108 protein-coding genes, 1 tRNA gene and 1 other RNA gene (1 of these 110 running past the window's edge) are annotated in these 115,343 nt (G+C 49.0%); 66 read left to right on the forward strand and 44 right to left on the reverse strand.

All coding sequences use genetic code 11. From position 1 onward, the window contains the following. Positions 1-1,180 precede the first annotated feature (1,180 nt). The 10 genes from WC980_05545 (at position 1,181) to WC980_05590 (ending at position 8,137) form a co-directional block, all read left to right on the forward strand. Complete coding sequence (locus WC980_05545) at positions 1,181-2,263, forward strand: site-specific integrase (protein MFA5794515.1); 1,083 nt, start codon at positions 1,181-1,183, stop codon at positions 2,261-2,263. Positions 2,264-2,289: 26 nt separating this feature from the next. Continuing rightward, positions 2,290-2,361: transfer RNA gene (locus WC980_05550), tRNA-Phe, on the forward strand. Between the two features lie 125 nt (positions 2,362-2,486). Next, positions 2,487-2,771, forward strand: a complete 285-nt coding sequence (locus WC980_05555; protein ID MFA5794516.1) for a GIY-YIG nuclease family protein — start codon at positions 2,487-2,489, stop codon at positions 2,769-2,771. Positions 2,772-2,862: 91 nt separating this feature from the next. Then, positions 2,863-3,717 (forward strand): transketolase, encoded by an 855-nt coding sequence (locus tag WC980_05560; protein ID MFA5794517.1) that lies wholly within the window; start codon positions 2,863-2,865, stop codon positions 3,715-3,717. Beyond that, on the forward strand, positions 3,695-4,630 hold the full coding sequence (locus WC980_05565; GenBank protein ID MFA5794518.1) for a transketolase family protein: 936 nt from the start codon (positions 3,695-3,697) through the stop codon (positions 4,628-4,630). The genes WC980_05560 and WC980_05565 overlap by 23 nt, the downstream gene beginning before the upstream one ends. A 28-nt stretch (positions 4,631-4,658) precedes the next feature. Further along, positions 4,659-6,029, forward strand: coding sequence for a S41 family peptidase (locus WC980_05570; protein ID MFA5794519.1), 1,371 nt, complete (start codon positions 4,659-4,661; stop codon positions 6,027-6,029). Between the two features lie 13 nt (positions 6,030-6,042). Beyond that, positions 6,043-7,110, forward strand: a complete 1,068-nt coding sequence (tsaD, locus tag WC980_05575) for a tRNA (adenosine(37)-N6)-threonylcarbamoyltransferase complex transferase subunit TsaD (protein MFA5794520.1) — start codon at positions 6,043-6,045, stop codon at positions 7,108-7,110. Positions 7,111-7,172: 62 nt separating this feature from the next. Further along, positions 7,173-7,370 (forward strand): type II toxin-antitoxin system HicA family toxin, encoded by a 198-nt coding sequence (locus WC980_05580; GenBank protein MFA5794521.1) that lies wholly within the window; start codon positions 7,173-7,175, stop codon positions 7,368-7,370. A gap of 1 nt (position 7,371) precedes the next feature. Beyond that, positions 7,372-7,584, forward strand: coding sequence for a type II toxin-antitoxin system HicB family antitoxin (locus WC980_05585; protein MFA5794522.1), 213 nt, complete (start codon positions 7,372-7,374; stop codon positions 7,582-7,584). 139 nt (positions 7,585-7,723) lie between these two features. Next, the gene (locus tag WC980_05590; protein ID MFA5794523.1) at positions 7,724-8,137 is read left to right on the forward strand and encodes a hypothetical protein; all 414 of its coding nucleotides are present in this window, start codon (positions 7,724-7,726) and stop codon (positions 8,135-8,137) included. 124 nt (positions 8,138-8,261) lie between these two features. Here WC980_05590 and WC980_05595 read toward each other — a convergent pair whose 3' ends face one another. The 10 genes from WC980_05595 to WC980_05640 all read right to left on the reverse strand — a co-directional run bounded on the left by WC980_05595 (position 8,262) and on the right by WC980_05640 (position 17,426). Further along, positions 8,262-8,549, reverse strand: coding sequence for a hypothetical protein (locus WC980_05595; protein ID MFA5794524.1), 288 nt, complete (start codon positions 8,547-8,549; stop codon positions 8,262-8,264). A gap of 392 nt (positions 8,550-8,941) precedes the next feature. Further along, entirely contained in the window at positions 8,942-9,646 is a 705-nt protein-coding gene (locus tag WC980_05600) for a ubiquinone/menaquinone biosynthesis methyltransferase (protein ID MFA5794525.1), read from the reverse strand. A 101-nt stretch (positions 9,647-9,747) separates the two neighbouring features. Next, positions 9,748-10,575, reverse strand: a complete 828-nt coding sequence (locus tag WC980_05605) for a hypothetical protein (GenBank protein MFA5794526.1) — start codon at positions 10,573-10,575, stop codon at positions 9,748-9,750. 89 nt (positions 10,576-10,664) lie between these two features. Further along, the gene (locus WC980_05610; protein ID MFA5794527.1) at positions 10,665-10,985 is read right to left on the reverse strand and encodes a DsrE family protein; all 321 of its coding nucleotides are present in this window, start codon (positions 10,983-10,985) and stop codon (positions 10,665-10,667) included. Positions 10,986-11,150: 165 nt separating this feature from the next. Continuing rightward, positions 11,151-11,831 (reverse strand): hypothetical protein, encoded by a 681-nt coding sequence (locus WC980_05615; GenBank protein ID MFA5794528.1) that lies wholly within the window; start codon positions 11,829-11,831, stop codon positions 11,151-11,153. A 35-nt stretch (positions 11,832-11,866) separates the two neighbouring features. Beyond that, the gene (locus tag WC980_05620; GenBank protein MFA5794529.1) at positions 11,867-13,756 is read right to left on the reverse strand and encodes a trypsin-like peptidase domain-containing protein; all 1,890 of its coding nucleotides are present in this window, start codon (positions 13,754-13,756) and stop codon (positions 11,867-11,869) included. A 3-nt stretch (positions 13,757-13,759) separates the two neighbouring features. Further along, positions 13,760-15,184, reverse strand: coding sequence for a PDZ domain-containing protein (locus tag WC980_05625; protein MFA5794530.1), 1,425 nt, complete (start codon positions 15,182-15,184; stop codon positions 13,760-13,762). Between the two features lie 208 nt (positions 15,185-15,392). Continuing rightward, complete coding sequence (locus WC980_05630; GenBank protein MFA5794531.1) at positions 15,393-16,019, reverse strand: hypothetical protein; 627 nt, start codon at positions 16,017-16,019, stop codon at positions 15,393-15,395. A 9-nt stretch (positions 16,020-16,028) separates the two neighbouring features. Beyond that, the gene (miaA, locus tag WC980_05635) at positions 16,029-16,958 is read right to left on the reverse strand and encodes a tRNA (adenosine(37)-N6)-dimethylallyltransferase MiaA (protein ID MFA5794532.1); all 930 of its coding nucleotides are present in this window, start codon (positions 16,956-16,958) and stop codon (positions 16,029-16,031) included. Positions 16,959-16,964: 6 nt separating this feature from the next. Next, positions 16,965-17,426 carry a hypothetical protein gene (locus WC980_05640; protein ID MFA5794533.1) on the reverse strand — a complete coding sequence of 154 codons (462 nt, stop codon included), beginning with the start codon at positions 17,424-17,426 and terminating at the stop codon, positions 16,965-16,967. 145 nt (positions 17,427-17,571) lie between these two features. Between WC980_05640 and tgt the strand changes: the two genes are divergently transcribed. From tgt to WC980_05705, 13 genes are all read left to right on the forward strand, one after another. Further along, the gene (gene tgt / locus WC980_05645) at positions 17,572-18,669 is read left to right on the forward strand and encodes a tRNA guanosine(34) transglycosylase Tgt (protein MFA5794534.1); all 1,098 of its coding nucleotides are present in this window, start codon (positions 17,572-17,574) and stop codon (positions 18,667-18,669) included. Between the two features lie 67 nt (positions 18,670-18,736). Continuing rightward, complete coding sequence (locus tag WC980_05650; GenBank protein MFA5794535.1) at positions 18,737-20,659, forward strand: transglutaminase domain-containing protein; 1,923 nt, start codon at positions 18,737-18,739, stop codon at positions 20,657-20,659. Continuing rightward, a complete protein-coding gene (gene rimO / locus WC980_05655) occupies positions 20,659-21,960 on the forward strand; it encodes a 30S ribosomal protein S12 methylthiotransferase RimO (GenBank protein ID MFA5794536.1) in 1,302 nt (433 codons plus the stop codon). Before WC980_05650 ends, rimO begins: the two co-directional genes overlap by 1 nt. Beyond that, positions 21,957-22,541 (forward strand): CDP-diacylglycerol--glycerol-3-phosphate 3-phosphatidyltransferase, encoded by a 585-nt coding sequence (pgsA, locus tag WC980_05660; GenBank protein ID MFA5794537.1) that lies wholly within the window; start codon positions 21,957-21,959, stop codon positions 22,539-22,541. Before rimO ends, pgsA begins: the two co-directional genes overlap by 4 nt. Beyond that, positions 22,538-22,999 (forward strand): phosphatidylglycerophosphatase A, encoded by a 462-nt coding sequence (locus WC980_05665; protein MFA5794538.1) that lies wholly within the window; start codon positions 22,538-22,540, stop codon positions 22,997-22,999. Before pgsA ends, WC980_05665 begins: the two co-directional genes overlap by 4 nt. A 26-nt stretch (positions 23,000-23,025) precedes the next feature. Then, the gene (locus tag WC980_05670; protein MFA5794539.1) at positions 23,026-24,777 is read left to right on the forward strand and encodes a SpoIIE family protein phosphatase; all 1,752 of its coding nucleotides are present in this window, start codon (positions 23,026-23,028) and stop codon (positions 24,775-24,777) included. 91 nt (positions 24,778-24,868) lie between these two features. Further along, complete coding sequence (locus WC980_05675; protein MFA5794540.1) at positions 24,869-25,783, forward strand: hypothetical protein; 915 nt, start codon at positions 24,869-24,871, stop codon at positions 25,781-25,783. A 92-nt stretch (positions 25,784-25,875) separates the two neighbouring features. Further along, positions 25,876-26,388 (forward strand): hypothetical protein, encoded by a 513-nt coding sequence (locus WC980_05680; protein ID MFA5794541.1) that lies wholly within the window; start codon positions 25,876-25,878, stop codon positions 26,386-26,388. Between the two features lie 4 nt (positions 26,389-26,392). After that, the gene (kdsA, locus tag WC980_05685) at positions 26,393-27,226 is read left to right on the forward strand and encodes a 3-deoxy-8-phosphooctulonate synthase (GenBank protein ID MFA5794542.1); all 834 of its coding nucleotides are present in this window, start codon (positions 26,393-26,395) and stop codon (positions 27,224-27,226) included. Further along, on the forward strand, positions 27,223-27,840 hold the full coding sequence (locus WC980_05690; protein ID MFA5794543.1) for a hypothetical protein: 618 nt from the start codon (positions 27,223-27,225) through the stop codon (positions 27,838-27,840). Before kdsA ends, WC980_05690 begins: the two co-directional genes overlap by 4 nt. After that, positions 27,837-29,591, forward strand: coding sequence for a hypothetical protein (locus WC980_05695; protein ID MFA5794544.1), 1,755 nt, complete (start codon positions 27,837-27,839; stop codon positions 29,589-29,591). Before WC980_05690 ends, WC980_05695 begins: the two co-directional genes overlap by 4 nt. Positions 29,592-29,626: 35 nt before the next feature. Beyond that, positions 29,627-30,376 carry an HAD family hydrolase gene (locus tag WC980_05700; protein ID MFA5794545.1) on the forward strand — a complete coding sequence of 250 codons (750 nt, stop codon included), beginning with the start codon at positions 29,627-29,629 and terminating at the stop codon, positions 30,374-30,376. After that, entirely contained in the window at positions 30,377-31,612 is a 1,236-nt protein-coding gene (locus WC980_05705; protein MFA5794546.1) for an amidohydrolase family protein, read from the forward strand. It begins immediately after the preceding gene. 1 nt (position 31,613) lies between these two features. Here WC980_05705 and priA read toward each other — a convergent pair whose 3' ends face one another. From priA to WC980_05720, 3 genes are all read right to left on the reverse strand, one after another. Next, positions 31,614-33,704, reverse strand: coding sequence for a primosomal protein N' (priA, locus tag WC980_05710; GenBank protein MFA5794547.1), 2,091 nt, complete (start codon positions 33,702-33,704; stop codon positions 31,614-31,616). A gap of 78 nt (positions 33,705-33,782) precedes the next feature. Continuing rightward, on the reverse strand, positions 33,783-34,778 hold the full coding sequence (locus tag WC980_05715) for a formylglycine-generating enzyme family protein (protein MFA5794548.1): 996 nt from the start codon (positions 34,776-34,778) through the stop codon (positions 33,783-33,785). Positions 34,779-34,854: 76 nt separating this feature from the next. Continuing rightward, the gene (locus WC980_05720; GenBank protein MFA5794549.1) at positions 34,855-37,677 is read right to left on the reverse strand and encodes an O-antigen ligase family protein; all 2,823 of its coding nucleotides are present in this window, start codon (positions 37,675-37,677) and stop codon (positions 34,855-34,857) included. Between the two features lie 41 nt (positions 37,678-37,718). On the opposite strand from WC980_05720, the gene WC980_05725 reads away from it, so the two are divergent. From WC980_05725 to WC980_05755, 7 genes are all read left to right on the forward strand, one after another. Continuing rightward, the gene (locus WC980_05725; GenBank protein ID MFA5794550.1) at positions 37,719-38,615 is read left to right on the forward strand and encodes a hypothetical protein; all 897 of its coding nucleotides are present in this window, start codon (positions 37,719-37,721) and stop codon (positions 38,613-38,615) included. Positions 38,616-38,718: 103 nt separating this feature from the next. After that, positions 38,719-41,958, forward strand: coding sequence for a transglutaminase domain-containing protein (locus tag WC980_05730; GenBank protein ID MFA5794551.1), 3,240 nt, complete (start codon positions 38,719-38,721; stop codon positions 41,956-41,958). A gap of 255 nt (positions 41,959-42,213) precedes the next feature. Continuing rightward, on the forward strand, positions 42,214-42,750 hold the full coding sequence (locus tag WC980_05735; protein MFA5794552.1) for a sigma-70 family RNA polymerase sigma factor: 537 nt from the start codon (positions 42,214-42,216) through the stop codon (positions 42,748-42,750). 35 nt (positions 42,751-42,785) lie between these two features. Continuing rightward, complete coding sequence (locus WC980_05740; protein ID MFA5794553.1) at positions 42,786-45,065, forward strand: DUF4349 domain-containing protein; 2,280 nt, start codon at positions 42,786-42,788, stop codon at positions 45,063-45,065. 156 nt (positions 45,066-45,221) lie between these two features. Further along, positions 45,222-46,301 (forward strand): tetratricopeptide repeat protein, encoded by a 1,080-nt coding sequence (locus WC980_05745; GenBank protein MFA5794554.1) that lies wholly within the window; start codon positions 45,222-45,224, stop codon positions 46,299-46,301. After that, positions 46,247-47,389 carry a family 16 glycoside hydrolase gene (locus WC980_05750; GenBank protein ID MFA5794555.1) on the forward strand — a complete coding sequence of 381 codons (1,143 nt, stop codon included), beginning with the start codon at positions 46,247-46,249 and terminating at the stop codon, positions 47,387-47,389. The genes WC980_05745 and WC980_05750 overlap by 55 nt, the downstream gene beginning before the upstream one ends. Before the next feature lie 666 nt (positions 47,390-48,055). Beyond that, positions 48,056-48,850: a hypothetical protein gene (locus WC980_05755; GenBank protein ID MFA5794556.1), complete on the forward strand. Its 795-nt coding sequence runs from the start codon at positions 48,056-48,058 to the stop codon at positions 48,848-48,850. A gap of 99 nt (positions 48,851-48,949) precedes the next feature. Here the strand turns inward: WC980_05755 and WC980_05760 are convergent, their stop codons facing one another. Continuing rightward, complete coding sequence (locus tag WC980_05760) at positions 48,950-51,058, reverse strand: HEAT repeat domain-containing protein (protein ID MFA5794557.1); 2,109 nt, start codon at positions 51,056-51,058, stop codon at positions 48,950-48,952. Positions 51,059-51,192: 134 nt separating this feature from the next. On the opposite strand from WC980_05760, the gene WC980_05765 reads away from it, so the two are divergent. The 19 genes from WC980_05765 (at position 51,193) to WC980_05855 (ending at position 72,832) form a co-directional block, all read left to right on the forward strand. Further along, positions 51,193-52,362 (forward strand): zinc ribbon domain-containing protein, encoded by a 1,170-nt coding sequence (locus WC980_05765; GenBank protein ID MFA5794558.1) that lies wholly within the window; start codon positions 51,193-51,195, stop codon positions 52,360-52,362. 306 nt (positions 52,363-52,668) lie between these two features. Next, on the forward strand, positions 52,669-53,643 hold the full coding sequence (locus WC980_05770) for a KpsF/GutQ family sugar-phosphate isomerase (protein MFA5794559.1): 975 nt from the start codon (positions 52,669-52,671) through the stop codon (positions 53,641-53,643). Next, positions 53,640-54,155 (forward strand): HAD hydrolase family protein, encoded by a 516-nt coding sequence (locus WC980_05775; protein MFA5794560.1) that lies wholly within the window; start codon positions 53,640-53,642, stop codon positions 54,153-54,155. The genes WC980_05770 and WC980_05775 overlap by 4 nt, the downstream gene beginning before the upstream one ends. Next, positions 54,148-55,782, forward strand: a complete 1,635-nt coding sequence (locus tag WC980_05780) for a hypothetical protein (GenBank protein MFA5794561.1) — start codon at positions 54,148-54,150, stop codon at positions 55,780-55,782. Before WC980_05775 ends, WC980_05780 begins: the two co-directional genes overlap by 8 nt. Next, positions 55,782-56,330: an HDIG domain-containing metalloprotein gene (locus WC980_05785; GenBank protein MFA5794562.1), complete on the forward strand. Its 549-nt coding sequence runs from the start codon at positions 55,782-55,784 to the stop codon at positions 56,328-56,330. Before WC980_05780 ends, WC980_05785 begins: the two co-directional genes overlap by 1 nt. A gap of 6 nt (positions 56,331-56,336) precedes the next feature. After that, the gene (locus tag WC980_05790) at positions 56,337-58,874 is read left to right on the forward strand and encodes a ComEC/Rec2 family competence protein (protein MFA5794563.1); all 2,538 of its coding nucleotides are present in this window, start codon (positions 56,337-56,339) and stop codon (positions 58,872-58,874) included. 86 nt (positions 58,875-58,960) lie between these two features. Continuing rightward, complete coding sequence (locus WC980_05795; GenBank protein MFA5794564.1) at positions 58,961-60,082, forward strand: PilT/PilU family type 4a pilus ATPase; 1,122 nt, start codon at positions 58,961-58,963, stop codon at positions 60,080-60,082. Next, complete coding sequence (locus WC980_05800; protein MFA5794565.1) at positions 60,079-60,873, forward strand: type III pantothenate kinase; 795 nt, start codon at positions 60,079-60,081, stop codon at positions 60,871-60,873. Before WC980_05795 ends, WC980_05800 begins: the two co-directional genes overlap by 4 nt. Positions 60,874-60,947: 74 nt before the next feature. Then, positions 60,948-62,093: an acyl-CoA dehydrogenase family protein gene (locus WC980_05805; GenBank protein MFA5794566.1), complete on the forward strand. Its 1,146-nt coding sequence runs from the start codon at positions 60,948-60,950 to the stop codon at positions 62,091-62,093. Next, the gene (gene meaB, locus WC980_05810) at positions 62,090-63,034 is read left to right on the forward strand and encodes a methylmalonyl Co-A mutase-associated GTPase MeaB (protein ID MFA5794567.1); all 945 of its coding nucleotides are present in this window, start codon (positions 62,090-62,092) and stop codon (positions 63,032-63,034) included. The genes WC980_05805 and meaB overlap by 4 nt, the downstream gene beginning before the upstream one ends. 5 nt (positions 63,035-63,039) lie before the next feature. Next, on the forward strand, positions 63,040-64,596 hold the full coding sequence (locus WC980_05815) for a methylmalonyl-CoA mutase family protein (GenBank protein ID MFA5794568.1): 1,557 nt from the start codon (positions 63,040-63,042) through the stop codon (positions 64,594-64,596). Between the two features lie 108 nt (positions 64,597-64,704). Further along, entirely contained in the window at positions 64,705-65,133 is a 429-nt protein-coding gene (locus WC980_05820; GenBank protein MFA5794569.1) for a cobalamin B12-binding domain-containing protein, read from the forward strand. Positions 65,134-65,240: 107 nt separating this feature from the next. Then, complete coding sequence (locus tag WC980_05825; GenBank protein ID MFA5794570.1) at positions 65,241-66,410, forward strand: acetyl-CoA acetyltransferase; 1,170 nt, start codon at positions 65,241-65,243, stop codon at positions 66,408-66,410. Positions 66,411-66,433: 23 nt separating this feature from the next. Beyond that, entirely contained in the window at positions 66,434-67,603 is a 1,170-nt protein-coding gene (locus WC980_05830) for a thiolase domain-containing protein (GenBank protein ID MFA5794571.1), read from the forward strand. Between the two features lie 16 nt (positions 67,604-67,619). Beyond that, a complete protein-coding gene (locus tag WC980_05835; GenBank protein ID MFA5794572.1) occupies positions 67,620-68,957 on the forward strand; it encodes a DNA-directed RNA polymerase subunit alpha C-terminal domain-containing protein in 1,338 nt (445 codons plus the stop codon). A gap of 3 nt (positions 68,958-68,960) precedes the next feature. After that, positions 68,961-70,991, forward strand: coding sequence for a 3-hydroxyacyl-CoA dehydrogenase NAD-binding domain-containing protein (locus tag WC980_05840; protein ID MFA5794573.1), 2,031 nt, complete (start codon positions 68,961-68,963; stop codon positions 70,989-70,991). 54 nt (positions 70,992-71,045) lie between these two features. Continuing rightward, positions 71,046-71,447, forward strand: coding sequence for a PilZ domain-containing protein (locus WC980_05845; protein MFA5794574.1), 402 nt, complete (start codon positions 71,046-71,048; stop codon positions 71,445-71,447). Between the two features lies 1 nt (position 71,448). Then, complete coding sequence (locus WC980_05850) at positions 71,449-72,333, forward strand: hypothetical protein (protein ID MFA5794575.1); 885 nt, start codon at positions 71,449-71,451, stop codon at positions 72,331-72,333. Between the two features lies 1 nt (position 72,334). Continuing rightward, a complete protein-coding gene (locus WC980_05855; GenBank protein MFA5794576.1) occupies positions 72,335-72,832 on the forward strand; it encodes a nitroreductase in 498 nt (165 codons plus the stop codon). On the opposite strand, the gene lipB is transcribed toward WC980_05855, so the two are convergent. The 6 genes from lipB to WC980_05885 all read right to left on the reverse strand — a co-directional run bounded on the left by lipB (position 72,829) and on the right by WC980_05885 (position 77,734). Then, the gene (lipB, locus tag WC980_05860) at positions 72,829-73,512 is read right to left on the reverse strand and encodes a lipoyl(octanoyl) transferase LipB (GenBank protein ID MFA5794577.1); all 684 of its coding nucleotides are present in this window, start codon (positions 73,510-73,512) and stop codon (positions 72,829-72,831) included. The genes WC980_05855 and lipB overlap by 4 nt on opposite strands. Positions 73,513-73,524: 12 nt before the next feature. After that, positions 73,525-74,094, reverse strand: coding sequence for an elongation factor P (gene efp / locus WC980_05865; GenBank protein MFA5794578.1), 570 nt, complete (start codon positions 74,092-74,094; stop codon positions 73,525-73,527). A gap of 134 nt (positions 74,095-74,228) precedes the next feature. Beyond that, positions 74,229-75,137, reverse strand: a complete 909-nt coding sequence (locus WC980_05870) for a RimK family alpha-L-glutamate ligase (protein ID MFA5794579.1) — start codon at positions 75,135-75,137, stop codon at positions 74,229-74,231. A 31-nt stretch (positions 75,138-75,168) separates the two neighbouring features. Continuing rightward, positions 75,169-75,621: a hypothetical protein gene (locus WC980_05875; GenBank protein ID MFA5794580.1), complete on the reverse strand. Its 453-nt coding sequence runs from the start codon at positions 75,619-75,621 to the stop codon at positions 75,169-75,171. Positions 75,622-75,675: 54 nt separating this feature from the next. Then, the gene (locus WC980_05880) at positions 75,676-76,059 is read right to left on the reverse strand and encodes a GxxExxY protein (GenBank protein MFA5794581.1); all 384 of its coding nucleotides are present in this window, start codon (positions 76,057-76,059) and stop codon (positions 75,676-75,678) included. A 121-nt stretch (positions 76,060-76,180) separates the two neighbouring features. Further along, positions 76,181-77,734, reverse strand: coding sequence for a VCBS repeat-containing protein (locus tag WC980_05885; GenBank protein ID MFA5794582.1), 1,554 nt, complete (start codon positions 77,732-77,734; stop codon positions 76,181-76,183). Positions 77,735-77,896: 162 nt separating this feature from the next. Here WC980_05885 and WC980_05890 point away from each other — a divergent pair, with 162 nt between their 5' ends. The 3 genes from WC980_05890 to WC980_05900 all read left to right on the forward strand — a co-directional run bounded on the left by WC980_05890 (position 77,897) and on the right by WC980_05900 (position 80,469). Further along, positions 77,897-79,162: a hypothetical protein gene (locus WC980_05890; GenBank protein ID MFA5794583.1), complete on the forward strand. Its 1,266-nt coding sequence runs from the start codon at positions 77,897-77,899 to the stop codon at positions 79,160-79,162. A 16-nt stretch (positions 79,163-79,178) separates the two neighbouring features. Next, on the forward strand, positions 79,179-79,931 hold the full coding sequence (locus tag WC980_05895) for a hypothetical protein (protein ID MFA5794584.1): 753 nt from the start codon (positions 79,179-79,181) through the stop codon (positions 79,929-79,931). Between the two features lie 325 nt (positions 79,932-80,256). Next, a complete protein-coding gene (locus WC980_05900; protein MFA5794585.1) occupies positions 80,257-80,469 on the forward strand; it encodes a hypothetical protein in 213 nt (70 codons plus the stop codon). 164 nt (positions 80,470-80,633) lie between these two features. On the opposite strand, the gene WC980_05905 is transcribed toward WC980_05900, so the two are convergent. Together WC980_05905 and recG are read right to left on the reverse strand one after the other, a co-directional pair. Next, positions 80,634-81,491 carry a hypothetical protein gene (locus WC980_05905; GenBank protein MFA5794586.1) on the reverse strand — a complete coding sequence of 286 codons (858 nt, stop codon included), beginning with the start codon at positions 81,489-81,491 and terminating at the stop codon, positions 80,634-80,636. A gap of 40 nt (positions 81,492-81,531) precedes the next feature. Further along, a complete protein-coding gene (gene recG, locus WC980_05910) occupies positions 81,532-83,616 on the reverse strand; it encodes an ATP-dependent DNA helicase RecG (GenBank protein MFA5794587.1) in 2,085 nt (694 codons plus the stop codon). A gap of 145 nt (positions 83,617-83,761) precedes the next feature. On the opposite strand from recG, the gene hisS reads away from it, so the two are divergent. From hisS to WC980_05930, 4 genes are all read left to right on the forward strand, one after another. Next, entirely contained in the window at positions 83,762-85,060 is a 1,299-nt protein-coding gene (gene hisS, locus WC980_05915) for a histidine--tRNA ligase (GenBank protein MFA5794588.1), read from the forward strand. Position 85,061: 1 nt separating this feature from the next. After that, positions 85,062-86,081: a hypothetical protein gene (locus tag WC980_05920; GenBank protein ID MFA5794589.1), complete on the forward strand. Its 1,020-nt coding sequence runs from the start codon at positions 85,062-85,064 to the stop codon at positions 86,079-86,081. A 24-nt stretch (positions 86,082-86,105) separates the two neighbouring features. Next, entirely contained in the window at positions 86,106-86,738 is a 633-nt protein-coding gene (locus WC980_05925) for a hypothetical protein (GenBank protein ID MFA5794590.1), read from the forward strand. A gap of 86 nt (positions 86,739-86,824) precedes the next feature. After that, entirely contained in the window at positions 86,825-87,241 is a 417-nt protein-coding gene (locus WC980_05930) for a hypothetical protein (GenBank protein MFA5794591.1), read from the forward strand. Between the two features lie 103 nt (positions 87,242-87,344). Here WC980_05930 and WC980_05935 read toward each other — a convergent pair whose 3' ends face one another. Beyond that, positions 87,345-88,436, reverse strand: coding sequence for a hypothetical protein (locus WC980_05935; GenBank protein ID MFA5794592.1), 1,092 nt, complete (start codon positions 88,434-88,436; stop codon positions 87,345-87,347). 158 nt (positions 88,437-88,594) lie between these two features. Between WC980_05935 and WC980_05940 the strand changes: the two genes are divergently transcribed. Together WC980_05940 and rnpB are read left to right on the forward strand one after the other, a co-directional pair. Further along, positions 88,595-89,023 (forward strand): ribonuclease HI family protein, encoded by a 429-nt coding sequence (locus WC980_05940; protein MFA5794593.1) that lies wholly within the window; start codon positions 88,595-88,597, stop codon positions 89,021-89,023. Between the two features lie 8 nt (positions 89,024-89,031). Continuing rightward, positions 89,032-89,401, forward strand: an RNA gene (rnpB, locus tag WC980_05945) — RNase P RNA component class A. A gap of 4 nt (positions 89,402-89,405) precedes the next feature. Here the strand turns inward: rnpB and WC980_05950 are convergent. Next, the gene (locus WC980_05950) at positions 89,406-90,740 is read right to left on the reverse strand and encodes a tetratricopeptide repeat protein (GenBank protein ID MFA5794594.1); all 1,335 of its coding nucleotides are present in this window, start codon (positions 90,738-90,740) and stop codon (positions 89,406-89,408) included. Between the two features lie 117 nt (positions 90,741-90,857). Here WC980_05950 and WC980_05955 point away from each other — a divergent pair, with 117 nt between their 5' ends. Beyond that, the gene (locus WC980_05955) at positions 90,858-91,208 is read left to right on the forward strand and encodes a hypothetical protein (GenBank protein ID MFA5794595.1); all 351 of its coding nucleotides are present in this window, start codon (positions 90,858-90,860) and stop codon (positions 91,206-91,208) included. On the opposite strand, the gene WC980_05960 is transcribed toward WC980_05955, so the two are convergent. The 6 genes from WC980_05960 to WC980_05985 all read right to left on the reverse strand — a co-directional run bounded on the left by WC980_05960 (position 91,201) and on the right by WC980_05985 (position 96,618). Continuing rightward, positions 91,201-91,890, reverse strand: coding sequence for a YIP1 family protein (locus tag WC980_05960; protein MFA5794596.1), 690 nt, complete (start codon positions 91,888-91,890; stop codon positions 91,201-91,203). The genes WC980_05955 and WC980_05960 overlap by 8 nt on opposite strands. 69 nt (positions 91,891-91,959) lie before the next feature. Continuing rightward, positions 91,960-93,546, reverse strand: a complete 1,587-nt coding sequence (locus tag WC980_05965; protein ID MFA5794597.1) for a zf-HC2 domain-containing protein — start codon at positions 93,544-93,546, stop codon at positions 91,960-91,962. Next, positions 93,543-94,124 carry a sigma-70 family RNA polymerase sigma factor gene (locus WC980_05970; protein ID MFA5794598.1) on the reverse strand — a complete coding sequence of 194 codons (582 nt, stop codon included), beginning with the start codon at positions 94,122-94,124 and terminating at the stop codon, positions 93,543-93,545. Before WC980_05970 ends, WC980_05965 begins: the two co-directional genes overlap by 4 nt. Before the next feature lie 44 nt (positions 94,125-94,168). Next, positions 94,169-95,242, reverse strand: a complete 1,074-nt coding sequence (locus WC980_05975) for a M42 family metallopeptidase (protein ID MFA5794599.1) — start codon at positions 95,240-95,242, stop codon at positions 94,169-94,171. Between the two features lie 19 nt (positions 95,243-95,261). Beyond that, complete coding sequence (tsaE, locus tag WC980_05980) at positions 95,262-95,693, reverse strand: tRNA (adenosine(37)-N6)-threonylcarbamoyltransferase complex ATPase subunit type 1 TsaE (protein ID MFA5794600.1); 432 nt, start codon at positions 95,691-95,693, stop codon at positions 95,262-95,264. Between the two features lies 1 nt (position 95,694). Further along, positions 95,695-96,618, reverse strand: a complete 924-nt coding sequence (locus WC980_05985) for a thiamine-phosphate kinase (protein MFA5794601.1) — start codon at positions 96,616-96,618, stop codon at positions 95,695-95,697. A gap of 100 nt (positions 96,619-96,718) precedes the next feature. On the opposite strand from WC980_05985, the gene WC980_05990 reads away from it, so the two are divergent. From WC980_05990 to rpsI, 4 genes are all read left to right on the forward strand, one after another. Next, positions 96,719-98,230, forward strand: a complete 1,512-nt coding sequence (locus tag WC980_05990) for an HD domain-containing phosphohydrolase (GenBank protein MFA5794602.1) — start codon at positions 96,719-96,721, stop codon at positions 98,228-98,230. Positions 98,231-98,316: 86 nt separating this feature from the next. After that, the gene (gene der, locus WC980_05995; GenBank protein MFA5794603.1) at positions 98,317-99,666 is read left to right on the forward strand and encodes a ribosome biogenesis GTPase Der; all 1,350 of its coding nucleotides are present in this window, start codon (positions 98,317-98,319) and stop codon (positions 99,664-99,666) included. Between the two features lie 75 nt (positions 99,667-99,741). Next, entirely contained in the window at positions 99,742-100,194 is a 453-nt protein-coding gene (rplM, locus tag WC980_06000; protein MFA5794604.1) for a 50S ribosomal protein L13, read from the forward strand. Continuing rightward, a complete protein-coding gene (gene rpsI / locus WC980_06005) occupies positions 100,191-100,586 on the forward strand; it encodes a 30S ribosomal protein S9 (protein ID MFA5794605.1) in 396 nt (131 codons plus the stop codon). Before rplM ends, rpsI begins: the two co-directional genes overlap by 4 nt. 45 nt (positions 100,587-100,631) lie before the next feature. Here the strand turns inward: rpsI and WC980_06010 are convergent, their stop codons facing one another. From WC980_06010 to gltX, 3 genes are all read right to left on the reverse strand, one after another. Further along, positions 100,632-101,534: a PfkB family carbohydrate kinase gene (locus WC980_06010; GenBank protein ID MFA5794606.1), complete on the reverse strand. Its 903-nt coding sequence runs from the start codon at positions 101,532-101,534 to the stop codon at positions 100,632-100,634. Between the two features lie 74 nt (positions 101,535-101,608). Further along, positions 101,609-101,974, reverse strand: coding sequence for a four helix bundle protein (locus WC980_06015; protein MFA5794607.1), 366 nt, complete (start codon positions 101,972-101,974; stop codon positions 101,609-101,611). A gap of 38 nt (positions 101,975-102,012) precedes the next feature. Further along, positions 102,013-103,350, reverse strand: coding sequence for a glutamate--tRNA ligase (gene gltX, locus WC980_06020; GenBank protein ID MFA5794608.1), 1,338 nt, complete (start codon positions 103,348-103,350; stop codon positions 102,013-102,015). 247 nt (positions 103,351-103,597) lie between these two features. Here gltX and WC980_06025 point away from each other — a divergent pair, with 247 nt between their 5' ends. The 3 genes from WC980_06025 to WC980_06035 all read left to right on the forward strand — a co-directional run bounded on the left by WC980_06025 (position 103,598) and on the right by WC980_06035 (position 106,211). After that, complete coding sequence (locus WC980_06025) at positions 103,598-104,005, forward strand: hypothetical protein (GenBank protein ID MFA5794609.1); 408 nt, start codon at positions 103,598-103,600, stop codon at positions 104,003-104,005. Between the two features lie 87 nt (positions 104,006-104,092). After that, positions 104,093-104,947 (forward strand): hypothetical protein, encoded by an 855-nt coding sequence (locus tag WC980_06030; protein ID MFA5794610.1) that lies wholly within the window; start codon positions 104,093-104,095, stop codon positions 104,945-104,947. 352 nt (positions 104,948-105,299) lie between these two features. Further along, entirely contained in the window at positions 105,300-106,211 is a 912-nt protein-coding gene (locus tag WC980_06035) for a hypothetical protein (GenBank protein MFA5794611.1), read from the forward strand. A gap of 128 nt (positions 106,212-106,339) precedes the next feature. On the opposite strand, the gene WC980_06040 is transcribed toward WC980_06035, so the two are convergent. From WC980_06040 to WC980_06090, 11 genes are all read right to left on the reverse strand, one after another. Then, positions 106,340-106,609, reverse strand: a complete 270-nt coding sequence (locus tag WC980_06040; GenBank protein ID MFA5794612.1) for an FtsX-like permease family protein — start codon at positions 106,607-106,609, stop codon at positions 106,340-106,342. A gap of 15 nt (positions 106,610-106,624) precedes the next feature. Next, positions 106,625-106,816: a DUF2934 domain-containing protein gene (locus tag WC980_06045; GenBank protein ID MFA5794613.1), complete on the reverse strand. Its 192-nt coding sequence runs from the start codon at positions 106,814-106,816 to the stop codon at positions 106,625-106,627. 147 nt (positions 106,817-106,963) lie between these two features. Further along, positions 106,964-107,869, reverse strand: a complete 906-nt coding sequence (locus tag WC980_06050; protein MFA5794614.1) for a diguanylate cyclase — start codon at positions 107,867-107,869, stop codon at positions 106,964-106,966. Positions 107,870-107,995: 126 nt separating this feature from the next. Then, positions 107,996-108,352: an STAS domain-containing protein gene (locus WC980_06055; protein ID MFA5794615.1), complete on the reverse strand. Its 357-nt coding sequence runs from the start codon at positions 108,350-108,352 to the stop codon at positions 107,996-107,998. A 206-nt stretch (positions 108,353-108,558) separates the two neighbouring features. Next, complete coding sequence (locus WC980_06060; protein ID MFA5794616.1) at positions 108,559-109,548, reverse strand: sigma-54 dependent transcriptional regulator; 990 nt, start codon at positions 109,546-109,548, stop codon at positions 108,559-108,561. A 209-nt stretch (positions 109,549-109,757) separates the two neighbouring features. Then, the gene (locus WC980_06065; GenBank protein ID MFA5794617.1) at positions 109,758-110,990 is read right to left on the reverse strand and encodes an ABC transporter permease; all 1,233 of its coding nucleotides are present in this window, start codon (positions 110,988-110,990) and stop codon (positions 109,758-109,760) included. Next, positions 110,987-111,658 carry an ABC transporter ATP-binding protein gene (locus WC980_06070; protein MFA5794618.1) on the reverse strand — a complete coding sequence of 224 codons (672 nt, stop codon included), beginning with the start codon at positions 111,656-111,658 and terminating at the stop codon, positions 110,987-110,989. The genes WC980_06065 and WC980_06070 overlap by 4 nt, the downstream gene beginning before the upstream one ends. 11 nt (positions 111,659-111,669) lie before the next feature. Then, positions 111,670-113,025: an efflux RND transporter periplasmic adaptor subunit gene (locus WC980_06075; GenBank protein MFA5794619.1), complete on the reverse strand. Its 1,356-nt coding sequence runs from the start codon at positions 113,023-113,025 to the stop codon at positions 111,670-111,672. 3 nt (positions 113,026-113,028) lie between these two features. Further along, positions 113,029-114,378: a TolC family protein gene (locus WC980_06080; GenBank protein ID MFA5794620.1), complete on the reverse strand. Its 1,350-nt coding sequence runs from the start codon at positions 114,376-114,378 to the stop codon at positions 113,029-113,031. A gap of 113 nt (positions 114,379-114,491) precedes the next feature. Further along, complete coding sequence (locus WC980_06085; protein MFA5794621.1) at positions 114,492-114,932, reverse strand: hypothetical protein; 441 nt, start codon at positions 114,930-114,932, stop codon at positions 114,492-114,494. Between the two features lie 26 nt (positions 114,933-114,958). After that, a protein-coding gene (locus WC980_06090) for a hypothetical protein (protein ID MFA5794622.1) crosses the window boundary here: on the reverse strand, positions 114,959-115,343 show its 3' portion. Its footprint extends 20 nt past the window's final position; the window shows 385 of its 405 coding nt (coding positions 21-405); the start codon falls outside the window, past its right edge; it ends in the stop codon at positions 114,959-114,961.

Consider the following 115,343-nt stretch of genomic DNA (forward strand, 5'->3'; position numbering starts at 1 on the left):
AGGCAAGGTGTTAAAAACGAAACGTTAAATCGTAGAAAGAAAGTAAATAGTAGAAGATTTTCAGGAGTCGGAAATGCAACTTAGTTTTAACCCCTTAAAACTATCACTTGCGCTGAAGACGTACAGATGATATACTTAAAGGGTGTTATAAAGATGATTATACTCAATATAAAAGAACTATAAAAGAGAATAAAAATAAAAAAGAGATCAAAAATATTACTGACAAGATTCATCAACTTGTTTTGGCTGTTAATGATGCCCTCGAAAATATAGATGTTTTATATTCAGTAGAGTTTTTTGCGCATGAAGAACCTTTAAGAAATGGATATAGATTACCTTCATTTTTAAAAACGTCTTTGCATCTTAGGAAACAGATACCCGCATTCATCCCCTCTTCGCATTGAGATTTTTATTAATGAAAAATCTCACTAAGTTAACATTTTCACTGGTTACTCCGTAACCCTAGGGTCTTGATTATCTCTGTGATTTTAGCCATTCCTATCCAAATTTCAGTGAGAAAATAAATCTCAATTTGCCATCACACCGTAGTCTGTTATAATAAGCGCAGAAAGGAGGTGAAAATTATGAAAGACAAAAAATTACCACCCGGCAAGGCGATTCGCAAGTATTGCGTTCAATGTTCATGTTGCATGGGAGAGGTGCGGAAATGTGAAAACAAAGATTGCCCAGCTTATCCCTTGCGTATGGGCAAAAGACCGTGCGGAATATCATTGCAAACAGTAATTCGTGTATTGTGTCTTGACTGCAAGGAGGATAAAAAAAGCGTGCGAGAATGCGAAAATGATTTTGAACGTTTGGGTACATGTCCTTTGTGGTCCTATAGGTTTGGCCGTAGGCCCAAAATAATGCCTAATTAAGGAATCTAAATAACAATGAATACGATACCGCCGAATATAGATGAGAATATCCCGGGATTATGGACGGTAGAGGATGTTGCACGCTTCCTCAAAATTACTATTCCCGGGATATACCACATGGTGTCTAGGAGCGAGATTCCTTTTACTAAATTGGGTCGTCGCGTGAGGTTTGTTAAGGACGATATCGTCAATTGGCTTAATGCCCGGCGGATGAAGGATGTTCGTGGAAATTAATGAATAGGGCGTCAGTTTAGCTTTTTCTTGACAGATGATAACAGATAGACATAATGAAAGGATAACTTATGGCAAGAATATATCTTGATAGACGGACCAACTGGTGGTGCATGGACTATCGCGAGCGGAATGGCCACCGGCGACAGGTAAAAGCCGCGCGCACCAGGTCGCTGGCGCAGGAGATATTGTCGAAAAAACTTGATGAATTGACCAGGGAAAAACTTTCCGGCAGGCCGGCAATGGCCAATATTAAATTCAGGGAGTTTGCCGAGGAGTATATTGAGAAGTACGCCAAGGTCAATAAAAAGTCCTGGGGCAGGGATAAATACAGTATTGATCATCTGAACAAGGTGTTCGGCGATAAGTCATTGTGCGAGATCTCGTCTCGGGATATAGAGATCTATAAGGGCGATAGGGCGGCCGTGGTTAAGAAGTCAACGACAAACCGCGAGCTGGCCTGCATGAAGTGTATATTTAACGTGGCTATAAAATGGGAATACGTGAACGATAATCCGGTAAGGCGCGTTTCGCTATTCAAGGAGAACAACCAGCGCGTAAGGTATCTGGAGAAGAACGAACTGGTTCGTCTTTTGGCGTTTAGCGCGCCCCATTTGAAGCCGATAATAATTATGGCACTGAATACCGGGTTGAGGCTTTCCGAAGTGCTGAGCCTTACCTGGGCGGATATAGATTTACAGCGCCGGTTGATTAAAGTTATGGTAACGAAAAATAACGAGCCGCGGTATATCCCGATAACCAATCGTTTGATGGATATGTTACAGGTGGTTCCCAAGAGGCTTGACATCCCTTATTTGTTTGTGAACGAGAAGGGCGTGCCTTATAAATCGGTAGGGACGTCATTTGACAACGCGGTAAGGAGAGCCGGCATAAAGGACTTCCATTTTCACGATTTGAGGCATACTTTTGCCTCGTACCTGACGATGTCCGGGGCCGGTTTAAGGACGGTGCAGGAATTGCTGGGGCACAAAACTATAACAATGACAGTAAGATATTCCCATCTATCACCGGAGCACAAGCAAGCGGCGGTGGATAAGATGGGAGAATTTATGGCCTGGGACCATGCGGCTAATAAGGCTGAAAATAAAGCAACATATATGCAACACGAAGGAGATGTCAAAGAGGCTATTTGATATAAGTAGATACGGAATATGAAGATGGGTAGGTAGCTCAGCGGTAGAGCTCTGGACTGAAAATCCAGGAGTCGCCGGTTCGATCCCGGCCCTGCCCACTTTAGTTCTTGTTAAGCCGAAGGCTGTTACAAGAACTTAACCCTGAGGAACGGAGTGACGAAGGGCTTAGAACCCTGAACATAGTGAAGGGCTTACTCGAAAAGAGTATAAAGGGTTGACAAAAGTGCAAGACCAATCTTGGTATTTATATATACTTAGGTGCAATGACGGGTCTTATTACGTTGGCATAACTAACAATCTGGAGGAGAGGGTAACCGAACACAACTCAGGCGAAGGCTCAAAATACACAACGACACGAAGACCGGTCAAACTTGTTTATCAGGAAAAGCACAAGAATAAATCAGAGGCAAGGAAGAGAGAGATAACGATTAAAGGTTGGACACGGGAAAAGAAGGCGAAGTTAGTCGCCGGTTTCCTTCATCCCGATGGTAATCGGGATTCAGGATAAACTTTCCCGGCCCTTAACCCTGAGGAACGGAGTGACGAAGGTCCCAACACAATTACGATACCAACAGCCGGGAGCTGAGCATTAATATTTTATGACCGTGCCCGCACAAGATCTGATAGATTCCCTGAAGTCCAAATCCAAAACCATACGGCAACATATCCTCAAGATGCTGACACTGGCCGGCTCGGGCCATCCGGGCGGTTCGCTTTCGGCGGTGGAGCTGATGGTCGGATTATATTTCCACAAGCTGCGCCATAATCCCAAAGACCCCAAATGGTCCGAACGCGACCGGTTCCTGCTGTCCAAAGGCCACGCCGCGCCGGTCTGGTATGCGGTCCTGGCCGAGTCCGGCTATTTCCCGGTCGAGACTCTCTGGAGCCTGCGCAAGTTCGGCAGCATCCTCCAGGGTCATCCGGATATGAAACGCACGCCCGGAGTGGAGATGTCCAGCGGCTCGCTCGGGCAGGGGCTGTCCATCGCCAACGGCTTTGCGCTGGCCGGACGGATAGATCGGAAAGCTTACCGCGTCTTTGTCCTGCTGGGCGACGGCGAAACACAGGAAGGCCAGATCTGGGAAGCGGCCATGGCCGCGGCCCATTACAAGATAGACAACCTTTGCGCCATATTAGATTTCAACGGTTACCAGATAGACGGTTCCATCAAGTCGGTTATGTCGCCGCTGCCGTTCGCCGAAAAATGGGCCGCCTTCGGCTGGGCGGTTAGGGAGATAGACGGCCATAACATCAAAGAAGTGCTCGAGGCCTACGACTGGGCCGAGACAATCAAAGGCCAGCCGGCCATCATCATCGCCCGGACGGTCAAGGGCAAGGGCGTCTCGTTTATGGAAAACACCCACGCCTGGCACGGCAAGACGCCGTCCCAGCAACAGTGCGACCAGGCCCTGAAGGAGCTCAATAATAATTATGGAATTCGCATGCACACGTGAATCCTGCGGCAACGCGCTGGCCACCCTGGGCGCGGCCAACCCCAACATTGCCGTTTTGACGGCTGATTTAGCCGGCTCGACCAAGGCCGACGATTTCGGCAAGCGCTTCCCGGAGCGCTTCTTCAACATGGGCGTGGCCGAAGCCAATATGATAAACACCGCGGCCGGGCTGGCCGCTTCGGGCAAGATACCGTTCGCCTGCACCTTCGCCGTGTTTGCGGCCGGGCGGGCCTGGGAGCAGATACGCAACACCGTCTGCTACGCCAACCTCAACGTCAAAATCGTTGCCACGCACAGCGGGCTGTCGGTCGGGCCGGACGGCGCCTCGCACCAGGCCATCGCCGACATCGGCTTGATGCGCATCCTGCCCAACATGACCGTGTTGGTTCCCTGCGACGCCACCGAATCGTACAAGGCCGTGGTGGCCGCCTCGGAACACAAAGGTCCGGTCTACCTGAGGCTGTGCCGGGCCAAGATGCCGGTCATCACCACCCAGTTGGACAAGTTCGTCATCGGCAAGGCCAATGTCGTCAAGGACGGCTCAGCCGTGGCCATCATCGCCTGCGGACCGATGGTCTACCCGGCCATGCTGGCCTCGGAGGCGCTGGCCAAGGAAAACATCAGCGCCGCGGTCATAAACCTGCATACCGTCAAGCCGATGGACGCCGAGACCGTCACCAAGTACGCCGCCAAGACCGGCGCCGTGGTGACGGCCGAGGAACACCTCATCGCCGGCGGAATGGGTTCGGCCGTGGCCGAGCTCCTGGCCCGGACCAAGCCCGTGCCGATGGAGATGGTCGGCGTCAAGGACCGTTTCGGCCAATCCGGCGACCCGGCCGAACTGCTCAAGGATTACCAACTGACCACCGAGGACATCGTCAATGCCGCACGCAAGGCATTGTCCCGGAAATAAATCATCCTAACCAGAAACGGAGTCAATTATGCGCCACAAGAAACTGTTGACAGTGTTATTGTTGCTTATCATCAGCGTTACCTTGTATGCGGTTTACCCCGTTAGAGGCAGCTTGGTAAGTTCTCCGGCGTTTGCCGCGGATGCCTCTAACGGGGCAGGCGCGCCCAAGGAGGACCCGGTTGACAAACAGCTGGAAAAACTGCGCAGCATCTACAAGCTGATCAAGGAATGCTACGTGGTCGAGCCCGATGCCAACAAGCTTTTCGAAAGCGCAGTCAAGGGACTGGTCGGCGGTCTGGACCCGTACAGCGAATACTTCACGGCCGAGGAATACAACGACTTTATGGTCGCGACCAAGGGCGAGTTCGGCGGGGTGGGCATGGAGGTCTCGGTTGAAGATGGCATCCTGACCGTCATCACGCCGCTAGAGGATACCCCGGCCTTCCGGGCCGGTATTATGGCCGGCGACCGCATCCTGGAAATAGACGGCGTTTCGACCGAGGGTATGACTACATCGGACAGCATCCGCAAGGTCCGCGGCAAGCCCGGCACCCAGGTGCTCCTGGTCGTCCTGCACAAGGGCGCGGTCAACACCGATAAAATAACGGTCACCCGCGAAATCATCAAGCTCAAGTCCGTCAAGGGCACCAAGATGGTTGACGAGAAGCACAAAATCGGCTATATCCGCCTGACCCAGTTCCAGGAAGACACGCTCTACGACCTGGACGTCAACATCGACAAGCTCGAAGCCCAAGGAATGAAAGGGCTGATAATAGACCTGCGCTTCAATCCGGGCGGATTGCTCGAAGCCGCCTGCCGGATATCCAACCGTTTCATCAAGGAAGGCCTGCCCATAGTCTCCACCCGCGGCCGCAAGGCCGAAGAGGTCTCAATCATAACCGCCGAAAAGGAAGACTCGCTCCTGACCGAACTGCCGCTGGCCATAATCGTCAACGGCGCCAGCGCCAGCGCCTCAGAGGTGTTTTCCGGCTGTATGCAGGACCACAAGCGGGCAGCCATCGTCGGGGTGCGCTCATACGGCAAGGGCTCGGTCCAGACCATATTCCCCATCGAAAAGAACGGCCCGGCCGTGAAGATGACCATCGCCCGTTACTATACGCCATCCGGCCGCTCGGTCGACAAGAGCTTCGACAAAAAGAACTACGGCGTCCTGCCCGATTATATAGTGGAAATGACCACCGAGCAGGAGACCGACCTGATAAAGTCGCGCCTCAAAGAACGCGTCATCATCCCGCCCAATCCCAAGGACGACAAGGACAAAAAGGAACCGGCTATGGATGAAGATGACGATGATGAAAGCGATGACTTCGAGGACATCCAGCTGGACAAGGCCATCGAGGTGCTGGTCAGCCAGCAGAAGGCGGCAGCCGGTAAATAGGGGCCGAGCCCAGATGAAAAAGCCATTCCTGTGTATAGGCATCGAGACCTCCTGCGACGAGACCTCGGCCGCCGTCGTCCGGGACGGTCGTGAGATATTGTCCAATTCCACCGTCACCCAGATAGACCTGCACAAGGCTTTCGGCGGTGTGGTGCCCGAAATCGCCTGCCGGGCGCATATCGAGACCATACTGCCGGTCATAGACAAGGCATTGAAAGACGCCAGGGTAAAACCCCAGGAACTGACGGCTGTGTCTGTGACCAACCGGCCCGGGCTCATCGGCGCGTTGCTGGTGGGCATCTCGGCCGCCAAGGCAATGGCCTGGGCGCTGGACAAGCCCATCATCGGCATCAACCACGTCCACGCCCATATCTACGCCAACCATCTTTTACCGCGAAACCACGAAACCGCTAAAGATTCGGCATTAATCGTGGAGCCGGTCTACCCGTATTTGGGGCTGATAGTCTCGGGCGGGCACACCAGCTTATACTGGGTCAAGTCGCCGTTGCAATATAAGTTGCTGGGCCGGACGCTGGACGACGCGGCCGGCGAGGCCTTCGACAAGGTGGCGCACATCATCCGGCTCGGTTATCCGGGCGGGCCGTCCATAGAAAAAGCGGCCCGGAAGGGCAATCCGGCGGCCATCAGGTTCCCGCGCGGGCTGGTTAAGGACGGATACGACTTCAGCTTTTCCGGCATCAAGACGGCCGTGCTCTATTACTGCAAAGGCCAGAACGCCACGCGCAAATCGCCCCTGAAGAAGGGCATAAAGATAGCCGACGTGGCGGCCAGCTTCCAGGAAGCGGCCGTGGACACACTGATTCAGCGGGTGACGGCGCTGGCTAAGGACAGGAAGGCAAAGGCAATAGCGCTGGGCGGCGGCGTGGCCGCCAACCAGCGGCTCCGGGACAAGCTCAGCCGTTCCGCGACCGTGCTGGGAATCCCGGTGCACATCCCGCCCAAGTATTTGTGCCTCGACAACGGGGCAATGGTGGCCGGGCTGGCGTACCACTACTGGAAGGCCGGCAAGGTCGACGATTTATACCTGGACGGCTATAGCCAAGGGGACGATGTCGGTTGATATTAAATAAGTTCCGGACAATAAACTATTGACAATAAATCAAAAATAGCTATTCTTTATTTATGAAAATCCGGGATGTGATAAAGATGATCGAAAAAGACGGCTGGTATATGGTGGCGACCAAGGGAAGCCATCGTCAGTATAAACATACGTCTAAACCGGGCCGGGTGACCATAGCTGGACATCCCGGAGACGAACTGGCCCCGGGTACGCTCAACAGTGTTTTGAAACAGGCACAGTTAAAAAAGGAGAATAAATAATATGCACCGATTTTTAGTCGTAATCGAAAAAGCCAACGGCAACTACTCGGCATACTCGCCCGACCTGCCCGGGTGCGTGGCCGCCGGAAAAACCCGCGAGAAAACCGAGCAGAATATGTATCAGGCCATCCAGATGCACATTAAAGGACTGCAGGAAGACAAACAATCCCTCCCGCACTCACAGGCTATCGCCGAGTACCTGGTCGTAACCTAAATAGTTTTAGTTAGTGGCATCCGCGGTTAGTTTACGGAAGGCCAGCAAGGTCGACGACCTCTATCTGGACGGCTCCAGCCAGAGCGAAGACGTCGGTTGATATCAAATAAGTTCCGGGTCTCGTGGCGGGGAATGAAATATGAGCAACAAGAAGATGCAAAATTGCCTAACGGAAATTTTAAAGGTTGGAAATCTTTTCATATGGTCTGGAATAGGAGGAATTCTAGTCCTTGTTGTTTTGCTGTTGGCTCATGAGGAAATACCTATTTTTTATTATATACTCGTTGCCATATTGCTATTACAAGGGATTGGGTTGATAACTTATAGAAAGTGGGCGCGGATATCAGGAATAATTATTTTATTAACTTTGAGCGTAGCTATTATTACACCACTATTCTTAAGCCTTAAATACTCGGATTTTGATGATATAAAAGGAATTATATGTTTGTTAGTAGCTATACCGATAACCGTATATTCGGTTATTATTCTTTGGCGTAAAGACACCAAACGTATCTTCAATGCCAAGGGCTATATCGAAGGATTGGATGATTAATCCCGGGCGCTGAGCTTACCCCAGTGCCCATATCTCATATCTCAAATCACACATCATCCTATATACCCCTTAATCCAGATATTCGTTGATGTAAACACACCCGATTTGGTTATCATAACCAGAATCATCCGGGCAGGGACTGTCCCCAGCCTAAACCCGGTGAATCCCGGCTATCTTCCGGTGAATCCCGGTTATCTTCCAGTGAATCCCGGTTATATTCCGGTGAATCCCGGTTATATTCCGGTGAATCCCGGTTATCTTCCAGTGAATCCCGGTCATATTCCAGTGAATCCCGGTTATCTTCCGGTGAATCCCGGCTATCTTCCGGTGAATCCCGGTTATCTTCCGGTGAATCCCGGTCATATTCCGGTGAATCCCGGTCATATTCCAGGGAATCCGGCTTGAAATCCATTAAAATGCGGGACTGTTCCCAGCCTAATTGGCAGGGCTTTTTCCTGTTATTTTGCGTTTTCCCGTGTCATATTGCCTTAATATGATATCATACAGCTCTTATATGATATCATACAGCTCTTATATGACATCATACAGCCCTGATATGACATCATACTGCCCTTATATGACATCATACTGCTCTTATATGACATCATACTGCTCTTATATGACATCATACTGCTCTTATATGACATCATACTGCTCTTGTATGACATCATACTGCTCTTATATGACATCATACAGCCCTGATATGACATCATACAGCCCTTATATGACATCATATTCCTCGTGGGACACAGAGCCTACCGGCAAAATGCGTGACTGTCCCCAGCCTAACGCAATCGTATGAATTTATTTAATCGCCCAATGCAGGGCTAGGATGCCCAGGACCAGGGGCTGGTAGTCCACCCGGTTGAACCCGGCTTGCCTTATAATCCGGGCCAGTTCGGCGGCGTCGTGGAAGCGGGGGATGCTTCGGGCTAAATATCCGTAGGCGGCTCCGTTGCCGGATATCAGCCCGCCCAGCGGCCTGATTGTGGCGCCGACATAGAGATGGGCCAGTGCCCTTATCCTGGCGTCGGACGGCTGGCTGGTTTCAAGGTTGATGAACATCCCGCCGGGCCGGAGCACCCGGTGGAATTCGCGCAGGCAGCGGTCCAGGTAGCCGGGCGCGGAGTTTATGTTGCGGGTAGCGAAGCTGATGCTTACCAGGTCGAAGGTATTGTCCTTGAACGACAGCCGGGCGGCTTCGGAGGCGCTGACCCGGATGTGGCGCCCGGAGTTAGCGGTGTAACGGAGCATGGGCAAGGAGAAATCGGACGCGACCAGCAGTCCGTCCGGTCCGGCGTAGGGGCTGAGCAGTCGGGACATATCGCCGGTGCCGGCGCAGACATCCAGGTACTTGCGCGCCAATCCGGACTTGACGGCCAGGTGCCTCCCGGCGGTCCGGGCGGCGTACCGGCGCATCGGCAGGTCCAGCCCCAGGGTCATCAGGTGGTTGACCAGCTCGTAGGTCGCGGGGATGTTATCGAATATGGCTTTAAGGGCAGTGGGCATTTAGTTTTTGCAATTTTTACCACGAATGGACACGAATACACACGAAATTCACTAAGGTGGTTAGGATACATCTGTGGCTCCGCGTTATAGTAAATAATTATCTATTTCAATATACTGTCCTCTGAATCCTCTAGTATGCCGTTCCCTGAATTCTCTGAATCTTCTGTTTCTTTTGGCATTCTTGTATTAATTCTTCTGGTTTCGATAGTTAATTCATGGAGCTTGATTTCTTCGGATAACGGGTTGCGAGTTAGTTCTATAAACCGAACGCCTAGTGATTTCATATTCTGCATAAAGCTAATGAATTCTCTGATTGTTGAATTCTCGCGCCATTTATACCTGATAGCTATGTTGTTGGGGAATAGTTTATTAGATTTTAACAGGTCGATAATCTCCGGGTATGATGTTACCTGCTTACCCTCAAACTGCCATCTTTCGTCTTTCCCTCCGGGGAAAGCGGGTATTTCTAACTTGCTCAATATAGCAACTCTTTTTTCCATGTAATTGCCATTAATATCCCGTTTGAACCATGACGCACTATGAACTTCTTCACCTGTTTCCGGGTCGTTGCCGCACGCTTCAGTAGGCATCGGTAATACCTGAATTTCTTCATTACCAATCCGGATGACGAAATTAGCCCTCCATGCAGAAGTTAGTTTACTTATTACTTCTAAAAAATATTTCATGGGCAGTTCCGGAGAGGTGGATATTAATATCGGCGGGTCTTTTTCGCCCCGATTTATTTTTAAGCTGGTACTTAAATCACCTATGTTGATTGGCTGTTCATTCAATAAGACCGTATCATCCGGCTTAATTAAGAGAGATGGGCCTTTTTCTTCTGCAACCTTATCAGGTATAAGCGGGGTTTGCCCTTGGCAACCAGCGCTGATTATTATTACGGCAAGCCCAATTAATAGCCAATATCGCATAATATCATCCGCCTAACCCCGGTTATTTCCCAGCCGGTTTTATAACGCATTCCTTGATGGGACTGCGCAGTTTGGGCCGTCGAAATAAATTAAAAAGTCACGACTCTGTCGCTCTCTTTGACAATCTCGTACATATCCGTCATGGTTGACATCGGGCACATTTCCGAGCTTTCCTGCTCCCGGGATTTGATGCAGGTCCCGCAGGCAAAAACTTTGCCGCCTGATTTCAGGATTTTAGCGGCCTGCTCGATGGTGTTGAATTCATCGGTACTGATCTTCTGATATTCAACTCCTTTGCCCATAAGGAATACTTTGACTTCATCCTTTTGCCCGATGCAATAGTTCGCATATCTTAGCGCATTCCAGCAGGTTTCGGCATCATTACTCGAAATTACCACTCCTATTTTCATACTTTCTCCTTTTCTAATGTTTATGAAGCGTCAGGTAAACGTAGTGTATTACAAAAAGGGTCAGCAGCATACCAAACCCCTAATCCGTTTCCCCTTATTTCCCAGCCGGTTTTATAACGCATTCCTTAACCACAAATTGACACGAATACACACGGATAAAGCAATTTAGTGGAACTCCCTTTTTATTTCATCTGAGGATAGCTTCTTTATTATCCAGATAAAAATAACACTGAAGCCTACTTGTATCAGAGCGTTAAACATAGCTATAAATACCCCCGCACTTTCAGCTGAACTCGGCCTAAATGACGCGAACATTGCGATTATCATAAAGAAATTTAAGAGAATGCCTATAACCATAAAAGCGATGAAAAGAGAGCGGGCCCAATTTTTGCGCCCCAGCAATTCGATTGATGTGACGAGGGCTGTGACCGTAAAAACAAAAGCTCCGATGGATAGATACCTGAACATTATAATTATATTGCGAAACGATTCCTCGCTTTGCGGATAAGTAGTTATGACTCTTGTAGGCATTGAGCTTGTTGCGAAAATCATGAAAACCGACCATAGTGTACCCAGCCCGGAGAAAATTATGAATATCCAGGCCAATACGGTTACGAAGACAGATTTTGTCACCGGCTCCGTTATGGTTTCCTGGGGCGGGTTTGCCGTAGGAACGGGGCTTGACGGTTTGACCATTGGTAATTCAAAGTTATCCCCGACATCTATGGCATCCGCGGGTATCACCACATCTTTTCCGCAATGAGGGCACTTGCCGGTATCTTCGGCCTTGAGATATTTAAAGACGACATCCTGCTTGCATTTAGAGCAGTTGAATTTAACGGCCATAATTATTCGTGCCCATTCGTGTTAATTCGTGGCTATCACTTCCCAGCCGGTTTTATGACGCATTCCTTGATGGGACTGCGCAGTTTGGCCAGCAACGCATCTATGATTTCTTTATTGAATCCGGTGGCGGTGAAGATGTTCTGGTCGCTTTCGGTCTCATTGCCGGTATAATTGGCCTTCTTGGCCATCATGACGTTGGCGTTGGGCTCGTCGCTGGTGACCTTGAGCTGGAGTATGCCTTCGTCGGCGTGGACCAGCACCGGCGCGGCGTTGCCGATGGCGCCGATGATGCGCTTGCTGTGATAAGCGTTCTTGACCAGCTCCAGCGCCTTGGGGTCGGTCCAGCAGGGCTCGGCTCCTTCGCCGCTCAGGAATACCAGCCCGTGGAACTGGACATTGGCCAGGCCGTCAATGGCCATATCCACCGTGATTTCTTTTTCGTCGGTCTTGACGGTCTTGCTCCGCGAGGCGGTAATGACCGTTGCGCCGTTGGAGACGAAGTAGCGTTTTATGCGCTTAAAGTAGTCGGCCTTATTTTCGGGCAGGATGAGCACGACCGTTTTGTTGCGCAGGTCATAGTTGGGCTTGATGACCGCCTTGGCCGTTTCCATTCCGCGCTGGACCAGCACCCGGATGTATTTCTGCTTTTCCAGGAGCATCTTGTCGAGCGTTTCCTGGAAGGCGTCTATATTGGGGGTTTTGATGTCGTTGAGTTCGAGTATGACGTCTGAATGGTTGACGTCGCCCTTTTCGGCCGGTTCGCCGCGCTGGACCGAGGTGACCCGGACTCCGTCGCCGCGGAAGAGGCCGTAGGCGTAGCGGGACAGTGAGGTAATCTGCTGGACGCGCAGGCCGACGGCGTCGTAGCGGATTTCCTTTACTTCGCCTATCTGGTGGCCGTAGTTTATGGCCGGTTCGTCCTCGACCATCTGGCCGGACACGGTGATGTCCTTATAATCGGCGCCGTCCTTGCGCTTGATTTTGAATTCGACCTTGGAGCCGACCGGCAGGGTGGTGAACTTCCAGGTGGCGTCGCTCAGTTGCGCCTGGTTGGCGGCGGTGATAGGCGCGCCGTTCATTTCCACGATGATGTCGCCGTTCTTGAGGCCGGCCTTTTCGGCCAGCGAGCCGGGGTCGACGTAATCAACGAAGATGCCCTGGCTGACGCCGAGTATCTTGGCGAAGTCGGCGGTGATTTCCTTGGGAAAGAAGAAGGGCAGGGCCGCCCTTTGGAACTTGCCGTATTTGAGGAAATGGTCCTTGAGCACCAGCGCTACGTTGATGGGGATGGTGAAGCCCAGGCCTTCGCCCCACATACCGTAGGTGTTCAGGCCGAGCACCTCGCCTTTTTCGTTGAAGAGCGGGCCGCCGCTGTTGCCGGGGTTGATGGGCGCGTCGGTCTGGATGACCTTGGTGAATGTGCCCAGGTCGGTCCGTTCGGCGTTGCTGACGATGCCGGCGGTCAGGGTCCGCTTGAGCCCGAGCGGCATTCCGAATGCGTAACTACGCTGGCCGACCTTGACGTGGTCCGAGTTGCCCAGTGCCACGGTGGTGAGCGGTTCGGGCACTTCTATCTTTATCAGGGCCACGTCCGGGTCGAGCGAGTGGCCGATGACCTTGGCCTGGAACTTGCGTTCGTCGGAGAGTATGACGGTGATGCGCTTGGCCGTCTCGGTCGGGTCCTCGGAGCCCTCGCGCCACCAGCTGCCAGAAGCGGTGGAGACGACGTGGCCGTTGGTGAGGATGTAACCGGACGGGTCGATGATGAATCCGCTGCCGCCGGCTTCTTCGTGCTGGATGGCCACCACGGCCGGGTCGACCTTCTTGAACAGGATGGAGCCGGCCTCATCGGGCTCATCGCCTTCGGACCAGGCGCACAGGATGATGGCGAAACAGGCCAGTATCAGAATCGGTTTTTTTATCATAGGTTAATCCTCTTTCTTTTCGGTTCTTTTGCCGATTTTCAGGTTCAGGCAGATATGCGACGAACGGTTCTGGCGCTGGACCTTGACCAGGATGACCTCGGGCTTTTCGGCCCGGACCTTGTCGGTGGTCTTGATGAAGTCGTCCAGCGTCTTGATGGGCTGTCCGTAGAACTCGGTGATGATGTCGCGTTCCCAGATGAGGTGTTCCCGGAAGGTGCTGCCGGTGGCGGCGCTGCTGCCGCCGATGACGTCGGCTACCAGGACGCCGTGCTGGATGGGCACGTCGTAGTCTTCGTATTCGCCTGCGGCCAGTCCGCGGATTTTCAGGCCGATGTCGTCAGCCGTGAACTCCTTGGGCTTGGGCGCTTTGTCCAGCTTGAAGGAGATGTCCTTGGTCTGCTTTGGGGCGGTGGCGGTGGTTCCCTCGCTCCGGAGCACGGTGAATTTTATGGTCCGTCCGATTTCCGGCAATGACAGCTTGGAGAACTGGATGACGGCGCGCTTGGTCTTCTTGGTCAGCGCTTGTCCGTCCACGGCGATGACCACGTCGCCTTTCTTCAGTCCGGCCTGTCCGGCCGGTGATATCTTGCTGACGTGGCGCACCCGGACGCTTTCGGGCGGGTAGCCCCAGGCCTCGGCGAATTCCTTGGTCATCTCGTCGCAGCCGAATCCCTCCCAGGGCTGGCTTTCCTCGATGTCGATGGGCTTGTCCTGCTGGGTGGAGTGGGCGATGAGGCGCTCGGCCGTCTGCTTCAGGCGGTTGAATGTGGTCACGCCGCCGCCGCCGGATACGCCGATGAACTCGCCGTCCATATTGGTGACGATTTCGAGCGAGTCGCTCCGTCCGTAATAGCGGCCTTCCGAGCCGCCGCTGGTGTCGGTCAGGATGCGGTCGTTCTTGCCCTCGATTTTGGCGGTGACCATCCGGGCCTGGCCGACCTTTTCAAAGTGCATCTCCTCGCCCAAGGCCTTCAGGCCGATGACATACTGGCCGGGCAGGACCTTGGTGTTGTCGCTGATGGTCAGTGGGCGGAGCGGCGAGTCGACCTGGACCTTGAGCACGGTGATGTCCTCTTCCTTGTCGGCGTCGATGAAGCGGGCCTCGTATTCGGTCTCGTCTATCCAGACCTTGATGCGGTCGATGTCCTTGGGCTCGTTGTAGTTGGGCAGGATGAGGTAGCCGTCGGGGCTGAAGACGAACAGATTAGCCGGGTTGGTCTTGTCGTAGCGTTCGGTGCCGCTCCGGAATATTTCGGCGTAGAGGACGCTGGGCTTGGCCGTTTCGGCGGCGCTGACGAAGAGCTGGCTCATGGCGTTGACCATGGCGCTTTTGTCCACGCCGGACCAGTCGATGTTCTTGACCGGGCCGCTGTTGCAGGCGGCGATGGACAGTGACAGGATAACGGACAGTGTGATTATTCTGCGCATGAAAGACCTCCTCTTATTTAGAATTGAGGGGCATTAAACAATTACCGGCGGGGTGGGTCAAGAAATATAGCCACTCTATGAACCCTGACGGGTTTCAGAGCAAGAACCCGGAACGGGCAGATTACACAGATTAAATATAAAATATAAAAATGCAAAATAGAATACGAAGATTTAACCGCGGATTGGGCGGATTGTGCAGATTATTGAATTACTGTCGTACCATATCAATAAGGTGCCGGGAAATGCTAATGGCAGAAGCTACGTAAAAATATATTCCGATTAGTATAAGTATTCCTGAAAGAATGTATTTAGCTGCTTTTAATTTATTCTCGTTTAGGCGTTTTTTTACAAGAGAATAAAGACCCCACAGCAACAATACTTCAATAAGAAATGCTGTAAGGAGTACCACACTGCTTAATATGGGGTGTGCAATAATGTTGATAGAAGTATAAAGTTCAAACGGAATGTACCCTAAAATGACAAAACCACCAATAAAGATAAATAGTTGCCCAATAAGGTAAATAACGATCCATAACGGCTTTAGTAATCCCTGCTTTAATAGTAGCTTGTACTTTGGGATAATCGTATTGCAATTCCTGCAGTATTGTTTGGATAAAATGGCTCCTGCTAAAGAATCAATAGTTATTTTGCTCTTGCATTTTAAACAGCGGATAGAAAATGAACCAAATAACACTACGGGCCAAAAGAGCAAAGCCAGCGCTATAAAACCGTCATAAGATTCTAGTAATTGGATTTGCCCATAATAAGCAAAATTCGCCCATATAAATATACCGATTAAACAAAGCCATATGGCTAAAATAATAATGTTTTTCATGGCTGTATTTTATTTTCCGGTTTTTCCGCGCCATTCCTCCTGGACCAGTTTGGCGATTTTGTCGACCTTGTCTGTTTCCTTTACATCTATCCACTTGACTTCGGGGAACTTGTGGAACCAGGATATCTGGCGCCGGGCGAAGTGGCGGCTGTTCTTTTTGACCGTGTCTATGGCTTCGGTTAGTGGTATGCCATCCTTAATATGGGCGATGACCTCTTTGTAGCCGACGGCCTGGGCGGCTTGGGGGCTGAGCTTCTTGTATTTACGGAGCAGGGACTTGACCTCTTTGACCAGCCCTTGTTCGAACATCCGGTTGACCCGGTCGTTTATCCTCTGGTAGAGCTCGTCCCGGTCGCGTTCCAGCCCGATTATCCGGACCGGATAGCGGAGTGTCTGTGACTTGAAGTGGGTCTGGAGCTTTGATATGGGCTGTCCGGTTAGGCGGAAGACCTCGAGCGCCCGGATAATGCGCTTTAGGTCGTTGGGGTGGAGCTGTTCGGCCTTGGCCGGGTCGACCCGGGCCAGTTGTTTGTGCAGGTGTTCCGGGCCTTTGGTTTGGGACAGTCCTTCGAGCTCCTGCCGGATGTCATTGTCTTGCGCCGGGCCGGTGAACATTCCGTAAAGGAGGACCTTAAGATACATAGGCGTGCCCACGGCCAGCAGGGGCAGTTTGCCTTTTTTAGTTATCTTTGCCATAGCCGCTTCGCAGTCTTGCAGGAACTGGGCGGCGTTGTAGGTCTGGTTGGGGTCGACTATGTCTATGAGGTGGTAAGGAACGGCTTTACGCTGTGCCGTGGTGGGCTTGGCCGTGCCGATATTCATCCGGCAATATATTTTCATGGAGTCGACGGAGATGATTTCTGCATTGAGCTTGGGCGCCAGGCACCGGGCCAAGGCGTTCTTGCCGGAACAGGTCGGGCCGAGGATTATGTGGAGCATACTGATTTAGTATGGATAGGGCGGCTTGCGGTCGCCTTCCTCGTCGTAGTCGATGGTCCGTTCCAGTTTATGCTTGATGTCGTCGATGCTGTGCTTGGGCGCGAACCGGGTGTGCAGCCAGTAGCCGATGTAGAGCATAAACGAGACGATGATGATGAACTCGAATGGGCTGAGGTGCTTGGGCGTGATGCAGGCGTTGAGGGTGTCGATGACGCCGGTGAGCATGCCCTGGACGATGTAGATTTTCTGGTACTTGGCCAGGAAGTCCACGGAAATCTTCAGGCCGCTGACAAGTATCAGTGAGGCGGCGAAGATAGAGCCGATGAAGCCGATGCCCGGACCGAGCATTCCGCTGATGAGCCGGTTCATCACCCGCCAGACCAGCCAGGTCAGCGCGGCGGTGGTGGCCAGCGAGAACAGGAACGCGACGATGCTGTCGATGATGTGTATGGTCGATGGTTCGCTCATATCAGGTCTCCTTATTTGAATATCACTGCTATGAATTTATCGCGCCGGGGAAATATGTCAAGAATTTATGCCAATTCAGGGTTGACTATTCTTAATGATGATTATGTTGACTACCTATTAGTTTTGTTAATCTCTTATGTCAGATATGGATAAAGCATTCGAGTTCAAGGTCATCAAGAAGGATAAATCATCCGGCGCGCGGGCCGGTGAGTTCCGGACTCCGCACGGGACGTTCCGGACGCCGGTGTTCATGCCGGTGGGCAGCCAGGCCACGGTCAAGTCGCTATCGCCGGAACAGCTCAAGTCGGTTGACGTGCAGATCCTGCTGTGCAACGCCTACCACCTGTCCAAGCGACCGGGGGAAAAGATTATCAGGGAGATGGGCGGTCTGCATAAGTTCATGGGCTGGGACCGGCCGATACTGACCGACAGCGGCGGGTTTCAGGTGTTTTCACTGGCCAAGCCGGACCGAGCAGCCGGGAAGTCGGGCGGTTTGGTGCGCTTGAGCGATGACGGTGTGGAGTTTCGCGAGCCGATCAGCGGCGATACGGTGTTTTTCACGCCGGAGCGGGTGATTGAGATAGAGGAGGCGCTTGGGCCGGATATCATCATGCCGTTTGACCAGCCGGTGCCGTATCCGAGCAGTTATTCGGATGCCAAGTCGGCGCTGGAGCGGACGCTCAAGTGGGCGCAGCGGTCGTTGGACGCCAAACGGCGCGACGACCAGATGCTGTTCGGCATCGTTCAGGGCGGAACTTATAAGGACCTGCGCAAGGAATCGGTCGAGGCGCTCAAGGCAATGGGTTTCAAGGGATTCGCCATCGGCGGCTTGAGCGTGGGCGAGGATAGCTCGGTCATGTTCGAGACGCTCGAGCCGCTGATGGAGCTGCTGCCCGAGGACGCGCCCCGGTACCTGATGGGCGTGGGCACGCCGGAGGATATCGCCCGGGCCATCAAGCTGGGCGTGGATATGTTCGACTGCGTCCTGCCCAGCCGCAACGGACGCAACGGCTGGGCGTTTACCTCGCAGGGCGTGGTCCGGATTAGGAACCTGCAGTACCAGACAGATAAGTCGCCGCTCGACCCGGACTGCGACTGCTATACCTGCCGTAATTTTACCAAATCATACCTGAGGCACCTGTTTCAGGCTGAGGAGATACTCGGGCTGTCTTTGATGTCACTCCATAACATCCGTTATTACCAGAAGCTGGTGTTCGTGCTGAGGGACGGAATCAGCGGTTGAATTATTGGGTAATTATTTGACTTGTTTTCTTTATTGTCTACCATAAGCCCAAAAGGAGATAAATTATATGACTAAGATTGCCAGAAATATCACGGCCGGGGTGTTGTTGGTGGTTTTAGGATTGGCCAGTATCGGCGCAGCGGACAAGAAATCCAATGCGGTCAGCGACAGCTGGTATGATCTCATGTACCAGGGGCAGAAGATAGGGCATGCCCATTCGCTGGTGGAGAAGGTCAAATACCAGGGCAAGGATTGTTATAAATTCACCGAGGAACAGCAGTTAAAGATTCAGTCCGGGCAGGGCGAGGCAATTGAACAGTCCGAGATTATGACCTGTTATACCAGCCTGGATTTTGTACCCATCCAGATGACCAAGACGGAAAAGAGCAAGGACCGCCAGCGCAATGTCGAGGTGGTCGTGGCGGCCGGCAAGATAATATTCAAGGGTGGGCAGCAGGACAAGGCCATAAACTTCGAGAAGGGCGTGGTTTTTGCGGTCAACGGGCTGTTGCTCAAGAATAAGGGGTTGCTCAAGCCCAACGCCAGCGCCACATTCAAGGTCATTTCCGAAGGTTCACAGAGTATCAACACCGAGAATATAAAGGTGGTAAGACAGGATAAAGTAAAAACCGGCGCCAAGGAAGAGACGGTTTTTGTAGTCGAGTCGACTAGGTCGGACAAGCCGGGCGAATTGCTTACCATAGTTGTTGATTCCAAGGGCGTAGAGCGGATGATTGAGGGGTCGGGGTTGAAGATGGAATTGACCTCGGAAGAGAACGCTAAAAATCAGGAAAAGGCCGGGACGATATCAAGTTCGTTGAAGACCAATTTCAGCGTGCCTTTTACCGGGCGGATATCAGCCATGCGGATGAAGATGGTTCTGTCCAAGGAGTCGGACGCGATTATCCCGGAGACCGAGTATCAGGAAGTGACCGGGCAGAAGACGGAGTACCAGGTGGTTTTGAAGGAAATCCGGGTCGGCCCGGACAGCACGGTGAGCTTGCCGGTCAAGGACGGCGCTTTCAAGAAGTATCTGGAGCAGACGCCGCGGATAACCTGCAACGACCCTGTTATTACAGCCAAGACCAAGGATATAGTTAAGGGCGAGACGGACGGGTTTAAGGCGGTTAAACTGCTTACCGATTGGATTTATAAGAACGTCAAGATAGGTGAAGGCGGAGCGGCCACTAAATTGGCCAAGGACATACTCAAGGACAAGGAGGGCAACAGCGAGGAGTTCGCGATTCTTTTCAGCTCGCTGGCCCGGGCGGCCGGATTGCCGACGCGCAATGTCATAGGTTTTATGTATATCAGCGGCGACTTCAACACGCACTATTGGAACGAGGTTTACCTGGGCAAATGGCTGCCGGTCGACACCATGGTCAACCGGGTCGGTTGTCCGGCCATATACATAAAAATGGGCGAGGACGACGACGGCCGCGAGGAATCGAACGTATCGGCCAAGATGAATAAGCTTTTGGGAATGGCCAAGATGAACATAGAGTCATTCAACGACCAGGACCGCAAGATTGAGATAGCCGAGCCGGAGAAATTCCTATCCGAGAGCGAAGAATTGATAGAGAACGCCTTGCTGGGCATGAGCATGCCCAAGCCGTCCGGTTGGAAGGTGAAAAACAAGTCGCTCGAATCGGTGACACTGATAGGCGCCGGCGAAGCCAAAATCATCGTCAGCGGAATTGAAATTGCCGAGGAGCTGACCCGCGACCTGTTCAATAAAACATTCAAGGAGATTGCTTACCAGTTTTTCGAGAATTTTAGCGCCAACGCCATTAAGCAGACGACCATAAACGGCAATAGCGCTTATGAATGTTTGTTCACCGGGAAGATTCAGGATATTAGCATAAAGAATATTTTTATACTTACTCAGGGCAACGGCAAGACATTCTTTATATTCTTATCAGTTGCGGATGAGCGGTTTGGCGAAGTAGAGGGTGATTTTAAGACGGTAGTCAGCGGTTTAAAATTCTGATGAAAACAGTCCGTTGTGTCAGCCTGGGCTGTCCGAAGAACCTTATTGATACTGAGGTGATGCTCGGCAAATTATCCCGGGCCGGTTATAGGATTATTGATGAGGCCAAATCCAATGACATCCCGGATATCTGGTTGATAAATACCTGTTGTTTCATCAAAGAGGCCGAGAATGAGTCTCTTGATGTAATTAAGCAAGCGGTAAAATCCGGCGGCGGCTCGGAAGTGGTCGTGGCCGGGTGCCTGGTCCAGAGGAATCCGGAGCTGATACGGCGGAAGTTCGGCAAAGGCGTCCGTGCGGTGGCCGGCGTGTTCGATCGCGACAATATCGTCGGCATATGCGGCGGATTAGGCGTCAATAGGGCGGTGTCCAAACCGGCCAGATTGTGCCGGGAGGATACGCGGAGGTTGCGGGTCACGCCCGGCCACTTTGCATATCTGAGGATTGCCGAGGGCTGCAATAACCGCTGTTCCTATTGCGTCATACCGTCCATCCACGGGGCATACAGGAGCAAGCGCCCTGAAATCATTATCAAAGAGGCGAAGGAACTGGTTGCCAATGGTGTCAGGGAATTGAATATCATTGCCCAGGATACGACTTCATATAAATCCGGGCGGACAGAACTGCCTGAGTTATTGGCCATGCTTAACCGGATAAGCGGACTGAAGTGGATTCGGCTGCTTTACACCCATCCGGCCCATTATTCAAAGCGGTTGATTAGAGCGGTGGCCGAATTGCCCAAGGTGGTGAAATACCTGGATTTACCGGTCCAGCATATCAGCGACCATATTTTAAAACGGATGTGCCGAAGAGTGTCGAAGGAACAGGTCATCGACCTGATTTCCGATTTAAGGTCTGAGATTCCCGGGTTGTATATCAGAAGCACGGTAATTGTCGGGTTCCCGGGCGAGACTAAAGATGATTTTCGCGAGTTGATGGATTCCCTGAAGCAGGTAAGGTTCGAAAGATTGGGCGCCTTCCGCTATTCGCGGGAGCCGGGCACTCCGGCCTCGAGGCTGTCCGGTCAGGTGCCGGACAAGGTAAGCCAGGCCAGGTTGGATGAAGTGATGCGGCTTCAGCAGTCGATAGCTTTTGAGCATAACCAGAAACTTATCGGGCGGAAAATAGATGTAATAATTGACTCGATTTCCGATAATGGCTATATTGGCCGGACCTACGGCGATGCGCCTGAGGTGGATGGGAACATCTTTATTAAGACCGGCAAGTCGCTGAAGGCGGGCAGTATTATCAGGGCTAAAGTAACCGGGGTTAAGAATTACGATTTGATGGGGATTGTATGAACTTACCAAATAAAATAACGGTCAGCAGGTTTTTCCTGTCCATAATTTACTTCATACTTTTGTATTTTTCGGTGCATAAGGACGTTATAAATCCCAAGATGCTGGATGTAAGCATCGTTGTATTCCTGATTGCGGCTGTGACGGATGCGTTGGATGGGTATTTGGCCCGGAAGTACAAGATGGTTACTAACTTTGGGCGGATTGCCGACCCGTTTGTCGATAAGATTCTCGTTTGCGGTTCGTTTATATTTTTTGTCAGCTGGGATGCGCTGAACCCGTTCCTGAGCGCCTGGATGGTGGTGGTAATCATCACCAGAGAGTTTTTAGTGCACGGGATACGGGGTATGGCCGAGGCCAAAGGAATCGCATTTCCGAGCACGTCCTGGGGCAAGCAGAAGACTTTGGTCCAGTGTTTTACCATAGTGGCTGTCTTATTATATGTCGGATATTTTCGCAACAGGCCGGTGCCGGGTATAATACTTCATTCGTTCATTTGGCTTACTATTATTTCTACAGTCATATCGGGTCTGACCTACTTTTTGAAGGCCAAGCAGCTTGTCAGCAGAAGTGATCTTGAATGAAAGATCTTTTCTTTTTAGGGATTGTCACCGGCGGTTATGCGCATAAGGTTCCGGCACTGAAGGGCACATTCGGGACTTTGGGCGCGCTGGCTATTTATTGCCTTATCTGGGTGCTGGCCGGCCGGCCTGATGATATGACCATAGTGTTGGCCGGACTGGCCATCATTTATACGATTACCAGTTTTTTATTGGAGCCATGGGCGCAGAGGTATTTTAACCAATCTGATCCGAGGGCTTTTATTATCGATGAATGGGCCGGGTATTTTGTGTCTATGCTATTCCTGCCGGCAGGTTTTTATTACGCCATAATCGGATTTTGCGCATTCCGGGTTTTTGATATCGTCAAACCGTTCCCGATAAAACGGCTGGAAAAGATACGGGGCGGTATCGTATGGGATGATTTGCTGGCCGGAGTATATGCTAATCTGTTAATACAACTTATGAAATGCTTGATATGATATTTTAATTTGGTAGAAATATGAGTATGGAAGGTAGCGGAAAACATAATCTGCCTAAGACCGGACAGAGCGGCGTGATGAAGTCTGCTAAGAGCACCGGAGGGACTTCGGCTGTAATAAAGAAGACCGGCACAGGCAAGATATCCAGCTCCAAAATGCCAACCGCCAAACAGCCAGCTGCGCCTGAACCGGAACATACCCAGCATGTTTTCGGCATGAAGCCCACCGGCATGTCTCTGGCAATCAAGTATACGCTATATACTTCTATTATCACGGCCATTGCTATTTTAATCCTGGTTTTTATGGCCAAGTCGTCCGTTGAATCGGCTATGGAGACTGAAATTAACAAGGCTGGTATCCGATTGATTAAGGCATTATCTGTCATGGATATTGATTACTGGATAAATAAAAGCAAGGAAGTTGAAAAGAATGGCGAGGGTTATAACCCTCTGGTTAGTTTTGATTCGAACTCAAAGCTCAGGGATAAAGTGGGTGCCAAGGAACCGACTATAATGAACATTGCCATAACCAAGGAACCAGAGGGATACCATCTTTTAAGCATTAGGGGCAAGGGTGATAAGCTTTCGATGAGTAATGCCAAATCTATTTTTAATGTTTCAGAGGAGAATATAGATATTACGGAAGGTCTTTATCGGGAAGCAAAAACGGGGGTTGAGGTTAGAACCAGGCTATTCGTGAAAAACATTATTGATAGGGAAGGTTTGCGCGGCGGTAAAATTTACCTGTTTTTGTCGGCTAAAGAAATAGATGAAACCATGAGCCGGGTATTGGCAGGTTTCTTATTCCCGGCTATTCTGACAATCATAATCGGCGGTTTACTAGGGTATTTTATGGCTAAACAGGTTACCAGGCCGGTTAAGACATTGATGGAAGATATGAAAGTGGTTAGTGAGGGAGAGTTGGGACACCAATCCACCGTTAAGACTGATGACGAAGTCGGCGTGCTGGCTAAAGTATTTAACCAAATGACTCTTAGCCTGGCTACCGCGCACCAGAAAGAGATGGAGACAAAGGCGATAGAACGGGAGCTTAGTATAGCCCGTGAAATACAGTATAATCTGTTGCCCAAAGAAATACCGGTTGTTCCGGATTACGATATCGGTGCGCATTATAAGCCGTGCTATGAGGTCAGCGGTGATTATTATGACCTTATCAGGATAGACGATGATAATATAGGTGTTGTGGTGGCGGATGTTTCCGGTAAGGGCGTGCCGGCTTCTATGATTATGACCATGACCCGGAGCTTAATCCGGATGGAATCCGAACACAATATGTCGCCAGCCGGTGTTTTAAGCAAAGTAAACAGAATATTAGCCAAGGATATCCGGCGCGGTATGTTCGTGACGGCTTTGTATTACATTATTAACACGAAAACCGGCATAGTAACTATGAGCAGTGCTGGCCATAACCCCATGTTGGTTTGGCGTTTTGACGAGAAAAAGTACGAGCTGGTTAATCCTAATGGAATTGCCTTGGGGTTTGACCGGGGGGCGGTATTCGACCGAACCATAAAAGAAATGACCGTAAAACTGGGGGTTTATGACCGTGTGGTAACCTACACTGATGGCGTGACCGAGTCGATGAACGAGGCTGATGAAGAGTTCGGCGGGCAGAGATTTTTCGAGCTGACCGGACAACTGGCTCAGTATAGTTCTAGCCGCTATATTGAGTCGGTGATAAATAATCTGGAGCAATTTAAAGGATCCGCGCCTCAACATGACGATATTACGATAGTATCAATAAAGAGAATTATTTGATTTTCTTGACGATTTTTTTAATGTAATCTATTATAAAAATATAGAAAGGGGGTGAATACAGATGAAGAAATGGATAGGAAGCATCATGATTGTGATGCTGTTAGTAGGCTGCCAAGCAACAGGAGGCAAGGTCAAGGAAGTGTCCTTAACCCCGGGTCAGGGGCAGATTAAGGCGCCATGGGCGAATTTTCCGGAAGGTTCATGGGTGCTTTATAAGGTGCTCAGCCCGACAGATGGCATGGAATACGAATACAGAGAATCTATTCACAGGATTGCCAATGGCCAAGGCGTAATCGTTAAATCGATGAGAGTTGGTGATAAATGGCAAAAAGTCGGAATGGAGCCTGTTTCGTTACTGCCAATCGGTAAGCCGGGTGATAAAACCCGCGCTACTGCTACAGTCAAAGTGGGTAATAAGGAGCTTATTTGCAAGGTCGTCGATATGCCCATAAAGATGGGTGAGACAACTACCAGCGTGAAGAATTACATGTGCGACGAGATACCCGGCGGGTTAGCCGTGAGGGAAATGGGCGGTAAAGAAGTCCGAAAGGTTATCGACTTCGGTACAACCAATATTACCCCTGGCTTAGAAGAGGTTGTCCAGATAAAGGCACCGTGGGCCGGATTCCCCAAGGGCACGTGGATTAAGTACAAGGTAGTAGCTCCTGATGGCAAGGAAACGATGTTCAAGGCGACTCTGGTTGAAGTAAACGATGAAAAAGGTATCGTTGAAACATCAGAACTGGTCGGCGAGAATTGGGAGAAAAAGGATGCTCACGATGTATCCTTGCTGCCAATACCGCGCTCAGCGCGCCAGTCTCAACTCACCATGCTCAAGATTGGTGAGAAGGGGATAACTTGCTCCTATATTGATATGACATACCGAATCGGCGATATGGCCACAGTAATGAAACAGTGGATGAGTGAAGATGTCCCGGGAGGTATGGTCCGCAAGGAAATGGCGGGTCGTTGCGTATGGGAAGTCGTTGACTTTGGAACGAAGTAACAGGTTAACTGGGACGCACTCAGCACTCAGTCCCGATATTATCGAGGTTGAGTAATGGGTGCGTCCCATCTTTTTATCGTAAGATACCTAAAATGAGAATTCTCATTGCATTTTATTTTTTTGTTGCCATATTCATTTCGGGATGCCAATCTTCGGAGCTATCAGTTGTTAAATCAAGCCATCAGCAACTTGACGCAAATAATCCTTGGGCAGGTTTCGGGAAAGGCAGTTATGTTCATTATAAAATTATGCGTCCATCGGATAGTGCTGTTATAGAACAGAAACAGACAGTGGTTGACGTGTTGCCGGCCGAGATTTTACTGGAAACTTCAACTTTGGTTAATGATGAATGGCGCAGTGAAGGTGTTACTGAATACCCACTTGCGGTTATTGCTAAGCCGGGTATAGCTGTTGCGTTCAGCGAGGAAGTAGTTAAAGTTGGTAAGCATGAAATTGATTGTAAGGTTATGAGTCATGAATTAACCATGGGTGAACACGCGACTATTTATCGCGCTTGGGTGTCACGTGAAGTTCCCGGTGGAGTGGTTAAGAAGGAAATGGCCGGCGTGGTAGTTTGGGAGTTATTGGAATTTCTTAAGAAGTAAAAATATGGGGAATAGAATTAAGCTTAATCATATGGGACTCAGTAGAAATAGCCGGTTATTCTTGATAGCCGGCCCTTGCGTGATACCTCCAAAAAGTGGGCAAAAGGAATTATTCCAAACAGCCCAAATACTCAAGGATATTACGGATGAATTAGGTATTCCCTTTGTGTTTAAAGCGTCTTATGATAAGGCCAATCGGTTAAGCCATCGTTCTTACAGAGGTCCTGGCTTGAAAGACGGACTAAAAGTGCTGGCTTGCCTGAAAAAAGAATTTAAATTCCATATTTTGTCGGATATTCACTCGATTTCTGAAGTAAAACCGGCGGCAGAAGTGTTGGATATAATCCAGATACCGGCTCTGCTTTGTCGCCAGACAGATTTGGTTATTGCTGCCGCACGGACTAAGCGTGTGATTAATCTAAAAAAAGGCCAATTTATGGCCCCACTCGACATGAAATATATCGCTGAGAAGGTTTCCTCCTGCGGTAACCATAACATTATATTAACCGAACGGGGAACGGTTTTTGGATATCATAACCTGGTTAATGATATGCGTTCAATACCGATTATGAAATCTATCGGTTACCCAGTAGTTTATGATGCGACTCATAGTGTGCAACTGCCCGGCGGTGGACTTGGAAAATCGGCGGGGCAGCGTGATATGATTAAGCATCTGGCTCAGGCTGGTGTCGCCGCTGGTGCGGATGGCTTATTTTTAGAGGTCCATCCCAAACCAGATCGTGCGTTATGCGACGGTTCGAACTCTTTAGCTTTAAAAGATTTAAAATCACTTCTTGTTAAGCTTATCGGGATTAAAAGTATCATTGACGGGATATGATTGTATCGATTATCGCTTATTCCGGTCCGATAGTTGTCGGTTTAATCATCCCTTTGTTGATTAGCGATAAGGATTTGCATTTAAGGACATTTCTTTTAAGAATACTTATTTTAACCAGCATTGTGGTGTTAGTTATTGGGCTATCCGTTTTATTAGCTCAGGATAGTTCCTATTCCCTTACAGTTAAAAGGTATATTTTTCTGGTTCTATTCTTAGCATCATGGTCAGTGCTAATCGGCGGGCTGCATTTTTTTTTATCAAACTTAAATACTATTAAAATTCTGGCGCAGATAGTTATGTATGCGGTTGTGTTTTTTTTGTGCGGTTGGGTATTTTTTGCGAATCCTCTGGTTGAAGCTTTTGTGTTTAATCCATCTATTAGACAATTTTTTATTAAGGCAACGGTTTTTGGTAATCCGTTTTTGACGATGGCTGCAAGTTTTTTTTCTCATGATATTTTAAGATCCGGAGAGCTTTATAAACAGTCGGTCATAGGAGCTTATTATCCATACAATTATGCCAATTGGGTTATACTGACTTGTATTTATTGCATTATTGGGGTTATTTGCTACTTTTCCGGTTATCGATTAAGGAAAAGCAGAGTGCTAATATGAAGATAATAGTTTATATCCTTCTGATTGTTTTTATCAGTGTGGTAATAGTCAGCGAATTGATACTGCCTGATTATATTTCATCTGAAGATTTTATCAGAGTTATTGTCATGGTGGGTGCCTTAATATTAATTGCTTATATGGTTGTTGTTTCTCCCGCTATGTTTTCCAAGCTGCATGTAAACTTAGGTAAACATAAGCCATCTGAGGGGGCACTTTTTAAGATACCATCTTTGGAAGAGCGTAAAAAAACAAAAGAAGCTGGTCAATTTAGGTTTACTTTCGGACAAAAGGATTCCGGTGATAAAGAATCTAAGAAACTTTTCAGGATACCACAGCTTGATGAATCTAATCAGGGTCGGTCTGCTCCTCAAGTAAGAAAAATGTTTGGTACGGCCGGCATTAGGGGGTTAATCAATATTGAAATTACGCCTCTGTTGGTAATGAAGATGTGTCAGGTTTTTGCTGATTACCTTTGCAATAGGGGCGGCGTGGCGATTGGCTACGATTCCCGTTATGGCGCGGATATTTTGGCGATGAGTTCAGCAAGTGGCTTACGTTCACGTGGAGTGAATGTTGTTGATTGTGGCGTGGTACCGACCGGAGGGTTAGCCACCTACGTGGTGAAATATAAACTTAATGGTGGTGTATTGATAACCGGTTCTCATACCCCTTTTAATATGACAGGAATAATAATATTGAAATCTGACGGTTCTTACCTCGATGATCAATTGGCACGTGAACTTGAAAAGCGTTATGCGGAATATGATCAAGCCCAGCCCACTAAAATACCACTAGAGGCGTTAGGGTTATATCGCAAAGCCGATGACGCTTTGAGGATATACCGCGATTTTTTACTGGAGAAGATTGATCAGGCTATCATTAAATCAAAGAAGTATCATGTTTTGGTTGATCCGGCTAACGGCCCGGCCACATTAGTTTTACCAGAACTTTTGAAGAATTTAGGATGTGAGGTTTCGGTAATTAATAGTGAGTTGGCTCCTGTGCCGAAAAGGTCAGCTGAACCTCGTCGGTGGAATTTAGCAGAGACGGCCGCCAAAGTTAAAGAAAATAACTGCATTTTGGGAATTGCTACAGATGTTGATGCCGATAGAGTATTGTTTATTGATGAAACAGGGAAGGTCATGTCTGAAGATTTGATTGGAGCTGTATTTGCACGTGATATACTGAATTGTGGTGACGTATGTGTAACACCTATAAATTCATCCGGATTGATAAGTGAAGTAGTTGCTGATCGGCAAGCCAAACTTCATTATTGTTGTATCGGACAGCCGGCAACCTTGAAAGTTGTCCGGGATTTAAAAGCTGATTTTTCATACGAAGAGTCTGGTAAATATTATTTTGCTCGTGATTGCTTGTGGCCAGACGGTATATTGGCTTCTTTGAAATTACTTGAAATTATGGCTCGTCAGGGGAAACTGCTGTCGGAACTTGCGAGCGGGTTCAGCAAGTTTTTCCAAGTTAAGCATAATGTTAAGTATGCGCCTCATATGGCGGAACAGATAATGGCGCGGGTTAAAAAAATATGGCTTGAGCAGGCGACTGAAAATATGATTGAAAATGTTACCATTGACGGATTGAAGCGTGTTTACAATGATAAGTCATGGTTGCTATTAAGAAAATCAGGAACGGAGAAAATTATCCGTATATATGCGGATGCGCTTTCGCAAGAGCGGGCCGATGAGCTTGTGCGCATAGGTGAGGATATTGTTAATAAGGCTATGGGTAAATAAGTTGACTTTTTGCAATGGTGAAATATAGTTTAAAAATGTTGAAGCATAATGCTGGGAAATGTAAGTCTGCGGATGGGGAAAAATCCTGCAGTAAGAGTCGCCGCGGAAAGGCCTGCAGGTTTAGGGCGGTTATATTCGATTTGGGGAATACTATTTATGACAAACAGTATTATGTTGAGAGTGCGTTTAAAGAGATTATTAAGTACCTTTCCCAATCATATTATTTGAATTATCAGGCAACCCTGGATTTATTTTATCGTATCTGGAAAGTTCGCACGTCGCACTATGAATTTCTTCTGGAAAATTTATTGAATGTTTTGGGGATTTTTTCACCAGAATTGATGGGGCGTTTATTGCAGATATATTATAACCATAAATCGTCAATACGCACTTATCGGGGTGTTCCGAAGATGTTGGATGTTTTAGGGCGTAAGTATAAGCTGGCAATTCTGACAGACGGGAATCTTTTGATGCAATATAATAAGATTAGGACACTTGGAATTGAGGATAAATTTGACTTGATTCTATGCTCCGCTGAACACCCTAAGAAATACGCTAAACCTAATTCCTATTGTTACAGGTTGGTTACGGAAAAGTTGAATGTTAATCCTTCTGAAACAGTTTACGTGGGTGATAATCCGAGTGAGGATTTCATCGGTGCGAAACAAATAGGGATTTTTACAGTACGCGTTCTTCAAGGAGAGTTTAAAGACTTTAATTCCGATAAACTATATGATGCGGATGTGGTTATTAAGAGTATTATCGAATTACCGAAAGTGATATAGATGTTGTTGCGCGCCAAATATGTTATACCTGAAGCGGGTAAAGTAATAGAAAATGGTTATGTTTCTATCGGCGGTCATACCATTAAGTCCGTGTCACATATCAAATCTTTAGGCCGGGTTTATGATTTAGGTAATGCGGTGCTAATACCAGGATTGATTAATCCTCACGCGCATCTCGAAGGTCCCGAACTTTACGGCGGGATAAAGCCGCAGGGGGCTCCCAGATTGAAACCTCCCCAGAGTTTTACCGAATGGGCGCAAAAAGTAATAAAGACAAGGAAATTACTGACCATTGACTTTATGAATAAGACGGTCGCGCACGGATATAAAGTTTGCATCCAAAACGGGATTACTACCGTTGGTGATCATACGCACCTTTTAAGGGTTGCTCAAGCGCAATTGAAAGCCCCTATAAGGCGTTTTGTTTTTGAGGAAATATTCAATCTTGATCCGGTTTCGGCGAATGTCACTGCAAAGGACGCGAAATTTATATGCCGCTCGGTCCGGCAGAGCCCGTTATTTAACGTTGGTTTTGCTCCGCACTCGCCGTATTCTGTTTCTGGACCGCTTTATCAGAAGCTTTTTTCTATGGCTCGCAGCCATGGTTGTATTATGTCGACCCATCTTTCGGAACTTAAGGAGGAAGTGGCTTTTACTAAAAATGGAAATGGTAAAATGGTCGGTTATCTTAAGAAGATTGCTCGTTACTATGACACCTGGGAACCTCCTTTCTGCACGCCGGTTGAATATATGGATAAACTCGGAACGCTCAGTCCGCCGGCATTTTTTGTGCACTGTAATTATTTGACGCCTAATGATATTAGATTATTGGCTAAATCAGGTGTCAGCGTCGTATTTTGCCCTAATAGTCACCGGTATTTTGGGCATAGGAATCACCCATTCAGAAAATTACTTAAAGCCGGGATAAATGTATCGCTCGGTACAGATGGATTGGGCAGTAACGCCGATTTGCATATTCTTAAGGAAATGAAATATGTCGCTGAAAATTACAATGGATTAAGTTATTTTCAGATATTTAAGATGGGTACTATTAATGGAGCTAGAACATTGAATATTCATAAAAAAGTGGGGGTGCTTAAACCGGGCTATCAGGCGGATATTGCAGGTTTCTCTATAAGAGGGAATATCAAGCCCAAAGAATTATTGCCTTATCTTATTCATACCGCACCGCATAGTATACTTACTATGGTGGCTGGAAAGATTCTGAAGCCTTAATCTATAAGAGGCTGATTGGGTCGTGGTCAAATGTTACAAGAAATGCCTTGCCGTATCTGGCAATTATATCTTTGACCGAATCGGCGGCTTGTTTAAGCAAGCTGAAATTACTGGCTTTGACAATCATATGCCAGCGGTACCTGCCTCTTATTCGTTCCAGTGGAGCCGGTGCCGGTCCTAATATTTCCACTCCCGGTCCGAGAGTGGATTCTATGCGTCGGCTGATTTCTCCGGAAAGATTTGCAATCATTTCTTGGTTCACTCCTTCAATCAGGATTCGAAGTAATTGGCTGAAGGGAGGATAGTTAAGTTCCTTACGGTAGAGAAGTTCTTTCCGGGCGAATTCCTCAAAGTCGTGTTTAGCCGCAGTTAGAATACTGTAATGTTCTGGGTTAAATGTTTGGATTACCACCTTGCCGCCTTTAGGGCCGCGTCCGCTTCGGCCGGCTACCTGGGTTATAAGCTGGAAAGTTCGTTCCGGCGAGCGGAAATCCTTTATATAAAGCATGGTGTCGCCTGATATAATGCCTATTAGGGTGACATTTGGTAGGTCCAATCCCTTGGCAATCATTTGCGTTCCGACCATTATATCCGTCTCTCCGGTTCCCAAATCATATAATGCTTGGCGGTATGACTGTCGCGAGCGCATTATATCACTATCCATTCGGGAAACAGTCGGGGTGGTTTCATCCGCTGGCCCGCCTGGCAGGTTTTTGACGTAATCCGGTATTGTGAATATTTTCTTGATGTGCTCCTCAACCTTTTCTGTTCCGGTGCCGGTATTTCTTAGTTTGGGGTAACCGCAGTCCGGACAGACGGTTGGCATATCGTATTCTTTACCACAGTAATGGCAGAATAATTTATTCTCATGGCCTTTAGAAGTTTGTTTGTGGTAAGTTAACCCTACAGCGCAGCGTTTGCAACGGACAATGAACCGGCACCGCGGGCAGGTTACCATAGTTATGAATCCGCGCCGGTTTAAGAATAGCAGTACTTGATTCCCTTCCTTAACGGCATGACGCAGTAGAACTTCAAGCCGTTTAGACAGTATCGGCATCGGGTTTTTAGGATTCATTTCCTTGCTCATATCAACAATATCAACCGTTGGCAGGGGTCTTTGCTCGATCCGCTCCGGCAGTTTAATAAGTGTATATTTCCCGGACATAGCGTGATAGTATGATTCTAGGGACGGGGTAGCCGACCCGAGTATTACGTGGGCATTTTCCGTCTCAGCCCGTCGTATAGCCACTTCTCGCGCGTGATACATCGGCGCATTCTGTTGTTTGTAAGTTGTTTCATGCTCTTCGTCTATGACGATCAGACCCAGATTACTAGTCGGCGCGAATACGGCCGAGCGGGCGCCAATAACAATCTTGGCCTGGCCGCTTCGGATGCGTTTCCAGTGTTCGGTCCGCTCTTTTTCGGTCAGATGACTGTGCAATACTGCAATTTTATCCGTGCTGAATCTCTGGCGAAATCTGAAGATGGTTTGAGGAGTCAACGCTATTTCCGGCACTAGGACAATGCTCTGTTTGCCCAATTCCAGCGTTCGATGTATCGACTGGAGATAAACCTCTGTCTTACCGCTGCCGGTGATGCCGTAAAGCAAAAATACCCGTGACGTATCCGATTCCAGAACAGGCAATATGGTTTCCAGAGCTTTGGCCTGGGCCTGATTAGGTGTATATGGCTTGACTAAAGCCACTTCATCGCTTAGAAACGGGTCTTTGGTCTTGGATTGTCGGGTTATCTGAGTTTTACGTATCCGCCGCACGCCAGAAGGCAAGGCGGATTCAAGCGCTTGTCCTAAGGAACAGAAATAATATTCTGAAATCCACCTGCAAAGCTCAAACATCTTATCGTTAAGCAGGGGAGTTTCGTCAATGATTCGTTTGATGTCTCTTATTCTATAACCGGACGATTCGGCCGGCAGATTGTCAACTATTCCGATGCAATAGCCTATAGTTGTGCGGGGCCCGAAGTCAACCTCTACCCGGGAGCCTATCCTTATTTGCCCGGACATGGTGTCGGGTATGTGATAATGAAACCGTTTATCCAGCGGTATCGGAAATACAATCTCAGCGTAAGACATAGCCGGATGATAGCATATAAAGGGATGCTGACAAGAGTTTTGTAAGTAGCAGTCTGGTCCAGATTAATGTCCGGGTTTTTACGGTCTGGCGTCGCTGGCTGGGCGGAACCCGATGTTCTTTTGTTTGGTGTCCGGAGCCAGTCTTAAGTAGCTGCTCGATCCGCAATTTTCTATGGCTTGATCCCAGGCGCCGCTTCGCAAAGCGCGGTATTTAGGATCGCCCGGATCACCGTCTATTTTCTTGGGGTCATTTTCCTTTTTGTTTTCTTTATAAGGGTTGCGGCACCATTCCCAGACGTTGCCGAGCATATCATACAGTCCGTAGCCGTTGGGCTTCTTTTTACCGTTTTCGTGAGTCGTATCAGCTGAGTTCTTGGCATACCACAGGAAATCGCCGTTCTCATTGTTGCCCCAATAATAGCGGGTAGTGGTATTGAATCGGCAGGCGTATTCCCATTCTATCTCTTCTGGCATGCGCAGGTCTGTTTTCTTGCAGAACTCTTTGCAGTCCTCCCAGGTAACCTGTTCCACCGGGTAGTTTTCACCTTTCTTAAAGTTGGACGGATTGTTCTTCATTGTTTTTTCCCATACGCCTTGGGGTACTTCGTATTTGGAAAGCATAAAATCGCGCACCGTCATATCATCAATTCTCTTTTTCCCGTTCTGACCTTCGCTCCCCTCGATAATCAATCGTCCGCCCGGTATCAGGATGAATTTGAGCCCGGTCTGCTTGTGGGTATATTCCTGGTAACCCTGATCGTTGATTCCGGAATAGGTCATACCCTTAACTTTGTGGGTAATACGTGATTTAAGGGCTGACGCAATCGGGTCTCCCGGTTTTACCTTAAGCGCTTCCTCGACAGCCACTTCGGCATCCTTGTCCTTTTTCTCTTCCATTAGCTTGTGTGCCTCGGTTATAGATTTTTGGTATGTTTCCTCATCATTTTTGCTTAGTTTTTTATCATCCGGACACTGGCCAGTGACATGAGGACAGGAGCTCTCGCTGAACTGAACCACGCTGAATAATACCGCTACTAAAGTAATCACACCGACAAACACTGATATTCTTTTCATATTGTTTCCTCCTTATACATACAATATAGTACTAAAAACCGTAAAAGTCAACTAATAATCTGGATTTTTGCTAAATTTATTTTAGGTCTTGGCCGAACTTCTCGACTATTTGTTTCTTGTCCGGCGGCACAAATTCCAGCGCTTTAAGGTTATACTTCAGGGCTTCTGTTTTATTGCCGGTTTTGTTATAGACTACAGACAGATTGTGATAATGCTGGTATTCTTTCGGTTCCAGCCGTGATAACGCCAGGTTGGCGGCAATCGAATCATCATATCGCCCGCTGTTAAAATACTCCTCGCCCAGCCTGCCCAGTTCCGTCCGGGCTTGCCTGATGCCCAACCCGCAGGATTTTTCGTATGCTTCAATCATCAAGATGATATTATTCTGCTGGTAAGCCTTACCCAGAACCAGCCAGGTTAATCCGACCCGGTCATCCTTGGCCAAGGCCGCTTTATACCGGGCGATGGCTTCCGGATAATTGCCCATCTGGCGGTAGACATCGCCTTGCTCGCGCTCGACCTGCGGGCTGTTGGGTGTTATGACGGCCAGCTGGTCATAATATTTCAGAGAAGTATTAAGCTTGGACGAATATTCATCAGGTTTGTTCTTGAACTGTTGTTCGGCCCAATCGGAATAAAGCCTGGCAATAGCCGAGACGTGGAACGGGTTGAGCGGGTTAATCGTCCGAGCCTTCTGCAGGGTTTTCGAGGCATCCTCATATCTGCCAGCTTTCTGGTATGTCCGGGCTAGGGCTGATGAAGAATAAAAGTAATCCACTTTAGGCGCCAGCTCTATTGCCTTGGCGTAATTGCTGATGGCTTCGTCGAACTTATTGATTTTCTCCAGGTTCTCGGCCTGGCGGCAATACATATCGGCGTAGATATTCCTGAGGTTAACAAGATATATCGACCAGTAGAAGGCCGGTAATATCAAAACCAGCGCCATCAGCCATCCATAGCCTTTGGTAGGGCGCATTTCTGGATTAGGTAACAGGAGAGCTATGGACACCAGAATGATATTGAACCACAGATATGTGGAATTAATCAATCCGGCCAGCACGGTCGAATCGCCCAGTAGGCTGGTATATACCATGTAGAATATTCCGGCAACCAGGCCGCTGCCTAAAAGAATCAAAACATAGTAGTTGAAATATGTCCCTAGGCCGGTCTCGTGTCCCTGCCGTTTGGGCGGATGGACCATGACCACGAACAATCCGGCCAGCGCCCAGATAGTTCCGGCGATATAATAGAAATTAAAAGGCATTCCCTCGATCAGAAACTTGCGCTTGACCAGCTCGAATATGAATATTGAAATGACCAGCCCGATAATTAGTCCGAACAGCATATAATTCCTGGCCGGTGATGCGTCGGTTTTGTCATCGGTTTGTTCCTGCTTTGTATCAGCCGAGAGTATGGCCAGCAGGGCCAGGTAGACCCAGAGATATAATCTGGTCGAGGTGACTCCGATGCCGAACTGTATCTCTGCAAAATGCCCGATTATTCCGGCCAGCAAGGCGATAATCAGCACGGCGTTATTGACGGTCGGCTTGGGGTTGTCCGATGCTGGATTCCGGAATCCGATAAGCAACAGCCAGCCGCCAATGGCCGCCAGTAATCCGAAAGGTATGCCCAGACCCAGGAATATCATCCGGCCGGTAATGGCGTAGGGCACCAATAACCCGGCCAGTATCCCGGCCAGGCAAATCATCCTGAACCGGGCAGGGGACTGCCGGATTATTTCCAGCCGGCGCAGGCTCAAATATATAATCAGCGCAAAGATGCCTAGATAAACCAATAGCCCGACCGCGCCGCCGGTAATCAGCACGTCAAAGGTGTCGTTATGCGAGTGGTCCGGCACGGCCAGCGAGCCCTCGTATCTGGCGAACGATGCCGGGGTGTATTTGTGATAGAGCGGGAACATCGACTCCAGCCCGTAGCCGAAAAATATCCGGGCCGGTTCGGCCTTAAGTATTGCCACCGCGCCTTCCCATATCAGCAACCGGACCTTGCCGCTGCCGGTTTCGGACTGGGTCATTTCTCCCAGCCGGCCTAGATACGTCTTGACTGGGTCCAGAGGTGAGTTATTGATATTCAGTAGTACTGCGAATATTCCGATTAAGACCACCACGACCGCCGTTGAAATAATGAGTTTCCGGTAACCGTTTATTATCCCGTAGAGCACCGCGAAGAAAAATATGCCCGCGACCAGGCCGATGAACGGGCCGCGGCTCTGGGTAGCCACCACGCACCAGGCCTGGATAATCAGTACCAGGCTGTAAACCATAATCTGCGGCATCTGGCGCAGTTTAATATGGCCAATCAGGCGGGCCAGGGCCAGCGGTATGACCATTATCAGGTAAGCGCCGGCGAATATCGGATTGCCGAAAGTAGTGGTTACCCGGCTGGCCACGTTAGACGCCCAGGGAACTGTGTCTATGCCGAACCGCTGGAACAGGCCGTAAAGCGCCACCACCAGGCCTGTCAGTATGGCGGTGGTGACCAGACGCTTTATCTGGTCCGAGCTCTTAAGATGATAGACTATTACCAGGAAGATAAAGATATAGCTGACCAGCGTCAGCCAGCCTTCCTCGCGCAGGTAAAACCCGCCGAAGCTGGTCTCGGGCGCCAGCGCCAGTGCCGACGATATCCAGTAGACTATACCAAAGCCTATGGCCAGCCAGACAAAGCCTTTATTCGGTATCGGCCGCGGTTCGTGGGCGATGCGGCTGACTACCATAAAAGCGGACAGAAGGAAAAATACTGAAATCAGGATGTAGGTCTTATCGGCCTCGAAGATGCGCGACGAATAAGGGTTGAAAAAGAGCGGGATGATTACCAGCGCCATCAGCCAAACGGCTTCGATAATTTGTCCGAAGAAACGGGGGATTCTTTCTATCATAACTGTTGACTTATTTAGACAATATAATAATATCGGAAACTATGCAAGATTTGAGCAAGTTAATGCTGGGTATGGTAATGATTATGGCCTGGGCATTACCCGCTTCGGCCGAATTTACCGACGCCGACCCGCCCCGTCAGACCCAGTCCGAAACGAGCCAGTCATTTTTTATACGCTCCGGCACGGAGATACTTAATTATCAGGAGCTCGAATCGGATACCCAGACATCTTCCCAGGCCGAGGCGCTTACCCGGGTAACCAGTTTTCACCTGATACAAGGTTATCAAGGGCTGCTGGTCGGAATCAAGGGTGTCATACCGTACCAAACCATGCCGGCGCTGGAAAAGTGGGACCGGGCCAATATCTCGCCTTACCAGGCCAACGACCTGAAATACAGCTGGTTCCGGATGGATGCTTACATCGGCCAGGTTTACGGGGCCGGCGGCGGTGTCGAACCGGGCACCTGGTACACCGGCGTGCGCTATTCCATGGTTAAACAGAAACGGTCCGACTTCTACGACCAAAACGGCAATCCCACCGGTACGCCTGAGTTGACCGAGAATATCAAGTCATATCACTACCTGCTCGGATATCAGGCCGTTGCGCCGATTATGTTCAAACAGGGCGAATATGGCGAGAGCTCCCTGCTGGATTGGGACCTCCAGATTGAAGGCACTTATCCGATGTATAACAAGGTGACCAATACGGCTATGCCCGGTTTGAGTTTTGGCGACAAGCAAGGTTATGGCTTCGAGGCCAAGACCGGACTCAACTACCATCTGGGCTCGGTTATTGCCGTTGGCGCCGATCTCTACGGCGGCCGGAACTACTGGAAGGGCAGCAAGTGGAAAGCCGTATCCGCCACCGAACGGTACCGCTGGCCCGAGAATAAGACCGATTACCTCGGCCTCCAGGTCGGGATGACAATTAGTTTCTGAGTATTGCAGCAAATGAAACTACAGAGACAGTTTGTAATCACTTATCAGTTCCATAAGCAAACTTACGCTTTATTCATAAATAATTAACAGAAGGAGTATCATCATGCGTAAAGTAATCAACTACATCGTTGTTATCTGTGCTATCTGTGTTCTATGGTCAGGCTGTGGAAGCGGAAATGTGAAAGTGAGCGTGGCTAAGCCGGTTACCGCCGCTGTTGTTGTGCCCAGCGGTTGGCAGGAGTTGGTGCCGGCTGAATACCACCAGCAGTTCGAGGCGGCCCTGTTACTGGCCGGGGACAACCGGGAAACGCTCATCGGCGTGCTCAAGACCATACCGCCGGAACAGCGCCCGGGCGCGGCATTCCTGATTTCGACCATGACCTACCCGGACCTGGTGGCTATAAGCAAAGACGTCCTGCTGGAGGACATCACCTACGCCTACAAGGTCAAAGCGCAGTATCCCTGGATGAAGAATATGCCCGAGGATATCTTCCAGCACTATGTTCTGCCGTATCGCTGCGCTGAGGAGCCGATATCGGCCTATCGCAAGTATTTCTACGGCCAGCTCGACCCGATAATCGGGCAGTGTAAAGACATGGCTGACGTGGTCCACCAGGTCAACCTCTGGCTGGGCGCGCCCAAGCCGGACGGCCGGTCACGGGTCAGGTTTGTATCAACCGAGGAACGCGACCAGAGTCCGCTGTCTACGCTCAAGTCCGGTTACGGCCGTTGCGAAGAGATGATGATTATCTATATGTCGGCGGCCCGTTCGGTAGGAATTCCCTGCCGTTCGTCCTGGACGCCTTACTGGGCCATCTGCGACAACAACCACGCCTGGGCCGAGGTCTGGGTGGATGGGAACTGGAAGCCCATCGGCGGTTGCGAGCCGGGCACGCCCTGGTTCGAGCATCCGGCCAAGCGCGCCGCCGCGGTCTATTCGGTCAAAATAGGACCGCCGGCCCAGTCGGACCTGCTCCACAAATCATTCGGCGGCGGCTGTATGATAAACTCCACGCCCAACTATTCAAAGACCTGCACTGTTAATGTAACGGTCAGCGCCGACAGCAAACCGGTCTCCGGCGTGACCGCCGCATTCGCCGTGTTTAACTGGGGCAGTTTCCGGCCCGTCGGCACCAAGATTACCGACAAAGACGGCAAGGCCTCGTTCATCGTCGGCATCGGCGAATATTTCCTCTCGGCCGGCAACGATACCGGCCGGGCCTGGCAGGTGGTCCGGACCGAACCGGACAAGACCCTGGAGTTGAAGCTGGAACTTGAGCCCAACGCCGCTCCGGACGGCTATGTCTTCCTGCGCTATCCGACGGCCGAAGAGGCACGTGTCAGTTTCACCGCATCCAACCTGGCCCCGACCGTGACCACGCCGCTGACCCCGACCCGGCCGGCGCCGATGGAGATACACTACTTTGAGGAGTTCAGCCTGGCCAGACATTCGGATGTGATGGCTCTGCTCGAAGGCGCACCGGAAAAGGATACCGTGGTTCAGAAACTTGTTTCGGCCGGCGGCAACTGGCCGGAAATCGTTAATGCCATAAAAGAATGCAAGCCGGAGCTCAAGTCCGACCTGTTCTGGCTGATAGGGCGGCTGGCGCACCTGGAGGCCATAGAGGTGACCAAGGAATTCCTGCTGGATAACGTCAACTGCGCTGCGAATGCTCGTCCAATGGCTGTGATAAAAGTGCCTGATGATATATACAGGGCATATGTTCTCAGCCCTTCGTTCCAGTATCTGCATATCACTAACTGGAGGAAAGAATTACGAACTAAGTTTACTTTAACTAAGAGTGAATGGAAAGATTATAGCGTTGCCATGACTTCTGTTCCGATACTTGCTGATTCCATAACTACAACTGCTAATGCGGTCAATGAATGGGTTCAGAATAATATCAAGGTCAAGAGCGAGTTATCCGGCAGGTTCTCGTATACGCCCAGCCCGCTGGACACCTTTCGCAGCAAGGTCGGCGACCCGTACGGAGTGGCCGTGTTCACCGCCGGACTGCTCCGGACCCTAGGCGTGCCGGCACAGGTCAAGAACGACTGGGTTGAGTTCTGGGATGGGGCAAATTGGTTGCCGCTCTATCCGCACGACCTCAAGAACTTTGCCAATACCCAGCGCAATGAAGCCACCGCCTCCGAATATGACGTCAAGCCGGCCGGCTTGAGGATGAACCTTTTCAGGAAAGGTGCACCCGATACCAACCCCTGGGAAAAGATTGCCATCAGCCGCTTCCAGAACGGCTACTGGGGATACCTGGAATGGCGCGAGCTCAAGCACTCGGGCAAGTGGGTCGGCATACCGCCCGGCACATACCTCATCACTGCCGGCGTGCGCAACTCCAACGGCGACGCCATGGTCTACTGCAAACAGCTGGAATTCAAGTCCGGAGAGGGCGTGGTCCTGGACATCCCGCTGGATATTCCGCTCGATAAACTGCCGGAATCAGATAGGGTGGTGCGCAAACTGGACAAGGTGCCGATGTTCGAACTGCCTGACCTGGAAGGCAAAATGTATAATTTGACCGAGACGCTCAAAACTAAAGGAGTGATTTTAGCCTTTTTTTCTTTAGATAATGAGCCATCCATTCGGATGCTTCCTCTAATTGATGATATAACTGATTATATTGGGAGAACCGCGGGACAGAGTGTAACAAACATTTTTGAGATAGTAGGTATTTATGTGGATCCTGAAGGGAAGGATAAGCTCGTTACTGATGGGCGATTAAAATCATTAAGAATGCCGATTCTTCTGGATACTAAGCAAGCGGTAGTAAAGCAGTTTATTCCTGACTTTGATAAGAATAAGTCTCAATATTTACCTTCGACTTTGTTAATTAGTCCTACCACACTTTATGCCGAGGGCAATGAGCAAAGTAAAATCGAGCCGAAAATCTTAGTGTGGGAAGAGGGGTATAATATGGCTATACAGAATACCATTGGGAATGCAGTCAGGATACTTTTGTTGTCAATACATCGTATGCCAGATAGTTGGAGTCGGCGGTCGGAGCGACCAGTAGAGCCCAAAATCACGGTCCAGCCGCTCAACATCGGGCCGGACTACGCCGGCGAAGCGGACAAGCTTTACAAGGCCGGGGATTACCAGAAGTCGCTGGAGCTCTACACCAAGGCGCTGGAGTATAATCCGGACGACGCCGGGCTGTGGTACAACATCGCTTGCGACTGCGCTCTGCTGGGCAAGGTCGACGACGGTATCAACGCCCTGAAGAAGGCGCTGGAATACGGCTACAGCGAGTTGCACTGGATGGACAACGACCCGGACCTGGCCACCCTGCGTAAGGACCCGCGCTATAAGGATTTGCGTAAGTAAATATAGTAAACCTGTCCACCGCGAAGGGCGTAAAGAGTAATAAAACAGGGACTATAAGAGACTTGAAGGAGACTGTAAGAGGATTTATCTTTTAAAAGTTAAGTTTACACTGAGCCGAGCGAATGTGTCCAGTCCCTGTTATAAAGGTCTCAGTGTCCTCAGTGGTGAAACTTGCTCTGGAAAATATTTTCATATAATTCCGGTATTTTACGTGCGGAATCTGAGTTCAAACAATCTAATATTATAGAGAAACAAATGTCTGAGAATATAGATGTTTTATTGGTGCAACAGGCCCAGGCCGGGCATAAACCGTCCTATGACGAATTGGTTCGGCGGCATTACCGGCTGGCCTGGTCCGTGGCCTACGGCATCGTCCCGGAAACGGCCCGGGTCGAGGAAATCGTCCAGGAGGCGTTCCTCAAGGCCTGGCGTTCGCTGGCATCCCTGCGCCAGCCGGACAATTTTAGGAGCTGGCTGGTGACCATCGCCCGGAACAGCGCCTTCCGCTGTTATAACGAACTGCAAAAGGAGCGTCAGACCCAGGGTCTGTCCGACAATACGCCTGAGTCGATAACGCTCGATGAGGCCGATAAGGACGGGCTCCGGCAACAACTGCATCAGGCCATTTGCGAACTGCCCGACAAATACCGGACGCCCATTACTCTGCGCTACCTGGAAGGCCTGTCCTATGGGCAGATAGCCGAGGAGCTGGAGCTGACCGACGGTTCGTTGAGAGGATTATTAAACCGGGGAATGAAATTACTGCGGGAAACGGTAAAGATAAGCGGATGACAAACCGCAACGAATATAAACAGGAGGGACTGAATATGAATAACGACACGCACAAATGGTTCGAGGAGCTCATCGAGGTCTACCTGGCCGACGGCCTGCAGGGAGATGAGCTGTCCCGCTTCAAGGCGCATTATTCGGACTGCGCCGGTTGCTGCCGGGCGCTGGACGATGCCCGACAACTGGACAAAGCATTGATTGAAGCATTATCGGAAGACCGGGCGCCGGAAGAATTGCCCGCCAGAATATCCGCGGCCATCGCGGAAGAAAGGACCTATCCTATGCCAAACGGAATAAGAGGCCTGCTCGGGGGAGTGTTCGGAAAACTGTACCAATACCGCCTGGCCGGCGGCCTGACCGTGGCCACGCTGGTATTGATGTTCTTTATGGCCATCGTGCCGATGCTCGAGGCCCGGAGCATGATGCATGTTATGGCTTCGCCTTCGCCGGATATGGGCAAGACCTGGTGGCAGAAGTCATACGAGAAATACACCGGCAATGCCTCCAACGCCTACACGGCCATGGATGTGGCGCAAACTGGACTTGGTCATACAAGTGTTTGGGCCGGAACTGAAATGATGTTATTTGGCGGGGTGGGTAAGAAAAACAAAGGATTATCACCTGCGGCTACGCCTGTAAGAGAAATGAATGGCATGCTGTGTCTTGAAAATATGGCCCCCGGAGATGCCATGGCAGATGAGAAGAATATGGCTGAAGAATATGAGAACTCCGAAAAACTTCTTAAGGGTCAAGCCGTGTATGATTCCATCGCTGTCGGCGGCGGAATGGGCGGAGCTGTTGGCAGGTCCGGTGGTAAGAGGGCCTCGGCAAAATCAGATTCTATGGATAAGAACAAAGACGGTCGTCTTGCAGCTGGTTATGTGGTTGGTGAGACCGGAGACGTGGCTAATTCACTGGCGGTGCTGAACCCGTCCGCGGCCATACTGGCCACCAACGACCAACTGCTCATCAACCGCAAGATTATCAAGTCCGGCTCGCTCCAATTCGAGGTGGAAATCTACGAGGTCGCCTACCAGAAAGTGGTGGTGGTCCTGACCCAGGAGAACGGCTACATCGCCTCATCCCAGAGCAGTAAGCTGGCCAACGGCAAGGTCCAGGGCGAAATCGTCATCCGCGTCCTGCCCGAACGATTCGACTCGGTTGTGGTTAAGCTCAAATCCTTGGGCGAACTGAAAAACCAGCAGGTCGACAGCCAGGACATCACCAAGCAATACGTCGACCTCCAGGCCCGGCTCAAGAACTCGCAGGCCCTGGAAGAGCGCCTGGTCAAGCTGATGGACAAGAAGGGCGAGGTCAAGGACCTGCTCAGCGTCGAAAAGGAGATGGCCGCCACCCGTGAAAAGATAGAACAGCTCCAGGGCGAGATAAAGTATTACGACAATATGGTATCGCTCTCGACCATCCGGCTGTCGCTGTCCGAGAAAGACATCGCCAAGCCGTTCGAATACGTCCAGACCCAGTCGGCCAACCTGGTCATCACCGTGCCTGACGTCATCACCGCCTACCAGCAGGCCCAGGCCATGGTGCTGGGGTTCAAGGGCCAGGTGGCCGAGGCCCAGGTGACCAACCAGAACGAGCGGGCCATCGGCACGGTCCGGGCATTCGCCGACGCCGACCAGTTTGCCAACCTGCTGGAGCAGTTGAAGTCGCTGGGCGAGGTCAAGTCAGCCGTGACCGAGCAAAAGCAATCCGCGCCGCAGGGCGTGGTGGGCGACCCCAACACCCCGGTGCGCAAGGAACGCGGCTTGGTTAACCTGACCCTGAACCTGCCGGCCGGCCGGTACATCCAGACCCGGGCCGCCAGGATAGAGGTCGAAGCCGCCGACGTTGACGCCGTCTACGCCAAGGCGCAGTCCATGGCACAATCGGCCTCGGCCAAAATCACCAACGGCAAAATCGACCACCAGACCGATGGCGTTCGGGCGGTGCTGTCGCTCCAGATAGAGGCCGATAAGTTCAAGCCATTGATGGACAGCCTCAAAGGCCTGGGCAAGGTCCTGGCATCGGACGTCAGCGAGAACCAGGTATCCGACGGGGTCGACCCCAAGAGCCTCATCCCAGCCCCGGTGCGTAAAGAGCCCGGCGCCATTGAATTGGCTATCACCAGCCCGAGCAAGTTCGTCTCCCAGGAATACGGGTTCATGGCCACCATCAAGAGCCTGGTCCGGGGCGGTATCGGCGCTCTGCTTTTCTCGCTCGAGGCCATTGTCGTCTTCCTGCTCACGGTCGGGCCGTGGGTGCTCTTGATTATCGCCATCTATGTCCTGATAAAGAAGGTCTGGGGCAAGAAGAAATAAGAGTAGAATCAGATAAAACGTCAGGCAGGGGCGCAAAGGCTCAGAAATTACTCAGCCTTTGTGCCCGTAGCATGGTTACGCATAATTCCGAAAAAATCTTATCTTTCTAATAATTATTAACTTGACATTCTCTTAATTGCCGATTATTATAAGTATATGGAAAAAGTTGCAAAAGCGTGGGCTATAGCTTGTTTTTTATTCATTGCCTCATTTTTACTTGTTTTGCTGGCCGATGATGATGTAGCTAAGGCGTTTTTGACCAAAGGCGATGAGGCGATGAAGAAAGGTGATACCGCGCGCGCCCTGGAATTGTACCAAAAGGCGGCCAAAGAATCACCGGGCATGCCCGAGGCCCACTTTAAGTGTGGTGAGGCCTACAACAAGTCAGGCGAAAAGGTCAAAAGCCGCGCCTCGTTTAAAAAATGCATTGCGCTTGTCAGCGAAACGACCCTGGCCACTCCAGCTATGAAAGAGTTTAAGAAGAAGGCCGAAGATCAGTTGGTGAATCTTGATGTCTCGCGCAAAGAAGGACGTGTCATTGAACAGGAATACATCAAGGAACTTATTAATTTCACCAAGAAGACAAGGACCAGGGATAACTACCTGACTGAAAAAGCCATCAAGACGGTTCTGGCTGTTGACCCGTCCAACGCTGAGGCGCAGAAGATGATAGATGAAATCAAGGCCGGCGCTATTTTCCAGCGCTGGGAGCCTATCCTAACGGACCCGGACATGTCCGGCTGGGACGCGCTGGGTGAAAGGGCGGACTGGAAATCCGGAAAGGAAAACGAGATTACCATCTCTACCAACGACTCGGTCATGATTTCCCGCAACAAAACGATATTGGAGAATAATTATGCCTTTTCACTTGACTTTAAGATTGAAAAGGATCTGGCCCGGAGCTATGGCATCGGCTTGATTCTCGGAATCCGGCGGACCGTGAACCTGATGCCCTTGTTCATCTTCAGCCAGAACGACCTACGCCTTTGCCGGGTTCCGCCCAACAGCTCCAAGCCGGAAGATGTCAAATGGGACAAACTGCCGGACTTTTACAAGCGCTTTGACTGGAACAACCTCAGGGCCGAGGTGGAGAACGGAGCCCTGAAAGTCTACATAAACGACAAACTGGCGATGGAATATAAGTCGCCGGATAAAACTGTTTTTAACGGAGAAATAGGATTATGGGCGCAGAATTGCAACGCGACTTTCGCCAATCTAAAATACCAGAAAAGATAGTCCGGCACCTTTTGGTTTGCCTGGGGCTATTAATGCTGGCTACGACTGTATTCTTGCAGGCCGATGAGGAGACAGCCCGGATCTACATCAAAAAGGCCCGGGAGCACTTGCAGAAAAAGAACCACGAGGCCGCATTGAATAACTTCAGCAAGGCTGCCCAGGAAGCGCCGGAGATGCCCGAAGTCTATTACGAGCGCGGCATGATGTACCGTGATGCCAAAGAGAGCGGCGAAGCCATGGTGGATTTTGCCAAGGCCGTGGAATTGCTTAATTCTCTGTCCGATCCGAGCAACACCCAGAAAGAATTGCAGCGCAAGATATCAAATTACCAGGCTGATTACTCTAAAATCCAAGATGAGTTAGCTGAGATTAACCGAAAATATGCAAATAAGTTCCTGGAACTGGCTAAAAAATACCAGGACACCGGCGATGACTACCTGGTCAGTATCTTTAATATTCTCCAGGCCATTGACCCCCAAAACCAGGAGGTTAGGGAGCAGTCCAAAATAATGAAAGGCGCCAGCCTTGCCCAGAAAAAGAGCCAGATGGAATCGCTTTTCAACGGCGAGGACATCAATGATTGGGTCGGGCCACCGGATGTCTGGACGGTTCGGGACAGTATGATAGCCGGCGTCAGCATGCCGAACGGAATGACGTCCCTGCTCAAGCATACCGGCGTGTTCAAGGAGAATTATACGGTCGCCGTCAAGATGAAACTCGAGGAAATGGATAGTGATTTCTCGGCCGGGCTGGCTATAATCAGCGGACCGGAAAAAATGTATATGATTCTCATCAAGCAAAAAGCGTTGATGCTGGTGGGATCGGCGGCCGTTCTGAGGAGCGGGCAGCGCGGGGTTGAGGCCAAGATTATGGCCACCAAGGGCATCCCGGCCGAGACAAACCTTGAGGACTGGAACCAGCTCTCGTTCAAGGTGGCCGGCGATTCAATCGTGTGCTATTTCAACGACGTACCCTTGCTTGATATGCGCCTTTCTGAAGAAGCCCAGACCAAATTCCAGGGTTCGCCCGGGCTGGTAATCCAGGGCACCAAGGCGTATTTTAAGGAAATTTCTTACCTTTCGGAATAATCCAAGCAGCGGTGTTTCTCTGCCTCCGCCTGACCGTGTATGCGCTCATAATCCTTAATGGATGGCATGTTATGAGGCATATACCGGCAGGATATAGGGCATAGCCCCAGGGTCTATAGGGTATACTCCCATAGTATATAGGGTATAGATGGGTGGGATATAGGGTATATTCCCATACGGGGTAGGGTATAGGGGGTGGGGGGGTGGGGTATAGCCCGGGGGGCTATGGGGGGTAGCCCCCCCCTCTATACCCTATATAGGGATGGGGTATACGGTATAGCATACTGGGGTATAGGCTATAGCTGGCCAGGGTATAGGGTATAGCTACCCCATATATACGGTATAGCCTCTGGGACTATGGGGTATAGCTCCTGGGGATATAGGGTATATGCCGTGGGTCTATACCATATACCTCGTGGGGGTATAGGCTATAGTATACCATCTTTGCTTGCACTCCATTATAGCTTACTAAATAAATATTTTACTCTTTTATAAAAATCGAGTTGACTTTTGGCGTTTTTTGACTATATTGTAGGTAGAAAGAGTGGTCTATATTGAGTGTAGCTACTTACTTTTATATGCCCCGATGTCGCTACGCTTATCGGGGTCTAACTCGCTGTAACTCCCTTACGGTCTAACAGCGAGTAAGAGAAGGAGGTGATATATATGCCAAAAATCGTAGCCAAGGCATTTATGGATGTGCCGGCAGGCGCGCAACCGACCGATGAGATGTCCGCCAAGTGGGTTGAATCCTTCCAGCGCATGGCCATGGAGACATTCCGGCGGATGATGAAATCAGTGCCTAACCCCGAGGCTTTTGCCAGCAAGATAGGCGATGTTTCCAACCAGGAATGGAAAGGGATGCTCAACCCGTCATTCCGCTCCAAAAGCGAGCTGACCGCTAGCGAAATCAACAACCGGCAGATGGGAAACCTGAGCGAGTCGTATAAGAAATGGAAGGAGAAGCTGGAATACCTGTTTGCCGAGGTGGACGGCGTCGAGGCCAAGCGGTTCAAGGATCTGGTTGCCAATGCCGAGTCGCGCTGGAGCAAGGGCATCAGCAAGACCCTGCGCTTTACCGGCGACAAGGTCCGGGGCCGGGGCGTGGCGCCCTGGGCCGGATACTTTTTGACCGGCGACAAGCGGGCCATTGGGATGATGCCGGCCGGCGGGCAGGTCACCGGCGGCGGCGCCATCAACGTGGCCAAGACCGGGCAACGCACCACCCTCAAAGCCGGGTTGATTGAGAAACTGGTCCAGGCCGGGATAATCATCACCGAGTCCAAATACGACCCTGATGTGGTCAAGGAGCAAAACGAGTTCATCAATGGCTTCATCGCCGGGTTGCAGGATTCGGCCTTTGCCCAGTTCCAGGCCATTGCCGGGCCGGGTAATTCCTACTGCCTGTACATCGTTGAAGGCGCCAATTTGAAACTGGAAATACAGGTCGTGGAGTTGTGAGTATTACCACGAAGGCACGAAAGGTGAAAGAGTTTGTGGGGTTTGAGGGTCTATAGGGTTTAACCAACCGGACTCCTCAGACTCCATGGACTCAATGGACTACTTAGACTTATCGTCCACTTCCACGCTTATCTCTTTCAGAGCAGTTGCAGCTATCCATTGGATATTTGGGTCGCTATCCTGTAATAGCTTGGTAAGGGTTGGAATAGCTTCTTTGGCTCCAAGTTTTCCTAAAGCATAAACGGCTGAGTAGCGGACCCAAAGATCATTATCCTGTAATGATTTAATGACATCAGGAATTACTTCCTTGGAACCAATGGTACCTAATGCGTAATTAGCGGCTTCCCTAATATCTGAGTCGCTATCTTGTAGTAATCCGGTAATTTGGGGGATTGACTCTTTAGCCCCAAGCTCGCCCAGTGCATTAATCGCTGAATACCTAACCCATTTATCGCTATCCTTCAGTAGTTTAGAGATATTTGGTATTGTTTCTTTTGCGCCAAGGGAACCCAATGTAGAACTGGCAGACCTACGAACCCTTTCATCTCTATCTTCCAACAGCTTTGTTATATTTGGGATGGTTTCTGTTGCTTCAAGAGATGCTAAAGTATAAGCAGCCTGAGAACGCAAATTTGGGCTGCTGTCTTGTAAAAACTTTGTAATGTTAGGAATTGCATCCTTAGCTTTTAGTTGCCCCAATGCCTCAATTGCAGATAAACAAACCATTTTATCACTATCTCGTAATAATTCAGTAATGTTTGGGATTGCTTCTTTAGCACTAAGCATTCTTAATGTATTGACCGCTGATTGCCGGACATTCTGACTATCATCTTGCAATAGCTTAATAATTTCAGGGGTAGCTTCTTTGACGCCAAGCTGGCCTAAGGCATAAATAGCCGACCGGCGGACTCCCGCATTGCTATTCTGCAATAACTTAGTAATACCTGGTATGGATTCTTTATCACCAAGTTGAGTTAATGATTCAATAGCAGCAATGCAAACTTCTGGGTCACTATTCTGTAATAATCCAGCTATGGTGGGGATTTCTTCTTTAGCACCGAGTTGTCCCAAAGACGCTATAACCGTTTTACGAACCCATGAATCATCATCCTGTAATAATTTAGTTATAATTGGGATTGTTTCCTTAGTGCCAAGATATCCCAGGGCATGAATAGCAGACCGGCGAACCTGTGAGTCATTATCCTGTAATAATTGGATAATATTCGGGACCGCATCTTGAGCTCTAAGTACTAGCAATGCATAAGCGGCACCGCCGCGAATATAGGGGTCAATATCTTGTAGTAACCCGGTGATAGCCGGGATGAATTCTTCAGCGTCAAGCCTTGACAATGCATCGAGAGCAGCATAGCGAATACCCCGGTCATTATCGTATAAGAATTTGCTAACAATCGGGATTGTTTCCTCGGAACCGAGCTCCCCCATAGCCTGAACAGCCGACGCACGAACATTCGGGTCGTTATCCTGTAATAATTTAGTAATGGCTGGTATTGTCTCTTTAGCGTTGAGGTCTGCTAATGCGTCAATAGCCGACGCGCGGACATATGGGTCAGTATCCTGAAATAATAGTATAAGGTCCGGGATTGTCTCTTTGGCGTTAAGGTTCCCCAACGCATAAGCGGTCGCCCAGCGTATATCGGGCACAGCATCCTTTAATAATTTTGTAATCGCCGGAATTGCCTCAGTGGCTTCAAGCGACGCCAATGCATAAACCGCCGAGTTCCGAACTTTCTGGTCGCTATCCTGTAATAGTTTGATAATTTCGGGGATTGCATCTTTAGCACCAAGTATTCCCAATACACGTACAGATGACTCGCGAACTTCTGAGTCATTATCCTGCAATAATTTGGTAATATTTGGTATGGCCTCTTTAGCATTTAGTTGGCTAAGGGCATTTACAGCCATGACTCGTTTGTCCTGGTCTTGACTTGAGAGTTGGGCCACTAGTTCTTTTATCTGTTTCTTACGGGATTCCTCAGATGAAATACTGCTTCCGCTATCTATCTTTACATCAGCTTGTTTGGTGGGTGTTATAGGCGTTTTAGTAACAGGCGACTGCACCGATGGCATCGTTTGCTCAGGAGTTACCTGTTGGGGCGGGGCAGTGGTGGCCGGAGTATTCTTTTTGTCATCCCCGCAACCGGCCAGGGCCAGGATTATCAACAGGGAGATGACCAGCAACTGCTTCATAATGCCTTGTATACCAAACCGGCCAATCCTGTCAAGGGAATTATTTAGGAAGTTTGAAGAGTTTAAAGAGTTAGTGGAGTTAGCCTTAGTCCAAAATCATTGACAGGAAATTCCGGTCTGTTATATTACCGGTTATGGTATCATTCAACTGCTTATGTGGGAAGAAGCTCCAGGTCCGGGACGAGCTGGCCGGCAAAATGGTCAAGTGCCCGGGCTGCGCCAATGTCAACTTGGTGCCTCCGCCGCTGGATATGCCCATCGACCTGAAACCGTTGGACGACAACCAGCCTAAGGCTCAGACATTTGCGCTGAACGAGGCGGATGAAAGTAGTGAGGATGAGACCATGCCGTGCCCGACCTGCGAGTCGCCCATTCCGCCGGAGTCGTTTGTCTGTCCCAAGTGCGGAGTGCACATAAAGGACGACCCGTCCCAGATGGATTCGGCGGCCATGGCTTTCTATAAGCGCTTCCGGGCTTTCATCCCCATCATAGTTGGCGGTATTATCATCCTCATCGCGCTGTTGTTGATACCCAAGCCCAAGCAGGAAGAGCCGAAGAAAACCAAGAAGCCCAAGGCCGCTTCGGGCAGTATTACAGCCACGGCCACGGCGGCCAAGGAACCGGCCGGACCGAAGCTGGAGGACAACCTGCGCGCTGAAATCAAGAACGGCGACACCATGCAACTGGACGGTATGGTCAACTTGCTGGTGACGCTCCAGGATAAGGCCATCGGCGTGCTCAACGTCGAGGTGCGCAACAGCGACGCCAATATAAGGCTCAAGGCCGCTTACGGCCTGTATTTTTTCAGCTATTATAAATGCCTGCGCAAGGAGATATTCCGGATACTCGATGCCTGTACCGGCTCCAAGCCGCCCGATGACCGGACCCGGTTGCTGGTGCTGGAGATGCTTTACCTGTTGCAGACGGACGAGCCGATGCCGCAGTTGTCGAGCATGAACGACATCGTCGGTCCGCACGCGGCCAAGTTCGGCGGACTGCCGACCCAGCCGCCGGTGTCGGCGGCCACGGCCAAGATGCTTATCCAGAAATACAACACCGACAAGAGCGACCTGATAAAGGCCAAGGCGCTGATTATGACCATCACCCTGGGCGACCGCTTCCAGGTCCGGGCGCTTTTTAACATCCTCAAGGGCTCAGATACGGACGCGCTGGCGCTGGTTAAGTCCTACCTCAATAACATCACCGACCAGTCATTCGAGAAGCCCGAGGAGTGGGAGGAATGGTACAAGGCCAACAAGGATAAAATCCAGTTTGATAAGAAAGTAGCCCCGGACGTCAAATAGGACGCAGATCAACGCAGATATTAAGGATAAGGCTACTGCCACTAGCCCCGCTAAAGCGGGATAAGTCCTTACAGGAGGCTTCAGTTTACCCTGAGTCTTTTGAAAGGCACTGCCAGCCCGTGAGGGTTCTTGTCCCTATAAGTCCTTACAGGAGGCTACGCACCGGGATAGCCTGCGGGGCTTGTCCCAAGACCCCTCAGGGTCTAGGGATAACTCATAAATTCGAACTGGCACTAAGACTTGACAACCCGACGATTATAATATTTTATAGATTAAAGAATAAGATTATCCGAAAATAGGTTATATATGAATTACTATCAATACGCCAAGCGGATACTGGACACGGAGATAGCGGCCATTAGTTCGCTCAGCCGCAAGCTGGGCCAGGCCGGAATGAAGGACGCCTTCAAGAAGTCCATAAATATGGTGCTTAACTGCAAGGGTCGGGTGGTGGTCACCGGCATGGGCAAGGCCGGCATCATCGGACAGAAGATATCGGCTACGCTGGCTTCGACCGGCACGCCGTCTTTATACCTGCATCCGGCTGAGGCATACCACGGCGATCTGGGCCGGGTTACCCGCGACGACGTGGTCCTGGCGCTGTCCAACAGCGGCGAGACCGAGGAAATCATCAGGTTATTGCCGTCCCTGAAGAAGATAGGCGCCAGAATCGTGGCCATCACCAGTTCGGCCCGGTCGCTTTTGGGCAAGCACGCCGACGTGGTGCTCGAGACCGGCTACATAAGAGAATCGTGCGAGTGGGGTATGGTGCCGTCGGCCAGCACCACGGCATTACTGGCCCTGGGCGACGCCATCGCGCTGACCGTCATCAAGAATAGAAAGTTTTCCCGGGAGCAGTTCGCCTTTTATCATCCGGGCGGCGAGCTGGGCCGGAAACTGCTCAAGGTGGCCGACGTTATGCGCACCGGCAACCGACATCCGATGATGAACCAGAACCGGACCATCCGCGAGGCGATATCGGCCATTACCAAAAGCCGGGCCGGCGCGGTTAGCATCATCGATAGCACCAAGAAGCTGGTGGGCATATTCACCGACGGCGACCTGAGGCGGCACATCGGCAAAGACCCGTCCGTCATCAACCAGCCTTTATCTAAAGTAATGACCAGACACCCGACCGTGATTCAGGCGGATAAACTGCTGAGCGAGGCGTTCCGGATACTCCGGGACAGGAAGATAGACGAACTGCCGGTTATTGACGCCAAAGGCCGGTCGGTAGGGATGCTTGATGTCCAGGATATCCTGGCGGCTGATATCGTATGAACCTGAAACAAATCAAGATGGTCATAATGGATGTGGACGGCGTATTGACCGACGGCCGGATACACATCGATTGTAAGGGTAACGAGACCCAGGTTTTTGACGTCTACGACGGTTCGGGCATAGTTTACCTTAAGCGCTGCGGAATCATTACCGCCATCATCAGCGGGCGCAAAATCAAGGCCACGCTCTATCGGGCCAAGCAGGTGGGTATCGCCGAGATACACCAGGACGTCCAGCGCAAGCAGGATGTTCTGCCTGGGATTCTAAGGAAATACAAGATATCTGCCCGCGATGTCTGTTACGTAGGCGATGATTTGATGGACATCCCGATTATGAAGCGGGTGGGGTTCCCAGTGGCCGTTCAGAACGCCCGTCCCGAGGTGAAGCAACACGCCAAGTACGTGACCAAGCGCGCCGGCGGCGACGGCGCCATCCGCGAGCTGGCCGAGAAGATTCTTAAAGCTCAGGGTAAATGGAAAGAAATAATCCTGCCCCGGTATGAAAATGCCTGACAGACATATCATCTGGCTGCTGGTTTTTGTGATTCTGGTTACGGCGCTGGCGCCGGCCCAGGAGCCCAATCCGGCTGAACCGACGGCTCCGCGCATAAAGGAAATCGGACAGAACGTCACCAACTGGAGCTACGCCCATTACCAGGACGACAAACTGCTCTGGGAATCGCGCGGCCGGACGGCCGTGATTCGGGGCGAGAACAACGTCACGGTCCAGGGACTGGAGATGATATATTATCCCGAGTCAGGCGTTACGCCGACGGACACCGCCCAGCCGGCGGTTGATCCGGGCCGGGTCCTGATACATGCCAATGAGGCCGTCATCCGCAAGAACGATAATTTCGCGGCGCTCAAGGGCGCCATCATCGCCCAGTGGGAGAAGAAGAATAATCTGGGCGGAACCGATATCACTAACAAACTCACGGCCGAGGAGCTGGCCATGGATATGGCCTCGAAGGTGATATCGTCGACCGATTTCGTGAGCATCACACACTGGCTGGAACAGCCGTCCGGCGAAAGCGGGGTGGTTAAAGAGGCGCCGCATATATTCATCACCGGCAAAGGCTTCACCGGCCAGAGTAACCTGGAGGCTTTTTCATTCCACCAGCTGATACAGGTGCGGATGAGTGGTTTGGGGTTCAGTCCGTTACTTTTCAACCAGGCAGCACAGCCGGCCGGAGATAGTTCCGCGTCCGGCCAGACCACCATCGCGGCCAATGACAGTATGATAGCCGTGCCGGCATCGTTCCGGCAGGAAAACGACAGCCGGCGCATCAGCTTTACCGGCCAGGTGGTGTTGACCCAGGGGCCGACCAAGCTTTATACCGACCATCTGGAGGTGCTGGTGGTGCGGACCATCAATCCCCAGACCAAGCTGAACGAGTATATGCTCAATAATACCCGGGCCTTCGGCGGGGTGCGTATCGAGAGCCAGTCGACGGTGAGCGGTTCGGACTGGAGCGCTTCGTCGGACACCTTCATCCGTGACGACATTGCCGGAACGGTGGTTTTTACGGCCACCGAGAATACGCTGGCCAACCTCAAGACCAGCACGCTTAATTTCGTGGCCCGGACGCTCTATATGCGCACGGCCCAGAATATACTGACGCTCAAGGGCGAGAAGCGGGTGGTGCTCGAGGCGCCCATCAGCGGCACGTCCGATACCAGCCGGATTAATATCACCGCCAAGGACGATATCCAGGCGTATATGTCCGACGGCCGGATAGTTTTCCAGAATAGCGTTCGTATGAACCAGGACCAGAATCCGGTCAGCGGCACTGAGATGTCGATACTCGGCCAGCTGGAAGCGGACAAGCTGGTGCTGTCGTTCGACCCGATATCAAACACGCTGAGCAAGATGCGGGCCGATGGCAACGTCATGATAATGGGTATGGCTGAAAGCTGGGCCCAGGGTGAATGCCTGGAATGGTCGCCGGAAACCGGGCAGATAAATATCAAGTCTAATCACAAGGTCAAAGTCTGGCATAACAAAACCCTGGTCGAATCAGACGAGATAATAATATTCACCAGCGGCAGCGGTCCGACCCAGATCGGCCAGTGGGATAGGATTGAAGCTAAAGTGAAGGAAGGTGGGAGCGGCGTCATCAAGGTGTCGCCGCCCAAATGATTATGAACAGAGACGAAGCATGGGCATTGGTCCAGTCCAAAATAACCAACGCCAATCTAAGAAAGCACATCCTGGCCGTTGAAGCGGTGATGAAATCGCTGGCCAGGGAACTCAAGCAGGACGAGGCCAGTTGGGCTATGGCCGGGTTGCTCCACGACCTGGATTACGAAGAGACCAAGTCGTCTCCGGAGCGGCACGCGCTGGTCACGGCCGAGATGCTCAAGGACACTGATTTGGGCGCGGATATCATCGACGCCATAAAGGCTCATGCCAACAAGAAAGAGCGTTTGACGCCGATGGAGCAGGCGATTTATTGCGCCGATCCGGTAACGGGTTTTCTGGTGGCCTGCGCCCTGATTCGGACGGATAAGAAGCTGTCAGCCGTGGATGTGCCGTTCGCCAAAAGCCGGATGAAAGAGAAGCGCTTTGCGGCCGGCGCCAACCGTGACGCCATGAACAACTGCTCGGCCCTGGGCATGGATTTGGACAGGTTCCTGCAGATATCGCTGGACGCCATGAAATCCATCAGCGTTGATCTGGGCCTGTAATATACAGTGGATATATTAACTCCGCCTAAGCCGCTATACTGGGCTGCCGTCGCATTCATCGGCGGTATCTTTACCGCGGATTACCTGATTACCCCGTTACCTGTTCACATCCTGCCGGTCTTGATATTCCTGGGTGCGCTATTAACGATTCTGTACCTGTTAAAACGATGGCGATTGCTGCGTACCTCAATTATTCTGACAATGTGTTTTGTTGGCGGGATGTACCGGATGGATTTAGCGCAGCGTCTGCCAGATAATCATCTGTCGCGCCTGCATTCGGTAAACATATCGGTTTATGCTGAAGGTATCGTTACCGAAGACCCGGTTATTTACCAGGCCCAGCCCAGTCCGCTTTACGAGGACTCGCGACCGGAAAAGCCTTACGGTAATTTTGTGCTGGGCGTTCAGTTGATTGCCAGGGATGGTGTTACTTCAACGGTGAGCGGGCTGGTTCGGGTCAACTTTACAGGATCGGCCGGGCATATCAAATATGGCGACCGGATCGGTCTGACCGGGCTGATGTATACCCCGGCCGGGCCGACCAACCCGGGCGAGTTTGATTACCGGCAGTACTTGGCGCGTCAGGGGATTTCCCGGATTCTGAAGTGTTCTGACGCGTCGAGGATTCAGGTGCTGGCCAGAGGGCAGGGCAACCCGGCGCTGGGCCTGGTCTACGGCATCAGGCGGGCTGTTTCCGGCAAGATAGACCGGATGTTTTCGGCTCAACGCGTGCCGTTCTTCGATGGACAATCGCTGGCTAACACCGCTTCACTGATAAAAACCCTTTTGCTGGGAGACCGGTCGTCGTTTCCGCAGGATATCCAGGACAAGTTTATGCGGACCGGGACAATCCATTACCTTTCGGTCAGCGGCCTGCACCTGGCTATTGTTGTGGCTATCTGCTTTATGGTCTTGTGGTGGATTGGGGTTACCGGCCAGCTGCGCATAGTGATTACGCTGATTGCGGCGGTCGGCTACACGGCGCTGACCGGTTTATACACGCCTATTATCCGGTCGCTGGTGATGGTATTCTGTTTCCTGGGCGCTGATTTATTCAACCGCAAGCCGAACAGCCTGAACAGCTTGTCGCTGGCGGCTTTGATAATTACGCTTTTTAATCCGCTTGAGGTGTTCAACATCGGGGCGCAGCTGTCGTTTATTTCGGTATTGTTTATTATTGTTCTGTCGCCGCGGATGTTGCGTATTTTACTAGGTCGACCTGTGCCCGAAGAGGCATTGGTTTATATATTGCCTCAGACCTTTTTGCAGAAGGCTGTTCGCACCGTTAAGAAGGACCTGATGGCCTCAGTTGCGGTTTCAATGTCCGTTTGGGGTGGCATAATTTTACTGACCTTATATTATTTTCATATTATCACGCCCGTGGCATTCCTGTCCAATATTGTGTTGTCCGGTCTGATATTTGTTTTGATGTTGTTGGGATTTATGACACTGCCGTTTATTCTGGTCGGCGAGATAGTGACGGTATTAGTGGCGCATTCGCTGTGCTGGTTGATAAACAGCCTGGTGGAGTTGATGGCGCAGATTCCGCTGGCTTATATTTATCTGCCAGATATACCGCTATGGTTCGTCAAAGTATTTTATGGGCTGTTTTTCGCCAGTTTGCTTCTGGTCGGCAAGAACAGGGGCGTCCGTTATCTGAGCTTGGGCGCTAAAGCGGCAATTATGATGATGCTGGGGTTAACGGCGCTGTGGATAGCTTGGTCCGGATTGTCCGGGCGTTCGCCGTTTTACCGGGCGCCGGATGCGGTGACGCTGACCATGCTTGACGTCAGGCAGGGCTCGGCCTTCGTCCTGGAGACCACGGACGGGCGGGTGGTGGTGTTTGACGCCGGAACTTTCGGGAACCGGGATATCGGCAAGGGCATTATCGCGCCATATTTCTGGCAGCGGGGCATAACCCGGATTGATAACCTGGTACTTTCGCATCCGCATCCTGACCATATCAGCGGAGTGATTTCTCTGGCGGACAGGTTTACCATCAAGGAGCTGTTTACCAGCCGGTATTTCAGCGAGTACGAAGCTGGGCGGCGGTTGCTGGCTATGACTGGTTTGACGGCAAAGATTGTTCGTCCGGGGAATATCATACCAATTGGGGATAATTTCAATGCGGAGGTGCTCGGTCCTCCGGACGGCATGGCTTATCACAAAAGTTATTACAACGATACTTCTCTGGTGCTGAGGTTGGGGAATGGCACGCTTTTATGCAACGATATCGAGAAGAAGGGTATCGGAAGGCTGATGAGCAATCCGTTGAGCTTGACAGGCATAGCAGTTATGCAACTGCCGCATCACGGATTCTCGAGCAGTTTTATGCCTGAGTTCATAAATAGCGTCAAGCCGCGGTACGCTCTTCTTAACAGCGACGGAAAGCGGCTGGCCGAAGGGTTGCTGGAATTATGCCGGAACAACGGCATCAGGGTGTTATCAAGTTATGAATGCGGCGCGGTGACCTTGTCATTCCGGGCAAACGGGGTCGAAATTAAGCCTTATCGTGATGATATCGAAAATAATGGTAAAGAGTAATTCTTTCATAATTTCTCTTGACCGGGCAGCCGGGAAACTGTAATCTACTTCCAAGTAATAATATTTAGTATTTAAGGAAGGATGATATGGAAGCTATTTTTGACAGCAAGACTTTATTCGCCACCATGGTAGCGCACAAGGCATCGGACATGTTCCTGAAGCCGGACAGTATCCCGACCATGAAGGTAAGCGGCACCATACAGCCGTTGGGCAACCAGAAGGTTACGGTTGAGATAATGAAGAAGGTTTTTGAGGAGATAACTTCTCCGGAGCAGCGCAAGATATTTGAGCATAAGAATGAACTTGATACGGCATATGAGGTTTTCGGGGTGGGCCGGTTTCGTGCCAACATATTCAAGCAGCGCGGTAATGTTGGCATGGTTTTTCGTTATGTCCAGTCCAATATCCCGGCCCTGGATAAACTCAAGATGCCGGCGGCACAGTTACAGAAATTGATTCTTTCGCCACGCGGTTTAGTACTGGTTACCGGCACGGCCGGCAGCGGCAAGTCTTCGACCATTGCCAGTATGCTTAGCTACGTTAACCAGACCGTGCCAAAGCATATTATTACGATTGAAGACCCGATTGAATACCTTTTTATCGAGGATAAGGCTGTTTTCGACCAGCGTGAGGTCGGGATTGATACGGATAGTTTTGCGACGGCGCTGAAGTATTGCCTCAGGCAGGCGCCGGATATAATCATGATCGGCGAAATGCGTGATAAAACCACGATGGATGCGGCTATCGGCGCGGCCGAAACTGGTCACCTGGTTATCAGCACGCTTCACAGCTTGAATGCATACCAGACGGTGGAACGTATTCTCAACTTCTATCCGCCGCACGAGCATACCTTCCTTAGGCAGCAGATGTCGTTGCTTTTGATGGGTTGTATTTCCCAGCGGCTATTGCCCAGACTGGACGGGCAGGGCGTGGTTCCGGCGGTTGAATTGATGTTGACAACCCCGACTGTTAAGGAACTGTTGTCCGAAGGCAAGACCAGGGAACTTTATAAGGCCATATATGATGGTTCAAAATACTACGGCACCCAGACATTTAACCAATCACTTAGGTCGCTTTACCAGGAAGGATTGATAAGCCTGGAAAGTGCGCTGGCTGCTGCGGATAATCCGGACGAGCTTAAGCTCGAAATCAGAGGCATAGTCAAAGGGTCGCAGCAGAGCGGCGGCGACTTTAACTTTAAGATATGATTCTGGCTATTGATGTCGGTAATTCCCGGGTTCATTTTGGATGTTTTAATGATTCGGGCAAGCTGGTTGCCTCGGAAGTAATGGCTCACAACGATTTGCGGGAACTCATTTCTCGCCGCAGATTCGGAGTAAAAGACCTGTCTTCATTTGGCGCCACCGAGCCATACCGCTCCGCGAACACAACGTATAAATCAGCTGTAAATGTGGCTGTTATGGCCTCGACCTGCCCGAGGATGGATAAGTCGGTGGTTAAGCTGGTAAGGAGGCTTTTCGGCATCGGAGTAATTAAGATAGGGAAAGATCTGAGTGTGCCGATAGCTAACCGGACGATAAACTCTTCGATGGTAGGGCAGGATAGGCTTCTTAACGCATTGGCCGCATATCGGAGGACGAAAACACAGACTTTAGTTATTGATGTTGGGACAGCCATTACTATAGATGTGGTTTCTAAGAAAGGTGAATTTGTCGGCGGGGTAATCGCGCCGGGTTTGAATGTGATGGCTCAGGCATTGTATCAGAATTGTGAGAAACTGCCTTTAATCCGAATGGATAAGATTGTTTCTGTCATAGGTAATAATACCGAATCCGCAATGGCTTCAGGGGTATTTTTTAGCGTGGTCGGGTTGATTAATGAGGTGGTAAAAAGGATATCCAGCCGCCTGAAATCCAAACCTAAAATTATAATTACCGGTGGGGATGCGGTTATTCTGAATCCGTATTTGGCGGATAAGTGTATATTTGTTCCAAATCTAACGCTTGAGGGGATATATTTAGTGTCGGCAGGCCTGTAATCGCAATCCGGTCGCATAATCAAGCATATCAATTTTATTGACAATCAGCAGTATTAATATACCTAGAATGTTCTATGTTTAACCTGACTGAAGAGCAACGGCTTATCCGTGATACGGCTCGTGACTTTGCCCGGAGCGAGTTGGCTAAGGTGGCTAAGGATATAGACCGTGATCAAAATATCCCAGATGAGATAATTAAGAAGCTGGGAGAAATCGGTTTTTGGGGTATCCTGGTGCCGGAACAATACGGCGGGGCCGGATTGGATCTTTTATCCTTGGTGCTGGCTCTTGAGGAAATCAGCCATGTTTGCGCCTCAACCTCAGTAACATTATCGGTGCATAATTCGCTTGTTTGCAATGCTTTAATAAAGTATGGCACTGAAGCGCAGAAGAGGAAATACCTGCCGGATTTAGCCAGCGGCAAGATTATCGGCGCCTATGCCTTGACCGAGCCCAATTCCGGAAGCGATGCGGCATCGCTCCAGTCGACCGCGGTTAAAAAGGGCGATAAATATATTCTCAATGGGACTAAGACCTTTTTGACCAACGGACAGATTGCCGGGCTGATAGTGGCTTTTGCCCGAACCAATCCGTCGGTTCCTAAAAATAAGGGCATATCGGCATTTTTGGTGGACGCTGATTTGCCCGGGCTTAAGCGCGGGCCTAAGGAGGATAAAATGGGGGTGCGCGGAGCCGCTGCGTGTGAATTAGTATTCGATGATACTCCGGTACCGGCGGGGAATATGCTCGATAAAGAAGATCATGGTTTTGATGTCGCCATGGGATTATTAAACAGCGGGCGTATCGGAATTGCCACGCAATGCGTCGGGATTGCGCAAGCCTGTCTGGATGACTCATTGAAATACTGCCAGGAAAGGGTGCAGTTTGACAAGAAAATATCTGAATTTGAGGCTATCCGCTGGAAATTAGCTGAAATGGCTACTGACATAGAGGCCTCAAGATTGCTTACTTACCAGGCAGCAGTGTTGAGGGACGGTGGATTGCCTCATACAAAACAAGCGTCCATGGCGAAATTATTTGCTTCGACCATGTGCAATAAAGCCGCCAAGGAGGCAATCCAGATATACGGTGGCTGGGGCTATATCAAGGAATTTTCAGTTGAGCGCTATTTCAGGGATGCTAAGGTAACAGAGATTTATGAAGGAACTTCGGAGATTCAGAAGCTTGTTATCAGCCGGGAGTTATTAGGAAATAAATGAGAAAATTGACTGCTAAAATAATGAAGGGCGATAAATTAGCTGTCAGCCAGGCTATTTCGCTGGTGGAAAATAATAATTGCGGCGCGTTGGAACTTCTTAAGTCAATTCACTCAAGCATTAAACATAAAGCCTATCGGATAGGTGTTACCGGGCCTCCAGGCGTTGGTAAAAGCACTCTGGTAAATGAAATCACATTATCTTTGCGCCAAAGCAATAAAACTGTCGGGATAGTGGCGGTTGATCCAACCAGTATTTTCAGCGGAGGTGCGATTCTGGGTGATCGTATCAGGATGCAGCGGCTGGGAGTTGATAATGGAGTATTTATCAGGAGTATGGCTACCAGGGGTTATCTGGGAGGGATTTGCCGTACCACTTCTGAGGTGACTGATGTGCTTGAGGCCAGCGGTAAAGATTATATAATAGTTGAAACAGTCGGGGTAGGCCAGTCCGAAATAGAAATATTTAAAACTGTTGATATAACATTGGTTGTTCTTTCGCCGGAATCAGGGGATTCGATACAGGCCATGAAAGCAGGCCTTATGGAAATAGCCGATATTATTGTTGTTAATAAGGCCGATCGTCCCGGTGTTGAAGCCTTTGTGACAAATCTTAATAACACATTGGAGATAAGTACAAAGAATAAGATACCCGTGATGGTGACTCAAGCTAATAAGGCTATTGGGGTAAAGGAGTTAGTCGATAAATTAAGCCTATATCTGGAGCAAATAGAAAAGGCCGGTCTTTTAGAGGAGCGCCGGATACAAATATTGAAGCATCGTGTTAAATCTTTGATTTCAAACGGATTAGAGGATAAAATACTTAAGCATCATAAGATTAGCGCAATATTTGACAAGGGTCTTAAGAATATTTATAATGGCAAGGGGAATGTTTATGAATTTCGGGACAAGATATTAAGGATGGTCAAAGTAAAAACCAGATAAGTATTATGACTAAGATTGTTTACACCCCTGACGATGTTGCAAATCTTGATTATACCCGAGATCTTGGTGATTCGGGTAAATTCCCTTATACCAGAGGTATTCATCCCGACATGTATTTAGGCCAGCTTTGGACTATGAGGCAATTTTCCGGATTTGGCACTGCTAAGGACACGAATAAACGATATAAATTTTTGCTTAGCAAGGGTCAGACCGGGCTTTCAGTGGCTTTTGATATGCCCACGATTATGGGGTATGATTCCGATCATTTTATGGCCAAGGGCGAAGTCGGTCGATGCGGAGTAGCTATTTCATCATTGGCAGATATGGAAAATCTGTTTGAAGGTATTCCGCTGGATAAAATCTCGACCTCAATGACCATAAATGCGCCGGCTGGTATTCTGCTGGCTTTCTATATAGCGGTCGGGGAGAAACAAGGGGTGCCTTCGGCTAAGCTGAGGGGTACCATTCAAAACGACCTGCTTAAAGAATATATCGCACAGAAGTCATGGATATTTCCGCCTAAGCCGTCCATGCGGATTATCACTGATATAATGGCGCATTGCTCAAAACACGTTCCAAAATGGAATACCATATCAATAAGCGGTTATCATATTCGAGAAGCTGGGGCTACTGCGGTTCAGGAATTGGCATTTACGTTGGCCGATGGTTTCGCCTATGTTGAGGCCGGTATTGCGGCTGGGCTTGATATTGATGTTTTTGCGCCGAGGCTATCGCACTTTTTTAATTCGCATCTAAACTTTTTTGAGGAAGTTGCCAAATATCGCGCGGCTCGGAGGATCTGGGCCAGGCGCATGAGAGACAAATACAAGGCAAAAGATCCTCGTTCTTGGACTTTAAGATTTCATACTCAGACGGCCGGGTGTACCTTGACAGCTCAGCAGCCCGAAAACAATATAATTAGAACGGCTTATCAGGGGTTGAGCGCTGTATTAGGTGGAACTCAGAGTTTGCATACAAACTCTATGGATGAGACTCTGGCGTTACCTACGGAAAAAGCCGTTACGATTGCTTTGCGTACTCAACAGATTATAGCTTGTGAGAGCGGGGTAACAAAAACAATCGATCCTTTAGGTGGTTCTTATTACATAGAGGCATTGACTAATCAAATGGAACAGGAATCCGAGAGGTATTTTGAACAGATTGAGAAAATAGGAGGGGTTATACCAGCAATAGAGCAGGGGTTTTTCCAGAAGGAAATAGCTAAGTCGGCTTACCAGTACCAGCAGGAGATAGAGTCGAAGAAGCGTATAATCGTTGGTATAAATGACTTTGTTGAGAAAGAGGGATTGCCGATTGAAGTATTAAAAATAAGGGCCAAAGTTGAGCGTGAACAGTGTCATTGTTTAAAGAATTTACATAAATCGCGTAATAACAAAAAGGTTAAGGAATCTTTGGAGTCCATTCGTCACGCAGCTAAAGACGGCTCTAATTTAATGCCTAGATTTCTTGATGCCGCCCGTAATTATACGACTTTGGGCGAGATTATACAGGTTTTGCGGGAAGAATTCAAAGAGTATAAGGAACCCTCAAATTACTGGTAATTCATCATTTAATGCTAAAAATAACTGCTAAAGAACTCATTTTCTTGACTTTAGGCCTATTTCTCTTTATAATCTAATGGTTTATAATGCCTGCTAAATATCTATAGTATGGAAAGAAAAATAAGGGTTTTGATTGGTAAGCCGGGGTTAGATGGACATGACCGCGGAGCGAAAGTGGTTGCTTGTGCCCTTCGTGATGCGGGCATGGAAGTCATTTATACCGGGTTGCATCAGACTCCTGAAATGATAGTCCAGGCTGCGATAGAGGAAGATGTTGATGTGGTAGCGCTTTCAATTCTTTCCGGAGCGCATATGACCATATTCCCTAAAGTGAAAAACCTTATGAAGGAACATGGGCTTAAAGATGTGTTGTTGACCGGTGGTGGAATTATACCTGATGAGGATATAAGAAAACTTACTAAAAATGGCATCGGTAGGCTTTTTACACCCGGTGCACCTCTTAAAGAAATTATTAACTATTTGAATACTGCAGTCAGGAAATCGAAAAGATTCCAAACAGGTTACCGTATTAAATAGTAAGTCAGTTTTAGCTTGAATAGATCGGGAGAGCGCAACTTTTCGATAAGTATATACTGTACGCTATGGTTTTACTGGCTTGAGTCCTTTATGAAAGGAATGGCGATATGGCAGATGTTTCAGGAAAAAGACGGGTTGCAATTGCCGGAATCGGATATTCAATACCTAGGGTTGCTACACCCGATTTGTCATACCGAGAGATGACATACGAAGCGGCCGTAAGAGCCTACGCCGAAGCGGGGGTTACCGCTCAGGATGTTCAGTGTGTAACGACTTGTGCGGAAGACTTTAACGAAGGTGTCAGCATATTTGACGAATATACGCCCGATCAGCTTGGAGTTCCCTTAAAGCCGGTTCACACAATTGCCGGTGATGGGCTTCAGGGTTTAGCCGCTGCCTACATGCAGGTTATGACGGGATTATTTGATATAGCTGTGGTTGAAACGCACAGTAAAGCTTCGAATATTGTTAATCATGACCAAATAATAAACTTTGCTACTGATCCGGTATTTAATCGTCCGCTCAGTGTTAATCCGCATTATATAGCCGGAATGGAAATGAACCGATATCTTCATGAGAGCGGGAACACAATCGAACAGTGCGCCCAGGTTGTGGTAAAGAATCGAACCAACGCGTTTTTGAATCCAGGCGGAGTATTTGCAACGCAAATTACTATGGATGATGTGTTGTGTTCTGAGCCTGTATCAAGCCCTTTGAACCGGTTTCACATCAGTGAGCACTCAGACGTAGCTATTGTTATGGTTCTTATTTCAGAAGAAAAATTAAAGGATTTAAAATTAAAGGCTGATCCTGTATGGATTAGTGGTGTGGGTTGGAATTCGGATACGCCTTGGCTTGAAACAAGAGATTGGGTTCATGCGGTTTATACCAGGCTGGCTGCAGAACAGGCGTATAAAATGGCTGGTATAAAAAACCCAGCTTCCCAGATAGACTTATTCGAAATTGACGACACTTACGCGTATAAAGAACTGCAGCATTTAGAAGCATTGAATATTTGTAAGTTTGGAGAAAGCGGTAAAATTCTGGAAAGCGGAGCCACTGGTATAAAAGGGAATTTGCCCGTTAATGTCTCTGGTGGTAGCCTGGGCTGGGGAAATATGCTCGAAGCTACCGGCCTTTACCGGGCAATTGAAGCCATAATCCAATTACGAAAGGATGCCGGTAAAAGGCAATTAAATAATCCCAAGACAGCTCTTGTTCAGAGCTGGCGCGGTATACCGACTACGACCGGAGCAGTAGTAATTCTGAGAAAGTAATTAAATATAGTATCGGAGGAATTATGGGTTTAAGAAAAGTGGCAGTAGTTGGCGCCGGGATTACTAAGTTTGTTAGGCGTGCTCTTGAAACGCCAAAAGAAATTACTTATAATGCGACAAAGATGGCGCTTGATTCATGTGAGCTTACGTTAGATAAAATTGATTGCGTTTGTCATGGCACGGGTCCGGATGCGTTTGATGGTGTGCATATGAAGGGCGAATATCTTTCGGATGCCAGCGGTGCTTATCGTAAACCTTATATGAGGTCTTATGTGGGCGGCGGAACCGGAGTTTTTACGCCTATACAAGGCTGGTATAATATTGCGTCGGGAATGTTTGATACATGTCTGGTTGTGTGTGAAGAGAAAATGTCTCCTTTACAGCCTCATCCTCAATCGGCATTTTTATCTATTTTTGATCATACTACTGAACGTCCGCTTGGGCCAAATCTTATCTGGATATTCGCTCTTGAAATGAACAGATATATGTCTGTTCACGGTATATCACTTGAAGAAATTGCTTTGGTAGCCGTTAAGAATAAAAAGAATGCGTTAGACCATCCGTCCGCTCTTTTAGGAGCTAATCTTACCGTGAAGGATATTTTAGCTTCCGAAATTCTTGCTTGGCCGGTTCATCGCTTAATGGTAAGTCCGGTAACGGACGGAGCTGTAGCGCTAGTATTGGCATCGGAAGAAAAAGCCAAGAAAATAACTAGGAAGCCGGTTTGGATTGAAGGGGTTGGTTGGAGTCTTGACTCAGCCTACTGGACTAACCGTGACCTTTATTTCCCGACATACGTTGAAAAAGCTGCGCGTATGGCGTATAATATGGCCGGCATAAAAGAACCTCGTAAGGAAATTAACATAGTTGAACCTTACGACCCATTTGCCTACAAAGAATTACATCATTTAGAGGGATTAGGTTTTTGTAAGAAAGGTGAGGCCGCTAAGCTGACAGCTAGCGGTGTAACCCAGCGAAATGGTGATCTTCCGGTTTGTCCGTCTGGTGGTCTTTTGGGTGTGGGAAATCCAATTGCCGCGGCTGGTTTGATGAAGGTTGCCGAACTTTTTTGGCAATTAAGGCATGAAGCTGGGGCCAGGCAGGTGCCGGGTAACCCAAGGCGCGGTTTAGCCCAGGCCTGGGGCGATTTGATGCAGGTCGGAACCGTAACAGTTTTAGGAGTTGATAAATAGATTAGGAGTGATTTCTATGGCCGTAGTAAAAGAAGACGCTGCGTTAAGTGCATTATTTGAAAACGAAAATCTGGGCTTAGATGAGATACTGAAACTGCGAGGTAAAATTTACCAGTCAAATAAGTATTTTTCGAGGTTCGAAAAAGCGTTAAGTGACTTTTCAAATGAAAAGTCGAGGAAGCTTTCACCAACAAAGGCAGAGACGCGGAAGGGTGTTAGCCTGTGGATACTTAGTAAAACAGAAGATGCCTTGCGAGTATTAGAGGATGCGCATCGTGGAAAGGAATCTGATTACTTTTTGGCTTTAGCTTATTTTGATATTGGTTATTACCACAAGGCGAAGGATCTGCTGGCTAAATTGTACAAGGATTCGTCCGGGGAACTTGAAATAGTGTTCCCTTATGTTGATGTAAAAATAAAACTGGGCGAAGCAGAGGAAGCTTATGAGTTGATACAGAAAATCAAGAAAGATTGTCGGAATAATGCTGAATTTCATTACTACTCCGGATTGGCTCTGGAGTATATGGGCAAGTACGAGGACGCGGAAAAGGAATACCAGAGTGCTTTGCGGATTGATAAGAATCATGCGCCAAGTATTTTTAGGCTTGCCTATAATTCAGACCTGAATGGCCAGGATGAGGAAGCCATTAATCTTTATAAGCAAATCAGGACGGAAAGTTATGCCTATACTAATGCTCTTTTGAATATGGGTATTTTGTATGAGGATAAAGGGGAACTTGAAAAAGCTCGAGAGTGTTATCATAAGGTGGTTGCTTCTTATCCGAACCACGCTCGTGCCAGGTTATTTCTAGGCGACGTTGAGGCCGCCGGTGACATGTTCTATGACGAAGAGTTGAAGCGTAAAGAATTGGCTTTGAGACAGTTGTTGAATCAACCGCTTACGGATTTCAGATTATCCATGCGCAGCAAGAAACTTATGGAAAAACTTGAAGTGAAGAGCCTGGGAGATTTAGTGAAAAAATCTGAGGAAGATCTGCTGAAAATAGAAAACTTCGGCCAAAAATCCTTGTCCGAGATAAAAGACCTTTTGGCGAGACGCGGGCTTACTCTGGCAATTCCGGGTGAAACTTTCAGTATAGAATCAATGGCGCGCGGGCAGGTTCTTGCTGCACCACAGAAGACTGATAGCCTCTTGAATAAGTCAGTATTTGAAATTGACTGGTCGGCGCGGGTTCGGTCGGCGTTAGATAAGATGAAAATATATACGCTAGGAGATTTGGTCCAAAAAACAGAACATGATTTTCTGGGTGTGCGTAATTTCGGACAGACTTCTTTGGATGAAATAATGATGCGATTGAAGCAAATGGGTCTTGGTCTGGCACAGCCAGAATAGCATATGAAATTCAATAAAATAGGAGTTATCGGGGCCGGTACGATGGGTGCTGGGATTGTTCAGAAAATAGCCAGCTCTGGTTTGCCGGTAGTTATGCTGGATATTAAGCCGGAATTCGTTGAACGCGGTTTGATCAGTATAAAGACTCTTCTTGAGGAAGGGGTCCAGAAGAAATTATTCAGCCCGGATAAAGCCGCTCAAATACTTGGCCGGATTAAGGGTAGTACGGATATTAATGATCTTAAGGATGCCGATTTAATTATTGAAGCCGTATTTGAAGATGAAAAGGTTAAGAAGGATTTATTTAGCAAGTTGGATAGTTTGTGCGGTCCGAATACTGTTTTTGCATCAAATACTTCATCGTTTAAGATAAATGACCTGTCTCAGTCTACCCGCCGGCATGATAAATTCCTGGGTCTTCACTATTTTTATCATCCCGCAAAGAATCGTTTACTGGAGATTATTCCGGGTTCGAAGACAACTGCCGAAACCTTGGATAAAGCAGATGAGTTCGCTAATCTTACTGGTAAGACTGCTATTTTGGTTAAGGATGCGCCGGGCTTTGCCGTAAACCGCTTTTTTGTTCCTTGGCTTAATGAAGCCGCTCGGATGCTCGAGGAAAATATGGGTAATATTCCGACCATCGACGAAGCGGCCAAGCGTGCTTTCCATATCGGTATGGGGCCGTTCCTGCTCATGAACGTGACCGGAGTTCCGATTGCTTTCCACTCAACCGAAACGTTGAATAAGGAACTGGGGAAATTCTATGCCACAGCTCCATTACTTAAGAAGCAGTTTGAATCTGGGCAGAAATGGAATCTTGAAGGGAAAATCGAGGAATCAAAAATACAGGCCATTTCAGAACGATTTATGGGTGTGGTGTTTTATGTAGCGTCGCAGTTGGTTGATGAAGGCGTAGCCAGCATTGAGGATACCGACCGCGGAGCCAAGATAGGTCTGCGCTGGGAAAAGGGGCCTTTTGAAATGATGAATGAGGCCGGGATGGACAAAGCCCAGCAATATTCTAAAACCGTTACCGATAAATATAATATCAGCGTACCGAAAATTCTATCAAAGCAGGGAGCTCAGCCGTGGCAATTTAAGCTGGTTGAGCTGTCAGTTAAGGACAATATTGCATACATAACTATTAACCGGCCCGAGGCGATGAATGCTCTTAACGAGGAAGTTGTTCATCAGCTGGGTAATGCTTACAACGAAGCCGAAAGCAATCATCGGGTAAGAGCCATTGTATTCAAGGGCAAAGGAAAGGCCTTTGTGGCCGGGGCCGATATAACCTATTTCGTGAAGAAAATTGAGGCGAAGCGTATCGATGACATCATAAGGTTCACCGGTAAGGGCAAAGATGTATTGTATCACATTGATAAATCCCGCAGACTGACTATAGCTGTTTTGGATGGTTTAGCCTTGGGCGGCGGTGCTGAACTGGCATTGGCCTGTGATATTATTTTAATGACCGAGCGTGCGTCTATCGGTTTCCCGGAAACCGGTATCGGTATTTATCCGGGCCTGGGCGGGACTCAGCGTTTGCCCCGGCTTGTCGGCAAAGCACTGGCTAAATATCTGGTTTTTACCGGTGATATCATAAATAATATCAAAGCTCAGGAGTTCGGGCTGGCTATGTCTGTGCCCTGCACCGAGTTGGCTGGGCGGATAAATGAAATTGCCGCTTCTTCTCAACCTCGGGAGCAGTTCCAGGCGACGATTATCGTTTCACCTGAAACTACTAAAATTAAGGCGATATTCGATGACGCCAAAGTCACCGACCTGCTGGGCGGTAAATTAGCTGATAGCACCGACCCACTTGAGGCCAAGCTGGCGAAAAAGATATCCTTTAAAGCGCCAATAGCGCTGAAACTGGCTAATGAGCTGATTGACCAGGGGTTGATTGGTCACTTGGAAGACGGTTTGAATCTGGAGCTTTCGCATCTTAACGAAATATTTTCTACTAAAGATGCTTACGAGGGGTTAACTTCAGTTGTACAGAAACGTCGTCCGATTTATACCGGCAAGTAATTTGCCGCGATAGCTTCAGCGATTATATTATAGGTTGCCAGAGGAGAAACTGATATGTCATCATTTTTTGATCAGGATCGGCGTGAATACGTTCGTGTCAGGGCGGATATTCCGGTTCGTTATAAATTTCTGGCCAAGCATATACAAGACCCGAAAATAGAAGATATCTATCAGGGCGTTACCAATAATATCAGCGGTGGCGGCATACTTCTGTGCGGAGTGGTGCCTGACATCGGTTGGTTGTCCGACTTGCTTATGCAGCGCATCGTTATCGGAGTAAACTTTGTATTGCCCGGTGACCAGGAAGTCATTAAAGCGTTAACCAGGGTATCCTGGATAGATGCCATGGATGAGAATTCTAAAAAGTGCCAGATGGGGCTTAAATTCAAGGAAGTAACCTCGTTGGACCGAGATAAAATATTTAAATTTATTATCCGCTCTCAATTGCCATCTTAAAATGGAGTCAGCTCTTAACAAGATGTTTTTCCCGGCTCTGGGTTTAGCCGCAATTTTAGCCATCCTTGGCATATTCATCGTTCGACAGGGCAGTATTGACCGCGGAGCAATACCAGCTCTGGTTGCCGGAGCTTTAACAAATACAGCAACGGTATCGGTCCAGAATACCGTCATTCCCGATAAAATGGAACCGATTACCGATACTCTGCCGATAACTCCTGATATATCAACGGTCCCGACGCCAATCATCTACAAGCGCTTTGAAGGCATGCTCGATTACGTCCGCGACCGGGAAAAACTTCTTCAGGATGAGCCGTATAACACGTTGCTGAAATACATCCACAGTATGACACCGGAAGAAATCTCCGGTAAAGTCAATGCCAATATTACTTTTAATGATCTGATAACCAATCCCAAAAAATATCGGGGCGAGATAATCCGCGTTTCCGGCGTTGTGCTTTATCTTAACCCTTACAAGTACAAGACTAATCCGGCCGGAGTTGAGATATATTACGAAGGCATTCTGGGCGAACCGGTTAAGGGCGAAAAATACCGGTTCCATGTCATCGAGCGGCCGGAAGCTTTCAAGACCTTTGACGAAGTTCGTTCTCAGGCCGATACCGGAACGGTCGAGGGGGCATTTCTTAAGGTAGTCAGTTACGAGCTGGCTCCGGCCGTGCAAATAGCCAGGAAGAAAACATGGGAAGATGCGCCGTTCATTATTGGCCGCCGGCTGGTCAAGATCCAATTAAAGGAGCCCGGCGAAATAACACAGTTCAAATATTTCGTCGGTGCATTTGCCTTTTTTGGGATCGCGATAATTATTACCATTTTTATCATTGCGACCAGAAAGAATAAGCCTAAAGACCGCCAAATCAAACCATAATATGCCAGATATCCTGGGCATCATAAAATCACGCCGGAGTATCCGAAAATATCTTGATAAGCCCGTGCTACTTGGTGATATCAGGAGAATACTTGAATCCGGCCGTTGGTCGCCGTCTGGCCGGAATAACCAACCCTGGCGGTTTCGGGTTGTCAGGGTTAAAACAGAACTCAACGCCTTATCCCGAATGACCAAATACAGCCGCATCATTGCTTCCAGCTCTGCCTGCATAGCAGTTTTCCTGGATAACGACCTGGCCTATAACCGAACTAAAGACTGCCAATCCGTTGGCGCCTGCATTCAGAATATGCTTCTGTTCGCCCATTCAAAGGGTATAGGTTCCTGCTGGTTGGGCCAGATACTTGAGAACAGCGTTCAGGTAAATAAATTATTCAGCCTGCCGTCCCGGTATGAATTAATGGCTGTAATTGCTTTGGGCTATCCGGACGAAAAGGTCCGCTCAGGCAGGAAACAGATGAAGGATTTACTATTGGATTAGTTCTTGGGAATGTAGGAAAGATGGGTTTTGACCACCACCGGTTTCAAGTCGAATAACTTGCTGAAGCAGTCCAGGTATTCCTTGGATACATCAGCGACGCTTATTTTCTTACCTGACTCTTCCTGAAGCGAAGTAATCTTTGGGTTGGTCATGCCGCAGGGATTAATCAGTTTGAAGTTACCCAAGTCCGGGTTGATGTTAAGGGAAAATCCGTGGTAAGTGATGCCTTTGGAAACGCGCACACCGATAAAGCCGATTTTAGCATTGCCCACCCATACGCCGGCTGTTTTGGTATCAGGCATGGCTTTGACGTTGAATCGGATCAGGGTGTCAATCATGCACTGTTCCAGGCCTCTTACGTATTCGCGGATTGATTTCTTTAGGTATTGCAATGAAAATATAGGGTAGCCGACCAGTTGTCCCGGCCCGTGATAGGTCACATCGCCGCCCCGGTCTATCTTGCGCACCGAGATTTTCTTCTTCTTGAGCACTTCATCGGAAGCCAGGATGTTGCTGCTTTTCCCGTTTTTGCCGATGGTAAATACAGGCTCGTGCTCCAGCAGCATCAGGTATCCGACCTTGCCTTTCTTTTCGCGGACCCGCTCGGTCAGTTCGAACTGGAATGAGAGCGCCTCGTCGTAGGGCACAACGCCTAATTTGAATACGGTGCAGGGCTTCATAAATTAGTGATGCTATTTGCCGACCCGGCCGACGTATGAATTGTCGCGGGTGTCGACTTTGATGACTTCACCGATTTCGATAAATGGCGGAACATTAACGATTAATCCGGTTTCCAGAGTAGCTGGTTTGTTAACATTGGTAATCGTAGCTGTTTTCATGGGCGGATCAGTCTGGGTAATCTTAAGGTCTACCGTAACCGGCAACCGAACCTCGATGACCGATCCCTCGCAGTAATACAGGGTCACCTCCAGGCCGCCAATCAGGTAGGGCGCTTTGGTTCCTAGTAACTCTTTATCTACGTGTATTTCTTCGTAGTTTTCCGAGTTCATGAACACGAACTCGTTGCCTTTTTTGTAGCTGAACTGGGCCGGAATGCCTTCGACCATCATATGCTCGACCTTATCGGATGAGCTGAAGCGGTTCTCGGTGGTTTTATTGGTCTTGAGGTTTCTCATCTTGGCCTGGACCATGGCCCGCCAGTTGCCCGGCGCCACATGCGTGTAGTCGACCACTTCGTGCAGTTCGTTATTGAACTTGATGATGATGCCGTTTCGGATTTCCGTAGCGCTTATCATTGGCATAGTATCTTCTCCCTGTTGTATTCTTCCAGACGATGAAAAACAAGCTCTATAGGGTAACTAAAGCGTAAAGATAAGTCAAGAAATTATAGCCGAGAGTTTATTTAAAATATTCACTGCTATTTATTTACTTTGACTCAACTCTTTTTACCTACGGCCAGTTCGACGATGGCCCGGGCCACGTTGACTCGGCTGGCTTTTTCCAACCCTTCGAACCCGGGCGAGGTGTTGACCTCGAGTATCACCGGCCCGTCAACTGACTCAATCAAGTCTACCCCGGCCACGTCCAGCCCGGTGGTTTCCACGGCCTTAAGCACCATCAGCCGGTATTTGTTAGGCAGGTCGTAAGGCTCGGCCCGGCCGCCGCAGTGGATATTGGCCCGGAACTCGCCTGGCTTGGGATAGCGCCGGATAGCGCCGATAATCTTGGCGCCGACCACCAGCACCCGGATGTCGCTGTGGCAGTTGGCGTCGCGGTCGGCCATATATTTCTGGAGCATGGCGTCGTAATCCAGCGCCCAGATAGATCGGAGTATCGACCTGATTACGGACGTTTTTACGCCCAGCATCACGCCTGTGCCCTGGCCGCCTTTTAATAACTTGACTATAACCGGTAACCCGCCTAATTGTTTTACAGCTTGGTTGACGTCTCCGGCATTACGCACCATTATGGTCGGCGGCACCGGCAGTCCGTCCTGGGCCAGACGTTGCAGGCACAGGAACTTATTCTTGGCCAGCCCGATGGCTTCGGGCGAATTTACCACACGGCTGCCTTGTCCTCGCAGGTGTTCCAGCAAGGATAGAGTATACTCCAGCGCGTAGGTGCCGATGCGGGGGATGACCGCACCATAGCTATTAGTTATGTGGATTGTGTTCGCGGAGCGCCATGGCGCAGCAGCGCCAAATGATGAGTTATTAATGGCAATCGGGATTACTGATTCTGTCGGGTCGAGCACCGTGGCCTTGTGCTTCAGTTTTCTGGCTTCGGCCACCAGACGCTTGGTGGAATAATAATTCGGCTTGCGCGAAAGGATTAGTATCTTCATATCTCTGTGTGCTCTGCGCCTCTGTGGCTGCTTACACCATCTCCGACGAGCCCGGCAGTTTGTCCATGGGCGGCGGCTGGTTCTTGGGCGGATCCATCTTGGTCACGTTGAACTTACGGCTGATGACCAGCTGATCGTCGCACTGGAGTTCGAATATATACTGTCCGGCCTCGGGGAAGACTATATTTCTTACCTCGAAGTGGAACTCAACGGTGGCCAGCGGGTTGGGGAATGGTATCGGGCCTTTGAGCTCCATTATCATCTTGCCCGATGCCAGGTGCTGGCAGCGCAGCACGCCCTGGTACTGGCCGGTGCCGTCGGTCAGGGCGCAGAATATCGTCATGGACGGATGCCGGCAGGGCAGGACGCTGGTGTTGATGTTGTTGAACAGCCCAATCAGGCTCTTCTTGCCGGTCAGACGGTCGTCGATGACCGTATCGCAGATGACCATGGCCAGCGGAACCGGTTTAGGTTTGTTAGTCATAATGATTCGCCTTTTTATTTAGCCACGAATGAACACGAATGCACTCGAATAATATTACAGGACAATTCGCTTATACTCCAGTTTAGGATTATTAAAATTAATAATTATTCCCAGTTTTAAGTTTGTTGCTTTTAAGTAATTGAGGACTTGTGCCTCATGTACAGGCACGATTTCCTTAACGCACTTTAGTTCTAGTATTACTTTATCGTCAACTAAAATGTCGGCAAAATACTTGCCAACCACCTCGCCTTCAAATTTAACCTTAACCGCGTCCTGTTGCTCAGCCTTCAACCCGGATTTTCTTAGCTTTATCGCCAAAGCATTCTCGTATACCTTTTCCAGGAATCCGGCGCCCAGTCCGTTATGCACCTCCAAAGCCGCGCTTATTATTTGGTATGACAGCTCCTTATAAACAATTTCGTGTTTATTCGCATCCATTCGTGCTAATTAATCTGAGTTTCCCTTCTTAGAAATAACTTCGTGCTTATTCGTGTTCATTCGTGGTTAACTAATCCGAATTTATTCTCTTAGAAATAACTTCGTATTTATTCGTGGCTAATTACTTACTCACCAGCATCGTCATCCGCGATTTATACTGCAGGATGATGTCGCACTTCTTATCGTTATTCAGGTCTTTGATTATTACCGTATCAGGTATCCTCAGCGGATACAAGAGATATTCGTCTTTGCGGAATCCGACGCCGCTCTTCTTTATCAGCTCTTCCTTGGGTATGCCCGGCAGGACGTAAAGGTTGCAATTGCGTCGGTCCGGTCCGGAAATATAGAGCAGGTCTTGCAGCCCGTCGCCGTTGAAGTCGTATTCCATATAGATGTGCGAAAACTGGCCCCGGCCCAACGCGCTCAATGGGAAGTTGATGCTCTTGGCGTAGTTGGGCGTGACCGAAAACGACTTGCCCGGCATATAAAAAAAGGCCTGGTAGTTGATGACGATATAACGCAGCAGCGCCTTCTTGACGTTGGAGCCAAAGTCGGTCTCAAAGGCCGTGACGAACAGGTCCGGGTAGTTGTCGCCGTTTATGTCGGCCAGCCGTATCATCGGCGATATGCCCCGGATGTTGATAATCTGCGCCGGCACGTCGGCGTAGCTGACCGTGCCGCCGTCGCCCTTGAGTCCGCTAAAGACGAACACCCGGGTCATCAACTGCTTGTCGATGTTGCCGCCGGTGGTGGTGATGATCATGTCGGCCGCGCCGTCGCGGTTTAGGTCGCTGAAATAGACCGACTTGAAGGCGATGTCGTCGCCCGAACCGCCGGCTAGGAACTTGAGCTCAAACACCTTGGGCTGGTTGAACGGTTGGATGTAATAAGTAATGGTGTTATCGGCGCAGATAACGATATCCTTGAGCCCGTCGCCGTTCAGGTCGGTCAGCACCAGGCCGGGTAGTCCGGCCGACAGGTTGACAAAGCTGTAGTCGTCGGCGTCCAGCGTCAGTTTGGTTGAGCCGAAGGTGAATGCCGCTTTGCCCGAGTTGGTGAACAGCCCGTAGCCGGACAGGGTTGGCACTATCAGGTCGCTGACGCCGTCGTTATTGATGTCGTTGCTGCCCAAGACAGAGGTGAATGCCGGAGCGCCCGCGCCGGTGGGCGGATAGCGGAACATGGTCGGGATGTCCAGCAGTTTGTCCATAGAGACCACATAGCGGCTGTTGGCGTCCAGACGGTAACAGCCGACGCCGTCCGGGTTAAAGAGCGCCAGCTCTTTTCCTTTGGCCTTGGCGTCATAGTTACCGGCCGAGATGAGCGATGAGTTGGCATCGATGGGTAAGAACTGGTCCGGGGCCTCGGCAAAGGGCGTGCTATTGCCGGCGGCCGGGCGTTGGAAAGCAATCCCGGCATATCCGTTGGGCTTGCCCCGTTCCTCAAAGGTAAAAAGGATGTCCAGCAGGCCGTCGTCATTGAGGTCGATGGTCTCGATTTCGTCGATTATGCAGACCGGCATGGCGGCCGGCCCGCCCAGGTTGATGATGTTATAGTTCTCCAGCCCGATGGGGTAGGTGGGGTCCTCTTCCTGGGCGTACCCAGTTATGAATGCTGAATTATGAATTATGAGTAGCGTCAGCAGGCACGCGGGAAGCAATCTTAAATAGCGCATAATCACATTATAACAAAAATGATAGCACATTCAAGACTTTTAGCATTAGGCTTGACACGAGCAGGCGGCTCTGATATAAGGAAAACAGGGACTTGGACGAGACCTTAAAATAATACTCTGTGCGTTCTGTGTCTCTGTGGCAAGATTAAGCGAGGAATGTTTATGAAAAAGAAACTGTTTTATATCGGCTTAGGCATCGCGGTGGTGGTTCTGGTGTTTGTCGGTTACCATTATGTCCGGTTCCTGCAGGCCACCGCCCGGATGAAAGAGCTCTCGGCTGACCTGAAAAAGCGCATCGTCGAATGGGAGAAGAAGGAATACCGGCGCCCGCCGCTCTTCGGCCCGGCCGTGCCCGGCAACGCCGCAGAGTATTATAAGAAAGCTATTGAAAAAAAGATTGAGAAGTCTGAGGATATTCAGGATGCATTGTGGGATTCATTATATAAATTTCCTTACGAGAACAAGCCGTTGAAACCTGAGTTACTGGAATGGGCAAAATCATATACTGTCAGGATTGACCTCTTAAAAAAGGGCTCTAATACCGAAAGCGCTAAGCCGCTTGTGCATCCGCGGGATAAACTTAGTTTAACAGCGGCAAGAAGTCTTATCAGGGATGTCATGGTGATACTTGGCAAAGACATGGAGGATAACAATAAGTTTCTTGAGGCAATAGAGTTGTATTGTACGTCTATAAGATTTGGTGATGATTATAGGTCTAATGGTCAGTTGATTCAGATGCTGGTTGGCATAGCATTTTCTAGCGATGGACAAGGTAGAATAAAAAAAGTGTTACTTTATGATAAACTCAATGAAGGGGAGCTGGTCAAGCTAAGCGGATACCTTAAAACACTTATTGATTCTTATCCAACGTTTCAAAACACCTGGGAATCAGAAATAGTTTTTATGGGAGTGTTGATAAAAGAAGAATCCGAAAAAAGAGGATTTATTCCTGAAAAGGATGATTTCTGGGGGTGGTCTAATAGAACTGATTTTATTGATTTTTGGATTGATAGTGTGCTGTTATGTAACGATGTGGCAAAAGTAATTACGGGGTCTTGCGCACAAGTAAGTGATAGAATAAACCAAGTTGAGGAATCATATAAAAAATCTAAAGCTAATATTTTAGTAGGAGGAATTACTGGTTGTTATGACAAACAAATGATATTGGATGCCGGAAGGAAAGGCATCTATATTCTGGCCGCACTTAAATTATACAAGCTCAGGCACGGGGCGTATCCGGAGACTTTGGACAAGCTGGCCCCGGCCATCATACCAACCGTGCCCTTGGACCCGTTCAGCGACCAGTCGTTCATATACCGGGTGGATACGGACGGAGGGCTCTTCCTTTATAGCGTCGGGGCAGACCTAAAGGACGATAACGCCGACCCCAAGAAGGATATTGTCATCAGCCCTAAAGAGAAGAAATAGGGTGGGAGTGTATGTTATGAAAGTAAGGGCCAACCTGTATTTGATTATTGGCATTCTTTTTGTCATCATTGGCATCCTTTCCTCCACCTCATTTGAGGATGTGAGTTTCTTTTTTTACGTGGTAAGCTTCTTGCCGGCCGCTGTCCTGTTGGCCTGTTATGCCTTTAGTCGGCGCATGAAAGCGATATGGCCTCATTTCATCTTTGCCTCTGCGTGTGTTTTAGCGATGCTTGTTTGGGCATTTATCACCATGGGTGCTGCTATGTGGGATTCTTGTACCCGGGAAGAAACCCGTGTGGACCGCTACGAAAAGATGATCTCTTCGTCAAGCGGCGAATTGCTTGAACATTTCCCGCGCAAAATCCCGCCAGATGCCAAAAACGTGAGGTTTTCATACCTGCCGCAATTCCTTCAGGGCGGAGGACACATGCAAATTCGTTATACACTTCCGGCTGACCGGATTACCGAGTTGTACGGACAATTCTCCAAAATAAAGACCAAGTCATTCTTCGGTGGCAACATCAATATTCATATGAATATGGAAAATGGTATGCCCACGACAGATTTTTACACCAATGATTTTGGTAATCTCTCCCCTAAAGAACGCTATCAGAAAATGAAATTCCCTGATGATTACGAGATAATGATATTCGATAAGATCATAAAAAGTTCAGAAAGCGTCGATGGTTATTGGAATCACGGCGAAAGTCACGGGGTTGTCATAAGTAAACAAAGGAATGAGATAATCTACTGGGCAGATTTTTGGTAAAAGTAAAGTCTCTCTGCCTAAGCTGTAGTGAGACCTGGCCTAACCCCCTGATATCTTCCTATCCCTAATCTATTATCCTATTAAGTCATATCCCATACCTTGGTATCTTATCCCTATGACGGGTAGGGCTCAGAGGGGTGCGGGATACCCTTTCCCGGATATATGGGCAAGCTTATATAAGAGTTGTGTTAGTCAACAACAGGGCTGTGTTAGTTGACATAGGAGCTGTGTGATATAACACCAGAGCTATGTGATATGACATAAGAGCTAGGGGACATCCCATAAGAGCTGAGGGACATGGATTTGGAGTAATCCGATATAGGATTTGAAGCAATATGATGTCATATTAGAACTAGATGATGTCATATTAGAGCTGGATGATGTCATATTAGAGCTGGATGATGTCATATTAGAGCCGGATGATGTCATATTAGAGCCGAATGATGTCATATTAGAGCCGAATGATGTCATATTAGGGCTGAATGATGTCATATTAGAGCTGGATGATGTCATATTAGGGCTGGATAATGTCATATAGGAGAGCAATATGACATAGTTTGGCCGGCAGGCCGGAAGAATGGCATTTAGTTGCCCTTAACCACGAAGGCGCGAAAGGATGAAAGCGGAGTGGGGGACGAGTGGCGGCGGGCGTTACTTGTCCTCCACTCCCATATATTTTAAGACCACATAGATTCACAAATATTATTGTCTTCTATATTGCCCAGCAAGATTTGGGTATGCATTAAACATATCAGTGTACATTATAACCAATCGTTCTTTCATTAAAATTCGGCTAAATAGTAGCATCGAAAGTATAAATAAGTATACGCAACCTGGTATAGGTTTATTTACCGTGAAAGCTATTACCAAAACGCCAATTATTAATATAGTAATTATTAAGGGTATCTCCAAATGTTTGTACCATTTTGTGTTATTATGATGCTGATATTTTAATATTAAATTTTTCAGCAACCAAGAAAGTTTTATTAAAAACAATGCCGAAAGAACGGGTATTGATATTGCGATTGGAATATTAAACCATTCAGTGGAAAGGCGTTCTAAATAAGAAAACGTTAAAAAAGCGCACAAAAATGATAGTATAGTTGCTAAAATAAGGGAGTTGCTTATTGCGTAGACATCCCAGCGTTTAGTTATTAATTCGGAAAACCATTTTAATCGTTCAATATTTTTAGTTACGTATTTGGTGTCTGATTCATTTGGACCAGTCAACCTTCCCGGTACCATTAAGTTAGCTTCAATTAGAGATTCAATTTGATGTTCAAAATCATTATTCTCGTTAACTAAAGTTTGTCCATCCTGATGCCTTCGTATTATTTCTCGATATATCGTATCGGAAAATACTGGACAGTTTATGGAATATAGGCATTGTGCGAAAACAGCGATTATATAACCAAAAGGAAGAAAAGCCAAAAGACCAAACTCCGCAATTGTCTTAAATTTTTCAGGATTCCACCACGATTTATCTAATACATATAACCAGCCTGCAGTAAAAATGATGAAATATGCTCCTACAATTCCATAACGTTGAAACCAATTCATAAGATTAATTAACCACGCTTTATATTATATGTCAATGGTTTTAGGCCAACGTCAATAAGTCCTTATATTGTTGCTTGATAGCATTAAATAATAGTTTGTGTTGAGGTGATTGCAGGAAGGGGTCGTTGGCCAATAGCGCCTGGGCGTCTTGGCGGGTTTGTTTCAGGACCTCAAAATCCCTGCTCAGGTCGGCTATCCGGAACGCCGGGATGCCGCTCTGCCGGGTGCCGAAGAATTCGCCCGGGCCGCGTATCTTTAAATCCTCCTCGGCTATCCGGAACCCGTCGTTGGTGGCTTCCATTATCTTTAGCCGGCTTTCGGCGTCCTCGGTGGTGAAGTCGCCGAAGAGCAGGCAGTATGACTTGTGCGCGCCCCGGCCGATGCGCCCTCGTAATTGGTGCAACTGGGCCAGGCCGTAGCGCTCGGCGTGCTCGATGGCCATTATCGAGGCGTTGGGCACGTCTATTCCCACCTCGATGACGATGGTCGAGACCAGTATCTGTATCTTTCCGGCCCGGAAGTCGTTCATTATCTTTTCCTTGTGCTGGTCGGTCTTGCGGCCGTGCAATAGCCCTACCTGGTATTCGGAGAATATGTCCTTAAGCTGTTTGGCCATCTGGGTGGCCGACTTGGCCGGTATGCTGTCTGATTCGTCTATAATTGGGTATACAAAATAGACCTGGCGGCCTTCCTTGATGCGGTTGCGGATGAAGTCGATGGCCTCGGGCATCTTTTGCGATGCCCGCAGTATGGTCTTGACCGGTTGCCTGCCGGGTGGGAGCTGGTCTATGGTCGAGACATCCAGGTCGCCGAAGGCGGTCAGGGCCAGGGTGCGCGGGATGGGCGTGGCGGTCATTACCAAGAGATGCGGGTTGTCGGTCTTGTTGACCAGCGTCTCCCGCTGGATGACGCCGAACTTGTGCTGTTCGTCTATGATGATCAGGCCGAGCCGGACGAATTCCACGTCCTTCTGTATCAGGGCGTGGGTGCCGATGACCAAATCGATGTCGCCTTGCTTGATGGACTCGAGCGCGGCCTGGCGCTCGGTCTTGGCGATACCGCTCCTGAGGAAGGCGATGCGCACCGATGAGCCGGCCAGCAGTCGGGTGACGGTGTTAAAATGCTGTTCGGCCAGGATTTCGGTCGGGGCCATCAGCGCTGACTGCAATTTATTTCCTATGGCGGCCAGGATGGCGTAGATGGCCACGATGGTCTTGCCCGAGCCGACATCGCCCTGGAGCAGGCGGTGCATCGGATGCGGCGATTCCAGGTCGGTCTTGAGCTCAGCGATGACCCGTTCCTGGGCCGGGGTGAGAGTGAACGGGATGCGCGCCCGGATACGGCCGTCCAGATGTTCGGATATCTTAATAGGGTACTTGACCGCGGATTTCTTTATCTGGTTGCGCTTGAGGCACAGAGCCAGCTGGAGCAGGAGTAGTTCTTCGTAGACCAGCCGTTGCCGGGCCGGGGCCATCGATTCCATCGAGGCCGGGAAGTGCATGGCATTTACGGCTTCGGGCAGGGGTATTTGACCGGCGGTCAGCGGCCTGGGTAATACGTCCGGCAGCAGCGGTGCATAGGCCGGAACTGTGTCTTTCATCAGGCGGCGGATGAACTTCTGGCCCAGGCCTTCGGTCAGCCCGTAGCAGGGCACGATGCCCTGGGTATGGACCGGAGTATAGCTGTCATTTTCGCCGGGCATTAGTTGGGTCGGGATAATCTCGTATTCGGCATTAGCTATTTGTGGCGCCCGGCCGTAGCGGGCCAGCTTACCGGCCAGCAGGATTTTCTGTCCTTTGGCAAAGACGCGTTTGAGGAAGAACTGGTTGAACCAGACAGCGGTGATGATGCCGGAATCATCGCCCACGGCGATTTCGGTGATGTTCATGCCGCTCTTGGTTCGGTAGGCGCTGATGGTCAGGATTTGGCCGGAGATGATGACCTCGTCCTCGGGCCGCTCGCTGATGACCTGGCTGATGGGTTGGAGTTTTGAACGGTCCAGATAGGTGCGCGGAAAATAATAGAGCAGGTCCTGAAGGGTATTGATGTTAAGGCGGTTAAGCAGTTTGGCCCGGGCCGGCCCTACGCCCTTGAGATATTGGACGGAATCAGATAATTTGTTCATGGCCTCCGGTTAAGCAGTAAGCGGATTTAGCGGATTAAACGGATTTTTTTATGATATCGGATAAATCTGCTTAATCAGCTTACTCATAGCGATAATTCTGTCAATCATAACTTGACAATAGCCGATATATACTTAAATTAAAGTTATGAGTAATTCGGGCTATCAAGCACCGCTCGGGACAGAAGATATCCTGCCGGATAAGATAGGGCTGTGGCGTTTTGTGGAGGATACGGCTCGGACTATCCTGGGACGATACGGATATTCTGAAATCCGCACGCCCATATTCGAATATACCTCTCTTTTTAACCGCTCCATCGGCGAGGTGACCGACATCGTCGAGAAGGAGATGTATACCTTCCAGCGCAACAGCGATGACAAAGACGATAAGGACAGCATCACGCTCCGGCCGGAGCTGACCGCGCCGGTGGTTCGGGCATATCTGGAGCATAATCTGGACAAGATAAAGCGTTTCCAGAAGCTATATTATATCGGGCCGCTCTTCAGGCACGAGCGTCCGCAGAAGGGCCGCAAGCGCCAGTTCCATCAGATGGGCGTGGAGGCGTTGGGCTCGACTGATTACCTGCTGGATGTCGAGGTGATTGACCTGGCTATGTCGTACTTCGAGGCGTTGGGCATCAAGGACTGCCAGCTCAAGATTAACTCCATCGGCTGTCCGGCCTGCCGTGATGTCTACCGCGAGGTGCTCAAGAAGTCGCTGGACAAGCACAAACCGTCGCTGTGCGCCAGCTGCCAGGAGCGTTACCAGCGTAATATCTTCCGTATACTGGATTGTAAGAAACCCGACTGCCGCAAGGCGGCCGGGACTGTTGAGACATTTGAGAAATACCTGTGCCCTGATTGCCGGCAGCATTTTGACGGCGTCAAGGCCGGGCTGGATGCGGTCGGCGTCAAATACCAGGTGTCGGCTCAGCTGGTCCGTGGATTCGATTATTATACCAGAACCATATTCGAAATAACGCACGGTTCGCTCGGGGCGCAGGACGCGCTTTGCGGCGGCGGCAGATACGATAATCTGGTCCAGGAATTGGGCGGCGAACCAACCGGCGCGGTCGGGTTTGCGCTGGGGCTGGAGCGGACCATCCTGGCGCTGGAGGCATTGCAGGTCTCGGTTCCGGCTAATCCGACGCCCGGGGTGTATATCATCACTACCGGCCAGGCGCATAGGGCCGTGGCATTCAAGCTGCTTAAGGAACTGAGGAAGCGCGGCGTCAGCGCCGATATGGATTTCGAGATTAAGAGCGTTAAGGCCCAGTTCCGCAGCGCCGATAAGTCTGGCGCCCGGTTCGTAGCCACCATCGGGGACGATGAGGCCCGGAATAATACCGTTAAGCTTAAAGATATGGCCCGGAGCGAAGAAAAGGAAATAAATATCCAAGAATTCTTGACAGACAAGTCGATAAATGACTTAATAGGACAAAAATAATATGAAGAAGGCATTATTAATCACGGTTTTACTGGCTATCGGATTTGCGGCTTGGTCGTTCCAGGATGCGGTTCCGGCTGATAAGGCCGCGGAAGCGCCCAAGACGGCTGAGAATACCCCGATCAGCCCGACAGCCATAGCCCCGGCGGTGACTCCGGAAAACCCGGCGCCGGTGGCGCCGACGCCGATGTATCAGCTCCGGCCGCTCTTTGATATCAACAAGATTATCGTGGCCGAGGAAGAGCAGAAGTGGGACGGCATCCATACCATTAATCCGGGAGATAAGCCGGAGACCTACCCGTTCCTGCGCCATAACAAGTATAATTTCACCGAGCACATCCTGATGATGTCCGGCGACCACCGGAGCATCCACAGCCAGCGGACTTATACGTTTTCGCGGCTCAAGACGAATACCCCGGGCGAAGGGCGCAAGGATGAGAGTATTTCGCTGGAAGGGCGGACATTGCGCCTGGAGACAATGGACAGCCATATCACCAAGATGGAAAAGATTGCTCCCAAGGATGGGGTGATTATTACCGAGGATTATGATTACGTCAGCGCCCTGACTTGGTTCTACCTGTTGCTACCGCAGGAACCGCTGACCATCGGCGAGACATACGAGCTCAACAGCCAGAAGGTGGCTGAGATATTTTTCAGGAACAGCTATGACGAGAAACTTTGCAAGGCGGTAGGTTCCGGGACGCTGGAATCCAAGATGGATTACGAAGGCGTGCCGTGCCTGAAGACGACCATCAGCCTAAAACTGACACGCGACGATCCGGTCAATAATACGACCATCGAGATTGAGTTGGCCGGCGCGTATATCGTGTCGATTGAACAAAAAGTGATTGTTGACCTGGACCTAAGCGGGTCGTTTGTTATCAATAACACGGCTCAGGCGGCTAACAGCAAGAAAAAAGTAGCGGTTAAGACCGAAGGCAATATTATTACCAAACTAAAGTTAAGAGAGGGCGCAGCAGAAATTACGCCGCCGGCTGTTAAACAGGCCCCGGCCAAGTAATCTGCGCGCTAAGAAGGAGATGTTATGTATAAAATGATAGCGGGAATCATGCTGGTTGGCGTGCTGGCTTTTGGATTGGGATGCAATGGCGAGGAAATGAAACTCCTTCAGAAGCGGCTGGACCAGCTAAAGAAGGATTACGATGAGGCTCAGGAAAAACTCAACAAGATGAATTCTTTGGAATCTGAGGTTAAGAAGCTCAAGGAAACCAAGGCGGCATTGGAAGAAAAGTCACAGGGACTGCAAGCCGAGGTTGACAAGCTGAAACCGGAAAACGAAGCGTTTAGCGCTGAGAATAAGACACTGAAAGAAACAATAGACGGATACAAACGTGGTGCGGTCAGTTACCAGCTGGAGTTGCAGAGATACGCCAGAAGGGTTGCTGAGTTAGAAGAGTATATCCAGAAGATGCAATCCGGCGGTGCTAAGCCGCCCGAGCAAGGTTCAAATCCCGATAACAAGACACCCGATCAGGGCGCCAAACCGCCCGAGAATAATAACCCACCGCCCAACGCCGGCGGGCCGGATGATATGCCTCCGGAAGTGGCTGAATGGATGAAGCGGCAGAACGAGCGTAAGGCACAGGGCCTGTCGCCGGAGCCGCCGCCACAAGCCGTCCGCGATTACATGAAGAAGAAGTTCGGTTCGCAGAAGTAGTTCGGGCAGTTATTCACGGCTGAATCTGTTTGTGTCTTATAAAAACTAGTATAGGTCATGAACGCTTTATTACCCGAAAAGTATTTATGCGCACATTATTAGCCGTAATTGTTCTTGTCGGTTTGATAGCCTTTGGTTTAGGTTGCAGGGACCAGGAAAAAGAAAACCTTATAGTAAGGCTTAAACAGTTACAAAAGGACTATGATGATGTTCAGAAAAAGCTTTCTGACCAGGGTGCCGAGGTTAAGAAACTTAGGGATGATAAGGCTGGTTTAGAGGAAAAAGTTAAAGGGCTGCAGTCTGAGATGTCAAAACTCACGCAGGAAAAGGATGCGCTCGTCACCGAAAAGGACGCTCTTGTGTCTGAGAATGATAAGTTAACGGAAACAATGGTGGCCGATTGGATGAAAAGGCAGAGTGAGCGTAAAGCAATGGGCTTGCCGGTGGAAGCGCCGCCTCCGATTGTGCGCAAATATATGGGAAAGATGGGGGCTCCGAAATAGGACGGTGATTTACGCGGATGGGATTATTAAATTACACCAAGCCATTTAATAATATATTTTTCGATAGAAGCTGTTTTGATTTAATCGGGGGTTCGAAAGTGTTTTAGGAAAACTTACGGTCGAGTATTAATGCGTTCTCGCCGGGATTACCAGCTCCCATCCGTTCCTCGAATGCCTTCTTTATTTGCTCAAGCTTTTCGGCCAGAGACGGAGTCACACCGGGATTGCCATTAATTATATCGACGATAGCCTTGCAGGCATCGATTACGGTGTTGTCGGCGGAAAGTTTCTTTGAAATGGCTTGATCAGTCATACTTTGCAGGTCTTGATTGGAGATAGTTTCGCCTTTGATTAATCGCCTCAGGATATCAATAACGATATCAAGACTGGCAATATCATTAGCAACGCCATTTTTAACCCGGAACTTTATTTCTTCGGTCTGATCATTAACCTTTTCGATTTTTCCGATGCTGTTCTGGGCGGCCGTATATAATTCCTTGGCCTTGATGTAATTGCCCAGGGTGATAGTTCTTTGCTTGATGTCTTTGGCAATTTGCCATTCCTCCAGGCCCTTCAGGTAGTGCTGGTCGCCGGTGTCAATAGAGACCAGTATTTTATTGATAATATCTGATGTGAATATGGCCACCATTTCTTGCTGTCTGATGATCTGTTTTAGCGTGGCATAATCCTTTCGGCTATTTTCCGCTAGACGGGCCATCTTGTCCCTTTCCTGCTCGGCGATACGTCTTGCCTCTTTCTCGACTTCTTCATTTGCCTGAGCAACCTTGGCAGCATCATAGGCCTTATCACGCTCGCCGTTGGCTAATGCCACCAGAGCTTTGGCATCATCCTGCATCTGAAGACCTTTTTTCTCTGTTTCACGAGCATCCTTTTCTATTTTTATAGCATCAGCCAGGCTTCTTTCTCTTTCTGTCCGGGCCTGGTTGGCTTCATCGCGAGCTTTTCGGGCATCTTCGATAGAAGCAATTGCTTTTGCATCAGATTCTTTCTTTGCCGCAAGAGCATCATCCTTAGCTTTTTCAGCAATATCTTTTATCCTCTCAGCCATAGTTTTAGCCTGTTCAGACTGGTTCATTGCGGTAATGGCTTTTTCCGAGTTGCTGAAGGCGATGAATACTGCTATTATGGCCGATATGATTCCGAGAATCGCGAAAGCCAGAAGCGTATTTTTCATAAGTTATAGTATCCTTACTAATACTTCTTACCCCCCTATGATAGCAAATTATAAAGAATGTCAAGAATTTAATGAATTTTAATTAGATATTTCTGAAGGATAGTGCGCGTAATATTCTCTTGACAGTGGGCTAAATAGTATATAGCGTATGCTGTTATATGAGTAAGAACATAGAGATGTTTATAGACGGGGCGTCGCGTGGAAACCCCGGTCCGGCCGGAGTGGGTATTTATATTACCGATGATACCGGTGGAGTGATATTGAAAAAGGGGAAGTTCCTGGGCCAGACCACCAGTAATGTGGCTGAATACCAGGCTTTAATTAATGGTCTTAAATTACTGTCCGGGATTAAAGAACCCATAGGACAGATTACGGTTAAGTCCGATAGCGACCTGATAGTCAACCAGATGAATGGCGAGTATCGCATCAAAAGCAAGCTTCTGATGCCGCTGGCCATAGAAGCCAGGGGGTTACTTAAGAATTTCCCGGGTATAAAACTTATGGCTATAGAGCGCAAATTGAATAAAATAGCGGATAAACTTGCTAATAAGGCGATGAATTTACAATCTGATACGGATACAGAGTAGAATAAATAAAAGACAGGCAGATAATCGCTCCGGCCGGGCAACCGGGCGGGGAGGAAAGTCCGGACTCCACAGGACAGGGTGGCTCCTAACGGGAGCCGTTTCCATCGACCTCGCGTCGATGGAGAAAGGGAAAGTGCCACAGAAAATACACAGCCCGTCGATTTCGGTCGGCAGGCAATGGTGAAAAGGTGCGGTAAGAGCGCACCGGTTCCCGAGTAATCGGGAGCGCATGGTAAACCCCACCCGGAGAAAGACCAAACAGGGTTATGGCTGGTCCGGCCGCAAGTCCCAGGTAGGTCGTTGGATTCCGATAGTGATATCGGAACGAGTCAAATGGTTATCTAGATACAGAATCCGGCTTATTACCTGTCTTTCGGCATCATTATTTTTGGAGCATGCCTCTGGCAACAAGTCCGTAATTGGCGAGAGATGGGTCACTCTCGGCCAGCTGGATAACCTTTTCCAGGTTCTGGCTGGCTTCGGAGTTTTTGGTGCAGTAATAGTAACTGCCTAAACAAAGATAGCCCAGGATATATTCCGGATTATTGGTTATTTGTTCCTTGAGCGACGGAACCATTGATGACTCGATGGATTTTCCCTGTTTGGCGGTGGTATCTTCCCAAAACATTATCCATGCCTTACCCAGATTTTCTTTTGGTGTAATTTGCATGAATTTATCAATCGATTCTTTGGCCTTGTCGTAGGTTTTCTGAACGGCGAAGTTCATTCCGCGCATCAGGTAAAATGTGCTGATCATGTCGGCGAAGCCCTTATTAACCAGCCGATTGTAGATATTGTCGGCGGCTTCAAACTCTTTTTTCTTTTCATATATGATAGCCCGGTGGATATCGAACATGTCTTTTTGCTGGGGAAAGAAAGTCATGCCGAAAAATATAGGCGTGTTGAGAGCTAAGTCGTATTTTTCCAGCGCAGTTAGTACTTCGGACCAGAGTATGTAAACCAAGCTGCCTTCAGGGCCCTCGAGAATCTTCTCGTCCTGGACGACTTTTTCTAGGTCCTTGACGGCTTGTTCAAGGTTGCCTGTTTTTGAGGATACGTATGCGCGAAGCAGATAGGCCTGGGTATCCGTACCGCCGATCTTGGAATACTTGTCGAGGTATGACAGGCATTTCTCGTACTCGTTTAGGTTCGAATAGGCCTGAGCCATTCCGAGCAGTGCCTCAGGATTGCGTGAATTGGTCTGTAAAATCTTCTGGTAAATTTCAACTGCCATTTGTTTGTCAGATTCCAGCAACCGGTATATTTTGGCGAGTTTGAACAGATATTCGGTGTTGTTTGGGTCCAACCGGGACAGAAACCTGAGGGATTCAAATGACGTTTTAGTGTTGCCCTGCATCTCGGACAAATTGTAAGCCCGAAGTGCGGCGGTTTTGGCGAAGGTTTTATTATCGTATGATTCAGCCAGGACATTGGCCATAAACAGATACGCTTCGGCGTAATTAGGGATGAGCTGGATAGCCGCGGCTGTCGAAGCGATGCATCCGGGTATTTCACGTTTTTCGTACTGGGTTTTGGCCAGATTTAACCAGCCTTGAGCTGTAGAAAGAATTTCTTCAAATCTTTTGGGGTTTGATTCCTCTGGACTTGGCGATGATAGTTGTGAATCAGCGCCAGTATTTTGCGAGGGGCCGCCTTCCGGCGGCATAGCGCAACTGAGAGGGATGAGCAGGACCAGCAGCAGATATAAATTTTTCATATACGGTTACTTTAGCGTTATTAGGTATGAGGTCAATAATTATTCAAATTATTTTAAGGATGGGCTACGAGGATTAGGTAGAGCCAGTTAAGGACCAGTATTGATATTATGCCAATTATGTTTACACGTAATGGTGGAATAAATGACTGTTGGTTTTTGTTAAGCAAGCTGATCAGCGATAAGATTCCCCAGATAATGCAGCCCACGGCGGTAAGAAACACCAAGGGGTTTATCAGAAACGAGTCAATCAGACTGAATTGTGATAAATACAGGACAGAGCGTGTTCCGCCGCAGGTAAGGCAGGGAATATGGGTTAAGGCCTTGAAAGGGCAGGTGAACGGTAATTTTGTTAAGGCGGTTCTAGATACGAGCAAACTGAACAAACCAACCGCAGACAGGATAAAAATAGATATGGCTCCGTATATTAGTCCCAACTGTGTGCTAGTATTATTTGCATTCATTAGCTAAACATCTTGGGAGCTATCAATAACGGTATTGCTATTGCGGCGCCGATAGCTAGGCATATGCATAAGACGATAGGCATAAAATACCCAACGACTGCTTTCCAGGTGGGACTTTGATGCGTTTCCCTTAATCCTATGATTACCAGTACGATCATCCATATCCCTGCGACAATTACTCCGCAAATCGGTAAGAGGCATAAAATAAATGGGCTATAGGAGTAGCAGAGACTCCTGAATGTTGCCTCAAAACCATTTTTGGTCCCGCCTAAAATCATCAGTGAAAGGTGCAGAATACCGCCCCAGATGAATAAACTCATAATAATTAAAATCGGTGAAAGCACTATCATAGCCGCGGAATATATTTCTGGGGAAATATTGAATAATTCTAAAAATTTGAGTTGATTACCAAACATGGGTATATTAAGCTTGGTCATCAGTAGCTGCCAGACTGCATTTAATATGGAGCCGGTAACGCCAAAGATTAGGGCATAAATTAATGGTTTGCCCATTCCGGTAAGTTTTACCGCACTAAAAAACTTAATGGGGCTGAACATGGTCATTTTCCAGGTATTAATTATTTTAGTGAAGAATGGGCCTTCATCATCCCACATTAGTTGTTTTGGCTGTGTGGAAGCCTGAGGCTGTGATTCGGGCGGTCTCAATCCGGTATTAGCGTCATCTAACATATTAACCTCCTTTTATTAACTATGTTAAGGATATGCCTTTGATAAAATAAGTCAAATAAAATATTAGAATCAAAGGGGCGGGTATCTGTAGCAGGTTTGCAGGGTCAATATAGACATGGCCGTGCCATAGATTTGACCGCCAAAGACGCTCCAGCGGTCCGTTAAAGGCCAACAACCGGATTCCTTATTCTGAGATGCGATTAAGAACTCTTTTGCAGCTAAATTCCATTTATTGCCATTCTGTCCGCCATTGACAAATAACGCCAGTGATGCCCATTGCCAATAGTTAACATCACTTTCCAAAGGGGTATTTTTAGATACGGGGATATTTGATACAATTAATTTAGCCTGTTCCTGCGACAATTCATCAGCCGACTGGTTGGCAAATATCCGGCAGAACATAGCAGCGGCCGTAAGTGCGTAAGGGCCGTTAGGGTAATACTTGGGCGCATCATAACCGGCATAACCTTTTTCGTCAGTGACGTATAGCCACCAATTCCAGGTCTTAGCCAGGGATTCTTTAGCTCCGGTAATCCCGGCTAATTGAGCCAGCTTCATAGCATAAGATTGCCATATGGTGACCGAAGTATCAGGTGGATTTTCTGCGGTATATCCCCAGCCGCAGCTTTTCGCCTGTGCTCGAATAGAAAAATCAACGGCCAACTTAATTGCACGCTCCAGAGATTCTTTACTTCTATACTGCTCGTTGATTGTCATCAAATAATCTTCAATTAATGCCGCAGTCGCAATAGAATGATTATACATATAATTTACCGGTTTTTGCCCGATATGCTTGGGCCCGAAAATACCTTCATTGTTCTGCGCCGATATCAGGTTATTGATGCCTTTGTTGACTACTTCGGAATATTTCCCCTTGGTATGAGAATTGCCTTCGGCTAAAAATGCCAGAAGTGATAGGCCGGTAGCGGCTATGGAATATTCCGGTTGTCCGCCATATTTATCGGTTTCCCATGCGCCGGATGGGGATTGAGCTGCTGCGAGCCATTGTAATCCTGAATTGATGGATTTTTCCGCGTCCTGCATCCCATATTGTTGGCGTAGTTTAGCCAGATATGCTGAATTCGTTCTCGTAATCAGATGATTGATTAGCCTATTGTCCGCCTCAAGGGAAATTTGCAGGCCTTTCTCGTACCAGTTTTCAGAAGGCGGGGGAGGAATAATATCATGTTGTTTAATCCTGGCTTCGGTTACTTCCGGCATAACCGCTAATTCAGGTTTTTCGATTGTCGGAAGCATTTGCTCCAGCGTAACAGATTCACGCAGGATAGTTTTCTTCATCTCAGGCCCGATAAAAATAAATGATAATCCGATGAAAATAAGAAAATGGACTGCTGCTGAGGCTACCCATGGCGGGGCGTATCGCAGTGATGTTCTCAGGTAATCCAAAATTCCGGTTTGGTCAGATTTTGGATTCGGCATCAGGATTTCTACCTTGGCCATAACTTTGTCTTTGAAATCCGCTGATGGTTGGACCTGCGGAAATTCATCAAGGCGGGTTAGAACTTGTTTTAACTGGAGTAATTTGCTCGGGCAATCGGGGCAGGTTGCCAGATGATGCTTGATTTCATTGCGAACAGCTGGAGTTGAATCGCCGCGCAAATATTCGAATAAATCGTATTCTTTTTTGCAACTCATATTTCATCCTTAATCAGTTTGCCTTTTAGCTTTGTTATAGCCGTGTTCATACGGGAACGAACCGTGCCCTCCGGCACGTCCATTATTTCGGCGGCTTCGCTATAAGTTAACTGCTGAAATATCAAAAGCTCTACAGTCAACCGCTGTTCCTCCGGTAATTCCTTAATAACCAGCATTAATAATTCCGACTCCTCCCGCGCGGTAATTTTATCGTATGGCGAAATAGCATGGTCCTTGATAAAATCCTTAACGTGTTTCCCATCTTCATCCTTAACCGGTTTTTCAAGGGATATTTCATGAGGATTCTTTTTCTTTATTCTAAGATAATCAAACCATATATTCTGTGCAATCCGGTATAATAATGTCGTAAACCTTGCTTTTGGCGCATAATGCTTGCATCCTTTCACCAGGCTTAAGAATCCTTCCTGTGCTAGGTCTTCCGCAATTCCTTGATCCCCGGTTAGCCTGCAAAAAAGATTAATCAGAGGCTTTTGGTGGCGCAGAACCAGTGTTCCAAATGCCTCTAAATCGTTTCTTTTTTTGAACTTAATGAACAATTCTTCGTCTGAGAGGCTCATTTATCCTCCCCTATATATATTAAACGTAAAAAACGGGAAAAAGTTCATTTATTTTGCAGATTTTTTACGGTTTTTTCATCCATTCTCATTATCAAGGAATGGATCAGTTTTATTGAATTATCGTAATCGGACTTATGGATAATCCCGGTATGGCTGTGGATGTATCTGGTTGGGACGCCGACGTAGATGGTCGGGACTCCTTCCGCATGTATATGGATGGCGGCGCCGTCCGTTGCGCCACCTTCAAGCATTTCAAGCTGATACGGGATCTTTTCGCTCTTGGCTACGCTTAGCACGAAGTCCCGTAATTTAAGGTGAGGTATCATTCCCCGGTCATATAAATTAATCTGAGGTCCTTTTCCCAGAGAGCCATGTTCTTTAGTTTCCATCGACCCGGGGACGTCTTGCGCCAGGCCTACTTCGCAAATAATCGCTACATCCGGGTTGACCACATCGACGGCTGTCTGCGCGCCGCGAATGCCGACCTCTTCTTGTACGGTTCCGACACCGTAGACGGTGTTTGGATGTTTCTTCCCGGCCAGTTCTTTGATAACCGAGATGAACATACCGCAACCGACCCGGTCATCCCAGGCTTTAGCCATCAGATATTCTGGGTTGGCCATTTCTATGAAAGGGGCATCAGGGATAATAGGGTCGCCCGGGCGGACGCCGATACGTTCCGCGTCTTTCTTATCTTTGGCGGCAATATCAATAAATAAATCCTTCTTATCGGTTATCTTCTTGCGGTCTTCTTCGGACAAAAGATGAGGCGGTTTGGATCCAATGATTCCGTGTATGTTACCTTTGCTGGTCTTGATTATTACTCTTTGGGTCGGCAGGTTTGGGATATGCCATCCGCCCAGCGGGATAAATTTAAGAAATCCCTGCTCCGTGATGGACTTAACCATAAACCCGACTTCATCCATGTGCCCCGGCAGCATAATTCGCGGGCGATCCGAAGTGCCTCTTTTAGCGCAGATAATACTACCCAGTTTATCGTAGCTTATGTTTGTTTCCGGGAGTTCCTTGCGGATTAACTCCGAAACCTCGTCTTCGTATCCGGGAACGCCATTAACGCTGGTTAATCTTTTCAGTAAATCAACGGTTTCTTTTTTCATAGGATATCCTTTCTAAATCTTAATTATGATTGCGTAAAAATAACTCAATTAATCTTTTGTTGTTGCCGGTTACGGTGAAATAAACCTTTATCAGCCGCTCGAATTCCTTAATGTGAAGTAATATCCGGTCGCCCCATTCGACCACGGTAATTGCATTCTCAAAATCGTTCATGCCCAGCTTGAATATTTCCCGCGGATCGACCAGTCTTTGGGCATCAGAATGCAGGAGCTTAATTCCTTTTTTGGCAGTGTAGGTGTTGCATAATAAGAAACTGGGGCTGACGATTGTGTCTATATTGATACCTAGTCCGGCCGCAATGCCTTTTGTGAGATATGTTTTTCCGGCGCCGAATATCCCGATTAGCGCAATGAAATCATTTGGCCTAAGCACCTTTGCCAGTTTCTTGCCCAGGTTTATGGTGGCCTGATGCCCGATAGTTTCTATTTTCATCTTAAAAGTGCTTGTAACCTGCTGGTTTTAAATACTTAAGGGATCCATTTGTCCTGTGTAACCAGATTCCTTGTTCTTTGGTGATAAATCCGATAGGATAAACTTTAACTTTCCCATTCTTAATAATGCAAGAAGTTTCTGACGGTTTTGCGGTAAAAAGCAGTTCAAAATCTTCACCATCGTATAAAGCTTGCTGAATAGGGGATTTGCCTGTTTTGCAGGATATTTTTATGGCGGATTGAGTGACCGGGATAAGGGATTCAAGCAATCTGGCGCCGACTTTACTTTTGCTGCAAATATGGCCGATATCCGCGCACAAGCCGTCACTGATATCTATCATTGAATTAATTTTATATCTTCCATTAAGATAAAGACTTTCGTTTATGCGCGGGGAAAAAGAAAGGTGCTTTCCGCTCAGAGAGCCGCCTAATTGGCCTGTAACCATTATTACGTCCCCGGCCTTTGCCCCAGCGCGGGTTAAAATAGGCAGGTATTTATGTGCGAATATCGTGGATGTTATGACCAGGGGGCCTTTTGTTGATGAAATATCGCCTCCGATGATGCTGACATTGTATTTCCTGGATAGTTGATGCATTCCTTTGAATAATCGATGCCTGAAACTGATGGTATTAATTCTTTTGGGAAATGCTACAGTAATTAACGCGTACAAAGGCGGTTTGCCTTGTCCCATGGCCGCGATATCGCTTAAAGATACGGCAATCGATTTATAGCCGATTGATTCCGGGGTTGCCTGCGCAATCTTGAAATCGATATCCTCGACAATCGTATCGGTAGTTACGACGATGTATTTATTTTTCCCGGTCTTGACAACCGCGGCATCATCTCCGGAGCCGATAAGCACGTCGGGCGAGCGTTTTAATTGCTTTTGAATCCAACTGATATAATCGAACTCATTTTCCGTCATAATTACGCAATTAATACAAAAAAATCCTCATCGTCAATATAAATCGTAGTCGGGATAAAATATATTGACAATGGGGTTTGATTTTAGTAAAAATGATTATATGAATGAACAACGGCCTTACCGGGCAGTTAAGGATTTATCAGCATCATCTATCTTCCTCATACAAAAGCGCGTCGGTCACCTAAAAGAATTCGAGGACATGACTGCCATTCTTGATGTCAGCAAGGCGATGATGGCGGAAAAAGATGTCAACCGCCTTTTGAACCTGATTGTGCAAAAAGCGATAGAAGTCCTTAAGGCCGACCGGGGAACAATATTCCTGCTGGATTATGATACCCACGAACTCTGGAGCCGCGTTGGCTCGCTTGGCGAGGTATCGGAAATCCGTTTCCCGGCCGACAAGGGCATTGCCGGATATGTGGCCCAAAAAGCCGAGGTTGTCAATATCAAGGATGCCTATGCAGACGCCCGATTTAATCCTGAAATAGACAAGAAAACAGGCTATCACACCAAGACTATTCTTTGCGCGCCGCTCTTGAATCATAAGAATGAAGTTGTTGGAGTGCTTCAGCTTCTCAATAAAAAGGATGGTGTGTTTACCGAGTATGATGAGTCATTGACTCTGGCTTTTTCCGCGCAAGCTGCGGTTGCGGTGGAAAACGCCCAGCTTTATTATGAGCAGGAGTTGACTTTTAAGAGCTTTCTTAAAACCATGTCGGCGGCCATCGATGCCAAGGACCCGACCACGGCCGGTCATTCTGAACGCGTCGCCCGCTATGCCCTGAATATGGGGCGGGCTCTCGGATTCAATGAGACTGAGCTGAGGACGCTTGATTATGCCGCGGCTTTGCACGATGTCGGAAAAATATCGGTGCCTGATATGGTTCTTCTTAAGCCGGGCAAGCTTACTCCGGAAGAGTTTGAACAGATGAAGAAACACGCGTCCAAAACCAAGGAAATTCTGGATAATATTTTCTTCAGCCGGGAGATACGCGAAATACCACATGTTGCCTCAACTCATCACGAAAAGCTTGACGGGAGCGGATATCCGTTAGGTTTAAGGGCTGATAAGATTTCTAAAGCCGCTAGGATTTTGGTGATTGCGGATATTTACGATGCTCTGGTGGCGCAGGATAGGCCTTATAAGAAGGCGATGACGCATGAGCAAGCGCTGGCAATTCTTGAAGAGGGCAAGGGCTCTAAGTTTGATGCTGAGATTTTGACTCTTTTCCGTGATAAAAAATTGTATCTTATTGAGCGCCGCCGAGAGCCGCGATTCAATATTGTTACACAGGTCCAATATTCCATACACACTGAGAAAAAGAAAATTGATGAGCAAAAGTTTGGCAGCGAAACAGTAAATATAAGCTCCGGCGGTTTGCTGATGACCAGCAATCGTATTCTGGCGGTTGGGGCGAGCATAGAGATTTCAGTTCCTTTAAAGGAATGGTGTTTTGACTTGGTTGGCAAGATTGTTCGAGTAGACCATAAATTTTCTACTAAGAATTACAATATCGGCGTGAGTTTCCAGGATTTTGAGGGCGTGAAAAAACAGCAATTCAGTGATATTTTACAGAGTGTCGCCCGGCCGCCTGCCGCTCAGATTCCTTAAAGGGTTCTTATCAACCCGGTAACCGCTGCTTGCCCATACAGGTTAAATCCTTGCATTTCCCGGACTTAATCGTAGGATTAACAAATATGAATACTGTCATTATAACGATAGTCGGACGGCCCAATGTAGGCAAGTCGACTCTATTCAATGCCTTGGCTAAAAAGCGCATTGCCATAGTCGACGATGTGGCCGGAACGACTCGAGACCGGGTTTCCTTAATCATTAAACACGGCGGGTATAATATAGAGTTGATTGACACCGGTGGCATGGGGCTTGACCCGAAGAATAAGACGGAAGATGCCAAGCTTTGGCCCCAGGTGCAGCAACAGATTGCCTACGCTATTTCTAAGTCGCACATTATCCTGTTTGAAGTGGACATCCGCGCCGGATTGACCGGGCTGGATAAAGAGATAGCTGAAGCCCTGCGGCGGCATAATAAACCCATAATCACCATCGCCAATAAAGCTGACAACCAGAAGCACGACCTTGGTTTGTCCGATTTTTATAATCTCGGCTTCAAAGGGCCGGTTGCTATTTCCGCTCTGAGAAGCAGGGGGGTTACTGACCTTTGGAACATCATTGGCGGGATTGTCAGGGAGCTCAGTCTTGATAAAGACATCGCCGGAGCGCCGGCTGATGCGCCGACAGAAATTAAATTCGCGATAGTGGGCAAGCGGAATGTCGGTAAGTCGACCCTGGTTAATTCTCTGGCTAAGGAAGAACGCGTTATTGTCAGCGATGTGCCCGGAACTACCAGGGACAGTATTGATGTTAGCGTCAAATACAAGGATAAAATATATACCGTTATCGATACTGCCGGATTGAAGAAAAAGCCCAAGACCACTTATGCGGTCGACCTTTACAGCCGTTATCGGACCGAAGAGGCCGTGGTCCGCGCCGATGTGGTTCTTTTCCTGATTGACGCGACCCAGAAGACATCAGAAGTCGACAAGAAAATAACGAGTTTTATTATTGAGAAAGCAAAGCCGGTCATAATTATCATCAATAAATGGGATCTTGCCAGGGCGACGTCGAATACGGATGATTACTTTGAATATCTCAACAAAACACTGCCGTTTGCCAAATTCGCCCCCATTTTATTCATTTCCGCTCTTGAAGGTTTCAATACCGAAAATATCTTTGATGTCGGCAGCCAGCTTTATACTCAAGCCCGCATCAGAGTAACAACTCCGGTGCTTAACCGGGCCATCGAAAAAATAAGGTCCAGAATACCCAGCGGCGGCAGGGTCGGAAAATTCCTCAAGATATATTACGCCACGCAAACCGGGGTTAATCCGCCGGAGATAAATTTCGTGGTCAATCATCCGGAGTTATTCAGCGATGTCACTTTGCGTTATATTAACGGGCAAATGCGGAAAATATTGCCTTTCAAGGAGGTTCCCATCAAGATTAATATCAAGGGGCATAGAACATAAGAAAATATAATTTCACTAAATTCCCTATTTTTCTTGACATTAATCTTATTTCTCATAGACTACCTGGCTTTGATTATGGCAAAAATAATAACATCACATAAGACGTATCTGGCAAAGACCGGTGATTTGAAACGGGAATGGCATGTAATTGATGCCTCCGGTAAAATCCTGGGCCGGTTAGCCGTAAAGATTGCCGACCTTCTCAGAGGCAAGCAAAAGCCGACTTACACCCCGCATATCGATACCGGTGATTTTGTAATCGTAATAAACGCTTCTAAAATCGCTCTGAGCGGTCAAAAGATGGATAAAAAGACATATAACCGCTTTTCACCTTATGGGAACCGTTGGGACATCCCGATTAAGACTTTGCTTGAAAAGACGCCGGACAAGGTGCTTTTCCTGGCGGTCAAAAGGATGTTGACCACTTCAAGGTTGAACAAGCACTTATTAACCAAGCTTAAAATATATCCCGGCGCGGAACATCCGCACCAAGCCCAGATGCCAAAAGCTCTGGATATTAAAATATGACAGAAACATCGGTTTATCGTTCTCTCGGACGGCGCAAAAGCGCAACCGCCCAGGTGGTGCTTCAGAAGGGCACAGGCAAAATAACCATTAATGATTTGGAATATACCAAGTATTTTAACACTCAGGACCAGCTGATAGCCATGCTTTCGCCGCTCCAGAGTTTGAAACTTATCGGCAAATACGACATCAAGGCCACCACTAACGGCGGCGGAAAAAGGGCCCAGGCAGACGCCGTGGCTTTAGGCATCAGCCGCTCGCTCAAACTTGCCGACCTAACAACCGAGCCCTTGCTCCGCAAGCTCGGCCTTTTCACACGCGACCCGCGCATGAAAGAACGTAAGAAATACGGACGCCGCGGCGCTCGCAGAAGCTTCCAGTTCTCGAAGAGATAATTTCGAGTTCTGAAGATTACCGTGTCAAATCAGCGCTGTTTCGTTTTACAGCGTAATCATCTTCAGTAATTGCTTATAGCGGTATGCTATTCTGGCAGGGGTGATTTGCTTGAGCCGCTCCACGCCGAAATCCTCAATCGTAAACGAAGCGACGACATTTCCGTATAGAAGTGATTTTTTAAGGTTCCTCGCGGATAAATCCCTGGTGCTGGCCAGGTAGCCCATCATGCCCCCGGCGAAGGAATCCCCGGCGCCGGTCGGGTCGCGCACCACCTCAACCGGATATCCCGGTATGGCGAAGAAATCATCCTTGGTCACCAGCAAAGCGCCGTGCTCGCCTTTCTTGATAATCAGCATGCGCGGGCCCCATTTGAGTATTTCACGCGCGCCGGTGATGATATGATACATCCCGGTCAACTGCTTGACTTCATCGCTGTTGACGATCAGGCCGTCGATATTCTCTATAAGTTTAATCAGGCTTTTCTTCTCGTTGCTAATCCAAAAATTCATCGTATCGGCCACGACCAAAGCCGGGCGTTTAATCTGGTCCAGCACCTTTTTCTGGGTTTTTGGGCTGCCGTTAGCCAGGAATATGTATTTTGAATCCTTATAAACATTGGGGATGACCGGCTGGAATTTGCCGAAGACTCCCAACTCGACCGATAGAGTCTCGGCCTGGCTCATATCGCCGACATAGCGGCCGGTCCAGGTGAATGTTTTCCCCTTGGCCGTATGCAGTCCGCGCATATCTATTTTTCGCGCCTTCATCGATTCCAGTTCTTCGTCAAAGCTGAAATCCTCGCCGACCACGCCGACCAGGCGGACCGGGCTGAATAAGGATGCGCTGAATGAGAAGTATACGGCCGAACCGCCCATGATGTTACGCCGCTTGCCATAAGGCGTTTCCAGGTTATCGTATGCGATCGAACCGACTACAAGTAGACTCATAAAATTAACTCCGAAGCACGAAACTCGAAATACGAAACAATATCGAAATCGCAAATATCAAAATTATCGAAACGCTATTCGGATTTCCTGATAATCGAACCGAAAATATTCATTAACTCTGTAGATTCCTTTGACAGATGAGTTCTTTCGCTCTCCAATTCCGGATTATTCCCAATCTCCAATAATCTCAGCCAATAGCGTGTTTCCTTTGATTCCTTGCGGCAGATTTTAATTCGCATAATAAAGTCTTTTTTGCTCAATGCCTCGTTGGCCTCGATATAATTGGCGCCGACTGAACCTGACGACCTGATAACTTGTTTGCCGTCTTCGATATTACTCGCAGTCCGTGGGAGTTTTCGTATGAATTCCCTTACGCTTCTGGCAAACGCATAAGTGCGGTCTTCCAAGTCGTATAGTTTCGGGTTTTGCCTTTCAGTCATTTGATATTGTTTCGGATTCCGATATTCGGATTTCGAATTTATATTATGTTTAGCGCTTCTTTTATCCTGATTCTTACTTTATCCAGTCCTATCAGCTCCATCGTCTCGAAAATAGGCGGGCTGATGGTCGAGCCGGTCAAGGCAACCCGAATCGGCTGGGCGATGGCCTGGAACTTGACGCCCTTGGACTCGCAGATGCCGCGCAATGATTTCTCCAAAAGCTCGTGGTCAAGTTTGTCAAACTTGGCTAATTCCGCGGACACGGTCTCCAACACTGACTTGCTCTCGGCCGGGCGGATGAACTTATCGGCCGCTTCGGGCTGGTAGCTTATCTTATCCTTGAAGAAGAACTCCGTCACGACGGCGATTTCCGAAAGGACCTTGATGCGCTCGCGATAAAGGTCGACTAATCTGGTTAATTCCGGCTCCTTGAATTTAGTCAGGTCGTATCCGGCCTTGGCAAAGTAGGGCTTTGACAGCTCGAACAGCCGTTCCTTGGGCAGTTGTTTTATGTAATGGCTGTTCATCCATATCAGCTTTTTAGAATTAAACTGAGCCGGCTTGTTCTTGACCCGTTCGATGGTAAAACGCTTGATGACATCGTCGCGCGACATCAATTCGACATCGTCTCCGGCCGACCAGCCCAAAAGCGACAGGAAGTTAAACATCGCCTCCGGCAGGTAACCGATATCCATATATTCGCCGACCGAGGTATGCCCGTGCCGCTTTGACAGCCTCGAGCCGTCCTCGCCCATAATCAGGGGGATATGGGCGAACTTAGGCACCGGTTTGCCTAAAGCTTCGTAAAGAATCACCTGTTTGGGAGTATTTGAAACGTGGTCGTCGCCGCGGATGACGTGGGTGATGTTCATCTCGCTGTCGTCAACCACGCAGGCGAAGTTGTATGTCGGGAACCCGTCCGACTTGATTAAAACGATATTGCCCACGAACTCGCGCTCGAACTTTATTATACCGTGGATTAAATCATTCATCTGTATGGCCGGGCCGGGTGGCATCTTGAACACGACGGCCTTGCCCTTGGCCGGGTCTTCCTCATAAACCGCTTTGCCCTCGTCCAGCAGTTTTTGGGCGTATTGCCTGTAGATATCCTTGCGGTCGCTCTGGAAGAAGGGGCCCTCGTCCCAGTCTATGCCCAGCCATTTAAGGGAGTCAATGATGGCCTTCATGGATTCATCGGTCGAGCGCACCTGGTCGGTGTCCTCTATTCTGAGAACCAGGGTGCCGTTGTGGTGCCGGGCGAACAGGTAATTATACAGGGCCGTCCGGGCGCCGCCGATATGCAGGTAACCAGTCGGGCTGGGCGCGAAACGAACTCTAACTTTAGCCACAGATTCCACAGATTTATTAGTATTCATAGCCTGACAGCGTACACAGATTACATTAGCAGGTCAAGAATTTTAGTGCCAGTTAGCTGTAAGCCGATTCTATCGGATTACGTTGTTACTGGCACTTATCCCCGAAACGAAGTGGAGTGGGATTAATGAGAAATGATGGTTATTTCCGGTGTGCCCAAATAAATTGACATCTTCCCAATCCATGCTATTCTGAGCACAGAAACTTGGCGAAAGAAAGTTGTAGTGGCGCGGGGGAAGGAAGCAATATATGAAGCCAGGGAAAAATAATAACAGGCTCGAAAAGCTATCAAAGGAGTCAGGGGCCGCACATAAGCAACAAATGAAATGCAGATATAACTTAGAACATGGCATTTATAAGTATGAGGGCGGTAAAGGCGCAAGTATTGATGATGCAATAATAATAAAGGGCGTATCTAATGAACGGGATGGCATTTTCTTGGAACACGAGTATATTGCGAATCTCTTTCCAAAGAAAGGTATCGATTGGAAGAGAGGAGGCCAAGACCTTATATATGCAGGCGATAAGCGATATGACCGAATCCAAATAAAACTATTAGGTGGCAAGACCAGGGAATTATTCTTTGATATAACCGGGTTTTACGGCATGTTGGACGCAAACCTATCTAAAAAATTAAAAGATATTTTAAAAGCTTAAATGAAACCTTGTTTTGATCGTTCTGACGTGGTAAAATAAATTAATATTGCGGTGGAGTGTGTCACCAGAATAAAAAAGGAGAAATATATGGCAGAAAAAATACCAGTATCAAAAACACAGAGCATTAGAGCCTCCGGATTCGATGAATACTGGCTCCAAGACCAAATAGTTGAAAATCCTAGTTGCCTTGATTTAGGTGACCTTGAGGTTATTTCAAAAGAACGCAGGCAAACCAGTGGCGGGCGGCTTGATATTTTGTTAAAAAATCCAGAGGATGATTCAATGTATGAGGTTGAGGTTATGTTGGGCGAAACGGACGAAACGCACATAATTAGGACTTTAGAATATTGGGATAATGAGAAAAGAAAATGGCCTCAACGACAACACTTTGCCGTACTTGTTGCCGAATCAATAACCAGAAGGTTCTTTAATGTAATCCAGCTATTGAGCCATTCAATACCTGTTATTGCTATACAAGCAAATATGATAATAAGCGGTGAACAAAAAATATTACACTTTACAAAAGTGCTTGACACATATGAAGAACCTGAAGATATAGAGGTTTCTCAAGAAGCACATGATGAAGATTACTGGCAAACAAAAGCTTCATGGACGCTTGAGACAGCTAAAACTTTTCTTGAGACGTTAAAACCAATTTACCAGGATGCCTCATTAAGGTATGTAAAAAATTATATAGCAATAACAGTAAATAACAATAATTACTTCTGGTTTCACAAGAGAGCAGAAAACAAATCGATACTGGGATTATGGACGGGCAAGAATCTGATAGAAAAAGCTGCCTCTATTTTGGATAAATCTAATATTTCACACTCAAAGAAAATCGACCATTTAAAAATACATGTTGACAAAAAAATAATAGAAGCAAATATAAGTATATTTAAAGAATTAGCAAATATTGTCAAACAGAGTTGGGGATCTTAGCCCACACTAATTTTTATTGGAGTAGGGGACACTTCCCTCCCGCTTTAAGAGCGGGACTCCATCGCCATTACGCCGGGCAGCATTCCTAAAAAATCTTACCAAAATCTCAAAAATAAATGAACTTTTTCCGAGATTTTACGTTTAATATAAATAGGGGGGGGAGAATGTAGTATGTAGTAGGTAGTATGTAGGGAAATGGCGGGTTTCCCGCTTCAGCCTGAGGCTGACCAGCCTCCGGCTGGGGCTGAAACTGGCTCTAAAAGGATGGTTTTATGTTAGCGCGAAATCTTGGTTTTACAGCCTGTTACAAGAGAAACACCGGTTACGTTCCTTAGTTTTCGGGCCGAATACCGTGGTTTCCAGCTTGAATACCGTGGTTTTCGGCTTGAGAACCGTGGTTTTCGGCTCGAATACCGTGGTTTTCGGCTTGAGAACCGTGGTTTTCGGCTTGAGAACCGTGGTTTTCGGCTTGAATACCGTGGTTCACGGCGTGAATACCGTGGTATTTGTCTTGAAATCAACTATTCGCTGCCAACTTTGCAGCGATAATAAGGAAAGAGAGGATATTTTTATGAAGACAACAAGTCCATTTGGTAGAGGTCATATAAATGATGACAGCTTCTTTAATAAACAGGGTATCTATGTCAACGGCGTGGTTGCCAATCAGGCGGCTTGGGGACTGCCGGCTGGCCGGGTGACGGCGCTTTCAGCCCGCCGGGCTGAGTATGAGCCGCTCTACCTGAAGGTTCAGGACCGGAATACCCGGACCAGGGCTGATGTGGCCGCTCACCGCGACAAACGCACCATCTATGAAAAGGAGTTGCGCGAGTTCCACGATGAGTGGATTGCCAACAACAGCGCCATTCCGGCTGAGCAGAAGCTGATTCTGGGCGGCCGGGTGCGCGATATCGCGCCTTCGCCCGGCGCGCCGATTACGGACGTGCCGTACGTCAAGCTCTCGGGCTTGGGCGGCGGTGATATCGAGGTGCGTTGCAAGGTGACCGAGGACCGGACCATGCCCAGCATGCATCCGGATGCCAACGTGGTGGAATTCCGCTATATCCTGCTGGAGACCGGCGATGTGCCGCCTTCGGACCCGGAGGACTGCCCCAAGGGCGACAGTTCCACCAAGGCCAAGTTCGTCATCAAGGCCGGCGCCAAGAACGAGGGTAAGCGTTTGTGGGGGTTCTTCCGGTGGCTTAACAACCGTAGGCCCAGGCAGGAAGGCTCCTGGACCAACGCCATCAGCGTGATTGTCGGGTAAACAATAACTCGTCACAGACCTGCCCGCCAATTGGCAGGCGGGGGCACGGAGGCACGGAGAATTCTCTGTCCCACGGGAGGCAGTAGCTCTGTCCTCTGTGTCTCAGTGGCTAAAGAGTCCCGGCGGGGTTATTCGTACCTGAGGGCTTCGATGGGGTCGAGGCGCGATGCCTTCCAGGCCGGATAGAACCCGAAGAATATGCCCACTCCGGCGGAAAATACCAGCGCCAAGACAACGGAGCTTATCGAGACCGATATGGGCCATTTGAATGACCGGGACAGTATTTCCGCGGTAACGGCTCCGAGCGTAATGCCCAGAATACTGCCGATTATACCTGGGTTGTCGCCCTGCGGGTAGGGGTTAACAGCCCAAGTATAACGCTGGTCTGTTGCTAACAACCGATGAACAGCCGTCTATAGTTTATAGCCGTTTTTGTGCTTGATTTCACGTTCGGCATTAAGCCAGTCGGACAAATCGTTGCCGTGCGTCTGGCCTCTTTTACAGTAGAGTTCATAAGCGCACTTCTTGATTTGTTCGGCCAGCTCCTGGTTGTTCGACGTCCGCGCCGAGTTGTTTCGGTTCATTTCCCTCGCCATCTTTGCCATATAGGCCTCCTTTTTAGAAGCAGTTAGTCAGACCGACACCGAATGTTTTCGGGGGCGGTATGGCGTTACCTGCCTCTTATCTCCGATGCTACATTAGGGGTTAGCCGCCGGATATCCGGTCGGATAGCTTTTTACCGCGAAACCTGCTCAATCCATTGACACGCAATTACGTCCTGATTTTTTGCTCTGATACATTAAGCCATCCGTTCTTTTTATCAATCCATCCACCGTATCGGTGGTTTTGCCCATTGTTACGCCGATAGAGATGGGGGATTTGATGTTGCGTAGGCGGACAAAGAATTTATTTTGTTCGATGTTATGAAGCAGGCGGTTTGCCAGGGTCTGAAGCGAATTTTGGTTAACTCCCACAACGGTGGCGATAAATTCGTCGCCGCCCCAGCGGCCGACCGCATCATAGGGCCTCAAATTACGCCGGAGCACGCCGGCCATAATCCTGAGCACCTCATCGCCGATGTTATGGCCGTAGGAATCGTTGATTTTCTTGAAATGGTCCAGGTCTATGAACATCATGCCGAATTTCCAGGAATAGCGGGAGCATTCATCCAATCTGCGCTGGACGTTCATTTCCAGATAACGCCGGTTGCCTATACCGGTGAGCGGGTCAATATAAGCCATCAGTTCCTGCTCGGTGGAATATCTGATGCCGGCCATCTTGTATAGATTAACGCAGGACATTCCGGCCGCCCCGATGATTTGGTTGTGTGAGTTTTTAAGGGGCGCCGCCCGCAGGGAAACGGGAATCTGGAAGCCGTCTTTGTGGTGGATATAAAAATCCTTTTCATCGGCGCAGCCGTATTTTATGGCATTTAATAAAATACATTGCTTGCGGTTGCAGGGATGGTCGCCGCTCCGGTCATAATAGAAGAATTTCCGGTTCTCACAGTGTTGCCCGGTCATCTCCGGTGATTTTATGCCGGTAATCTTTTCCATTGACCGGTTCCAATAGCGGACTTTGACGTTATTATCTATGGCATAGACGCCGTGGGCGATGTTGTCTAAAATGCTCTGGCAGAAATTATGAGCTATGACCATCCAGCCCTCTCTTCTGTAGCCGGTGATTAATCCAGAACATTAGGGGTAGGCCAGCCGGGTAACGGATGCGGCGGAAATACGTTTTTGTCCTGCGAATGCAGGTATAATCCGCATCCCAAAGTTCTGTTACGCCGGCCGGCACTCTAATAATTTAAGCGCGTCATTGGTGTTAGCGCTGATTCCGCACAATTTATTCAGCCCGACTAAATCTATCAATTTCCGGGCGTCGGGCGATGGGCGGACCAGAATAATATCGCCTTTATTCTCCTGGGCGATACTGCTCGCTCCAATGAGAACGCCCACCGCCGCACTTGTCAGGATGTCCACCTCGCTGATGTCAACGGCTAATCTGTAGATGTTATTGTCAAAGCAATCGGTTATGGCTCGCTTCAACCGGTCAAAGGAATACGTGTCTACTGCCCCTCTGACTTTAAGCAGGTAGATTCCTTTAGCTACCTGCTGGGTATCAATGGTGATGTCCATAACCGCCTCCTTTGGTTATTTATTAACCAGTAAGGACTATACTATGCAAAAAGTGTGCCACCATCATAAGATAATAAGCCGGATGTGCCGAAGCGGGAAAAGCGAATATATAAGCAGGTTTGAGGCCGGGCGGGAATTGTGGTCTGGGCAGGGCAGTCAAACCAAATTATGTTAAAACATACACATCTGTCGTGTTTCCATACACTTTATTCGCACTTTATCTTCAAGCGGCGGACTTTGTCGTAGAGGACACACCGGTTTAGTTTCAGGCTTTGTGCCGTCCGGCTGATGTTGTTATGGTTCTTCTTGAGCGCATCGAGAATGATCATCTTCTCGGTATTTTCCATCGTCTTTCTCAGGCTTAGCCGCGGCGTACAAGGTAACGGACTGAGCGAACGGCAGTTTCGGATAGATTCCGACAGCATGGACTCCGTAATGATTTTGGTATCAGGGTAGAATACGTAGATTCTCTTGATTTCATTCTCCAATTCACGGATATTACCGGGCCAGCAATGTTTTGATAAGATATCCATCGCTTTAGGTGATATTTTCGGAACGGCATTTTCTTTAAAATGCCGTTTCAAGAAGTATCTGGCGAACAAGGAAATGTCATCGTGCCTCTCGCGTAATGCCGGCAGACTGATGGTAATTATGTTAATCCGATAGAACAGGTCTTCCCGGAATAGCTTCCGGCTGACTAATTCTTCAATATTTTGGTTACTGGCGAAAATGAACCGGGTATTTACGGTTACGGTTTTTTCGCTCCCGACCGGCCATAGTTGCTTGTCTTCCAGTATGCGCAAGAGTTTCTGCTGCATGGACAGCGGCATATTGCCGATTTCGTCGATAAACAGGGTGCCTTCGGAAGCCAGTTCTATATAACCCTTTTTAGTTTCACTGGCGCTGGTAAAGGCGCCCTTGGTATGTCCGAATAACTCGCTTTCAATAAGCGTTTCCGGTACGGCTCCGCTGTTGAAAGCCAGGTAGGGTTTATCCCGTCGCTGGCTGTGGTAGTGAATAGCCCAGGACATCAGTTCCTTGCCGGTGCCGGTCTCGCCCTGAATAAGCACGGGTAGGCCTGTCGGGGCAACTTTCTTTAAAATATGATCTACTTCCTTGAAAATCAGCCGGCTAATTTCAGGAATATCTGCCTGCAATGCCTGGGGATGTACGCACTGAGATATTTGTTCTTTCATAGGAGCACCCATTTCCTTTGCATTACAGAAAGAAATACCTATTGACCGCCACGATAAAGCGGGATGTAATTGTTATGTTTTATGGGGGAGGTAGTAACTAATGTGGGATTATAAGTAGCATGTTTACGTAATGTTCTCATAACTGGATAGTAAAATATCAATCCAGCAGAATTTGTCAAGGTTTATTTTTTCGATTTTCCTACGTTGGATTATTCGTAGCGGAGCGCTTCTATGGGGTCGAGACGCGATGCTTTCCAGGCCGGATAAAAACCGAAGAATATTCCCACTCCGGCGGAAAAGACCAATGCCAGAACAACGGAACTTATCGAGACCGATATGGGCCATTTGAATGACCGGGACAGTATTTCCGCGGTAACGGCTCCGAGCGTAATGCCCAGAATGCCTCCGATTGACGCCAGTATGGATGATTCGACCAGGAACTGGAGCAGTATGTCCTTGCTTTTGGCGCCGATGGCCATGCGCACGCCGATTTCCCTGGTCCGCTCTGTTACCGAGACGAGCATGATGTTCATTATGCCGATGCCGCCCACGATTAACGATATGGACGCAATCATGGCCAGCAGCATGGTCATCAGTTTTGAGGTGGAAGTAATCATATCGGTCAGTTCGGTCATGTCGCGGATGTTAAAATCGTCATCGGCTTTATCCATGATATCATGCCGCTGGCGCAGAAGCGCCGTGATTTCCGCCTTGGTCTGCGATATCATCTCCGTGGATTTGGAGCTGACCAGTATAGTATCAACGGTATTGAACGACGAATGCTCGAAGTAGCGGTTGACCGTGGACCAGGGCGCCAGGATTACGTCGTCCTGGTCCTGGCCGAAGGCGGCCGCGCCTTTGCGCTCCAGTATGCCCACCACCTTGAAGGGAACGCTCCGGATGCGTATCAACTTGCCGATGACGTCTTCCCGGGCTTCCTCGGAAAAGAGGTTATCCACCACAGTACTGCCGATGATGCAGTTCTTGGCCGCGTTATTGACATCCGATTCGGTAAAAAAGTCGCCCAGCGCCATGGTTTGGCTTCTGACAATCAGGTAATCAATGCCGACGCCCTGGAGGCTGGTGCGCCAGTTTTTATCCTTGTAAATAACCTGCCCGCCGGCCCGAATCATCGGTGAAACGGCCAGTACCGTGGTGCATTCCCTGGCGATGGCGTCGCAGTCCTTGATGGTCAGGGTGGATTTTGTGCCGCCGCCGAAGTGCACGCCGCCGGTCTGGGCGCTGCCCGGGAAAATCATCAGGACATTGTTGCCCATGCTTTTTATCTGGTCTTTGATCATGGTGGTGGCGCCCTGGCCGACCGCGATGACCGAAATGACCGCGGCTATCCCGATGATGATGCCGATGATGGTCAGGGTGGACCGGCCTTTGTTGCGCAGCAGGGCTCTTAGGGCGATACGCTGGGAAACTAACAAGTTCATACTAACAACCCGTCTTTCATCTGTAATTTCTTCCTGGCAAATTGGGCGATATCCGGTTCGTGGGTAATCATTACAATGGTCAGCCCCTGGTTGTTCAGTTTGCGGACTATCTCCATTATTTCCACGCTTGATTTGGAATCCAGGTTGCCGGTCGGTTCGTCGGCCAGCAGGAACTTGGGCTGGTTGACCAGCGCCCGGGCAATGGCCACGCGCTGTTGCTGGCCGCCCGACAGCTGGCTGGAATAATGCCTGGTCCGGTCGCCTAAGCCCATTTGTTCCAGTATTTCCGTGGCTCGTTTATGTCTTTCTTTGGTGGTTAATGGGTTGCCGTAGAACAGGGGTAATTCGACGTTTTCCAGGGCCGAGGTGCGTGAAAGCAGGTTGAAGTTTTGGAATACGAACCCGATTTTCTTATTGCGTATGGTGGCCTGTTCATCACGGCTGAGGGTCGATATGTCCACGCCTTCCATATAATATTTGCCGCTGGTCGGATGGTCCAGGCAGCCGATGATATTCATCAGGGTGGTTTTGCCCGAACCTGAGGCGCCCATAATGGCTATGAAATCGCCTTCGTTAATATCAAGAGACACTCCTCGCAGGGCCGGGATATCGACCTCGCCCATCTGGTATGTCTTGGTTATGTTCTCAAGCGAAATAAAGGGTTTCATGACAAATATCCTTAGCGCGGCCTGGCGGCGCCTCTGCCGGGAAACTGGGGCATAAAAGGATTTACCATCGTTTCTTCGCCTTTTTTAATAGTGCCGGTAGCCACTTCCTGTTCTTCGGTGATATCGCCTTTTAAAACTTCGGTAAAAGAGCCGTCGGTAATGCCGATGATAACGCTGACAGGCTTCAAATTGCCGTTTTCCAAGACCCATATTTGTTTCTTGGTCTGGACCTCTTTGGCAGCTGATTTATTCCTGCCCATTCCGCCCCGGTCTTGTTGTCGCCGGCCGCTTCGGGCTCCTGGCGTGATGACCGAGCCGTCGGCTTGGATTTGGGGCGTGCCGGACAAGGCCGTGGAATCCGTGCCAGTAATTGCTCCGGTATCTTCGGGAGCCGTTATTTTTGACGTTACATCGTCCGGAGGCACAAAGCGCAGGGCGGCATTCGGCACCCGTAGAACATCGTCATGCTTTTCCACTTCGAACGACAGGTTGGCGGTCATGCCGGGCAACAGCTTTTCTTCGGGATTGTCCGCATAGATGATGACCGTGTAGGTTACCACGTTTGAAACCGTGGTGGGCGAAAGCCGGATTTGCGCCACCCGTCCGGTGAATTTGTTGTCCTGATAGGCGTCAACCGTGAACCTGACCAGCTGTTTCAGCGAAATCTTGCCGATATCGGATTCGGCCACGCTGGCCTGTATCTGGACCTTGGTCAGGTTGTTGGCAATGATGAACAGGGTGGCCGCCGAGAAACTTGCCACGACGGTTTGGCCTTCGTCGACGTTTCTTGAAATGACAATGCCGTCAATAGGCGATTTTATGGTCGTGTAGGCCAGGTTTATCTGCGAGTTGTTTAACGTAGCCTGTGACTGTTCCACGCCCGCGTGGGCAACCTCAAGCTGGGCCGCCAGCGAATCGTAAGAAGCCACAGCCGTATCCAGGTCGGATTGAGAGATGAGTTCCCGCTTGGCTAATTCCCTGGAACGTTCCAGTTCCTTTTGGGCTTGCTTCAGGCCGGCCTCAACTTTCTTTACGTTGGCAACACTGCTGGTCAGGCTGGCTTTATCCTGGGTGACCCGTGCTTCGTAAGTGGCCGGGTCAATCTGGGCAATCAAATCGCCTTCCTTGACCCGGGCGTTGAAATCAACATACAACTTCTTTATCGGGCCGTTGACCTGCGTGCCGACCTGAACCTGTTGCATCGGCTGGACCACGCCGCTGGAGCTGACCGTTTTGATAACCGTGCCTTTATCAACCTTGGCGCTTTTGTATCCGATTACCGTGTTGTTTCCGTTGCGTAGGAAGAAGAACCATACGCCGGCCCCGACAGCCATAATGACGATGAGTGAGATGATGACCTTTTTCATGATTTATTTTCCTCCTGTATTCTTTTTAATCTGCGCGATGGCAAGTTGATAATCAAAATCAGCCTGAACTCTGTTCGAGCGGGCGCTGGCCAGCGACACCTGAGCGTCGGTCAGTTCCACAGACGAAGCCTTGCCGACCTGGTATCTGCCTTCCACGATCATCAGATTTTCCTCGGCAATCTTGACGGACAGTTCGGTGATGGCCAGTCTTTGCCGGGAATCTTCCAGCTGGGCGTAGGCCCGGTTAAGGTCCAGGAACAGTCTTTGTTCCAGTTCCGCTTTGGCCGAACGCATCTGCCGCAAGCTGTCTACGGCTTCGTTAATGGCGTTGACTTTTTGAAATCCCTGGAATATGTTAAAGCGCATGGCCGCGCCGACCGACCAGTTCCAGGGCATCGGGAATACGCCGCCGCTCCAGCTATAACTGGAATTGAGAGATAATGACGGATATAAATCGGCGATAGCTTTGTCCACGCCGGCCGAGGCCGCTTTTTCAGTCGCCGATTGGGATTGCATCTCCGGGTTGTTGAGTTTGACCATCTGCCAGAACTCATCCATAGTGTAAGCAGACATCTCAGGCGGCGGGGGAGTCTGAACCGAATACCCCGGGTCTTCGGCCAGGCCGAGGGCGTTATTTAGCGTGGCCCGGCTGGTTTTTAACGAGTTTATCGCTTTGATATAAGTTAACCGCGCCTCGGCCAGGTCAACCTCGGTCTTGGTAACGTCATAGCGGGTTCTCCGCCCGACCTCGGCAAAGCTCTTGACCTGTTCCAGCCGTTTCTCGAACTGTTTGACCGTTTCCTCGGCGACCTTGAACAGTGACTGTTGCTTAATCAGGTCGTAATACGCTCCTTTGACCTCATAGACCAGGTTGTTGGCCGTGGATTTGTCGCTCATTTCTGCGGCGACCCAGTTCTCGTAGGCCTGGCGGACTGAAGCAGGGGTCTTGCCGAAGTCGTATATCAATTGGGACAGGGACAGGCTGGCCGAATGCGACTGGTCGGTGCTGTTGACCTCGCTGCCGGCTGTTCTGTTGCCGGTGCCGGCGTTTGCGCTTAAGGATGTGTCCAGCTGGGGCAGGTAGCTGCCTTTGGCCGAATCGAACCGGGATTGGGCGGATTCGAGCCTCCGCCGGGACTGCTGGATAGCGGGGTGGTATTTCAGGGCGATTTCCACGGCCTTATCCAGGGGTAGGACGGTATCTTTGGTCAGTCCGATTTCAGCCGCCGTCACGGTTCGTTCGCCGGGCGGAATATTCTTTGGGTCCTGCACCCGGTGCGCGTTGCGGACCGTGCCGCAACCGGCCGCCAGTATCGCCCCGGCCGCCAAAATCCCCCATATTTTTCTGGTCATACGTGCCTCGTCCAACCGGTCCGCTAAAATAAATTAAATAGACGGACTAGTAAGTCCATTCAAATACTATCAACTATAAAAATTAAGTCAATATTTTTACGCATGGTTATATACTACGGTAAATTAACAGCCAAAATATTTGACGGCTCGGATAATATGTTTTCGCTCCCGTTATACGCAATCAGGCAAAACTGATAATTGTATTCGTTCAAGGCGCTGGTGGACAGCGAGTAGGATGTCACATCCGCCGGGATTCCGTTTGAAGCCACCTCCCAATCGGTCGTCCCGAATGGCCTTACGTATAAAACGAATTCTGTCTCGTCGGCAGAGTTGTCGGTCCAGGCGAAAATAATATTTGTGGTCGTTGATGTGGCGGTGTTGGTTACCTTGGTATAAGAAAGGTTCGAAGGCGCCGTGACCGCGCTACTGCCGCTGTCGTCCTTCTTGCCTCCCTGGCAACCGTTAAAAAGCATAACAAAAGCTAATAAGAATATCCCAATAGTAAACCAGGTTTTGAGTTTCATAGTTAAGGCTTTCTTTTTTGACTCATTCATAGTTGGTTACCTTTATGCCGTTTATATTATTTCGGAGGACCGGGGAACCTTTCAAGTTTATTTTTCATCCACTCGTCGTACTTGACGATTTGCTCTGCGGTCAGAACGCTCCGTATCTCGGAGTTCATCCGGTCAAAGTTCTTGCGCATAGTGCCTTCCAACTCCGAAAACCGTTCTTTGGATATGGTGTATACCTTCTGTGTTTGTTCATCGGTCAAGTTCAGCTCGCTGCGCATATGCTCAACCACCCGCTTGGTCCGTTCCTCCAAATCTGGGTGTCCGCGATGGCCGATAATTTCCTTGGCCAATATCGGACCCAGGAATAATCCGCAGATGAAGAAACACAGGCACAGGAAAATCCAGCGCCACCGTTTGGGCCGCGGCAGGGGGGTGGCTAAGTTTTCGTTCAGC

The sequence above is a fragment of the Candidatus Brocadiia bacterium genome (assembly GCA_041658285.1).
GTDB lineage: Bacteria > Planctomycetota > MHYJ01 > JACQXL01 > JACQXL01 > JBBAAP01.

Bases quoted from the DNA above. Each gene is read 5' to 3' on its own strand.
- WC980_05545 (MFA5794515.1), top strand. From the start codon at position 1,181: ATGGCAAGAATATATCTTGATAGACGGACCAACTGGTGGTGCATGGAC.
- WC980_05560 (MFA5794517.1), top strand. From the start codon at position 2,863: ATGACCGTGCCCGCACAAGATCTGATAGATTCCCTGAAGTCCAAATCC.
- WC980_05565 (MFA5794518.1), top strand. From the start codon at position 3,695: ATGGAATTCGCATGCACACGTGAATCCTGCGGCAACGCGCTGGCCACC.
- WC980_05570 (MFA5794519.1), top strand. From the start codon at position 4,659: ATGCGCCACAAGAAACTGTTGACAGTGTTATTGTTGCTTATCATCAGC.
- tsaD (MFA5794520.1), top strand. From the start codon at position 6,043: ATGAAAAAGCCATTCCTGTGTATAGGCATCGAGACCTCCTGCGACGAG.
- WC980_05580 (MFA5794521.1), top strand. From the start codon at position 7,173: ATGAAAATCCGGGATGTGATAAAGATGATCGAAAAAGACGGCTGGTAT.
- WC980_05585 (MFA5794522.1), top strand. From the start codon at position 7,372: ATGCACCGATTTTTAGTCGTAATCGAAAAAGCCAACGGCAACTACTCG.
- WC980_05590 (MFA5794523.1), top strand. From the start codon at position 7,724: ATGAGCAACAAGAAGATGCAAAATTGCCTAACGGAAATTTTAAAGGTT.
- WC980_05595 (MFA5794524.1), bottom strand. From the start codon at position 8,549: ATGGATTTCAAGCCGGATTCCCTGGAATATGACCGGGATTCACCGGAA.
- WC980_05600 (MFA5794525.1), bottom strand. From the start codon at position 9,646: ATGCCCACTGCCCTTAAAGCCATATTCGATAACATCCCCGCGACCTAC.
- WC980_05605 (MFA5794526.1), bottom strand. From the start codon at position 10,575: ATGCGATATTGGCTATTAATTGGGCTTGCCGTAATAATAATCAGCGCT.
- WC980_05610 (MFA5794527.1), bottom strand. From the start codon at position 10,985: ATGAAAATAGGAGTGGTAATTTCGAGTAATGATGCCGAAACCTGCTGG.
- WC980_05615 (MFA5794528.1), bottom strand. From the start codon at position 11,831: ATGGCCGTTAAATTCAACTGCTCTAAATGCAAGCAGGATGTCGTCTTT.
- WC980_05620 (MFA5794529.1), bottom strand. From the start codon at position 13,756: ATGATAAAAAAACCGATTCTGATACTGGCCTGTTTCGCCATCATCCTG.
- WC980_05625 (MFA5794530.1), bottom strand. From the start codon at position 15,184: ATGCGCAGAATAATCACACTGTCCGTTATCCTGTCACTGTCCATCGCC.
- WC980_05630 (MFA5794531.1), bottom strand. From the start codon at position 16,019: ATGAAAAACATTATTATTTTAGCCATATGGCTTTGTTTAATCGGTATA.
- miaA (MFA5794532.1), bottom strand. From the start codon at position 16,958: ATGCTCCACATAATCCTCGGCCCGACCTGTTCCGGCAAGAACGCCTTG.
- WC980_05640 (MFA5794533.1), bottom strand. From the start codon at position 17,426: ATGAGCGAACCATCGACCATACACATCATCGACAGCATCGTCGCGTTC.
- tgt (MFA5794534.1), top strand. From the start codon at position 17,572: ATGGATAAAGCATTCGAGTTCAAGGTCATCAAGAAGGATAAATCATCC.
- WC980_05650 (MFA5794535.1), top strand. From the start codon at position 18,737: ATGACTAAGATTGCCAGAAATATCACGGCCGGGGTGTTGTTGGTGGTT.
- rimO (MFA5794536.1), top strand. From the start codon at position 20,659: ATGAAAACAGTCCGTTGTGTCAGCCTGGGCTGTCCGAAGAACCTTATT.
- pgsA (MFA5794537.1), top strand. From the start codon at position 21,957: ATGAACTTACCAAATAAAATAACGGTCAGCAGGTTTTTCCTGTCCATA.
- WC980_05665 (MFA5794538.1), top strand. From the start codon at position 22,538: ATGAAAGATCTTTTCTTTTTAGGGATTGTCACCGGCGGTTATGCGCAT.
- WC980_05670 (MFA5794539.1), top strand. From the start codon at position 23,026: ATGGAAGGTAGCGGAAAACATAATCTGCCTAAGACCGGACAGAGCGGC.
- WC980_05680 (MFA5794541.1), top strand. From the start codon at position 25,876: ATGAGAATTCTCATTGCATTTTATTTTTTTGTTGCCATATTCATTTCG.
- kdsA (MFA5794542.1), top strand. From the start codon at position 26,393: ATGGGGAATAGAATTAAGCTTAATCATATGGGACTCAGTAGAAATAGC.
- WC980_05690 (MFA5794543.1), top strand. From the start codon at position 27,223: ATGATTGTATCGATTATCGCTTATTCCGGTCCGATAGTTGTCGGTTTA.
- WC980_05695 (MFA5794544.1), top strand. From the start codon at position 27,837: ATGAAGATAATAGTTTATATCCTTCTGATTGTTTTTATCAGTGTGGTA.
- WC980_05700 (MFA5794545.1), top strand. From the start codon at position 29,627: ATGTTGAAGCATAATGCTGGGAAATGTAAGTCTGCGGATGGGGAAAAA.
- WC980_05705 (MFA5794546.1), top strand. From the start codon at position 30,377: ATGTTGTTGCGCGCCAAATATGTTATACCTGAAGCGGGTAAAGTAATA.
- priA (MFA5794547.1), bottom strand. From the start codon at position 33,704: ATGTCTTACGCTGAGATTGTATTTCCGATACCGCTGGATAAACGGTTT.
- WC980_05715 (MFA5794548.1), bottom strand. From the start codon at position 34,778: ATGAAAAGAATATCAGTGTTTGTCGGTGTGATTACTTTAGTAGCGGTA.
- WC980_05720 (MFA5794549.1), bottom strand. From the start codon at position 37,677: ATGATAGAAAGAATCCCCCGTTTCTTCGGACAAATTATCGAAGCCGTT.
- WC980_05725 (MFA5794550.1), top strand. From the start codon at position 37,719: ATGCAAGATTTGAGCAAGTTAATGCTGGGTATGGTAATGATTATGGCC.
- WC980_05730 (MFA5794551.1), top strand. From the start codon at position 38,719: ATGCGTAAAGTAATCAACTACATCGTTGTTATCTGTGCTATCTGTGTT.
- WC980_05735 (MFA5794552.1), top strand. From the start codon at position 42,214: ATGTCTGAGAATATAGATGTTTTATTGGTGCAACAGGCCCAGGCCGGG.
- WC980_05740 (MFA5794553.1), top strand. From the start codon at position 42,786: ATGAATAACGACACGCACAAATGGTTCGAGGAGCTCATCGAGGTCTAC.
- WC980_05745 (MFA5794554.1), top strand. From the start codon at position 45,222: ATGGAAAAAGTTGCAAAAGCGTGGGCTATAGCTTGTTTTTTATTCATT.
- WC980_05750 (MFA5794555.1), top strand. From the start codon at position 46,247: ATGGGCGCAGAATTGCAACGCGACTTTCGCCAATCTAAAATACCAGAA.
- WC980_05755 (MFA5794556.1), top strand. From the start codon at position 48,056: ATGCCAAAAATCGTAGCCAAGGCATTTATGGATGTGCCGGCAGGCGCG.
- WC980_05760 (MFA5794557.1), bottom strand. From the start codon at position 51,058: ATGAAGCAGTTGCTGGTCATCTCCCTGTTGATAATCCTGGCCCTGGCC.
- WC980_05765 (MFA5794558.1), top strand. From the start codon at position 51,193: ATGGTATCATTCAACTGCTTATGTGGGAAGAAGCTCCAGGTCCGGGAC.
- WC980_05770 (MFA5794559.1), top strand. From the start codon at position 52,669: ATGAATTACTATCAATACGCCAAGCGGATACTGGACACGGAGATAGCG.
- WC980_05775 (MFA5794560.1), top strand. From the start codon at position 53,640: ATGAACCTGAAACAAATCAAGATGGTCATAATGGATGTGGACGGCGTA.
- WC980_05780 (MFA5794561.1), top strand. From the start codon at position 54,148: ATGCCTGACAGACATATCATCTGGCTGCTGGTTTTTGTGATTCTGGTT.
- WC980_05795 (MFA5794564.1), top strand. From the start codon at position 58,961: ATGGAAGCTATTTTTGACAGCAAGACTTTATTCGCCACCATGGTAGCG.
- WC980_05800 (MFA5794565.1), top strand. From the start codon at position 60,079: ATGATTCTGGCTATTGATGTCGGTAATTCCCGGGTTCATTTTGGATGT.
- WC980_05805 (MFA5794566.1), top strand. From the start codon at position 60,948: ATGTTTAACCTGACTGAAGAGCAACGGCTTATCCGTGATACGGCTCGT.
- meaB (MFA5794567.1), top strand. From the start codon at position 62,090: ATGAGAAAATTGACTGCTAAAATAATGAAGGGCGATAAATTAGCTGTC.
- WC980_05815 (MFA5794568.1), top strand. From the start codon at position 63,040: ATGACTAAGATTGTTTACACCCCTGACGATGTTGCAAATCTTGATTAT.
- WC980_05820 (MFA5794569.1), top strand. From the start codon at position 64,705: ATGGAAAGAAAAATAAGGGTTTTGATTGGTAAGCCGGGGTTAGATGGA.
- WC980_05825 (MFA5794570.1), top strand. From the start codon at position 65,241: ATGGCAGATGTTTCAGGAAAAAGACGGGTTGCAATTGCCGGAATCGGA.
- WC980_05830 (MFA5794571.1), top strand. From the start codon at position 66,434: ATGGGTTTAAGAAAAGTGGCAGTAGTTGGCGCCGGGATTACTAAGTTT.
- WC980_05835 (MFA5794572.1), top strand. From the start codon at position 67,620: ATGGCCGTAGTAAAAGAAGACGCTGCGTTAAGTGCATTATTTGAAAAC.
- WC980_05840 (MFA5794573.1), top strand. From the start codon at position 68,961: ATGAAATTCAATAAAATAGGAGTTATCGGGGCCGGTACGATGGGTGCT.
- WC980_05845 (MFA5794574.1), top strand. From the start codon at position 71,046: ATGTCATCATTTTTTGATCAGGATCGGCGTGAATACGTTCGTGTCAGG.
- WC980_05850 (MFA5794575.1), top strand. From the start codon at position 71,449: ATGGAGTCAGCTCTTAACAAGATGTTTTTCCCGGCTCTGGGTTTAGCC.
- WC980_05855 (MFA5794576.1), top strand. From the start codon at position 72,335: ATGCCAGATATCCTGGGCATCATAAAATCACGCCGGAGTATCCGAAAA.
- lipB (MFA5794577.1), bottom strand. From the start codon at position 73,512: ATGAAGCCCTGCACCGTATTCAAATTAGGCGTTGTGCCCTACGACGAG.
- efp (MFA5794578.1), bottom strand. From the start codon at position 74,094: ATGCCAATGATAAGCGCTACGGAAATCCGAAACGGCATCATCATCAAG.
- WC980_05870 (MFA5794579.1), bottom strand. From the start codon at position 75,137: ATGAAGATACTAATCCTTTCGCGCAAGCCGAATTATTATTCCACCAAG.
- WC980_05875 (MFA5794580.1), bottom strand. From the start codon at position 75,621: ATGACTAACAAACCTAAACCGGTTCCGCTGGCCATGGTCATCTGCGAT.
- WC980_05880 (MFA5794581.1), bottom strand. From the start codon at position 76,059: ATGGATGCGAATAAACACGAAATTGTTTATAAGGAGCTGTCATACCAA.
- WC980_05885 (MFA5794582.1), bottom strand. From the start codon at position 77,734: ATGCGCTATTTAAGATTGCTTCCCGCGTGCCTGCTGACGCTACTCATA.
- WC980_05890 (MFA5794583.1), top strand. From the start codon at position 77,897: ATGAAAAAGAAACTGTTTTATATCGGCTTAGGCATCGCGGTGGTGGTT.
- WC980_05895 (MFA5794584.1), top strand. From the start codon at position 79,179: ATGAAAGTAAGGGCCAACCTGTATTTGATTATTGGCATTCTTTTTGTC.
- WC980_05905 (MFA5794586.1), bottom strand. From the start codon at position 81,491: ATGAATTGGTTTCAACGTTATGGAATTGTAGGAGCATATTTCATCATT.
- recG (MFA5794587.1), bottom strand. From the start codon at position 83,616: ATGAACAAATTATCTGATTCCGTCCAATATCTCAAGGGCGTAGGGCCG.
- hisS (MFA5794588.1), top strand. From the start codon at position 83,762: ATGAGTAATTCGGGCTATCAAGCACCGCTCGGGACAGAAGATATCCTG.
- WC980_05920 (MFA5794589.1), top strand. From the start codon at position 85,062: ATGAAGAAGGCATTATTAATCACGGTTTTACTGGCTATCGGATTTGCG.
- WC980_05925 (MFA5794590.1), top strand. From the start codon at position 86,106: ATGTATAAAATGATAGCGGGAATCATGCTGGTTGGCGTGCTGGCTTTT.
- WC980_05930 (MFA5794591.1), top strand. From the start codon at position 86,825: ATGCGCACATTATTAGCCGTAATTGTTCTTGTCGGTTTGATAGCCTTT.
- WC980_05935 (MFA5794592.1), bottom strand. From the start codon at position 88,436: ATGAAAAATACGCTTCTGGCTTTCGCGATTCTCGGAATCATATCGGCC.
- WC980_05940 (MFA5794593.1), top strand. From the start codon at position 88,595: ATGAGTAAGAACATAGAGATGTTTATAGACGGGGCGTCGCGTGGAAAC.
- WC980_05950 (MFA5794594.1), bottom strand. From the start codon at position 90,740: ATGAAAAATTTATATCTGCTGCTGGTCCTGCTCATCCCTCTCAGTTGC.
- WC980_05955 (MFA5794595.1), top strand. From the start codon at position 90,858: ATGTTTACACGTAATGGTGGAATAAATGACTGTTGGTTTTTGTTAAGC.
- WC980_05960 (MFA5794596.1), bottom strand. From the start codon at position 91,890: ATGTTAGATGACGCTAATACCGGATTGAGACCGCCCGAATCACAGCCT.
- WC980_05965 (MFA5794597.1), bottom strand. From the start codon at position 93,546: ATGAGTTGCAAAAAAGAATACGATTTATTCGAATATTTGCGCGGCGAT.
- WC980_05970 (MFA5794598.1), bottom strand. From the start codon at position 94,124: ATGAGCCTCTCAGACGAAGAATTGTTCATTAAGTTCAAAAAAAGAAAC.
- WC980_05975 (MFA5794599.1), bottom strand. From the start codon at position 95,242: ATGAAAAAAGAAACCGTTGATTTACTGAAAAGATTAACCAGCGTTAAT.
- tsaE (MFA5794600.1), bottom strand. From the start codon at position 95,693: ATGAAAATAGAAACTATCGGGCATCAGGCCACCATAAACCTGGGCAAG.
- WC980_05985 (MFA5794601.1), bottom strand. From the start codon at position 96,618: ATGACGGAAAATGAGTTCGATTATATCAGTTGGATTCAAAAGCAATTA.
- WC980_05990 (MFA5794602.1), top strand. From the start codon at position 96,719: ATGAATGAACAACGGCCTTACCGGGCAGTTAAGGATTTATCAGCATCA.
- der (MFA5794603.1), top strand. From the start codon at position 98,317: ATGAATACTGTCATTATAACGATAGTCGGACGGCCCAATGTAGGCAAG.
- rplM (MFA5794604.1), top strand. From the start codon at position 99,742: ATGGCAAAAATAATAACATCACATAAGACGTATCTGGCAAAGACCGGT.
- rpsI (MFA5794605.1), top strand. From the start codon at position 100,191: ATGACAGAAACATCGGTTTATCGTTCTCTCGGACGGCGCAAAAGCGCA.
- WC980_06010 (MFA5794606.1), bottom strand. From the start codon at position 101,534: ATGAGTCTACTTGTAGTCGGTTCGATCGCATACGATAACCTGGAAACG.
- WC980_06015 (MFA5794607.1), bottom strand. From the start codon at position 101,974: ATGACTGAAAGGCAAAACCCGAAACTATACGACTTGGAAGACCGCACT.
- gltX (MFA5794608.1), bottom strand. From the start codon at position 103,350: ATGAATACTAATAAATCTGTGGAATCTGTGGCTAAAGTTAGAGTTCGT.
- WC980_06025 (MFA5794609.1), top strand. From the start codon at position 103,598: ATGAAGCCAGGGAAAAATAATAACAGGCTCGAAAAGCTATCAAAGGAG.
- WC980_06030 (MFA5794610.1), top strand. From the start codon at position 104,093: ATGGCAGAAAAAATACCAGTATCAAAAACACAGAGCATTAGAGCCTCC.
- WC980_06045 (MFA5794613.1), bottom strand. From the start codon at position 106,816: ATGGCAAAGATGGCGAGGGAAATGAACCGAAACAACTCGGCGCGGACG.
- WC980_06050 (MFA5794614.1), bottom strand. From the start codon at position 107,869: ATGGTCATAGCTCATAATTTCTGCCAGAGCATTTTAGACAACATCGCC.
- WC980_06055 (MFA5794615.1), bottom strand. From the start codon at position 108,352: ATGGACATCACCATTGATACCCAGCAGGTAGCTAAAGGAATCTACCTG.
- WC980_06060 (MFA5794616.1), bottom strand. From the start codon at position 109,548: ATGAAAGAACAAATATCTCAGTGCGTACATCCCCAGGCATTGCAGGCA.
- WC980_06065 (MFA5794617.1), bottom strand. From the start codon at position 110,990: ATGAACTTGTTAGTTTCCCAGCGTATCGCCCTAAGAGCCCTGCTGCGC.
- WC980_06070 (MFA5794618.1), bottom strand. From the start codon at position 111,658: ATGAAACCCTTTATTTCGCTTGAGAACATAACCAAGACATACCAGATG.
- WC980_06075 (MFA5794619.1), bottom strand. From the start codon at position 113,025: ATGAAAAAGGTCATCATCTCACTCATCGTCATTATGGCTGTCGGGGCC.
- WC980_06080 (MFA5794620.1), bottom strand. From the start codon at position 114,378: ATGACCAGAAAAATATGGGGGATTTTGGCGGCCGGGGCGATACTGGCG.
- WC980_06085 (MFA5794621.1), bottom strand. From the start codon at position 114,932: ATGAATGAGTCAAAAAAGAAAGCCTTAACTATGAAACTCAAAACCTGG.